Origin of the sequence: Streptomyces sp. LaBMicrA B280 (assembly GCF_049222185.1) — a bacterium.
GTDB lineage: Bacteria > Actinomycetota > Actinomycetes > Streptomycetales > Streptomycetaceae > Streptomyces > Streptomyces murinus.
In genome coordinates, this window is the sequence record NZ_JBMJCT010000013.1 from 56,902 (window position 1) to 162,349 (window position 105,448).

At 72.9% G+C, this 105,448-nt stretch carries 91 protein-coding genes, 2 rRNA genes and 8 pseudogenes; 37 read left to right on the forward strand and 64 right to left on the reverse strand.

What is annotated here, in order from left to right; genetic code table 11:
- The first annotated feature begins 4 nt into the window (after positions 1 to 4).
- The gene (locus ACLF5H_RS13910) at positions 5 to 1,069 is read left to right on the forward strand and encodes an RNA ligase (ATP) (protein ID WP_421676381.1); all 1,065 of its coding nucleotides are present in this window, start codon (positions 5 to 7) and stop codon (positions 1,067 to 1,069) included.
- A gap of 39 nt (positions 1,070 to 1,108) precedes the next feature.
- Here the strand turns inward: ACLF5H_RS13910 and soxR are convergent, their stop codons facing one another.
- Positions 1,109 to 1,567: a redox-sensitive transcriptional activator SoxR gene (soxR, locus tag ACLF5H_RS13915; protein ID WP_421676382.1), complete on the reverse strand. Its 459-nt coding sequence runs from the start codon at positions 1,565 to 1,567 to the stop codon at positions 1,109 to 1,111.
- A 91-nt stretch (positions 1,568 to 1,658) separates the two neighbouring features.
- On the opposite strand from soxR, the gene ACLF5H_RS13920 reads away from it, so the two are divergent.
- On the forward strand, positions 1,659 to 2,120 hold the full coding sequence (locus ACLF5H_RS13920; protein WP_421676383.1) for a MaoC family dehydratase: 462 nt from the start codon (positions 1,659 to 1,661) through the stop codon (positions 2,118 to 2,120).
- Between the two features lie 10 nt (positions 2,121 to 2,130).
- On the opposite strand, the gene ACLF5H_RS13925 is transcribed toward ACLF5H_RS13920, so the two are convergent.
- The 3 genes from ACLF5H_RS13925 to ACLF5H_RS13935 all read right to left on the reverse strand — a co-directional run bounded on the left by ACLF5H_RS13925 (position 2,131) and on the right by ACLF5H_RS13935 (position 4,384).
- A complete protein-coding gene (locus ACLF5H_RS13925; RefSeq protein ID WP_421676384.1) occupies positions 2,131 to 2,790 on the reverse strand; it encodes a TetR/AcrR family transcriptional regulator in 660 nt (219 codons plus the stop codon).
- 92 nt (positions 2,791 to 2,882) lie between these two features.
- Positions 2,883 to 3,173 carry a YiaA/YiaB family inner membrane protein gene (locus ACLF5H_RS13930; protein ID WP_421676385.1) on the reverse strand — a complete coding sequence of 97 codons (291 nt, stop codon included), beginning with the start codon at positions 3,171 to 3,173 and terminating at the stop codon, positions 2,883 to 2,885.
- 59 nt (positions 3,174 to 3,232) lie between these two features.
- Positions 3,233 to 4,384, reverse strand: a complete 1,152-nt coding sequence (locus tag ACLF5H_RS13935; RefSeq protein ID WP_421676463.1) for an acyl-CoA dehydrogenase family protein — start codon at positions 4,382 to 4,384, stop codon at positions 3,233 to 3,235.
- A 67-nt stretch (positions 4,385 to 4,451) separates the two neighbouring features.
- On the opposite strand from ACLF5H_RS13935, the pseudogene ACLF5H_RS13940 reads away from it, so the two are divergent.
- Together ACLF5H_RS13940 and ACLF5H_RS13945 are read left to right on the forward strand one after the other, a co-directional pair.
- Positions 4,452 to 5,134 (forward strand): annotated as a pseudogene (locus ACLF5H_RS13940) (TetR/AcrR family transcriptional regulator).
- Between the two features lie 47 nt (positions 5,135 to 5,181).
- Complete coding sequence (locus ACLF5H_RS13945; protein ID WP_421676386.1) at positions 5,182 to 5,904, forward strand: ArsR/SmtB family transcription factor; 723 nt, start codon at positions 5,182 to 5,184, stop codon at positions 5,902 to 5,904.
- 22 nt (positions 5,905 to 5,926) lie between these two features.
- Here ACLF5H_RS13945 and ACLF5H_RS13950 read toward each other — a convergent pair whose 3' ends face one another.
- The 7 genes and pseudogenes from ACLF5H_RS13950 to ACLF5H_RS13980 all read right to left on the reverse strand — a co-directional run bounded on the left by ACLF5H_RS13950 (position 5,927) and on the right by ACLF5H_RS13980 (position 13,563).
- Positions 5,927 to 7,009 (reverse strand): Zn-dependent alcohol dehydrogenase, encoded by a 1,083-nt coding sequence (locus ACLF5H_RS13950; protein WP_421676387.1) that lies wholly within the window; start codon positions 7,007 to 7,009, stop codon positions 5,927 to 5,929.
- A gap of 16 nt (positions 7,010 to 7,025) precedes the next feature.
- Positions 7,026 to 8,454, reverse strand: a pseudogene (locus tag ACLF5H_RS13955) (aldehyde dehydrogenase family protein).
- A gap of 87 nt (positions 8,455 to 8,541) precedes the next feature.
- A complete protein-coding gene (locus tag ACLF5H_RS13960) occupies positions 8,542 to 9,177 on the reverse strand; it encodes a class F sortase (RefSeq protein WP_421676388.1) in 636 nt (211 codons plus the stop codon).
- On the reverse strand, positions 9,164 to 9,829 hold the full coding sequence (locus tag ACLF5H_RS13965) for a hypothetical protein (RefSeq protein WP_421676389.1): 666 nt from the start codon (positions 9,827 to 9,829) through the stop codon (positions 9,164 to 9,166). Before ACLF5H_RS13965 ends, ACLF5H_RS13960 begins: the two co-directional genes overlap by 14 nt.
- Positions 9,830 to 9,966: 137 nt before the next feature.
- Positions 9,967 to 12,213, reverse strand: a complete 2,247-nt coding sequence (locus ACLF5H_RS13970; RefSeq protein WP_421676390.1) for a molybdopterin oxidoreductase family protein — start codon at positions 12,211 to 12,213, stop codon at positions 9,967 to 9,969.
- An 85-nt stretch (positions 12,214 to 12,298) separates the two neighbouring features.
- The gene (locus tag ACLF5H_RS13975; RefSeq protein ID WP_421676391.1) at positions 12,299 to 12,916 is read right to left on the reverse strand and encodes a TetR family transcriptional regulator; all 618 of its coding nucleotides are present in this window, start codon (positions 12,914 to 12,916) and stop codon (positions 12,299 to 12,301) included.
- Positions 12,917 to 12,981: 65 nt separating this feature from the next.
- Complete coding sequence (locus tag ACLF5H_RS13980; RefSeq protein ID WP_421676392.1) at positions 12,982 to 13,563, reverse strand: hypothetical protein; 582 nt, start codon at positions 13,561 to 13,563, stop codon at positions 12,982 to 12,984.
- A gap of 181 nt (positions 13,564 to 13,744) precedes the next feature.
- Between ACLF5H_RS13980 and hmgA the strand changes: the two genes are divergently transcribed.
- Genes hmgA through ACLF5H_RS13995 form a run of 3 tightly spaced genes read left to right on the forward strand, consistent with a single transcriptional unit; the run spans position 13,745 to position 17,034 of the window.
- Positions 13,745 to 15,055: a homogentisate 1,2-dioxygenase gene (gene hmgA / locus ACLF5H_RS13985; RefSeq protein ID WP_421676393.1), complete on the forward strand. Its 1,311-nt coding sequence runs from the start codon at positions 13,745 to 13,747 to the stop codon at positions 15,053 to 15,055.
- A gap of 45 nt (positions 15,056 to 15,100) precedes the next feature.
- Positions 15,101 to 15,850: a GntR family transcriptional regulator gene (locus ACLF5H_RS13990; RefSeq protein ID WP_421676394.1), complete on the forward strand. Its 750-nt coding sequence runs from the start codon at positions 15,101 to 15,103 to the stop codon at positions 15,848 to 15,850.
- Between the two features lie 26 nt (positions 15,851 to 15,876).
- A complete protein-coding gene (locus tag ACLF5H_RS13995) occupies positions 15,877 to 17,034 on the forward strand; it encodes a type ISP restriction/modification enzyme (protein ID WP_421676395.1) in 1,158 nt (385 codons plus the stop codon).
- A 39-nt stretch (positions 17,035 to 17,073) separates the two neighbouring features.
- Here ACLF5H_RS13995 and ACLF5H_RS14000 read toward each other — a convergent pair whose 3' ends face one another.
- A complete protein-coding gene (locus ACLF5H_RS14000; RefSeq protein ID WP_421676396.1) occupies positions 17,074 to 17,766 on the reverse strand; it encodes a GntR family transcriptional regulator in 693 nt (230 codons plus the stop codon).
- Positions 17,767 to 17,877: 111 nt separating this feature from the next.
- On the opposite strand from ACLF5H_RS14000, the gene ACLF5H_RS14005 reads away from it, so the two are divergent.
- A complete protein-coding gene (locus ACLF5H_RS14005) occupies positions 17,878 to 18,411 on the forward strand; it encodes a YbhB/YbcL family Raf kinase inhibitor-like protein (RefSeq protein WP_421676397.1) in 534 nt (177 codons plus the stop codon).
- A 39-nt stretch (positions 18,412 to 18,450) separates the two neighbouring features.
- Positions 18,451 to 19,392, forward strand: a complete 942-nt coding sequence (locus ACLF5H_RS14010) for an SCO6745 family protein (RefSeq protein ID WP_421676398.1) — start codon at positions 18,451 to 18,453, stop codon at positions 19,390 to 19,392.
- Between the two features lie 106 nt (positions 19,393 to 19,498).
- On the opposite strand, the gene ACLF5H_RS14015 is transcribed toward ACLF5H_RS14010, so the two are convergent.
- Positions 19,499 to 20,209: a TetR/AcrR family transcriptional regulator gene (locus ACLF5H_RS14015; protein WP_421676399.1), complete on the reverse strand. Its 711-nt coding sequence runs from the start codon at positions 20,207 to 20,209 to the stop codon at positions 19,499 to 19,501.
- A gap of 61 nt (positions 20,210 to 20,270) precedes the next feature.
- Here ACLF5H_RS14015 and ACLF5H_RS14020 point away from each other — a divergent pair, with 61 nt between their 5' ends.
- The 3 genes from ACLF5H_RS14020 to ACLF5H_RS14030 are packed head-to-tail and all read left to right on the forward strand — an operon-like array spanning position 20,271 to position 23,316.
- On the forward strand, positions 20,271 to 21,260 hold the full coding sequence (locus tag ACLF5H_RS14020) for an ATP-binding cassette domain-containing protein (protein ID WP_421676400.1): 990 nt from the start codon (positions 20,271 to 20,273) through the stop codon (positions 21,258 to 21,260).
- Positions 21,257 to 22,036: an ABC transporter permease gene (locus ACLF5H_RS14025; protein WP_421676401.1), complete on the forward strand. Its 780-nt coding sequence runs from the start codon at positions 21,257 to 21,259 to the stop codon at positions 22,034 to 22,036. Before ACLF5H_RS14020 ends, ACLF5H_RS14025 begins: the two co-directional genes overlap by 4 nt.
- Before the next feature lie 47 nt (positions 22,037 to 22,083).
- Positions 22,084 to 23,316 (forward strand): CaiB/BaiF CoA transferase family protein, encoded by a 1,233-nt coding sequence (locus ACLF5H_RS14030; RefSeq protein ID WP_421676402.1) that lies wholly within the window; start codon positions 22,084 to 22,086, stop codon positions 23,314 to 23,316.
- 116 nt (positions 23,317 to 23,432) lie between these two features.
- Here the strand turns inward: ACLF5H_RS14030 and ACLF5H_RS14035 are convergent, their stop codons facing one another.
- A complete protein-coding gene (locus tag ACLF5H_RS14035; RefSeq protein WP_037658345.1) occupies positions 23,433 to 23,702 on the reverse strand; it encodes a hypothetical protein in 270 nt (89 codons plus the stop codon).
- Between the two features lie 705 nt (positions 23,703 to 24,407).
- The gene (locus ACLF5H_RS14040) at positions 24,408 to 25,211 is read right to left on the reverse strand and encodes an SGNH/GDSL hydrolase family protein (protein ID WP_421676403.1); all 804 of its coding nucleotides are present in this window, start codon (positions 25,209 to 25,211) and stop codon (positions 24,408 to 24,410) included.
- A 274-nt stretch (positions 25,212 to 25,485) separates the two neighbouring features.
- Here ACLF5H_RS14040 and ACLF5H_RS14045 point away from each other — a divergent pair, with 274 nt between their 5' ends.
- The 5 genes and pseudogenes from ACLF5H_RS14045 to ACLF5H_RS14065 all read left to right on the forward strand — a co-directional run bounded on the left by ACLF5H_RS14045 (position 25,486) and on the right by ACLF5H_RS14065 (position 32,401).
- Positions 25,486 to 25,860 (forward strand): hypothetical protein, encoded by a 375-nt coding sequence (locus tag ACLF5H_RS14045; RefSeq protein WP_421676404.1) that lies wholly within the window; start codon positions 25,486 to 25,488, stop codon positions 25,858 to 25,860.
- 391 nt (positions 25,861 to 26,251) lie between these two features.
- Positions 26,252 to 27,073 carry a glycosyltransferase family 2 protein gene (locus ACLF5H_RS14050; protein ID WP_421676405.1) on the forward strand — a complete coding sequence of 274 codons (822 nt, stop codon included), beginning with the start codon at positions 26,252 to 26,254 and terminating at the stop codon, positions 27,071 to 27,073.
- Positions 27,070 to 28,080, forward strand: coding sequence for a glycosyltransferase family 2 protein (locus tag ACLF5H_RS14055; RefSeq protein ID WP_421676406.1), 1,011 nt, complete (start codon positions 27,070 to 27,072; stop codon positions 28,078 to 28,080). Before ACLF5H_RS14050 ends, ACLF5H_RS14055 begins: the two co-directional genes overlap by 4 nt.
- Positions 28,073 to 28,882, forward strand: coding sequence for a polysaccharide deacetylase family protein (locus ACLF5H_RS14060; RefSeq protein WP_421676407.1), 810 nt, complete (start codon positions 28,073 to 28,075; stop codon positions 28,880 to 28,882). Before ACLF5H_RS14055 ends, ACLF5H_RS14060 begins: the two co-directional genes overlap by 8 nt.
- Positions 28,875 to 32,401, forward strand: a pseudogene (locus ACLF5H_RS14065) (lipopolysaccharide biosynthesis protein). Before ACLF5H_RS14060 ends, ACLF5H_RS14065 begins: the two are co-directional and overlap by 8 nt.
- A 3-nt stretch (positions 32,402 to 32,404) precedes the next feature.
- Here the strand turns inward: ACLF5H_RS14065 and ACLF5H_RS14070 are convergent.
- Positions 32,405 to 33,778: a xylan 1,4-beta-xylosidase gene (locus ACLF5H_RS14070; RefSeq protein ID WP_421676408.1), complete on the reverse strand. Its 1,374-nt coding sequence runs from the start codon at positions 33,776 to 33,778 to the stop codon at positions 32,405 to 32,407.
- A 119-nt stretch (positions 33,779 to 33,897) separates the two neighbouring features.
- Here ACLF5H_RS14070 and ACLF5H_RS14075 point away from each other — a divergent pair, with 119 nt between their 5' ends.
- Both ACLF5H_RS14075 and ACLF5H_RS14080 read left to right on the forward strand, forming a co-directional pair.
- A complete protein-coding gene (locus ACLF5H_RS14075) occupies positions 33,898 to 34,992 on the forward strand; it encodes a DUF5925 domain-containing protein (protein WP_421676409.1) in 1,095 nt (364 codons plus the stop codon).
- Between the two features lie 15 nt (positions 34,993 to 35,007).
- Positions 35,008 to 35,778: a DUF72 domain-containing protein gene (locus ACLF5H_RS14080; protein ID WP_421676410.1), complete on the forward strand. Its 771-nt coding sequence runs from the start codon at positions 35,008 to 35,010 to the stop codon at positions 35,776 to 35,778.
- A gap of 13 nt (positions 35,779 to 35,791) precedes the next feature.
- Here ACLF5H_RS14080 and ACLF5H_RS14085 read toward each other — a convergent pair whose 3' ends face one another.
- On the reverse strand, positions 35,792 to 36,160 hold the full coding sequence (locus ACLF5H_RS14085) for a GntR family transcriptional regulator (RefSeq protein ID WP_421676411.1): 369 nt from the start codon (positions 36,158 to 36,160) through the stop codon (positions 35,792 to 35,794).
- Positions 36,161 to 36,231: 71 nt separating this feature from the next.
- Here ACLF5H_RS14085 and ACLF5H_RS14090 point away from each other — a divergent pair, with 71 nt between their 5' ends.
- Both ACLF5H_RS14090 and ACLF5H_RS14095 read left to right on the forward strand, forming a co-directional pair.
- The gene (locus tag ACLF5H_RS14090) at positions 36,232 to 37,161 is read left to right on the forward strand and encodes a GNAT family N-acetyltransferase (RefSeq protein WP_421676412.1); all 930 of its coding nucleotides are present in this window, start codon (positions 36,232 to 36,234) and stop codon (positions 37,159 to 37,161) included.
- A complete protein-coding gene (locus tag ACLF5H_RS14095) occupies positions 37,142 to 37,642 on the forward strand; it encodes a DUF402 domain-containing protein (protein WP_421676413.1) in 501 nt (166 codons plus the stop codon). Before ACLF5H_RS14090 ends, ACLF5H_RS14095 begins: the two co-directional genes overlap by 20 nt.
- A gap of 20 nt (positions 37,643 to 37,662) precedes the next feature.
- On the opposite strand, the gene ACLF5H_RS14100 is transcribed toward ACLF5H_RS14095, so the two are convergent.
- From ACLF5H_RS14100 to ACLF5H_RS14110, 3 genes are all read right to left on the reverse strand, one after another.
- Positions 37,663 to 38,286, reverse strand: coding sequence for a class I SAM-dependent methyltransferase (locus ACLF5H_RS14100; RefSeq protein WP_421676414.1), 624 nt, complete (start codon positions 38,284 to 38,286; stop codon positions 37,663 to 37,665).
- Between the two features lie 61 nt (positions 38,287 to 38,347).
- The gene (locus ACLF5H_RS14105) at positions 38,348 to 39,208 is read right to left on the reverse strand and encodes an esterase/lipase family protein (RefSeq protein WP_421676415.1); all 861 of its coding nucleotides are present in this window, start codon (positions 39,206 to 39,208) and stop codon (positions 38,348 to 38,350) included.
- Positions 39,209 to 39,365: 157 nt separating this feature from the next.
- A complete protein-coding gene (locus ACLF5H_RS14110) occupies positions 39,366 to 39,812 on the reverse strand; it encodes a MarR family winged helix-turn-helix transcriptional regulator (RefSeq protein ID WP_421676416.1) in 447 nt (148 codons plus the stop codon).
- 98 nt (positions 39,813 to 39,910) lie between these two features.
- Here ACLF5H_RS14110 and ACLF5H_RS14115 point away from each other — a divergent pair, with 98 nt between their 5' ends.
- Positions 39,911 to 40,285: a cupin domain-containing protein gene (locus ACLF5H_RS14115; protein WP_421676417.1), complete on the forward strand. Its 375-nt coding sequence runs from the start codon at positions 39,911 to 39,913 to the stop codon at positions 40,283 to 40,285.
- Positions 40,286 to 40,486: 201 nt separating this feature from the next.
- Here ACLF5H_RS14115 and ACLF5H_RS14120 read toward each other — a convergent pair.
- The 8 genes and pseudogenes from ACLF5H_RS14120 to ACLF5H_RS14155 form a co-directional block, all read right to left on the reverse strand.
- Positions 40,487 to 41,305, reverse strand: a pseudogene (locus ACLF5H_RS14120) (DNA polymerase Y family protein); the annotation flags it as partial.
- Positions 41,302 to 44,798 (reverse strand): annotated as a pseudogene (locus ACLF5H_RS14125) (DNA polymerase III subunit alpha). The pseudogenes ACLF5H_RS14120 and ACLF5H_RS14125, both read right to left, overlap by 4 nt.
- Positions 44,799 to 45,020: 222 nt before the next feature.
- Positions 45,021 to 46,103, reverse strand: a complete 1,083-nt coding sequence (locus tag ACLF5H_RS14130; RefSeq protein ID WP_421676418.1) for a S1 family peptidase — start codon at positions 46,101 to 46,103, stop codon at positions 45,021 to 45,023.
- Positions 46,104 to 46,473: 370 nt separating this feature from the next.
- Positions 46,474 to 47,373: a S1 family peptidase gene (locus ACLF5H_RS14135; protein WP_421676419.1), complete on the reverse strand. Its 900-nt coding sequence runs from the start codon at positions 47,371 to 47,373 to the stop codon at positions 46,474 to 46,476.
- A 212-nt stretch (positions 47,374 to 47,585) separates the two neighbouring features.
- Entirely contained in the window at positions 47,586 to 48,368 is a 783-nt protein-coding gene (locus ACLF5H_RS14140; RefSeq protein WP_421676464.1) for a DUF1684 domain-containing protein, read from the reverse strand.
- Positions 48,369 to 49,429: 1,061 nt separating this feature from the next.
- Entirely contained in the window at positions 49,430 to 50,191 is a 762-nt protein-coding gene (locus ACLF5H_RS14145; protein ID WP_421676420.1) for an amino acid ABC transporter ATP-binding protein, read from the reverse strand.
- A 30-nt stretch (positions 50,192 to 50,221) separates the two neighbouring features.
- Entirely contained in the window at positions 50,222 to 51,979 is a 1,758-nt protein-coding gene (locus ACLF5H_RS14150) for an FAD/NAD(P)-binding protein (RefSeq protein WP_421676421.1), read from the reverse strand.
- The gene (locus ACLF5H_RS14155; RefSeq protein WP_421676422.1) at positions 51,976 to 52,833 is read right to left on the reverse strand and encodes an amino acid ABC transporter permease; all 858 of its coding nucleotides are present in this window, start codon (positions 52,831 to 52,833) and stop codon (positions 51,976 to 51,978) included. The genes ACLF5H_RS14150 and ACLF5H_RS14155 overlap by 4 nt, the downstream gene beginning before the upstream one ends.
- Before the next feature lie 490 nt (positions 52,834 to 53,323).
- On the opposite strand from ACLF5H_RS14155, the gene ACLF5H_RS14160 reads away from it, so the two are divergent.
- Entirely contained in the window at positions 53,324 to 54,241 is a 918-nt protein-coding gene (locus ACLF5H_RS14160; protein ID WP_421676423.1) for an ABC transporter substrate-binding protein, read from the forward strand.
- Positions 54,242 to 54,266: 25 nt separating this feature from the next.
- Here ACLF5H_RS14160 and ACLF5H_RS14165 read toward each other — a convergent pair whose 3' ends face one another.
- The 3 genes and pseudogenes from ACLF5H_RS14165 to ACLF5H_RS14175 all read right to left on the reverse strand — a co-directional run.
- Positions 54,267 to 54,863 carry a proline-rich domain-containing protein gene (locus ACLF5H_RS14165; RefSeq protein WP_421676424.1) on the reverse strand — a complete coding sequence of 199 codons (597 nt, stop codon included), beginning with the start codon at positions 54,861 to 54,863 and terminating at the stop codon, positions 54,267 to 54,269.
- An 87-nt stretch (positions 54,864 to 54,950) separates the two neighbouring features.
- A pseudogene (locus tag ACLF5H_RS14170) lies at positions 54,951 to 55,019 on the reverse strand (acyl carrier protein); the annotation flags it as partial.
- A gap of 161 nt (positions 55,020 to 55,180) precedes the next feature.
- Positions 55,181 to 55,231: pseudogene (locus ACLF5H_RS14175) on the reverse strand (regulator); the annotation flags it as partial.
- 331 nt (positions 55,232 to 55,562) lie between these two features.
- Here ACLF5H_RS14175 and ACLF5H_RS14180 point away from each other — a divergent pair.
- Positions 55,563 to 56,000, forward strand: a complete 438-nt coding sequence (locus ACLF5H_RS14180; protein WP_361681394.1) for a cell division protein SepF — start codon at positions 55,563 to 55,565, stop codon at positions 55,998 to 56,000.
- A 37-nt stretch (positions 56,001 to 56,037) separates the two neighbouring features.
- Here ACLF5H_RS14180 and ACLF5H_RS14185 read toward each other — a convergent pair whose 3' ends face one another.
- Entirely contained in the window at positions 56,038 to 57,225 is a 1,188-nt protein-coding gene (locus ACLF5H_RS14185; RefSeq protein WP_421676425.1) for an acyl-CoA dehydrogenase family protein, read from the reverse strand.
- A gap of 88 nt (positions 57,226 to 57,313) precedes the next feature.
- Entirely contained in the window at positions 57,314 to 59,020 is a 1,707-nt protein-coding gene (locus tag ACLF5H_RS14190) for an MFS transporter (protein WP_421676426.1), read from the reverse strand.
- A gap of 258 nt (positions 59,021 to 59,278) precedes the next feature.
- On the opposite strand from ACLF5H_RS14190, the gene ACLF5H_RS14195 reads away from it, so the two are divergent.
- Both ACLF5H_RS14195 and ACLF5H_RS14200 read left to right on the forward strand, forming a co-directional pair.
- Positions 59,279 to 60,493 (forward strand): glycosyltransferase family 39 protein, encoded by a 1,215-nt coding sequence (locus ACLF5H_RS14195; RefSeq protein WP_421676427.1) that lies wholly within the window; start codon positions 59,279 to 59,281, stop codon positions 60,491 to 60,493.
- Positions 60,494 to 60,731: 238 nt separating this feature from the next.
- A complete protein-coding gene (locus ACLF5H_RS14200) occupies positions 60,732 to 61,757 on the forward strand; it encodes a phosphatase PAP2 family protein (RefSeq protein WP_421676428.1) in 1,026 nt (341 codons plus the stop codon).
- Between the two features lie 106 nt (positions 61,758 to 61,863).
- Here the strand turns inward: ACLF5H_RS14200 and ACLF5H_RS14205 are convergent, their stop codons facing one another.
- On the reverse strand, positions 61,864 to 62,079 hold the full coding sequence (locus tag ACLF5H_RS14205) for an I78 family peptidase inhibitor (protein ID WP_361681406.1): 216 nt from the start codon (positions 62,077 to 62,079) through the stop codon (positions 61,864 to 61,866).
- A gap of 437 nt (positions 62,080 to 62,516) precedes the next feature.
- Between ACLF5H_RS14205 and ctaD the strand changes: the two genes are divergently transcribed.
- Positions 62,517 to 64,208: a cytochrome c oxidase subunit I gene (gene ctaD, locus ACLF5H_RS14210; RefSeq protein WP_421676429.1), complete on the forward strand. Its 1,692-nt coding sequence runs from the start codon at positions 62,517 to 62,519 to the stop codon at positions 64,206 to 64,208.
- A gap of 7 nt (positions 64,209 to 64,215) precedes the next feature.
- Here the strand turns inward: ctaD and ACLF5H_RS14215 are convergent, their stop codons facing one another.
- Positions 64,216 to 64,890 carry a transglycosylase family protein gene (locus ACLF5H_RS14215; protein ID WP_421676430.1) on the reverse strand — a complete coding sequence of 225 codons (675 nt, stop codon included), beginning with the start codon at positions 64,888 to 64,890 and terminating at the stop codon, positions 64,216 to 64,218.
- 539 nt (positions 64,891 to 65,429) lie between these two features.
- On the opposite strand from ACLF5H_RS14215, the gene ACLF5H_RS14220 reads away from it, so the two are divergent.
- Both ACLF5H_RS14220 and ACLF5H_RS14225 read left to right on the forward strand, forming a co-directional pair.
- Positions 65,430 to 66,212, forward strand: coding sequence for a hypothetical protein (locus tag ACLF5H_RS14220; protein ID WP_421676431.1), 783 nt, complete (start codon positions 65,430 to 65,432; stop codon positions 66,210 to 66,212).
- Positions 66,213 to 66,291: 79 nt separating this feature from the next.
- A complete protein-coding gene (locus ACLF5H_RS14225) occupies positions 66,292 to 66,693 on the forward strand; it encodes a hypothetical protein (RefSeq protein WP_421676432.1) in 402 nt (133 codons plus the stop codon).
- A 62-nt stretch (positions 66,694 to 66,755) separates the two neighbouring features.
- Here the strand turns inward: ACLF5H_RS14225 and der are convergent, their stop codons facing one another.
- From der to aroH, 5 genes are all read right to left on the reverse strand, one after another.
- A complete protein-coding gene (gene der / locus ACLF5H_RS14230; RefSeq protein WP_421676433.1) occupies positions 66,756 to 68,237 on the reverse strand; it encodes a ribosome biogenesis GTPase Der in 1,482 nt (493 codons plus the stop codon).
- Between the two features lie 93 nt (positions 68,238 to 68,330).
- Positions 68,331 to 69,086 (reverse strand): lysophospholipid acyltransferase family protein, encoded by a 756-nt coding sequence (locus ACLF5H_RS14235; RefSeq protein WP_421676434.1) that lies wholly within the window; start codon positions 69,084 to 69,086, stop codon positions 68,331 to 68,333.
- Positions 69,044 to 69,739, reverse strand: a complete 696-nt coding sequence (cmk, locus tag ACLF5H_RS14240) for a (d)CMP kinase (protein ID WP_421676435.1) — start codon at positions 69,737 to 69,739, stop codon at positions 69,044 to 69,046. Before cmk ends, ACLF5H_RS14235 begins: the two co-directional genes overlap by 43 nt.
- A 141-nt stretch (positions 69,740 to 69,880) precedes the next feature.
- Positions 69,881 to 70,966 carry a prephenate dehydrogenase gene (locus tag ACLF5H_RS14245; RefSeq protein WP_421676436.1) on the reverse strand — a complete coding sequence of 362 codons (1,086 nt, stop codon included), beginning with the start codon at positions 70,964 to 70,966 and terminating at the stop codon, positions 69,881 to 69,883.
- The gene (gene aroH, locus ACLF5H_RS14250) at positions 70,963 to 71,325 is read right to left on the reverse strand and encodes a chorismate mutase (RefSeq protein WP_421676437.1); all 363 of its coding nucleotides are present in this window, start codon (positions 71,323 to 71,325) and stop codon (positions 70,963 to 70,965) included. Before aroH ends, ACLF5H_RS14245 begins: the two co-directional genes overlap by 4 nt.
- Before the next feature lie 206 nt (positions 71,326 to 71,531).
- Here aroH and ACLF5H_RS14255 point away from each other — a divergent pair, with 206 nt between their 5' ends.
- Both ACLF5H_RS14255 and ACLF5H_RS14260 read left to right on the forward strand, forming a co-directional pair.
- On the forward strand, positions 71,532 to 71,996 hold the full coding sequence (locus ACLF5H_RS14255) for a Rieske (2Fe-2S) protein (protein ID WP_421676438.1): 465 nt from the start codon (positions 71,532 to 71,534) through the stop codon (positions 71,994 to 71,996).
- A 21-nt stretch (positions 71,997 to 72,017) separates the two neighbouring features.
- Entirely contained in the window at positions 72,018 to 72,716 is a 699-nt protein-coding gene (locus ACLF5H_RS14260; RefSeq protein ID WP_421676439.1) for a DNA polymerase beta superfamily protein, read from the forward strand.
- Positions 72,717 to 72,848: 132 nt separating this feature from the next.
- Here ACLF5H_RS14260 and ACLF5H_RS14265 read toward each other — a convergent pair whose 3' ends face one another.
- From ACLF5H_RS14265 to ACLF5H_RS14315, 11 genes are all read right to left on the reverse strand, one after another.
- Positions 72,849 to 73,601: a DNA polymerase beta superfamily protein gene (locus tag ACLF5H_RS14265; protein WP_421676440.1), complete on the reverse strand. Its 753-nt coding sequence runs from the start codon at positions 73,599 to 73,601 to the stop codon at positions 72,849 to 72,851.
- A gap of 4 nt (positions 73,602 to 73,605) precedes the next feature.
- Positions 73,606 to 74,613: an ADP-ribosylglycohydrolase family protein gene (locus ACLF5H_RS14270; RefSeq protein WP_421676441.1), complete on the reverse strand. Its 1,008-nt coding sequence runs from the start codon at positions 74,611 to 74,613 to the stop codon at positions 73,606 to 73,608.
- 78 nt (positions 74,614 to 74,691) lie between these two features.
- Positions 74,692 to 75,816, reverse strand: a complete 1,125-nt coding sequence (locus ACLF5H_RS14275) for a pseudouridine synthase (protein ID WP_421676442.1) — start codon at positions 75,814 to 75,816, stop codon at positions 74,692 to 74,694.
- Between the two features lie 12 nt (positions 75,817 to 75,828).
- A complete protein-coding gene (gene scpB / locus ACLF5H_RS14280) occupies positions 75,829 to 76,476 on the reverse strand; it encodes an SMC-Scp complex subunit ScpB (protein ID WP_421676443.1) in 648 nt (215 codons plus the stop codon).
- Positions 76,473 to 77,456: a segregation and condensation protein A gene (locus ACLF5H_RS14285; protein ID WP_421676444.1), complete on the reverse strand. Its 984-nt coding sequence runs from the start codon at positions 77,454 to 77,456 to the stop codon at positions 76,473 to 76,475. Before ACLF5H_RS14285 ends, scpB begins: the two co-directional genes overlap by 4 nt.
- Positions 77,457 to 77,473: 17 nt before the next feature.
- Complete coding sequence (locus ACLF5H_RS14290) at positions 77,474 to 77,956, reverse strand: hypothetical protein (protein ID WP_421676445.1); 483 nt, start codon at positions 77,954 to 77,956, stop codon at positions 77,474 to 77,476.
- Positions 77,941 to 79,074 (reverse strand): ParA family protein, encoded by a 1,134-nt coding sequence (locus tag ACLF5H_RS14295; RefSeq protein WP_421676446.1) that lies wholly within the window; start codon positions 79,072 to 79,074, stop codon positions 77,941 to 77,943. The genes ACLF5H_RS14290 and ACLF5H_RS14295 overlap by 16 nt, the downstream gene beginning before the upstream one ends.
- 426 nt (positions 79,075 to 79,500) lie before the next feature.
- Positions 79,501 to 80,625: an alanine dehydrogenase gene (ald, locus tag ACLF5H_RS14300; RefSeq protein WP_421676447.1), complete on the reverse strand. Its 1,125-nt coding sequence runs from the start codon at positions 80,623 to 80,625 to the stop codon at positions 79,501 to 79,503.
- Positions 80,626 to 80,761: 136 nt separating this feature from the next.
- A complete protein-coding gene (locus ACLF5H_RS14305) occupies positions 80,762 to 82,849 on the reverse strand; it encodes a tetratricopeptide repeat protein (protein WP_421676448.1) in 2,088 nt (695 codons plus the stop codon).
- Between the two features lie 283 nt (positions 82,850 to 83,132).
- A complete protein-coding gene (locus ACLF5H_RS14310) occupies positions 83,133 to 83,762 on the reverse strand; it encodes an NUDIX domain-containing protein (protein WP_421676449.1) in 630 nt (209 codons plus the stop codon).
- An 82-nt stretch (positions 83,763 to 83,844) separates the two neighbouring features.
- Positions 83,845 to 85,494: a CTP synthase gene (locus ACLF5H_RS14315; protein ID WP_421676450.1), complete on the reverse strand. Its 1,650-nt coding sequence runs from the start codon at positions 85,492 to 85,494 to the stop codon at positions 83,845 to 83,847.
- A gap of 614 nt (positions 85,495 to 86,108) precedes the next feature.
- Here ACLF5H_RS14315 and ACLF5H_RS14320 point away from each other — a divergent pair.
- From ACLF5H_RS14320 to ACLF5H_RS14330, 3 genes and pseudogenes are all read left to right on the forward strand, one after another.
- Positions 86,109 to 87,911 carry a glycoside hydrolase family 15 protein gene (locus ACLF5H_RS14320; protein WP_421676465.1) on the forward strand — a complete coding sequence of 601 codons (1,803 nt, stop codon included), beginning with the start codon at positions 86,109 to 86,111 and terminating at the stop codon, positions 87,909 to 87,911.
- Between the two features lie 51 nt (positions 87,912 to 87,962).
- Positions 87,963 to 89,345 carry an FAD-binding oxidoreductase gene (locus tag ACLF5H_RS14325; RefSeq protein WP_421676451.1) on the forward strand — a complete coding sequence of 461 codons (1,383 nt, stop codon included), beginning with the start codon at positions 87,963 to 87,965 and terminating at the stop codon, positions 89,343 to 89,345.
- A 56-nt stretch (positions 89,346 to 89,401) separates the two neighbouring features.
- Positions 89,402 to 90,929, forward strand: a pseudogene (locus tag ACLF5H_RS14330) (PucR family transcriptional regulator).
- 3 nt (positions 90,930 to 90,932) lie between these two features.
- Here the strand turns inward: ACLF5H_RS14330 and ACLF5H_RS14335 are convergent.
- The 6 genes from ACLF5H_RS14335 to ACLF5H_RS14360 form a co-directional block, all read right to left on the reverse strand.
- The gene (locus tag ACLF5H_RS14335) at positions 90,933 to 92,069 is read right to left on the reverse strand and encodes a glycosyltransferase family 4 protein (protein ID WP_421676452.1); all 1,137 of its coding nucleotides are present in this window, start codon (positions 92,067 to 92,069) and stop codon (positions 90,933 to 90,935) included.
- Positions 92,070 to 92,339: 270 nt separating this feature from the next.
- Positions 92,340 to 93,104: a hypothetical protein gene (locus ACLF5H_RS14340; RefSeq protein ID WP_421676453.1), complete on the reverse strand. Its 765-nt coding sequence runs from the start codon at positions 93,102 to 93,104 to the stop codon at positions 92,340 to 92,342.
- A gap of 19 nt (positions 93,105 to 93,123) precedes the next feature.
- Positions 93,124 to 94,866: a DNA repair protein RecN gene (gene recN / locus ACLF5H_RS14345; protein ID WP_421676454.1), complete on the reverse strand. Its 1,743-nt coding sequence runs from the start codon at positions 94,864 to 94,866 to the stop codon at positions 93,124 to 93,126.
- Between the two features lie 55 nt (positions 94,867 to 94,921).
- A complete protein-coding gene (locus tag ACLF5H_RS14350) occupies positions 94,922 to 95,824 on the reverse strand; it encodes an NAD kinase (RefSeq protein ID WP_421676455.1) in 903 nt (300 codons plus the stop codon).
- Complete coding sequence (locus tag ACLF5H_RS14355; RefSeq protein WP_421676456.1) at positions 95,821 to 96,636, reverse strand: TlyA family RNA methyltransferase; 816 nt, start codon at positions 96,634 to 96,636, stop codon at positions 95,821 to 95,823. The genes ACLF5H_RS14350 and ACLF5H_RS14355 overlap by 4 nt, the downstream gene beginning before the upstream one ends.
- A 7-nt stretch (positions 96,637 to 96,643) precedes the next feature.
- Positions 96,644 to 96,973 (reverse strand): hypothetical protein, encoded by a 330-nt coding sequence (locus ACLF5H_RS14360; RefSeq protein ID WP_421676457.1) that lies wholly within the window; start codon positions 96,971 to 96,973, stop codon positions 96,644 to 96,646.
- A gap of 42 nt (positions 96,974 to 97,015) precedes the next feature.
- Here ACLF5H_RS14360 and ACLF5H_RS14365 point away from each other — a divergent pair, with 42 nt between their 5' ends.
- Positions 97,016 to 97,363 (forward strand): sterol-binding protein, encoded by a 348-nt coding sequence (locus tag ACLF5H_RS14365; RefSeq protein ID WP_361681481.1) that lies wholly within the window; start codon positions 97,016 to 97,018, stop codon positions 97,361 to 97,363.
- On the opposite strand, the gene ACLF5H_RS14370 is transcribed toward ACLF5H_RS14365, so the two are convergent.
- From ACLF5H_RS14370 to ACLF5H_RS14385, 4 genes are all read right to left on the reverse strand, one after another.
- Positions 97,347 to 98,189 (reverse strand): ABC transporter ATP-binding protein, encoded by an 843-nt coding sequence (locus ACLF5H_RS14370; RefSeq protein WP_421676458.1) that lies wholly within the window; start codon positions 98,187 to 98,189, stop codon positions 97,347 to 97,349. The genes ACLF5H_RS14365 and ACLF5H_RS14370 overlap by 17 nt on opposite strands.
- A complete protein-coding gene (locus tag ACLF5H_RS14375; RefSeq protein ID WP_421676459.1) occupies positions 98,186 to 99,232 on the reverse strand; it encodes a FecCD family ABC transporter permease in 1,047 nt (348 codons plus the stop codon). Before ACLF5H_RS14375 ends, ACLF5H_RS14370 begins: the two co-directional genes overlap by 4 nt.
- Positions 99,229 to 100,272: a FecCD family ABC transporter permease gene (locus ACLF5H_RS14380; protein WP_421676460.1), complete on the reverse strand. Its 1,044-nt coding sequence runs from the start codon at positions 100,270 to 100,272 to the stop codon at positions 99,229 to 99,231. Before ACLF5H_RS14380 ends, ACLF5H_RS14375 begins: the two co-directional genes overlap by 4 nt.
- Before the next feature lie 123 nt (positions 100,273 to 100,395).
- On the reverse strand, positions 100,396 to 101,424 hold the full coding sequence (locus ACLF5H_RS14385) for an HAD-IIA family hydrolase (protein WP_421676461.1): 1,029 nt from the start codon (positions 101,422 to 101,424) through the stop codon (positions 100,396 to 100,398).
- Between the two features lie 69 nt (positions 101,425 to 101,493).
- Between ACLF5H_RS14385 and ACLF5H_RS14390 the strand changes: the two genes are divergently transcribed.
- The gene (locus ACLF5H_RS14390) at positions 101,494 to 102,777 is read left to right on the forward strand and encodes a DUF1015 domain-containing protein (RefSeq protein WP_421676462.1); all 1,284 of its coding nucleotides are present in this window, start codon (positions 101,494 to 101,496) and stop codon (positions 102,775 to 102,777) included.
- A 118-nt stretch (positions 102,778 to 102,895) separates the two neighbouring features.
- Here the strand turns inward: ACLF5H_RS14390 and ACLF5H_RS14395 are convergent, their stop codons facing one another.
- Positions 102,896 to 103,744 (reverse strand): hypothetical protein, encoded by an 849-nt coding sequence (locus ACLF5H_RS14395; RefSeq protein ID WP_421676466.1) that lies wholly within the window; start codon positions 103,742 to 103,744, stop codon positions 102,896 to 102,898.
- Between the two features lie 21 nt (positions 103,745 to 103,765).
- Here ACLF5H_RS14395 and ACLF5H_RS14400 point away from each other — a divergent pair, with 21 nt between their 5' ends.
- A complete protein-coding gene (locus ACLF5H_RS14400) occupies positions 103,766 to 105,097 on the forward strand; it encodes a hypothetical protein (protein ID WP_421676467.1) in 1,332 nt (443 codons plus the stop codon).
- Between the two features lie 29 nt (positions 105,098 to 105,126).
- Here the strand turns inward: ACLF5H_RS14400 and rrf are convergent.
- Together rrf and ACLF5H_RS14410 are read right to left on the reverse strand one after the other, a co-directional pair.
- Positions 105,127 to 105,243: ribosomal RNA gene (gene rrf, locus ACLF5H_RS14405) — 5S ribosomal RNA — on the reverse strand.
- 104 nt (positions 105,244 to 105,347) lie between these two features.
- Positions 105,348 to 105,448 (reverse strand): 23S ribosomal RNA (locus tag ACLF5H_RS14410); the annotation flags it as partial.

Here is a 105,448-nt window from a genome sequence, read left to right on the forward strand (position 1 = left end):
CTTCATGTCCACGCTGCGGGTGACCGCCGAGGTGCTGACCGTCCATGAGCACCCGAACGCCGACGCGCTGGAGCTGGCGCAGGTGGGGCTGTACCGGGCCGTGGTGGCCAAGGGGGCGTTCCGCAGCGGGGAGGTGGCGCTGTACATCCCCGAACAGGCCGTGCTGCCGGACGAGTTGATCGAGGAGCTGGGGCTGACCGGGCGGCTCGCGGGGGCGGCGGCGAACCGGGTCAGGGCGGTACGGCTGCGGGGCGAGCTGTCCCAGGGCATCGTGTGCCGGCCGAAGGCGCTCGACGGCGTCGATCTCGCCGCCGCGGCCGCCCGGGGCACGGACTTCGCGGAGCGGCTCGGCATCACCAAATGGGTGCCGCCGGTCCCGCCCACCATGAACGGTGAGGTGGAGCGGGCGCCCGAGCTGCTGCCCTGGGTCGACATCGAGAACATCCAGCGCTACCCGGGCATCTTCACGCCCGGCGAGCCGGTGGTGCTCACCGAGAAGCTGCACGGCTCGGCCTGCCTGCTGACGTACGTCGCCGACGAGGGGCGGGTGTACGTCTCCTCCAAGGGTTTCGGCGCCAGGTCGCTCGCGCTCAAGGAGGACCCCCGCAACCTGTACTGGCGCGCCGTGCACGCCCATGGCGTCCCCGAGGCCGCCGCCCGCCTCGCCGAGCGGCTCGGGGCCCGGCGGATCGGCGTCTTCGGCGAGGTGTACGGCGCGGGCGTGCAGGACCTGACGTACGGCGCGGACGGCCGCCGCGCGACCCTCGGGTACGCGGTGTTCGACGTCTCGGCGGAGATCGAGGGCACCGTGCGCTGGCTGGACACCGCCGTACTGGACGGCGAACTGCCGGTGGTGCCCCGGCTGTACGAGGGGCCGTACGACATCGACCGGGTGCTCTCGGTCGCGAGCGGCCGGGAGACGGTCTCCGGACGTGAGCTGCATCTGCGCGAGGGCGTGGTGATCCGGGCGGCCGGCGAGCGGTACAGCGCGGTGACCGGTGGCCGCGCGATCGCGAAGGCGGTGAGTCCGGCGTATCTGACGCGGAAGGGCGGCACGGAGTACGAGTGACCGGGGCCGGGGCTGGGGCCGGGTCGCCGGGTCCCGGGCTCAGCGGCCCTCCGCCATCAGCCGCGACCCCGCCCGCCGCTCCCCGAACTTGTCGTCCGGGTTGGACAGCACACAGGTGTCCAGCGAGAGGCAGCCGCAGCCGATGCAGTCGGTCAGGTGGTCCCGCAGCCGGTTGAGCTGGGTGATCCGCTCGTCCAGCTCCGAGCGCCACGCCTCCGAGAGCCGCGCCCAGTCCTCCCGGGTCGGGGTGCGCTCCTCCGGCAGCTCGGCCAGCGCGGAGCGGATCGTGGCGAGGGGGATGCCGACCCGCTGCGCCGCACGGATGAACGCCACCCGGCGCAGCGTGTCCCGGCTGAACCGGCGCTGGTTGCCGCCGGTGCGGCGGCTGGTGATCAGGCCCTTGGCCTCGTAGAAGTGCAGCGCGGACACGGCGGCACCGCTGCGCGCGGCCAGCTGGCCGACGGACAGCTCATGGATCTTCTCGGGAATCTGCGGCACCCCTCAGAGCCTAGGGCCTGTCCGTTGACATCGACCCGGCACCCGACCATGCTAAGCAGTTGCTTAGGCATACGATCGAGAGGCCGGGAACATGGCAGAACCGAGGATCTTCACCTCCCCCGCCGAGCTGAAGGCGGCCGTGGGCGAGCAGCTGGGCCACACCGACTGGCTGGAGGTCGACCAGAAGCGGATCGATCTCTTCGCCGAGGCCACCGGGGACCACCAGTGGATCCATGTGGACCCGGAGAAGGCCGCCGCGGGACCGTTCGGGACGACCATCGCGCACGGCTATCTCACCCTGTCCCTGCTGCCGCTCTTCGGCCCCCAGCTGATGCGGGTCGACGGCGTGAAGATGGGCGTCAACTACGGCACCAACAAGGTCCGCTTCCCCGCCCCCGTCCCCGTCGGCTCCCGGCTGCGCGCCACCGCGACGATCACCGGCGTCGAGGACGTCACGGGCGGCGTCCAGGTCGCCGTCGCCTTCACCGTGGAGCGCGCGGGCGGCGACAAGCCGGTGTGCGTCGCGGAGTCGGTCTCCCGCTACTACCTGTAGGCACCTGAAACTACGGGCAGGCACCCGAAGTCGCCGTCGGCCGGGGCTGCTTCGCCCCGACCATCCGCAGCACCAGCTCGGCGTACAGCTCGCCGACCGCCTCCGGCGTACGTGGCCCGTCGATGTTGAACCAGCGGGCCACGTCGATGCACAGCGACAGCACGGCGAGCGTGGTGCCCTGGACGTCCAGCACCTCGAACTCGCCCGCGGCGACGCCGTCCTCGACGATCCCGCGCACCTCGGCGTCGACCTGCCGGCGCAGCCCCAGGATCTCGGCGCGGGCCTCGGGGCCGAGGGCGTCGAGCTCGTACTGCACGACCCGCGCGGTGGTGCGCCGCCCGGCGTGCCAGCGGACGAAGGAGCTGACCGCGTCGGCGAGCCGGTCCTTCGCGGAGCCCTCGCGGCGGGCCGCCGTCCGCAGGATGTCCAGGGCCTTGTCGTGACCGATGCGGCTGATCCGGTGGAGCAGCTCTTCCTTGGTCTTGTAGTGGATGTAGAGCGCGGCCGGGCTCATCCCGGCGCGGCCCGCGATGTCCCGGGTGGTCGTCGCGTGGTAGCCGCGCTCGGCGAAGGCCTCCACGGCGGCCACCAGCAGCCGCCGGGCCGCGTCGGGGGTGACCTCTTCCCACGGCTCCGCCTCGCCGCCGGTCGTCTGCGCCGCCGTACTCATCGCTCTTACGCCCCTCTCGGTGACAGGAGCACCACCATACCGCCGACGGTGAGCGAGCGCTTAGCGCAGCAGCCCACGGGCCGTGCGGAAGGTCAGGGCTTCTCGGCGAAGGGGTCGCGCTCGGCGAGGAACTTCTCCAGCCGGGCCTGGTCGACCCGGCTGACGATCTGTCCGGCCTCCTGGCGGTCCCGGATCACCTTGGCGAGGGTGAAGGCGGAGGTGACGAGGTAGAGGACGGCGATCGCGAGGAACGCGCGCACCCACGCGTCGGTGTCCAGCCGGAAGATGCCGATGGACGTGGCCGCCATGGCGATGGCGAAGGACGCGACGGCCTGGCCGTAGAAGGCGGCCGTGCTCTGCTGCTTGACCGATGTGTCACTCATGAGGGAGAGCATCGGCGCACGCGGCCCGCGCCACATCCGCTTTGCTACTCAGCCGGTACTCAGAACGCCGAGACCCCCGTCAGGGAGCGGCCGATGAGCAGCTTCTGGATCTGGCTGGTGCCCTCGTAGAGGGTCATCACCCGGGCGTCGCGCAGGAGTTTGCCGACCGGGTACTCGTCGATGTAGCCGTAGCCGCCGAAGACCTGGAGGGCGTTGTTGGCGGCGCGCACGGCGGCCTCGGAGGCGAACAGCTTGGCCTTGGAGGACTCGACGGCGAACGGCTCGCCCCGGTCGATCAGATCGGCGACCCGCCAGGTCAGCAGCCGGGCCGCGTCCACGTCGACCGCGATGTCGCTGATCAGCTCCTGCACCAGCTGATGGCGGGCGATCGGCTTGCCGAACTGCTCGCGCTCCCCCGCGTAGCCGACGGCCGCGTCCAGAGCGGCCTGGGCTATCCCGACGCAGCCCGCCGCCACCGACATCCGGCCCTTGGCGAGCGCGGACATGGCGACCGAGAAGCCCTTGCCCTCCTCGCCCAGCAGCGCGGCGGCGGGCACCCGCACGTCCTGAAGGACGAGTTCGGCGGTGGCCTGGCCGCGCAGACCGAGCTTGCCGTGGATCGAGCGGCGGCTCAGACCGGGCGTGTCGGTGGGCACCAGGAAGGCGCTCACGCCCTTGTGGCCGGGGGCGTCGGTGGAGCGGGCGAAGAGCAGGACGACATCCGCCCAGGTGCCGTTGGTGATGAACATCTTGGTGCCGTTGACGACGTACTCGTCGCCGTCGCGCACCGCGCGGGTGGTGAGGTTGCCCGCGTCGGAGCCGGTGCCCGGCTCGGTGAGGCCGAAGCAGCCGACGTACTCGCCCGCGGTCAGCCCCGGCAGCCAGCGCCGCTTCTGCTCCTCGCTCCCCCGGGCGGCGATCGTCTTGGCGACGAGGCCGAGGGAGACGGACACGATGCCGCGCACCGAGGAGTCCCCGCGCCCCAGTTCCTCGGTGACCAGGCAGTACGACAGATGGTCGCCGCCCGAGCCGCCGTACTCCTCCGGGATCGTCAGCCCGAGGAAGCCGATCTCGCCGAGCTTCTTGACGATGCCCCGGTCGACCTCCTCGGCCCGGTCCCAGGTGATCACGTGCGGGGCGATCTCACGGGACACGAAGTCCCGCGCGAGCCGCCGTACGGCCGCCTGCTCCTCGCTCAGCCCCAGGTTCACCACGAGATCACCTCTCCCCTTTAAATTAGCACTGCTAGTTTACGGGCGCAGCCCTACTATGTGCGCCATGGCCCGACCGCGCAAGCCCCTGCTCAGCACCGACCGGATCGTCCGGGCGGCCCGCGAACTCGTGGACCGGGAGGGTCTGGCGGCCGTCTCCACCCGCCGGCTCGCCGCGGAGCTGGGGGTGAGCGGGCCCTCGCTGTACAACCACTTCCGCACCAAGGACGAGATCCTGGAGGCGGTCGCGGACTCGGTGAGCGCGCTGGTCGATCTGTCGATGTTCGAGGACGGCCGGGCGTGGCGGACCGCGCTGCGCGACTGGGCCGTCTCCTACCGGGCCGCGCTGCGCGCCCACCCCAACATCGTCCCCGTGCTCGCGCGCGGCCCCGGGCGCCGGCCGGCCGCGCTGCGGGTGGCGGACGCGGCCCCGGGCGCCGGCCGGCCGCGCTGCGGGTGGCGGACGCGGCGTACGGCGCGATGGTCGACGCGGGCTGGCCGCCCGCGCAGGCCACGTCCATCGGGGCGCTGATGCGGTACTTCATCATGGGCTCCGCGCTCGGCTCCTTCGCGGGCGGCTTCGTGGACGACGCGAGCGCGTACGACCCGGCCGACTACCCCCACCTCCAGCAGGCCCATCTGCTCGCGGAGCAGCAGGAGAAGATCGACGAGCGGGCGTTCGAGACCGGGCTGAGCGCGCTGCTGGACGGGCTGGCGCAGCAGTACGAGCGGGTACGGCAGGAGGTCTAGGCGGCCCTGCGACGACACTTCGGTACCCGCCGAAGTGTCCCGGGCGCATGCTGGAAGGCATGACCAGGATCAAGGACCCTCAGGCCGCGGGGCTCGCCGCGCTGGCCGGGCTGCTCGCGGACGAGACCCGGGCCACCTGTCTGCTGGCGCTGCTGGACGGGCGGGCCTGGACGGCGGGCGAACTGGCGCGGCACGCCGGGGTGGCCGCGTCCACGGTGAGCGAGCATCTGGGCAAGCTCGTGGCGGGCGGGCTGCTCGCCCGGGAACACCAGGGGCGGCACCGGTATGTACGGCTGGCCGACGCGCGGGTGGCGACGCTGGTGGAGGATCTCGCGGCGCGGGTGCCTCCGGCGGCGGGGCGGGTGCGTACCCTGCGCGCGTCGAGCGCGGGGGCGGCGATGGCGCGGGGGCGTACGTGTTACGACCATCTCGCGGGGCGGCTCGGGATCGCGCTCACGGACGCGCTCACCGCGCGGGGGCTGCTGCGTCAGGACACGGGGTTCTCGCTGACCGACGCGGGGGTGGAGTGGTTCGCGGCGGCCGGGATCCCTTTGACGCCGACCGGCCGTCGGCCGCTGGCCCGCGGGTGCCTGGACTGGACCGAGCGCCGCCCGCACCTGGCCGGTGTGGCGGGGGCGGCGCTCTGCCGGCACGCCTTGGCCGCGGGGTGGTGCGAGCGGATCGGGACCGGGCGGGCGGTGCGGGTGACGCGGGAGGGGGAGCGGGTGCTGTGCTCGCTGCTCGGCATCGCTCCGGGTGCCCTCGGTTGATCAGGGGCGAGGTGAGCCGCCCTCAGAACACCACCAGCGCCCGTCCCCCCTTTCCCGCCTTCATGTTCTCGAAGGCGCCGGGGATGTCCGCCAGGCCGATCCGCTCCGTCACCAGGGCGGACAGGTCCAGGCGGCCCGCGCGGACGTGTTCGGCCAGCACCGGCAGGTCGTCCGAGGGGTCGCTGTTGCCGTAGACGCAGCCGGAGAGGGTGCGGCCCCAGTGGAAGAGTTCGAGGGCGTTGAAGGTGACCTGCTGGTCCTTGCCGCCGATGCCGACGACCGTCGTACGGCCGCCCCGCCGCGTGGACTCCCAGGCCGCGCGGATGCTGACCGCGCGGCCCGCGCACTCGACGGCGACGTCCACGCCCTGTCTGCCGGTGAGGGCGCGGATCTCGCGGGGCGTGGTCGCGGAGGCCAGGAGGAAGTCCGTGGCACCGGCGCCGCGCGCGAGGTCCTCCTTCGCGGGCGAGACGTCGACGGCGACGATCCGGGACGCGCCCGCGATCCGGGCCGACTGGAGCGCGGCGAGCCCGACCCCGCCCGCGCCGAACACCGCGACGCTCTCCCCGGGCCGCACCCGCGCGCTGTGGTGGATCGCGCCGTACCCGGTGAGCACGGCGCAGCCGAGGAGCGCGGCGTCCGCGAGCGGCACCCCCGGCGGCAGCGGCAGCGCGCAGGACGCGGCGACGACGGTCTCCTCGGCGAACGCGGCGACGTTCAGACCGGGGTGCAGCGGGGTGCCGTCGGTGGTGCGGGCGTGGACGGCGGCCGCGCCCTTGAGGGCGTTGGCGCACAGCCAGACCTCGCCGAGCGAACAGGCGTGGCACGTCCCGCACGCGGGCGCCCAGTTGAGGACGACGGGGGACCCGGGCGAGACATGGGTGACGCCTCGGCCGACGGCGACGACCGTGCCCGCGCCCTCGTGGCCGAGCACCGCGGGCACCGGCACGCTCATCGTGCCGTCGGACAGGGAGAGATCGGAGTGGCACACCCCGGCCGCCGCGAGCCGGACCCGGACCTGTCCGGGGCCCGGGTCGGGCAGCTCGATGCCGGTTATCTCCAGGGGTGCGCCGACGGCGGGAAGGACAGCGGCTCGTACGGCCATGGCGGGCGGACTCCCTCTAGAACTGGAAGGACTTGGTCTGGAGGTACTCGTCGAGGCCGTGGCCGCCGAGTTCCCGGCCGACCCCGGACTGCTTGTAGCCGCCGAACGGCGCACGCGGGTTGAAGCGGCCGCCGTTGATGTCGACCTGCCCGGTGTCCATGCGCCGGGCGAAGGCCACCGCCTCCTCCTCGTCACCGGCCCAGACCGCGCCGGCCAGGCCGTACACCGTGCCGTTGGCGATGCGCAGGGCGTCGTCCTCGTCGTCGTAGGCGAGGATCGACAGGACCGGCCCGAAGATCTCCTCCTGGGCGATGGTCATCCCCGGCGTGACGTCGGCGAAGACGGTCGGGCTGACGAAGTAGCCCTGCTCGCGCGGCGCTTCGGGGCCGCCCGCGACGAGGCGGGCGCCCTCCGCGACGCCCTTCTCGATGTAACCGCGCACCCGTGCCCGCTGCTTGGCGTTGACCAGCGGCCCGATGCGGTCGCCGTACTTGGCGGCGGCGGCCGCGGCCAGTTCGACGGCCTCCTCGTACCGGTCGCGGTGGACCAGCATCCGGGTCCAGGCGCTGCATGTCTGGCCGGAGTTGGACATCACGTTGGCGACGCCGACGTGGACCGCCTTGGCGAGGTCGGCGCTCGGCAGGATGACGTTGGCGGACTTGCCGCCGAGTTCCAGGGCGACCCGCTTCACGGCCCCGCCGGCCAGCGCGCCGATGCGGCGGCCGACGGCGGTGGAGCCGGTGAAGGAGACCAGGTCCACGTCCGGGTGCTCGGCCAGCGCCTGCCCGGCGACCGGTCCGAGCCCGGTGACGAGGTTGAACACGCCCGCGGGGACGCCCGCCTCGTGCACCGCCTCGGCGAACAGCTGGGCGGTGAGCGGGGTGTCCTCGGCGGGCTTGAGGACGACCGTGCAGCCGGCGGCGAGCGCGGGGGCGGCCTTGGCGACGATCTGGTGCAGCGGGTAGTTCCAGGGGGTGATCGCGCCGACCACGCCGACCGGCTCGTGCAGGACGGTGGAGTTGCCGACCTTCTCCTCGAAGGGGCGGCTCGCGGCGAGTTCGGCGTAGCTGCCGGCGACCGCGATGGGCAGGCCCGCGTGCACGGCCTCCGAGAAGGCGGGCGGGGAGCCGAGTTCGGCGGTGACCGTCTCGGCGATCTCGTCCTTGCGGGCCGCCAGCGCGTCCCGCAGCGCGGTGAGGCGGGCCGCGCGCTCGGCGGGCGGGGTGGCGGCCCAGCCGGGCAGGGCGCTCGGCGGGCGGGGTGGCGGCCCAGCCGGGCAGGGCGGCGCGGGCCGCGCGCACGGCGGCGTCCACGTCGTCCGGACCGGCGGCCGGAACCCGGGCGATGACCTGCTCGTCGGCCGGGTTCACGACCTCGATCACCTCGTCCGGACGCACGGCGGGGCGCCAGCCGCCGTCGATGTACAGACCGTCGTGTGCCTTCATGCTGCTTCCTCCCGGCGGATGCGCGTCGTCCGCCCCACAAACTAGCGGCGATAGTTTTCCGGCGCCAGAGACGCTCGCCGAGCGGACTCACCTGGTCGCGGTGAGATGGGCGAAGACCACCACATTGCTGCTGTACCCGGTGCGCCTGCTGTACAGGCCCCCGCAGGTGAGCAGGCGCAGCTCCGGGCGGCGGGCGCGGCCGTACACCTCCTTGTCGGGGAAGCCGGACTTGTCGAAGACCCGCACCCGGTCCACGGTGTAGACGGCGGTACGGCCGTCCGCGCGCCGCGCCTCGATCGCCTTGCCGGGCTTGACCATCGGGAGCGCGGCGAACACCGCGGGCCCGGAGGGGGTGTCGCGGTGGCCGACGGCGATCGCGGTGCCCGCCTCGCCGGGGGTGGCGCCGCCCTCGTACCAGCCGGCCGCCTTGGGCCGGTCGAACGGCGGGGTCTCCAACTGCCGGTCCCCGCCCAGCCGTACGCCGACGATCTGGGCGTCGATGCCGAGGGAGGGGATGCGCAGGGAGGTGGGCCGGGACCGGGGCAGCGGGCGGGCCGAGCCCGGGTCCGCCCCGGCGGCGACGGTCTCCGTGTGGTCCGGCGAGCCGTCGTCCCCGCACCGGTTGACGAGCGTCACCAGGACGGCCGTGAGGGCGGCCGTCCTGGCGAGGCGAAAGGCGCGGGTCCGGTACCAGGGCCTGCGTCTGCGCCTACGCGGCGCCATGGGGGTGACGGCGGCTGCGCCGGACGTACACGGCCCCGCCGACCGCGATCAGGCCCACCGCCGCGGCGGCACCCACCGGGGAGTACGCGGCCGCGGTGTCGACGAGACCGCCGCCACCGGCGTGCACCCCGCCCTGCGGGCCGCCGTGGTCGCCGCCCTGGCCCCAGCTGGCGTCGTTGTGCTCCTGCTGCTGCTGGTGGTCGTCGATCTGGCCGGGCGCGCCCTGGTTGCCGTTCTCCCGGCAGTTGACCCGGAAGACCTTCTCCTTGAGGGCCCCGGCCACGGTCCAGGTGACCCGGTACTGGCCGTCCGCGAGCCCGAGCGGGTCGGTGTGCCCGGCGCCCCCGGCGAGCTGGATGGTGCCGGTGACGGTGGCGGAGGTGGGCAGCGGGGGCTGCGGCGTGATGGTGTAGGCGATGACCGGCAGGATGTCGAAGTTGACGGCGTCCAGGTAGAACCGGCAGACCGTGGGGTCGTCCTTCGAGACGCCGAAGGGCGTGCCGACCCGGTGGACTCTGATGTCGCCGTTCTCCCCCTGGGCCATGGCGGTCGGTGCCGCCACCCACGACGCACCCGCCGCGGCGAGAGCGGTCAGGACGACGGTCGCGCCGGCGCGGGTACCGGCGGTGCGTGGGAATGTCCGGGTTGGCATGCGCATTTCCTCCGAGTCAGACGATTTTCATACAAATCGATCTCGTCTGGACTCTGCCCAATGCGCGCGACACCCGACGGCATCGCGGCCCGGCGCGCCGTCAGATGTCCCCCTGGCGGAGCAATATGACGATATGACTAACTCGACTCGCCGGGGAGGAGCGCGGTCAGTTCCACGGGAATGCCGTTGAGGACCGCGTTGCCCGACAGCGGGTCGAGCAGGCTCCCGTCGAGGAGTTGGTTGACGTTGACGCCGGGCGTGGTGACCGCGTGGCCGAGCCGGGTGCCGGGGCGGCCGTGGCCCCAGCCGTGCGGCAGGCTGACCACGCCGGGGCGCACCGCGTCGGTGACCTCGGCCGGTGCCGTCACCTCTCCCCCGGCGCCCTTGACCCGCACCTCCGCACCGTCCAGGACACCGAGCCGGTCCGCGTCCGCGGGGTGCAGTTGCAGGGTGCAGCGGTTGGAGCCACCGGTGAGGGCGGGCACGTTGTGCAGCCAGCTGTTGTTGGAGCGCAGATGGCGGCGGCCGACGAGGACGAGCCCGGCGGGGCGTTCGGCGCGGGCGGCGCGCAGCCGGGGCAGGTCGGCGGCGAGCGGTGCGGGCAGCAACTCCACCTTGCCGCTGCGGGTCTTGAGGGGGCCGGGCAGGCGCGGGCGCAGCGGGCCGAGGTCGATGCCGTGCGGGTGGGCGAGCAGCGCGGCCAGGGTCAGGCCGTCCGGGCGGGCGCCGAAGCCGTCGCCGTAGGGGCCGAGGCGCAGCATCAGGTCGAGCCGGCGCTCGGGGCCCGGCTCGCCGGTGAGCAGCGCGGCCAGTTCACCCGGATCGCGGCCGTGCACCGCCGAGTCGGGGTCCCGTACGGCCCTGGCCAGGGTCTGCTCGACGGCCAGGGCGTCCACGGTGCCGGGGTCGGCGCCGTGCCTGCCGGTGGCCGCGAGGGTGAGCCGGGCGAGGATCTCGCTCTCGGCCATCCGGCCGGGCTCCAGCGGGAGCGCGGGACGGTTGTAGCGGACCTGGTTGCGCACGGCGAAGGCGTTGAACACGAAGTCGTGGTGCGGGCTCTGGGAGGGCGGCGGCGGGGGCAGCACGACCCGCGCGTGGCGCGAGGTCTCGTTGAGGTACGGGTCGACGCTCACCATGAAGTCGAGGGAGCCGAGGGCCTTGTCCAGTCGGTCGCCGTCGGGCGCGGAGAGCACCGGGTTGGCGGCCACGACGATCAGTGCCCGGATCGGCTCGCCCTCCTCGGTGGCGGTGTCGATCTCCTCGGCGAGCGCGGCCAGCGGCAACTCGCCCTTGGCCTCGGGCAGTCGCCGTACCCGCGAGTACCAGCGGCCCAGCTGGAAGCCGTGCCCGGGGCCCGCCGGGCGGGGGGCCCTGGCGGTGGCGGCCAGCGGGAAGAGGGCGCCGCCGGGGCGGTCCAGATTGCCGGTGAGGATGTTCAGGACGTCGACCAGCCAGCTGGCGAGGGTGCCGTGCGGGACGGTGCAGCTGCCGATGCGGGCGTAGACGGCGGCGGTCGGGGCGGCGGCGAGTTCCCGGGCGAGGGCGCGGATGACGTCCGGCTCGACGTCGCAGGCGGGGGCGACGGACTCGGGGGTGAAGTCGGCGAGCGCCGCCCGGAGTTCGGCGAGGCCCTCGACGTGCGGGGCGAGGGCGGCGAGATCGACCAGGTCCTCCGCGAACAGGGTGCGGGCCGTCGCGGCGAGCAGCAGGGCGTCGGCGCCGGGCCGTATCGCCACATGCCGGTCGGCGAGCCGGGCGGTGCGGGTGCGGCGCGGGTCGACCACGGTCAGCCGTCCGCCGCGCGCCCTGAGCGCCTTGAGGCGGCCGGGGAAGTCGGGGGCGGTGCACAGACTGCCGTTGGACTCCAGGGGGTTGGCGCCGATGAGCAGCAGATGTCCGGTGCGGTCCAGGTCGGGTACGGCGATGGCGTGGGCGTCGCCGAACAGCAGCCCGCTGGCGACGTGCTTGGGCATCTGGTCGACCGTGGACGCGGTGAACAGGCTCCGGGTGCGCAGGGCGCCGAGCAGCAGCGGCGGATAGAGGGACCCGGCCATGGTGTGCGCGTTGGGGTTGCCGAGGACCACCCCGACGGCGTCGGGGCCGTACCGCTCCGCCACGGGGCGCAGCCCGGCGGCGACCGCGTCGAACGCCTCCTCCCAACTCGCCTCGCGCAGCCGCCCGTTCGCCCGCAGCAGCGGGGTGCGCAGCCGGTCGGGGTCGGCGTCGAGGGCGCCGAGGGCGGTGCCCTTGGGGCAGAGGAAGCCCTTGCTGAAGACGTCCTCGGTGTCGCCGCGGGCGCCGGTGACCCGGGTGCCCTCGATGGTGAGGGTCAGTCCGCAGGTGGCCTCGCACAGCGGGCAGACACGCAGGGCGGTGCGGGACACGGGTCCTCCCGGAGGGTCGGCGGCGCGGGCACACCGGGAGCCTACCGACCGGTTGGCATGTCGGGGAGCCCTTGCGGCCGGCCGGTCAGTCCAGCAGCCGTCCCAGGTAGGCGCGCAGCAGTTCCCGGGTCTCGTGGATGATCGCCTCGTCGCCCTCCGGGTCGAGCCGGAAGGCCAGTTGGACCAGGGTGTCGGCGCTCTCCACGGCGACCAGGAAGGCCCGCCGCAGCTCCTCGTCGGGGGTGCGGCCGATATAGGCGGCGAGCAGTTCGGAAAGCCGGTCGGCGACCCGGCTGTTGGGCTCCGCCTGGCGGGCGCCGACCGGGATCTGATTGCCGAAGTCGACCAGGGAGAAGCCGGGCGCGGTGCGCTTCATCGCCAGGTACTCGTCCAGGACGGCGTCCATCGCGGCCCGCCAGTCCCCCGCCGCCGCCCGCTCCAGGCGCCCGGTGACATGCGCGGTGTACAGCTCCAGATTGCGCTGCGCGAGGGCGTCGGCCATCTGCCGTTTGTTGCCGAAGAAGCGGTAGACCGAGCCGATGGGCACTCCGGCGCGCACCGCGACGGCCCGGGTGCTCAGACCGTCGTAGCCCACCTCGTCGAGGAGTTCGGCGCAGGCGTCGAGGATCCTGGTCAGCCGTTCGGCGCTGCGCCGCTGGACGGGGGCGCGGCGGAGCGAGGTCGCGTGGGGCACGGGCTTCATGATGCCTTTCCGCCGGGGTCCGGGGAACCTGGTCCCAGGGTACGGAAGACGCGTGCGCGAACCCCTCAGTCGTCCGGCGGACGCTCGGCGCCCGCGGGCGCGGGCCCCGGCGGCCGGGGGTCCGACACCGTTATGTCGGCGGTGCTCTGGACCGGCTTGCCGTGTACGGCCCACACCGTGCCGTCGTCGGCGTACAGGCGGGCGGTGACATGGTGGGTGCCGTGCGGGACGAGGCGGGCGGGCAGCCGGTACCGGGGCGTGTACAGCCGGGCGACCCGGCGGCCGTCCACGAAGAGGCAGGCGGGCCCGCGCCCGGTGACCGCGGTGGGGCGAGCGCCGGGCGCGGAGACCCGGAAGTGGCGGAAGGTCAGCCGCACGTCCCAGCCGTCGGCGGAGTCGGGGGTGATCTCGACGCCGACCTCGGGGGCGTTCCTGCCGCCGATCTCGCGCAGTCGGCGACCGCTGTCGTCGGTGTCGTCCAGGACCTTGCCGACGGGCGAGGGCGAGTCCGCGCCGGCGCTCGCGCCCCCGCTCGGGCGAGGGCCCGTGTTGCCGTGCGCGGGGCCGCAGCCGGCCGCGCCGAGGGGCAGCAGAAGGCAGACCGCGAGCGCGGCCAGGCGTCCTCGGGTCTCCTTCGTCCACGACATGCCCGGAGCGTAGAACACGGGGGCGGGCGCGGGAATCCGCCTGAAGTCGGGTTCCTGGCCTACCCCGGAGGGAGGAGACGCGGAGGCGCCGCCCTCTTGCGCCCGGCCCCACTGATTCCTACGGTGTCCCATAGGAATGAACGGATGCAGCCGACAAGCGCGAAGGAGCGTGGGGGCGACCATGAGCGGGGACGCACGCAAGAGGGCCGAGGGGCTGTCGTATCTGACCGGGTTCGGCAATGAGCACGCCTCGCAGGCGGTGCCGGGCGCGCTGCCCGAGGGCCGCAACGCGCCGCAGCGCGCACCGCTCGGCCTTTACGCGGAGCAGCTCAGCGGCGCCGCCTTCACCGAGCCGCGGACGCACAACCGCCGCTCGTGGCTGTACCGGATCCGTCCGTCGGCCGCGCACCCGCGGTTCACCCGGACGGCCAACGGCTCGCTCCGTACGGCGCCCTTCACCGAGGCCGTGCCCGACCCCAACCGGCTGCGCTGGAACCCGCTGCCCGAGCCGGCCGCGGGCACCGACTTCCTCGCGGGCCTGTGGACCCTCGGCGGCAACGGCGACGCGACCCAGCGGGCGGGCATGGCCGTGCACCTGTACCACGCCAACTCCTCGATGGAGCGCGTCTTCTCGGACGCGGACGGCGAGCTCCTGATCGTCCCGGAGCGCGGCGGGCTGCTGCTGCACACCGAGTTCGGGCGGCTGCGTGTGGAGCCCTCGGAGGTGGCGCTTATCCCGCGCGGGGTGCGGTTCCGGGTGGAGCTGCTCGACGAGTCGGCCCGCGGCTATGTGTGCGAGAACTACGGGGCGCCGTTCCGGCTGCCCGACCTCGGCCCGATCGGCGCCAACGGGCTCGCGAACGCACGGGACTTCCGCGCGCCGGTCGCCGCGTACGAGGAGACCGAGGGCCCGGTGGAGGTGGTCAACAAGTTCTGCGGCAACCTCTGGACCGCCACCTACGACCACTCGCCGCTCGACGTGGTCGCCTGGCACGGCAACCATGTGCCGTACGTCTACGACCTGCGCCGCTTCAATGTGATCGGCTCGATCTCCTACGACCACCCCGACCCCTCCATCTTCACCGTCCTGACCTCGCCCTCGGACACCCCGGGCCTGGCCGGCGTCGACTTCGTGGTCTTCGCGCCGCGCTGGCTGGTGGGTGAGGACACCTTCCGGCCGCCGTACTTCCACCGGAACGTGATGAGCGAGTACATGGGCCTGATCGAGGGCGCCTACGACGCGAAGGCGGAGGGCTTCGTGCCGGGCGGCGGCTCGCTGCACAACATGATGTCGGCGCACGGCCCGGACCGGGAGACGTTCGACCGGGCGAGCGCGGCCGAGCTGAGGCCGCAGAAGATCGACGACGGCCTCGCCTTCATGTTCGAGACCCGCTGGCCGCTGACGCTCACCCCGGACGCGGCCCGCGCCGACCACCTCCAGCGGGCCTACGACGACGTGTGGCAGGGCCTGACGCGCAACTTCCGTATCTGACACCTCTGTTGCGTCCCCTGTTCCCGACCCGGTACGGATATCAGCGTGACCTCATTCGCCCCTGACTCGATCGTCCTGAACCGCAAGCTGCCGCTCTGGTACCAGGTGTCGCAGTCGCTGCGCGCCTCGATACTGGGCCGCTCGCCCGCGGACCCGCTGCGCCTGCCCACCGAGGAGCGGCTGGCGGAGCACTACGGGGTGAGCGTGCTGACCATGCGGCAGGCGCTGAAGGAGCTGGAGGACGAGGGGCTGATCAGCCGGCACCGGCGGCGCGGCACGTTCATCGAGCCCGACGCGCGGCGCGGCGCCCCGGTGCGGCTGCTGGGCTCGGTGGACGCGATCGTGGCCCAGCAGTCCGGGATGCGCACGGAGTTGCTGGCGCACGGGCCCGCGCCGGTGCCGGGCGGGCTCACGGACTGCTTCCCCGGGCTCGGGGAGGTGGCGACGTACCACCGGCTGCGCTTCGACGAGCAGACCGACGAGCCGACCAATCACGCCGTCAACCACGTACGCCCCGAACTGGCCGAGCGGATCGACCTGGACGATCTGGTCCGCTGGCCGATGACGAAGGTGCTGCGGGACGTCGTCAGGGCGGACATCAGCCGGATCACGGACACGGTGGAGGCCCGGCTCGCCGACCCGGAGACCGCCCGCCTCCTCCAGGTCCCGCTGCTCAGCCCGATCCTGCACTACACCGGCATCACCTACGACACCGCGGGCCGGGTGCTGGACGTGGCAGTGATCCACTACCGGGGCGACCGCTTCTCCTTCACGGTGACCTTGGACGCGACCTGACCCGCCGCGCGCCCTCGGCCCGTACGATGCCCAGCGTGCCGTACGACGACGACGCTCCGCTGCTGGCGGACCTCATGCCGTGGTCCGTCGCACCGCCGCGGCCGGGCCGCGCCTGGCCGACGGCCCCCGATCCGGCCTGTCTGCGGGCCCGCTGGGACGCGCTGCTGAAGGCGGAACTCCCGGACCGCGAGACCCTGTTCGAGCCGAGCAGGGCCCGCACCCTGCACTCGGCCGTGGGCCAGCTGCCGGGCCGCACCGGCGGCACCGAGCGGCTGGCGCGCGCCGAGGGGCCGTGCGCGGAGCCGGTACGGGTGCTGGCGGCGCCCTTCGACGAGCAGTGGCTGATCCCGGACCACCGGCTGCTCGACGCGGCCCGCCCGGAGCTGTGGCGGGTGGCGGACGAGCGGCAGGTCTTCCTGGTGGAGACCCCCGACGAGCACCACCCGTTGCTGGCCACCGGCCTGCTGCCGATCCTGCGCACCGGGCGGATCCGGCCCCTGCACCGCCGCCCGGCCGCCGCCGACCCCAACCTCGCGCCCGGCCTCCTGGACCATCTCTCGGCCCGCCTGGGCATCCGGGTCACCCCCGCCGACCTGGCGGCCTGGTTCCTGGCCACGGCCCGCCCCGACCACAGGGTCCCCCTGACGGACGACCCCGGACTCTGGTCGGCGGGCGTGGAGTCGGGCCGACGCACGCTCTGGCTGCTGCGCCGCGACGGCGACCGCCCCAAACTCCCCGGCGGCCGCCGCCCCTACGTCCGCGCCCCGCTGCCGCCCCGCCCCGCCACCCTCCGTTACGACCCCGAGGAGGAGACCCTCCACCTGGACGAGGGCCGGGTCTCCCCCGTCCCCGCCGGGGCCTGGGAGTACGAGCTGAACGGGGTCCGGGTCCTGGAGTCCTGGTTCACCTCGCGCACGGCACCCGGCACCCCCGGCACACTGGAGGCGATCCGGCCCGCCGCCTGGCTCCAGTCCTGGACCTCGGAGCTGCTGGAGCTGATCACGGTGCTGGCGCTGCTGGCCGAAGTACGTGCGGAGAAGGCCGGGTTGCAGGCCCGCAGCACGATCACGGCAACGGACCTGCGCCACCGCGCGATCCTCCCTCCCCCGCGCTCCGCCCACCTGCCCGCCTCCGTCCTGGACCAGCCCGAAGAGGGCCCGGAAGGCCAGTTCGCGCTGCTGTAGGAGCCCCGGGGTTCCGCCTCGCCGCCGACGGCGCCCCGGCTAGACGGCCTGACCTGAATCGTCGGTCAGAGCGGCCGCGGTCAAGGTGAGGTGCCGGACCAGGACGTCGGCCGCGGTGTCGGCGTCGCGGGCCAGCGCCGCCTCCTCCAGCCTGCGGTGCTCCTCGGCGCCGTCCCGGCCCGGGTCGCGGTGCGCCGACCAGCGGCGGGCCAGCTCACTCGCGGTCCACAAGCGGTCGAACACCTCCAGCAGCGCGCGATTGCCGCACGCCTCCAGCAACGTGCGATGGAAGGCTCGGTGCGCCTCGGCCCAGGCGCCGGTGTAATGCTCGCCCTCCTGCGGCGCGTACGCCGGAGTACGCGCCAGACGGTGGTGGGCGGCCCGCACCCGGGCCTCCCAGTCGACGTCGCCGCGCTCGATCGACATGCGCAGGACGACCGGTTCGACGGTTCGGCGGGCCTCCGCGATCTCCTGCCAGCGGCGGTCGGAGAAGGACGGGACCGCGAAGCCGCGGTTGGGCAACCGATCGGCGAGCCCCTCGCCGACCACCCGCACGAGCGCCTCGCGCACCACGGCCAGGCTCACGCCCTGCTCCTTGGCGAGGTCCTGCGGCTTGAGGGGGGCGCCGGGGGCGTGGTCGCCGCGCATGATCGCGTCCCGCAGGTGCGTATAGACCTGCTCGGAGAGCATCTGCTTCCCCTGCGGGGCCGGGGAGTGCGCCGTCTGAGTCATGCGCCCATCCTAGACGACCGGATAGACGATTCCTTGGATAATCGATTATTGCTGTTACAGTCGATTCACCAGCCGCCGAAGGACGTCATCGTCCGGACAGGAACGACCGCCATGCCCATGAACGACCCCTTCGCCCGCCTCCCCGAGGCGGCCTCCTTCACCGTCACCAGCACCACCGTCGACGACGGCGCCGCCTGGCCGCCCGCGCAGCACGCCTCCGGCCTGCCCGGCGGCAGGGACATCTCCCCGCAGCTGTCCTGGAGCGGCGCCCCGGCGGGCACCAAGAGCTATGCCGTCACCGTCTACGACCCCGACGCCCCCACCGGGTCCGGGTTCTGGCACTGGGCGGTCACCGACATCCCCGCCACCGTCACCGGGCTCCCCGAGGGCGCCGGGGACGACACCGGCTCACAACTGCCCGAGGGCGCCTATCAGTTGCCCAACGACGCCCGCGCGGCCCGCTATCTCGGCGCCGCCCCGCCGGCCGGGCACGGCCCGCACCGGTACTTCGTCGTGGTCCACGCCCTCGACGTCCCCTCGACAGGCGTCCCCGCCGACGCCACACCGGCCGTCCTCGGCTTCACCATGGCCGGTCACACCCTCGGCCGCGCGGTACTGACCGCCACCGCCGAGACGCCCGCCTGACGACACCGCGCCACCCGACTCCCCGGAGACCCCACCGCCATGCACCTTCAGAGCCTTCCCGACCCCACCCTTCCCGACTCGGCCCTTCCCGACTCGGCCCTTCCCGACTCGGCCCTTCCTGGTGCCGGCCGGACGGACCTGGACACCGTCCGCGCCGTCAGCCAGGCCGTCACCGCCGCCCACCTGTTCATCTACCTCGTCCCCGAGACCGCCGAGGAGGCGGCCGGGCTCGGCGTGACCGACCCAGGCCCGGCGTATCTGGCCTTCCGGTCGGCCGCGATGGGCGCGGTTCCGTGGCAGGTCACGCTCGCGGCCTTCTACAACTTCAGCCCCCGGGCGGTGCGGGCCATGGCGGGCGCGTGGGACGCCGCGCCGCCCGAGCGATGGCGGGCCGCCCGTTTCCTGGCCGCCGGACGGGCGATGCGGCGCGTCGGCGTGCAACTCACCGGCGACCACATAGCCGAGGCGCGCTCGCTGATCGACCCGGTCGTCGCGGGTGCCGACTACGCCGGCAAGGTGCTGGCCGCCGCGAACGCCTCGGTCGCGCTTCCCCCCGACCCGCTCGTCGCACTCTGGCAGCAGATCACGGTGGTGCGGGAGTGGCGCGGTGACGCACACCTCGTGGTGCTCGCCGACAACGGTCTCGGGCCGTGCGACTGCCTCGTCCTGCACACCGCGACCGGCCGCCTTCCGGCCGCCCTCGCGCGAGCGACCCGGCAGTGGGACGACGAGGAGTGGAGCGCGGCGACGGCACGCCTCGCCGCCCGCGGCTGGCTCGACTCCGACTCCGCGCTCACCGACGCCGGCAGCGCGGCACGCGAGCGCATGGAAGCGGAGACGGACGAGCACTGCGCCGCGCTGTGGGCGCCGATCGGCGCCGCGGGTGCCCGCCGCTTCGCCTCGCTCATCGCGCCGATCACCGACGCGTTCACCGCGGCGGGCACGTTCCGGGCCGTCGCCGAACAGGCCGATCCCGCCTAGGGCCGCCCGCCGCCCGCGTTCTCCGCCCCGCCGCCGACGACCGAGCGGGTGCGGGGAACCACGCGATCGACCCCGCCGGAACCCGTACCCGCCGAACCAGCGCGGCTCACCGCGGCACGTACGCGTCCAGGACCCGCCCCAACGCCCGCTCGAAAACGGCCTCCAGATCGATCGGCCCCGGATCCTCCGCGAACGCCTCGGCCATCCTCGGATACGCCCCGGACGCCACCTGCCGTGCCAGATACGCGCCCCGCACCGCGTTCTCCTCGTCCTCCGACCAGGGCAGCGCCCGCACCCGCTCGGCGGTGTCCAGCTCGTTGCGCACATACGTCGTCACCACGCCGTTGAGCATGGCGATGAGTTCGAGCTTCTCGCCGTAGCGGACCTCCAGCGGGTCCAGGCAGGCCAGGCAGTGCTCCAGATAGCGCAGGGTGTGCGGGCTGAACCCGTAGACCGGTGACATCAGGCGCGGCATCCACGGATGCCGGTGCATCAGCGCGCGCGCCTCGTGCGCCACCCGCGTCAGATCCGCCCGCCAGTCCCCGCTCGGCGGCCACAGCGCGTGCTCCGCGCCGACCGCGTCCATCATCAGCTCGTACAGGTCCTCTTTGCGCGGCACGTAGTTGTACAGCGACATCGTCCCGCACCCCAGCTCCGCCGCGACCTGCCGCATCGACACCGCGTCGAGCCCGCGCGCGTCGGCGATCCGCACGGCGGCGGCCGCGATGTCGTCGCGGGTGTAGGCCGGTCTCGGCCCGCGTCCGGTGCGCTCGGGGCGCGCCCAGATCACCTCGGGGACGGCCCCTCTGGCTGCCATGTCATCACCTCGCCCACCATCCTAGTTACGTACACCGTACGTAGTGCGCTATGGTCGACGCATGTCAACTACGTACGCTGTACTTAGTGAAGGTCTGGAGAAGCGCTTCGGTGCCGTCCCCGCCCTGCGCGGACTCGATCTGGCGGTCGCCCGGGGCACGGTCTGCGGGCTGCTGGGGCCCAACGGCGCCGGGAAGACCACCGCGGTCCGCCTGTTGACCACGCTGCTGCGGCCGGACGCCGGCTCCGCGCGGATCGCCGGGCACGATCTGGTCCGGGAGGCCGCCGCCGTACGGAGACTGATCTCCGTCACCGGTCAGTACGCCTCGGTGGACGGCGATCTGACCGGCCGGGAGAACCTGCGGCTGTTCGCCCGGCTGCACCGGGTCAGGAAACCGGCCGCGCGCGCCGACGAACTGCTGGAGCGCTTCGGCCTCACGGCGGCCGCCGGTCGCAGGGCCGCCACCTACTCGGGCGGTATGCGGCGCCGCCTCGACCTCGCCGCGAGCCTCGTGCGCCGCCCGGAGGTGCTGTTCCTGGACGAGCCGACCACCGGCCTCGACCCGGCGGGCCGTGGCCATGTCTGGCAGGCGGTACGGGATCTCACCGCGGACGGTACGACCGTACTGCTGACCACGCAGTACCTGGAGGAGGCCGATCAACTCGCCGACGACATCGCCCTGCTGGACCGGGGCCGGATCGCGCACACCGGCTCGCCCGCCGAACTCAAGGCGCTCATCGGGTCGTACGCCGAGGCCGTGGTCGCCCATCCGGACGCGCTCGGCGCGGCGGCCACCGTGCTCGACCGGCTCACCGGCCGTGAACCGGTGTTCGACCGCGAGCGCGCCGCCGTCGGCGTCCTCACCACCGACCCGACGCTGACCCTGCCCCGCCTGGTGCGCGAACTCGACGCGGCGGGCGTCCCGTTGCTGGACGCGAGCCTGCGCCCGCCCACCCTGGACGATGTCTTCCTGCGGCTCACCGGAACCGCGGTCACGTCCCGGACCGAGGCCGACCCCGGCACCGACCGCATCGAGGAGCAGGCCGCATGAGCGCACTGGCGTACGACGGACTGGCCATGACGGGGCGGCAGTTGCGCCGGGTGCGCAACAGTCCGGGCCTGGCCGTCCTGACCCAGCTGATGCCGGTCAACATGCTCCTGTTCTTCGGCTATGTCTTCGGCAGCGCGCTGGCGATGCCCGGCCGGGAGTACCGCGCCTTCCTGGTGCCGGGGCTGCTGGCCGCGACCGCGGCGGGCGGGCTGATGACCGGGATGTTCCAGGCCGCCGCGGACACCCACCGGGGCGTCATGGACCGGTTCCGGGCGCTGCCGATGAGCCGGGCCGCCGTGCCGCTGGGGCAGGCCGTCGCGGACCTCGTGGTCACCGCCGTCGGCACGGTGCCGCTGCTGCTGGTGGGGCTCGCGGTGGGCTGGCGGGTCGAGGGGTCGGTGTCCGAAGCCGTGGGCGCGGTGGGGCTGTTGCTGCTCTTCCGGTTCGCCTGTACCTGCGTCGGCATCCATGTGGGCCTGCTCACCCGCAGCGAGGAAGCGGCCGGGCAGCTCGGCGCCGCCTCCTTCGTGCTGCCGCTGCTGTCCGGCGCGTACATCCCGACCGGCCGTCTGCCCGGATGGCTGCGGACACTCGCCGAGTGGAACCCGATCAGCGCGGTGACCACCGCCCTGCGGGACCTGTTCGGCAACGCGCCCGTGCCGCGCGGCGCCGCCTGGCCGGTGGCCCATCCGGTCGCCGGGTCGCTCGCCTGGAGCCTCGCCCTGATCGCGGTGTTCCTGCCGCTCGCGGTGCGCCGCCACCGACGCGGCGAGTGACGTACGCGGTACTGACAGACCCGCCCGAGGGGGAGATCATCCACCCCATGGAGCACCTCGCGGATCTTCCCCCGGCACACCCCTCGGCACCCCAGCCACTGCCTCTGGAGGGCGTCACCGTCGTCGCCGTCGAACAGGCCGTGGCCGCGCCCTTCGCGACCCGGCAGCTCGCCGATCTGGGGGCCCGGGTCATCAAGGTGGAGCGGGTGGACGGGGGCGACTTCGCGCGGGGCTACGACACCGCGGCGGGCGGGCTCGCCTCGCACTTCGTGTGGTGCAACCGCGGCAAGGAGTCCCTCGCCCTGGACCTGAAGGACCCGCGCGGCCGGGAGGTCGTACGGCGGCTGGTCGCGGACGCGGACGTGTTCGTGCAGAACCTGGCGCACGGGGCCGCGGCCCGGCTCGGTCTGGACGCGGCCACCCTGTGCGCGGCCCATCCGCGGCTGATCGCCGTGGACATCTCGGGCTACGGCCCCCGCGGCCCGTACGCGGACAAGCGGGCCTACGACATGCTGGTGCAGTGCGAGACGGGTCTGGTGTCGGTCACCGGGACACCGGAGCGGCCGGTGAAGGCGGGGATCCCGGCGGCGGACATCGCGGCGGCCATGTACGCCTTCTCGGGGGTGCTGGCGGCGCTGGTGCGCCGGGGCGTCACCGGGCGCGGTGGTGCGGTGGAGGTGTCCCTGCTGGACTCGCTCGCGGAGTGGATGGGCCATCCGCTGCACCACACGATGCACGGCGGCGAGCCCCCGGCGCGCACCGGTCTCGCGCATCCCGTCATCGCGCCCTACGACGCCTACCCGACGGCGGACGGCGGCCAGGTGCTCCTGTCGGTGCAGAACGACCGGGAGTGGCGGCGGCTCGCCGAACAGGTCCTTGAGCGGCCGGAGTTGGGGACGGACCCGGGGTTCGCGACGAACGCGGCGCGGGTCGCGCACCGGGCGGAGACGGACGCGGCGGTGGCGCGGGCACTCGGCGCGCTGGACACCGACGAGGCGCTGGCGCGGCTGGAGCGGGCGGGGCTCGCCTGCGCCCGGCTGCGGGATCCGCGTGAGCTGGCGGAGCATCCGCAGCTGGCGGCCCGGGACCGGTGGCGTCAGGTGGGTTCGCCGGTGGGGCCGTTGCGGGCGCTGCTGCCGCCGCTCACGCTGCCGGGCGGGGGCGAGGCGCGGATGGGCGACGTGCCCGCGCTCGGACAGCACACCGGGGCGCTGCTGCGTGCCGTGGGAATGACGGACGACGAGATCGCAGCGCTGTGCCGGGACGGTGTGGCGGCCTGAGCGCGGACCCTGGACGGGGTCCAGGACCGTCGGTTCGCCCAGTGAGCGCCGGGCGGGCGCTCAAGGGGGATCAGTGGCCGGATCGGGGCCGGATCAGTGGCCGGTCGAGGACCGGACTAGTGGCCGCCGAACAGCGAACGACGCAGTCTGCGCAGGGGCGCGAAGAGGGAGACCCGGCGGACCCGCGCGCCCCGGTCGCTGTGCGTGCGCCGGGTGTCCCGCGCCGTCAGCTCCCGCATCAGCGAGGTCGCCTCGACGGTCTTCTGCTGGGGTATGGCGGGCCCGCCCAGCACCGCCAGATGCCGGTCGAGGCGCGAGCTGGTCGCGCTGCTCCCGCAGGTGATCGCAGGGACCCTGGCCCTGCTGCGCACTGTTATCTGTTCCATGTCACTCCCCACCCGTACGAGTCCGCCCGGCCCCGGGCAGAGTAACCCTATCTCCCCACCGGGGCACTCGTGTATCGCGCCTTCAGGATTCACCTTCCCCGTAAGGGGGTTGACCATCCCAAGCCGACTACTCTCCGAATCCGACCGGTTTCAGGGCGAGTTGGACAATGGGCTGGCCGACGGCCCGGGTCGGTCCGCCGCTCCGGGGCGGCCGTCACCGCGCGTGACGCCCGCCGGGCGCCGACCCCTTCGCGATCAAGGGCGGGTCGCCCCCGAGGAGCCCCAGGGTGACGACGGGGTCCGGTGGCGGCCCGGCGGCGGCCGGTCCGTCGCCGCGACCGCGACCGCCCGCACCGGTCGGCGGCGGCCGGTCCGTCGCCGCGACCGCGACCGCCCGCACCGGTCGCGGCGCGGGCGGGGGAAGTGGTGCGGAGGCGGCCGGGAACGTGGTCCATCTCACGCGCCCGGCCGTCCGGTCGGCGGAGGCCCCATCGGCCAGAGTCCCCGCCGCCGCGCCGGGCGACCCCGCCGGGTGCACACGGCGGGCTCACCCGGGAGTACCAGGTGTTACGTCTATTACGTCTATTACGTCTGTGCCGCCTGTGACGCCTGTGACGCCTGTCGCGCCGACGCCGCGGGCCGCTCGGTCCGTTCACCCTGACGGGCGGGCCCGGTGGTGCGCCGTCACATGCTCACCCGTTCGGGTCAGCCGGCCGCGTTGGTGAGGGCCGGCAGGTAGCCGCCGGACTGGCCGTCGGCGGTGGGGTGGTACGACTCGGTGAGGTCCAGCACATTGAGGCTGTGGAGCCAGGAGCTGCTGGAGCAGATCTCGTGGCTGGAGAAGGCGCTGCGGACGTCACCGAAGGCGAAGCCGTGGGCGGAGACACGGGACTGGATGGTGCTGTCCAGGGTGTCGGCGGCACCGTTTATGGCCGACCGCTTCGTGTCGGACAGGCCGAGGCAGACCTGGCCGAGCAGATAGAAGCGCGGGTAACCGACCACGACCACACGGGCGTTGGGCGCCTTGGAGTGGATCGCGTTGTAGACGGTGTCGAGCTTCCCCGGCAGCGTGTTGGTGATGTAGGTCTTCGCGCTGGCGATGGCGGACAGACAGGTGCTGTCGGAGTTCAGCACGCACGTCTGCATGACGCTCGCGAACCCGGCGTCGTTGCCGCCGATGCTGATGGACACCAGCGAGGTGGAGGAGTTGAGCGAGCCGAGCTGGCCGGCCATCACATCGTCCGTCGTGGCGCCCGAGCAGGCGTTGAAGGCGAAGGAGGCCGGCTTGTGGGCGGCGTTCCACAGGTAGGCCGCGGAGTTGGTGCTGCGGTCGCAGTCGCCACTGGAGCTGATGTAGCTGCCGGCGCCGACGCCGGAGGCGTAGGAGTCGCCCAGCGCCACATAGCCACCGCTGTTGGACGCCGCCTGCGCCGACGCCGCCTGCGTGAAGCCGAGGCCGAGCGCGAGGAGGAGTGGAGCAACGAATCCGACAAGCCGGGAACGTCTCATGGTGTTTCTCCCAGGTGAGCAGGAAGTCTGCGGCAACTTAAGTAGCAACTACGCGCGTTGAGCGGAAGTGTTCATGTCAAGAATTTTTGACTCTCAATAAGACCGTCTTCAAAGATTTACTGCTTATGTATTGCGCGTACATGTCAACTGTGTTGACCACGCCTCAGACACCTGCTCCCGTGGGTTTTCCGGGGGACGGCCACCCTTGACGCCCCCCTCGGGCCTGCGCGACATTAAAGCCCGGCATCCGGCGCTCCGGGGGGCAAAGTCGTCAATGCGCACCTTACGGATCAACAGGGAACTGTCGCCGTTGTTCGCGGGCGCCGCCGCGGCCGTCTCGACGGCCGGCGCGCTGCTCGCCCTCACCGGTTCGAACTCCGCGCTGCGCGGCCCGTGCGCGCTGCTCCTTTTGTTGCTCGCGCCGGCCACCGCGCTCGCCGCGGCCCTGCGCGGCCTCGACCCGTTCGGCCGGGCCCTGTGCGCACTCGCGGGCGCGGTGGTCGTCGACATGCTGGTGGCCCAGGTGATGCTCGCGGTGCACCAGTGGTCCGTCCGGGGCGGGGTGGCCGCCGTCGCCGTACTGAGTCCGGCCCTGCTGCTCCTCACGCTTCTCCGGGATCGAATTGCCGGTAAAAGCACACAAGACTGAGCAAGGTGAGCCACCGTTACGCAACGGGCCAATCATGGGAAAGGTGAGGCACCTTCCAGGTCTTGCCTTTCGGGCTCAACCGTCAATACCGTCATACAGCTCAACCGCGGCGGTTCGCCGGTGCGCGGTCCCTGGGGAGGGCCGGGCGCCCTGGTGGGTCCGCCGTGCAGCGCGGTAGGGGGGTGCCGTGCCCGGTGACCGCGAGCGGTGACCGGGCCGGGCCGCGCGACCGGCCGCCATACCCGTCCGGCGGCCCGGACAGCTTCGCCAAGCTCGTCCACGGGCACGGAGTTCCGCTCGCCGTGCCCCGGAGGAGAACCCCCCTTTCGAACCGGACCCTGAGCCGGGCCGCCCGGGGGTGGGCGGCCCACCGGACGAGAGGGAACCAACCATGAGTTCAGCGCTGCGCCCGCCGAGTCCGGGCCGCGAACCGCTGCTCGTCACGCACTACCGGCCCATCTCCTCGCACCTGGCGATCACTCCACCGGTGAGCGTCGTGATCCCCGCCATGAACGAGGCGAGGAACCTGCCCTACGTCTTCAAGAGCCTTCCCGGCTGGATCCACGAGGTCGTCCTCGTGGACGGCAACTCCACCGATGACACCGTCGAGGTGGCACGGTCCCTGTGGCCGCGCCTGAAGGTCGTCCCACAGCGCGGCCGGGGCAAGGGGGACGCCCTGATCACCGGGTTCGAGGCGTGCACCGGCGACATCATCGTGATGGTCGACGCGGACGGCTCGGCGGACGGCGGCGAGATCGTCAGCTATGTCTCCGCGCTGGTCTCCGGCGCCGACTTCGCCAAGGGCTCCCGCTTCGCCAACGGCGGCGGCACCGACGACATGACCTTCGTCCGCAAGCTCGGCAACTGGGCGCTGTGCACCGTCGTCAACCGCAAGTTCGGCGCCCGCTACACCGATCTGTGCTACGGCTACAACGCGTTCTGGCGGCACTGCCTCGACAAGATCGACCTCGACTGCACCGGCTTCGAGGTCGAGACGCTGATGAACATCAGAGTGGTCAAGGCGGGCCTGAGAGTGCAGGAGATCCCGAGCCACGAGTATCTGCGCATCCACGGCACCAGCAATCTGCGGGCGGTGCGCGACGGGCTGCGGGTGCTGCGGGTGATCCTGCGCGAGCGCTCCAACCGGCGGGCCCTGCGCCGCCGGGTGCGGCACTCCCCGCTGCTCAAGGCCCGGCGGGGAGAGGCGTCTTGAGCGATCCCGGCATCTCCGTCGTGATCTGCGCCTACACCGAGGACCGCTGGGAGGACGTCCTCGCGGCGGTCTCCTCGGTGCGGGCGCAGTCGTACCCGGCCCTGGAGACCCTCCTGGTCGTGGACCACAACCCGGCCCTCGGCGCACGGCTGGAGCACGCGTACCGGACGGCCGAGGGCGTCCGGGTGCTGCCCAACTCCGGCCCGCGCGGCCTGTCCTCGGGCCGCAACACCGGCATCGCCGCCTCCCGCGGCGAGGTGATCGCCTTCCTGGACGACGACGCCGTGGCCGAACGGGACTGGCTGCGCCGCTTCGCCGAGGCGTACGCCGATCCCCGGGTGCTGGCGGTCGGCGGGCGCACCGAGCCGGTGTGGGCGTCAGGGCGGCGGCCCCGCTGGTTCCCGGAGGAGTTCGACTGGGTGGTGGGCTGCACCTACCGGGGCCTGCCGCCGGGCCGGGTGCGGGTGCGCAATGTCCTGGGCGGCAACGCCTCGTTCCGGCGTACGGCCTTCGAGGCGGCGGGCGGCTTCGCCACCGGCATCGGACGCGACGGCGGCCGGCGCCCGCTCGGCTGCGAGGAGACGGAGCTGTGCATCCGCCTCACCCGCGCCCGCCCCGACGGTGTGCTGCTCATCGACGACCGCGCGGTGATCCACCACCGGGTACCGCGGATCCGGGAGAACTTCGCCTACTTCCGCACCCGCGCCTACGCCGAGGGCCTGTCCAAGGCCCTGGTGGCCCGCAGCGTCGGCGCGGACAAGGGGCTGGAGTCCGAACGCCGTTACACCACCCGGGTGTTGCCCGCCGGAGTCGCCCGGGGACTGCGCGACGCCCTGCTCGGCCGACCGGGCGGGGCGGGCCGCGCGGGCGCCATCGTCGCCGGGGTGCTCACGGCCGCGGGAGGGTTCGCGGTGGGGAGCCTGCGGGCGCGCCGGGGGTCGTACGCCTTCGCGGGGACCGGCGACCGGACCGGGGACCGGCGAGCCGACAGGGGCCCGCATGAGTGACCGCCCCGTGCCCGTCCTCATGTACCACTCCGTCGCCACCGCGCCCAGCGCCGCCACCCGGACCCTGTCCGTCGCACCGGACGCGTTCGCCGAACAGATGTCCCTCATCGCGGAGTTCGGCAGCACACCCGTCACCACCGCCGAGCTGGCGGCGCACTGGCGCGACGGCCGGGCGCTGCCCGCGCGCCCGGTGCTGATCACCTTCGACGACGGCTACGAGGGCGTGCACCGGCACGCCCTGCCGCTGCTCGCCCGGCACGGCTTCCCGGCCACCCTGTTCGTCTCCACCGGCTGGCTGCGGGGCGCGTACGACACCGGGGGCGGCCTCGACACCATGCTCGACTGGCACCAGGTACGGCGGCTCGCCGCCTGCGGCGTGGAGATCGGCGGGCACAGCCACACCCATCCGCAGCTGGACCAGCTGGACGAGGCGGCGCTGGCCGGGGAGCTGGGCCGGTGCACGGAGATCCTCGCCGCTGAACTCGGGGCGCGGCCGCGGTCGTTCGCGTATCCGTACGGCTACTCCAGCCGCCGGGTGCGCCGGGCGGTGCGCGCGGCCGGGTACGCGCAGGCGCTCGCCGTCGGCAACGGGCTCGCCCGCCGCGCCCAGGGGCCGTACGCGCTGCGCCGGGTCACGGTGCGCCGCGGTACGGACGCCGAGGAGTTCACGCGGCTGCTGCGGGGCCAGGGCATCGGCCGTACGTTCGCCGGGGACCGGGCCCTCACCCGGGGGTACGCGCTCGTGCGCGGGGCGCGGCGGATCGGCCCGGCGCTCCGGAAGGCCGGTCGGGCCCGTGACTGACACGACCACCGCGCCCGGGCCGGAGGCGGCGCGGGCGCCCGGCGCGGGCCGGAGGCGGCGCGGGCGCCCGGCGCCGCCCGCGCCCCGGGCGGGGGTCCGCTGCTGCGCAACGCGTACGCGCTGATGCTCAACACCGGGATCTCCGCCGTCCTCGGCCTCGGTTTCTGGCTGGCCGCGGCGCACTACTACTCCGATGCCGCGGTCGGCCGGGGCTCGGCCGCCATCGCCGCGATGAAGCTGCTCGCCGGGCTCACCGCGGTGACCCTGACCGGCGCGCTGGCCCGGTTCATCCCGGTGTCCGGGAAGCGCACCGGCCGCTTCATCTTCCGTACGTACGCGGGCAGTTCACTGGTCGTGGCGCTGGCCGCCGGGGTCTTCCTGGGCACGCTGGACGCCTGGGGCCCGTCGTACCGCTTACTGCACGGCCCGCTCCCCGGCCTCGGCTTCGTGGCGGCCGTGGTCGCCTGGAACCTGCTCACCCTCCAGGACGGGGTGCTGACCGGGCTGCGCAGCGCGCCCTGGGTGCCGGTGGGCAACACGGTGTTCTCGGCGGTGAAGCTGGTGCTGCTCGCCGCGTTCGCCGTCGCCGTACCGGCCACCGGTGTCTTCGTGTCCTGGGTGGCCGCGATCGCCACCTCCGTGGTGCCGCTGGGCTGGCTGGTGTTCCGGCGCCTGGTGCCCCGGCATGTCGCGGCGACCGCCGGGCGGGCCGGGCCCCCGGCCGCGCGGGAGGTCGGGCGGTTCCTGGCCGGGGACTACACCGGCTCCCTGTTCTCGCTCGCCGTGGTCTACCTGGTGCCGGTGATCATCGCCGCGCAGGTCAGCTCCGCGGAGAACGCGTACTTCTACATCACCACCACCATCGGCGGCACCTGCAATCTGCTCGCCGTCAACATGGGCGCCTCCCTCACCGTGGAGGGCTCGCACGACCCGGAGCGGCTGGCCGCCAACGCCCGCGCGGCGCTGTGGCGGATGGCCCGGATCATGCTGCCGATCAGCGCCGCGCTGTTCCTCGGCGCGCCCTGGATCCTCGGTGTCTTCGGCGCGGGCTACGCGGACGCGGCGACCGGGCTGCTGCGCCTGTTCGCCGTCGGCACCCTGCTCCGGGTCGTCATGGAGACCCACTTCGCCGTCCTGCGCGCCCAGAGCCGCACCGCCGGACTCGCCTGGCTCCAGGGTTTGTTGTGCGTCCTGGTGCTCGGGCTCACCCTGCTGCTCCTGCCCCGGATGGGGCTCACCGGCGCGGGGGTCGCCGAGATCTCCAGCCTGGCCGTGATCGTCTCGATCGCCGCGCCGCGACTGTGGCGGACGGTGCGGGCGGGGGCGCCGGTACCCGGGTCCGCGCGGGGGGCGGGGGGCGTGCCGGACGCGGTGGCGCCGGACGGGGATCTGGCGGATCTGGGGCTGCGGGAGGAGGAGCCGGTACGACGGCGCCGGGTGCCGGCGTGGGCACGGCAACGGGCCGCCGAGGAGGCCGTACCCCCCACGGAGCCGGAGCCCACGCCGGACCCCGCTCCCCCCGCCCGCCATCCGCGCTCCACGCTCCCGATCTGCGCGCTCCTGGTCACCGCCCTCCTCCTCTACTGGCTCCCCGCCCTGCGGCTCGGGGAGGGTGATCTGGACCGGATGGGCGGCCTGGGTCTGGTCTCGGTGCTGCCGTGGCCCACGCTTCTCGGCGCGGCGCTGCTGGTCGTGGTGTTCGCCGGGCTGCTGTGGCAACGCCGGGAGCACCGGGCCCTGTTGCTGGTGACGCTCGTCGTCACGGTCGTGTCGCTGCACGCGCTGCCGGCCGTGATCGAGACCGAGCCGCGGTTCGCGACGGCCTGGCAGCACCTGGGCTTCCTCGACTACATCGACCGCACCGGGTCGGCCGTCCCGGACCTGGACGCCCGCTGGAGCTGGCCCGGTTTCTTCGCGGTGGCCGCGTTCGCCGGCCGGGCCTGCGGGGTCACCGACTTCACGGAGGTCATCCGCTGGTGGCCGACGGCGATCCAACTCGCCTATCTGGCACCGATGCTGCTGCTGGTCCGGTCGGTGCGCGCGGACTGGCGGGCGAAGTGGACGGGCGTCTGGCTGTTCGTGCTGTGCGGCTGGGTCGGCCAGGACTACTTCTCCCCGCAGGGCTTCACCTTCCTGCTGTATCTGCTCTTCACGGCGGTCCTGCTGGTCTGGTTCCGCCCGCCCCGGGCCCTGACGGCACGGCTGCGCCCGGGCGAGGCGGAACCCCCGCCGCTCGACCGGCGCGGGCGGACCGTTCTCCTGCTGCTGTTGCTGGGCCTGTACGCCGCGACCGTGCCCGCGCACCAGCTGACCCCGTTCGTGATGCTGGGCGTCCTCGCGGCCCTCGTCCTGCTGCGCCGCTGCGAGCTGCGCGGACTGCCCCTGCTGTGCGCGGTGCTCGTCGCCGTCTGGCTCGGCTTCATGGCGGAGCCGTACTGGTCCGGGCACTTCGACGACCTCTTCGGCGGGATCGGCGGGATCGGCGGCAATGTCTCCACCTCCGTCTCCGGCCGTATCCAGGGCGGCGATCCGACCCACAAGCTGGTCCTGTACACCCGGGTGCTGCTGGCCGCCGCCGTACTGGCCCTGGCCTGCGGGGGCTGGTGGCGCCGGCGCCTGCACCGGTACCGCGAACGGTCCCTGCCGGTCCTCACCCTCGTGCCGTTCCTGGGCTTCGGCATGCAGTCGTACGGCGGTGAGATGGCGCTGCGGGTCTTCATGTTCGCGGTGCCGGGCGCGGCCCTGCTCGGTGCTCTCGCCCTGTTCCCCCGTCCCACGGGATCGCGGCGGCCGGTCCTCGCCCTCGGTGCCGCGCTGCTCGCCGGGCTGCTGCTGATGGGCGGCTTCCTGGTGGCCCGGTGGGGCAACGAGCCCTTCGAGCGCACCCGGCCCGGCGAGGTCGCGGCGATGAACTGGGTGTACGCCCACGACCGGCCGACCGTACGGCTGTTGTGGCTGAGCGATGACACGGTGAACGATGTGACGCCGTCGCTGCCGTGGGGCGCGAAGGACATGGAGCGGGTCGACTACGTCCCGACGCTCGCGCCGACCGATCCGGCCCGGGTGTCCGGGCTGGTCGAGGCGCTCAAGGACGCGGGGCCGCAGTCGTATCTCCTGGTGAACGAGAGCCAGGTGACGTATCTGCGGCTGGACTCGGGCTATCCGGCGGCCTGGGGGCCCCGGCTCACCCGGAGCCTGGACACCCGGCCGGAGCTGACGAAGGTCCTGGTCAACGACGATGTCACGGTGTACGCCCTGCGCGCGCGGCCCCCGGGCGCCGTCCCCGAGCCGCGCCCCGGTCCGGTCGGGCCCCGGGTGACCTGGACGCCCTGGTCGGTGGTCGGGGCACTGGCCGCCGTCGTCCTGACGCTGCTGCTGGCGGCGCGTGAGGTGGTGCGGGTGGCGGTGCGGCCGGGGGCGCGCCACGTGCGGTTGCTCCAGGGGGGTTTCTGGTTCTCCCTGCCGCTGCTGGCGGTGGTGCTCGCGGTGCTGGTGCAGCGGTTCCTGACCCTGAAGTGAGGGTCAGCGGTCGAGCCACTTCACCTCGTACGGCCGCAGGGTGAGCCGGTCGCCGTCCACCCGCGCGCCGATCGCGCGGTCGCGGGTGTTGACGACGAGGACGGTGCGGTCGCTCGCGAGGACGCGCAGGTCGGGCGCGGCGGCCGTCTCGACGGGGACCGTGCGGAGGCGGGTGCCCGGCGGGAAGGCGGCGGCGAACCGGGACAGCAGGCCGTACATGGGCAGCGGCCGCCCGCCGTCGGCGCGGTCGGTCGGGGTCCACAGGCAGCCGGGGCAGCCGGGGCCGGTGCGCTTCTCGGGATTCCAGTAGAAGGCCGCGTCGGTGCCGCCCCTGGCCAGGGCGATCATGCCGGTGGCCTGGACGGCGCCCCGGTGCGGCTCGGACCAGCCGGCGTCGCCGTCGCCGGGCTCCACGTAGTACTCGGCCCACCACAGGGGAAGGTCATGGGTCTGCCGCCGTACCCAGGCGCTGACGGCGGTCAGTTTCTCCGTGGCGGTGAACTCGTCGGGCCGCGGGCTGCCGCCGTTGGGATAGCTGGCGCCGTCGACGACGGTGAAGTCGGCGCCCGTCTTGTGCGCGTTCCAGTAGGAGAAGGCGTCGAGCACCCGCTGGTCCATCGCGCCCCACGCGCCCCGCACCTGACGGGAGGCGTGGGAGTCGGTCGGGGCGACGCTGTCCATCGGCAGGTAGGGTCCGCCGACCATGATGTCCGCGCCGGTCCTCTTCAGCGCGCGGTACACGCGGTTGTACAGGTCGGTGTACCCCTCGTAGTCCCAGCGGCCCGCGGCCTCGTCCCAGAAGCCCTTGAACTCGTTCCAGACGACGAAGTGCGTCACGTCCGGATAGCGCCGGGCCACGGTCGCGGCGAGGTCGGCGAAGTCCTGGTAGTGGGCGGGGGCGGGCGCGGTCTCCAGGGCCGACCGGCTCCAATCGGTTTTGCCTGCCCCGGACTTGCCGCCCTTCATCCAGTCGGGGGCGCAGCACAGGGTGATCACCGGGGTGCCGCCGGAGGCGCGGACGAAGGCGATCCGGTGGTCCAGGGCGGCGAAGTCGTAGTGCCCCGGGGACGGTTCGGGGTTGTCCGCGCCCCAGCCCATGATCGCCTGGTCCTGCGCCACCCCGCCGCTCGCCCTGAGGAGCGCCCGCACCCGGGCGGTGGCGGCGGGCGCGCCCTCGTCGGCGCTGAACTGGGTGTGGGTGAAACCCCAGCCGACGTACGGCTTCGCGGTGCCGCGCGGCGCGGCCGGGGTGCCGGGCGGCCCGCCGGGCAGTCCGCCGAGCAGGCCAACCAGCAGGGCGAGCGCCGCCGCGATCCCCCCGAGCAGGGCGCCGAGCCGCCATCGCCGGCCAACCGGTACCCACCCATGACGTGCCATCAGGGGCAACAGTATCGGCGCGGTCCGGGGCTTGGGCAGACCTGGAACAACCCCGGGACACCCGGGACAAGCGGTGGAAATGTCGTGCACGGAGGGCATCGGTGGCGGATCATGGCGGCATGCCTGCGAACCCGCACGACGCTCTGCCGATCCGGCTCCACGTCGACGATTCCGACTCGCCGTCCGACGTCGTCGACGCGCTGTTCCTCGGCCGTTTCGCGACGGGCGAGCAGCCGTACTCGCACGCGGTGAACATCGACCGCGTGCGCTCCGGCGCGACCCTGCTGCCCGAGGGCGCCCGGGTGCTCCGGGTCGCCCGGGACGACGATCGCAGCGCCACCCTCGCCGAGGGCGACGGCTGGACCCTGCTGGTCTCCCGCTGGAGCCGGGGCGCGGATGTCACCGTGACCGCGACCAGCGCCGAACTGGCCCAGGAGATCCTCGACCGGGCGACGGACGGCGCGGCCGACGAGCCCGAACCCCAGCCGGAGAACGTGACGATGGGGTTCTGGTACGTGTCCCCGCGCCGCGGCCCGCACCGCACCACCCGGCAGATCTCGGCCGGCACCTGGTCGGAGGTGCGCGCCAACTACACCGCGCCGGTCGCCGAGGCGATGGACCGGCTGATGAAGACCACACCGGAGGACATCGCGGGCCGCCTTCTGCTGCTGCACGGCCCGCCGGGCACCGGCAAGACCTCGGCGCTGCGCACCCTGGCCCGTTCCTGGCGGGACTGGTGCCAGGTGGACTGCGTCCTCGATCCCGAGCGGCTCTTCTCCGACGTCGGCTATCTGATGGACATCGCGATCGGCGAGGAGGACGGCGCGGGCAAGGGCCGCTGGCGGCTGCTGCTCCTGGAGGACTGCGACGAGCTGATCCGCGGCGAGGCCCGGCACACCGCGGGCCAGGCGCTGTCCCGGCTGCTGAACCTCACCGACGGGCTGCTCGGCCAGGGCCGCAATGTCCTGGTGGGCGTCACCACGAACGAGGACCTGGAGCGCCTGCACCCCGCCGTGGTCCGCCCCGGCCGCTGCCTGGCCCGCATCGAGGTGGGCCCGCTCACCCACGAGGAGTCGGTGCACTGGCTCGGCACCCAGGAGGGCGTCGGCCGCGAGGGCGCCACCCTGGCCGAGCTGTACGCGCTGCGCCGGGGCACCACACCGACCTCGGTACCGGGGGCGCGCAACGGCGCGGACGCGGGGCTGTACCTGTAGTGCTTTCATGAAGACGTGACCTTGTCGGTCGGCACCTCCGGGTGGCAGTACAAGGACTGGCGGGACCGCGTCTATCCGGCCGGGGTCCCGGCACGGCTGTGGCTGGAGGAGTACACCCGGCTGTTCGCCACGGTGGAGATCAACAACGCGTTCTACCGGCTGCCGTCGTACGAGAATTTCGCCGCCTGGCGCTCCCGGGTGCCACCGGATTTCGTGGTCGCGGTCAAGGCCAGCCGCTATCTGACCCATATCAAGCGGCTGAGGGACCCCGCCGAACCGGTGCACCGGCTGATGGCCCACGCGGCGGGCCTGCGCGACCGGCTCGGACCGGTGCTGCTCCAGCTCCCGCCCACGCTGCGCGCCGACCCGGCCCTGCTGGACGCCTGTCTGGCCTGCTTCCCGGCCGGTACGCGGGTCGCGGTGGAGCCCCGGCACGACTCCTGGTGGACGCCCGAGGTGCGCGAGGTCCTCGTCTCCCGCGGCGCGGCCCTGTGCTGGGCCGACGTCCTGTCCCGCCCGGTCACCCCGCTGTGGCGCACCACCGACTGGGGCTATGCCCGCTTCCACCAGGGCCGCGCCCACCCCTGGCCGCACTACGGCCGGCGCGCCCTGGAGACCTGGGTGGACCGCATCGCCACGGCCTTCCCCGACGACGAGAGCGTCCACGCCTACTTCAACAACGACCCGGGCGGCGCGGCGGTGGCGGACGCGGTGGCCTTCGGGAGGACGGCGAGGAGGGCGGGCCTGACGGTGACCAGGTTCCCGGAACCGGCGGAACGGCGCTGACGCGCCCCCGCGCCTACCCCCCGTAAGCCGCCCGCAGGGCGTCCCGCACTGCGGACAGCGCCTCCGCCTCCCCCAGTCCCAGCCGCCGGGCCCGGTCGGCGTACGCCTGCGCGGCCATGGACGCCTCGCGCTCCGCGGCCGATCCGGCGGCGGCCACATACGTGCCGAGGCGCCCCCGGGTCTCGATCACCCCGTCGCCCTCCAGCGCCCGGTACGCCTTGGCCACCGTGTTCACCGCGAGCCCCAGGGACTCGGCCAGCCCCCGCACGGTCGGCAGCCGGTACCCCACGGGCAGCACCCCGGACCGCGCCTGCTCGGAAATCTGCGCCCGCACCTGCTCGTAGGGGGGCGCGCTGTCATCGATGCGGATCTTCAGGCTCACAGCCCGATTCTGACGCACGCGCGCGAAAATGAGAGGCACCCCCCGGACAACTCCCCGTACGGTCCCTCCCCATGACATTGATCGTCCGCGATGTGCGCCCCGGCGTACCGGCCGACACCGAGGGCTTCGCCCGGGTGCGCCGACTCGCCCTGCCGTACATCCTGTTCACCTCGGAATCGGTCCGGCACAACACGCTGCACACGCACCCCGACGCCCGCTACCGCCCGCTCGTCGCGGAGGAGGACGGCGAGATCGTCGGCACCGCCCAGGTCCTGCTGGCGTACGACAGCACCGAGCCGGGCCAGGGCCTGCTGAACATCTACGTCCGGCCGGACCGGGCGGGCCGGGGCGCGGGCACGCTGCTGCTGCGCACGGCCGAGGAGTACCTCGCCTCGCTGGACGCGACCAAGGTGTTCAGCTGGATCCTGGACGAACCGGCCAACCGCGCCTTCGCCGAGCGGCACGGCTATCGGTCCGGCCGGTCCGCCCACTTCCTCCGGCTGGACCTGGCCGGCGGCTCACTGCCGCCGCTCCCGGCCACCCCGCCGGGCGTCGAGCTGCGCGCGGCCACCGAGTTCGCCGACGACCCGCGCCCGCTGTTCGAGCTGGACGCGGAGACCCTCCAGGACGAGCCGGGCGACCTCGACCTGGAGTCCCGGGGCTACGACGACTGGCTGACCAGCACCTGGAACCACCCGCTGCTGAACCGCGAGCTGACCATGGCCGCGTGTGTAGACGGCCGCCCGGTCGCCTTCACCGTCGCCTGCACCGACGCCGACGGCCGGTACTCCAGCGCGATGACCGGCACCGCCCGCGCCCACCGCGGCCGCGGTCTGGCCAAGCTCGCCAAGCTGCACTCCCTGCACCGGGCCCGCGCCGCCGGTGTCACCGACGCGTTCACGGGCAATGACGCGGGCAATGATCCGATGATCGCGATCAACAAGTGGCTCGGTTACGAGATCTGTGCGACGGAGGTCCGCCATGTCCGCGAACTCGGCTGAGCCGACGGCCGATCTGACCGTCAGCCTGGTCAAGGGCGGCCGTACGAAGATCCGTTACCCGGCCGGACTGCTCGGGGACGACGGCACCCGGGTCGTGGTCCGGGCGCCCTGGGCGGGCGACGGCACCCGTGACTTCGGGTTCGTGCGCTTCGAGCCGGGCGATGTGTTCACCGAGTACTACTGGCGCGACCGGTGGTACGCGGTGAAGGAGGTGCGCGCCGCGGACGGCCGGGTCAAGGGCTGGTACTGCGACATCACCCGGCCCGCGGTCCGCACCGGCGCGGAACTGGTGGTGGAGGATCTCGACCTGGACCTGTGGTGCTCGGCCGACGGCGGGGACGTACGACGGCTGGACGAGGACGAGTTCGCCGCGAGCGGGCTGGCCGAGCGGGATCCGGGGGCGGCCGCGGCCGCCGTGGCCGCCCTCGACGAGCTGGAGCGGCTCGCCCGCGCGGACGGTTTGGGCGCGCTGCTGGTCTGAGCCGCCCGGCCGGGCCGCGCTCAGACGCCCGCCACCACCGCGTACCGCTCGTCCGTCACCTCCTTCCCCCACAGCACGGCGTCACCGGACAGCCGCTCCACGCGCACTTCCGCCGTCAGCGGCGCCAGCAGCGCGGTGAGCCGGTCTGCGGGTATGCCGACCGGGTGCGACTCGCCCCAGACGCCCTCGACCAGCACGAACCGGCCGCCGGGGCGCAGCAGGCCCCGCCAGTGCCGCAGCACCCGGGCCTGATCGGGCAGCATCCACAGCACATGGCGTACGAGGACCACGTCGAAGCGGCGCTCCCCCACCGGCGGGGTCTCGGCCGGTCCGCACAGCACCTCGGCCGGGTGCCCGGCGAGCTTGGCGCGGGCCCGCTCGGTCATGGCCGGGGACAGATCGACGGCCGTCACCCGGTGCCCCTGCTCGACGGCGAGCAACGACAGGCTGCCGGTGCCGCAGCCGAGGTCGAGCACATCGGCGGGGTGCGCGGGCAGCCAGGAACGGAGTCCGGCCGCCCAGGCGGCCCGCACGGCGGGATCGCGCAGGCCGTGGTCCGGCTCCTCGTCGAAGCCGGCGGCCCGCGCGTCCCAGTCCGGCGGCCCGGCGGTGGTCGTATCGCTGTGCTCACGCTCATCGGTCATGACCGCAGAGTGGCACGCGCCACTGACAGCGTGGCCCGACGGACGGCCCCGCGCCCGGCCGTCAGCTGAGGGCGGAGGCGCAGGTGGTGGTACTGGCGTGCGCCGGGTCGAGGGAGTTGGCGACCTCGTGGAAGACGATGCGGTCGCTCAGACCGGCCAGCACATGCTCGGAGAGGTCCAGCGGGCACAGGTCCTGGAGCAGGACATTGTGCACGTCGGAGCCGCTGAGGTACTGGCTGCGCCAGGGGGTGGCCACCTCGTCGTACCGGGTCGCGATGACCGTGTAGCGCACCCCGGGCACGGTGTCGCCGCCCGCGTTGAGCTTGGTGAGGAAGGCGGAGCCGGGTATCTGGTCGGCGAGGCCGGGGGTGGTGGCCTTGATCAGGCCGGTGGCGCCGGGGAAGTACGGCAGCAGATTGGTCAGGCCGCTGATGGTGGCGCCGTGGTTGTCGGGGGCGATGCCGACGAGCGCGTTGACCTTGGCGGCGCCGCCGAGGAACTTCAGGTAGTAGCGGGGCATCATGCCGCCCTGGGAGTGCCCGACCAGGTCGACCTTGGCGGCGCCGGTGGCCGAGCGCACCTGGTCCACGAAGGAGGCGAGCTGCGCGGCCGACTGGTCGATGGGTCCGAGCCCGAAGAAGACGGGGACGCCGGGGAGTTGGCCGTAGTCCAGGGAGAAGACGCAGTATCCGCGGGCCTCCAGATAGGGGGCGAGGCCGAGCCAGTTGTCGACCGAGTTGCCGAGGGTGCCGTGGACCAGGACGACGGGGCGGGGGTGCGCGGCGGACGGTTTGCAGGAGTAGTCGTTCCAGCCGCTGTGGGTGGCGGTGTCGGCGTGCGCGGCCGTGGCGGGCAGGGCGATCGCGGCGGCGGACAGCAGCAGCGCGGTGAGGGGTCTGAGCACTCGCTTCCAGGGCAGCATCGGGTGATCTCCTTGCGGCTCAAGGGGGAACGGCGGACTGGCCCTGTGATCCGGATCACGAGGATGCTGTTCATTCGTCAAGTTACGGGCGGGTAGCCTCCGGGGGAAGTTACGCGCAAGTAAAACTTCCCGCCTCAACCATCCGCCTGACGTACCGTCACCACACGGGCCGCACCGGGCCATAGGGCGCGATCGTCGCCAGACTCCCGCACAGCGCCCGCACTTCCGCCTCGCCCAGCAGTTCGCACCAGCCGCCGACCACCTCGGCCGCCGCCGCCTCCGCGGCCCGGGTGCAGGCCCGTCCGCGCTCGGTCAGCACGATCAGCCGCGCCCGCGCGTCCCCGGGGTGCGACCGGCGCTCGGCGTACCCCCTGCGCACCACCTCGTCCACCAGTTGGCTCGCCGCCTGCTTGGTCACCCCGAGGTGCGCGGCCAGTTCGGTGACGGTGGCGCCGTCCGGCGCGAGCCGCGCGAAGGCGAATCCGTGCGCGGGCCGCAGATCGGCGAAGCCGCGCGCCACGACCCCCTCATGGATGCGCTGGGTGAGATCGCCCGCCGCGGCGAGCAGGGCGGCGGACAGGGCCATGGCTTCGGAGTTCTGCACGGGGGCATTGAAACACCCTTGACGCATCGGTCAAGCAGCCTGACCATATAGTCAAGCTGCTTGACCACTTGTTCTTGTTCCGAACGGAGAGCCCAGCCATGCCCGTCGTCCGCTCGTCCGACGCCGTGACCCACGAGATCCACGGCGCCCGCTTCATCTCGTACGCCGCCCCGCTCACCGGCAGCGCGGAACTGTGCGCCTGGCGCGGGGAGATCCCGGCCGGCACCCGGGCCCCGGCGCACACCGTCAGCCGCGAGGAGATCTTCCATCTGCTCGTCGGCGAACTGCTGATCACCCTCGACGGCCGCACCGAGCGGGTGCGCGCGGGCGACACGGTGATCGTCAACGCCGGGTCCACCCTGGGCCTGGAGAACCCGACCGAGCACACGGCGATCTCCTGGGTCACCACCTCCGTCGGGCTCACGGCCGAGCTGGCGGACGGCAGCCTGCTCACCCCGCCATGGGCCAACTGACCCCGCCGCCCCGGGAGTCACGGCCCGGACGCGCCGTCGCCGCGGGCCGCACCGCGTCCGGTCCGAAGCGCCTGCGGGCGCGGTCGGCGGCGGCCTCGCGGCGGCGGCCTCGGCGGCGCGGGCGCGGGTGTCGGCGGGGTCCAGGGAGAGCTGGTGGAAGGCGTCGGCGGCCGGGCGGAGCCGGTCGGCGCGGAGCGTGAAGGCGCGCACCCGGGCCCGTTGCAGACCGAGGGCGGACAGCAGGCCGAGGGCCGCCGCGGCGAGGGCGGGCGAGTGGTCGGTGGCCTCCGGCAGGGTGCGCGCCCGGGTGCTGGAGCTGCGGTCGGCGTAGCGCACGGTGAGGGTGACCCGGCCCGCCACCCGCCGCTCTCCGCGCAGGAGTTGGCCGACCCGGTCGGCGAGCCCGAGGACGGACCGGTGCCGCTCCGCCGGGTCGAGGCAGTCCCGGTCCAGCACGAGGTCGGCGGTCAGCCGGTCCGCCGCCTCCCGGGGCAGGACCGGGCGGGGGTCGTGGCCGCGGGCGCGTTCGGCCAGCAGCCGGGCGGCGCCCGCGCCGAGCAGGCGTTGCAGGGTGGCCGGGGAGAGGTCGGCGAGCTGGCCGATGTGGTGCAGTCCGTACCGGCCGAGCGTCGCCGCCGTACCGCGGCCGATCCCCGGCAGCGCGGTGACCGGCCGGGGGCGCAGCCACTCGGCGGCCCGCTCGGCGGGCACCCAGGTGGTCTCCCCCGGCGCGGACACCTCGGCCGCCATCGCCGCGAGCATCCGGTTGCCCGCGAGCCCCGCGCTGCCGTCGATGCCGTAGAGGGCCTTCAGCCGCATCATCGTCATCTGGACCATGTCATAGGGGGACAGGCCGAAGTACCGGAGCGCCGAGGTCAGATCCAGCTGCACGGCGTCGGGGGGCATCTCCTGCACATGGGGCGTGATACCAGACACCAGTTCGATTACATGACCGTACTGCTCCTCGGTCAGCGAGCCATGCAGATACAGCTGGGCGATGTGCCGCTGACGGATGCTCATCCCGCGCTCCCCGGACTGGTGTAGCCGAACTTCTTCAGGTCGGCCGATCTGCTGCCCGCGGGCAGCAGATCGGCGTACGGGTGCAGCCGGGCGCCGGTGGTGCCATTGGCCAGGGTGCGCCGCGGCTGGGCGGGCGTCGGATGCGGGCGGCTCCGGCCGAGCAGGGCGAGCGCGGCCTCGGGACCGTTGTCCCGGCGGGCCGCGGCGATCTCGTCCAGGTCCCAGGCCATCGAGCCGACGACGGTACGCCGGGTGCCGCGCACCTGCACCGTGCCGCGCACCAGCAGCAGCCCGCTGTGGAAGACGGTGTAGGCGCAGGCCGGGTGGGAGTCCTCGAAGAAGGCCAGGTCGACCAGGCCGGAGCCGTCCTCCAGGGTGACGAAGATGATCCGCTTGCCGCTGGCGATCGGCGGGGTCTGGGTGGAGGCTCGTACACCCGCGACGAGGACCTGTCGCCCGGCGCGCAGCCCGGCCAGATGGGTCGCGTCGGTCGCGCCGATCTCCCGCAGCAGCCGGTGGTGGTGCTCCATCAGGTGCTTGGAGACGTCGATGCCGAGGGTGTTCAACTCGGCGCCGAGCGCCTCGCGTCCGGTCATCTCCGGCAGCCCGCTCGGCTCGGACCCGTCGACGGCCCCCGCGATCAGGGGCAGTTGGCCGGTGCCCGCGGACCGGTTGCGGGCGGCCCGGTGCAGTTCGGCGAGCTGGAGCAGCAGATCGCGCCGGGTGAGCCGGCCGTCGTGCAGGGCGCCCAACGCGCCGATCTCCGCGAGGCGTTCGGCGACCGGGCGGCTGGGCCGGGCCCGCTGCCAGAAGTCGGACAGCGATCCGTAGGGCTGCCCCGCCTCGATCCGCGCGCACTCCTGCTCGCCGATGCCGTGCACGGCGGACAGCGCGAGGCGCACCCCCCACCGGTCCCCGTCGGTCTTCTCCACGGTGTGCCGGGTCGCGGACCGGTTGACGTCGACGGGCAGCACCGGCACCCCGCGCCGGCGCGCGTCGGCGACCAGTACCCGCTTGGGCCACATCCCGGGGTCGTGTTCGAGCAGTCCGGCCAGCAGGAAGGCCGGATGGTGCGCCTTGAGCCAGGCGCTCTGCAGGGCCGGTACGGCGAAGGCGACCGCGTGCGCCCGGCAGAAGCCGTACGCCCCGAAGGCCTCGATCGTCCGCCAGACCTCCTCCCGTACCGCCGTGCCGTAGCCGCGCGCACGGGCCCGCCCCTGGAACCAGTCCCTGATCTCGGGCAGCCGCTCCTTGTCGCCGAGCGCCCGCCGGGTGATCTCCGCGAAGGCCCGGTCGCAGCCGGTCAGCACCACCAGCGTCTCGATGACCTGCTCGTGCCAGATGGTCACGCCGTAGGTGTCGGCGAGCACCGGCTCCAGGTCGGGGTGGGCGTAGCGCGGTGTGCCGCCGTGGCGGGCGGCGATGTACCGCTCGGGCATGCCGCCCGCGACCGGCCCCGGGCGGAAGAGGCTGATGTCGGCGATGACGTCCTGCTGGTTGCGCGGCTGGAGCCGGGACAGCAGGTCCTGCTGGCCGGGCGACTCCAGCTGGAACAGGCCGAGGGTCTGGCTCTCCTGGAGGAGCTTGAACGCGAACACGTCGTCCAGCGGCACCTGTTCGGGGTCGTCCAGGTCGACACGGTCGCCGGTGGTCCGTTCGAGCTCCGCGACGGCGTGGGCCATCGCGGACTGCATCCGCACGCCCAGGACGTCGAGTTTGATGTTGCCGAGCGCCTCGATCTCCTCCTTCGCGGCCATGGCCATCGGGTAGTCGCCCTGCGGGGTGGGCTGCACCGGCAGCCGGTCCAGCAGGGTCGCGTCGCTGATGACCACGCCGCAGGGGTGCATGGCCATGCCGTGGACCAGCGAGTCGAGCCCCTCGGCCAGCTCCCACAGGGGCCCGAACCGGCCTGCCTCGGCCGCCAGTTGACGCAGCTCGGGCAGTTCCGCGAGGGCGCCGGTGATGTCCGAGGCGCGCAGATGCGGGAAGCTCTTGGCGATCCGGTCGACCTCCGCGGGCGCGATGCCGAGGGCGAGGCCGGTGTCACGCAGCGCCCGGCGCGCCCGGTAGGTCTCGGGCATCGCGGTGACCGCGACCCGCTCCTTGCCGAACCGCTCGAAGATCGTGTCGTAGCACTCCAGGCGCCGCGCGGACTCCACATCGATGTCGATGTCGGGCAGCGAGACCCGGCGGGCACTGAGGAACCGTTCGAACAGCAGCCGGTGTTCGAGCGGGTTGGCGGTGGCGATGCCCAACGCGTGGCAGACCAGCGAACCGGCGCCCGAGCCGCGGGCCGCGACCCGGATGCCCTTGGCCCGGATGTCGGCGACGACCTGGCCGACGGCGAGGAAGTACGAGTCGTAGCCCAGCCGGGAGATCACGGCGAGTTCCTCGTCGAGGCGGGCGAGCGCCACCGGGTCGCGGTCGAGGCCCCGGCGGGCCAGGCCCTCCGCGCAGCGCCGGCGCAGCAGCCGGGCGGCGCCGTCCGCCCCGGGGTCGGCGCCGAAGAGCGCGGGCTCGGGGAAGTGTGGGGTGCCCAGGCCCAGGTCGGCGCGGGGGTCGAGGGCGCACTCGGCGGCCGTGGCGGCGGTGTCCGCGAGCAGCCGGCGGGCCCGGCGCTCATCGGCTCCGGCGCACTCGGCGATCATGCGTGCGAGGACCGTCATCGCCCGCTCGTCCTTGAGCCAGCGCTGCCCGCTGTCCAGGCGGCGCCGGTCGATCGGCCGCAGCAGCCGGGCGGCGTCCAGGACATCGGCGAGGCGGTGCTGGGCGGGGTCGGCGTAGCGGACGGCGTTGGTGAGGACGGCGGTCGTACCGGTGCGGTCGGCCAGCGCCAGGGTGCGGGCGGCGAGGCGAAGGGAGCCCGGACCTGTGCCGGAACGTTTCTGCGCGACGGCTTCCAGCCGGACCTCCCGCCCGAAGACCTCCTGCCAGGGCGCCAGCAGCCGTACCGCGACATCCTCCCGGCCCACCGACAGCGCCCGCGCCGGCTCCGAGAGGGGGCCGAGCAGGGCCAGCAGCCCGGGGCCGCCGTGCTCCCGCAGCGCCGACCACGGCACCACGGGCGCCCGGCCGCCGAGCGCGTCCGCGTGGGCGGCCAAGGTGATACGGCACAGCCGCGCCCAGCCCTCCCGGTTCCGGGCGAGCAGGACGACCCGCAGCGGCGGCAGCCCTCCCGGTTCCGGGCGAGCAGGACGACCCGCAGCGGCGGCTCGACCACATGGGCGCCGCCGCGCGCCGGGGTGCGGCGGCGCAAGGCGGGCGGCGGCGGGGCGAGGGCCTGCACCGCGAGGTCGACGCCGAAGAGCGGCCGTATCCCCTCCTTCGCACACGCCTGTGCGAATCGAACAGCGCCGGTGACGGTGTCCCGGTCGGTCAGCGCGAGCGCCGTCATGCCCCGCTCGGCCGCGCGGCGCACCAGCTGTTCCGGGTGCGCGGCGCCGTAGCGGGCGGAGTAGCCGGACGCGACATGCAGATGGGCGAAGCCCGCCATGCCGCACCTCCCTCACTCCACCCCTTTTCAGCCATACGCCCGATACATTCATCGTACGCTCGTTCGAATACTTCACATACTCTAGCCTCGTCGACGCTGGTCGGCGAGCCTGTTCGAACAGATGAGTGATTCTTCACCCGGGGGCGAGAGAGAGCGAGCGGTGGCCAAAAAAACGAGGTCCCGCCCCGAGGATCCGGGACGGGACGTCGTGCGGCGCTCCGGTCAGCCGATGGTGGTGCCCGTGGCGGAGAGGGCGGCGGTGACCGGCTGGAAGAAGGTCTCCCCGCCGGAGGTGCAGTCGCCGCTGCCGCCGGAGGTCAGGCCGATCGCCTTGTCACCGGAGAACAGCGAGCCACCGCTGTCGCCGGGCTCGGCGCAGACGTCGGTCTGGATCAGCCCGCTGACCGAGCCCTCCTGATAGTTCACGGTGGCGTTCAGACCGGTGACCGTGCCGTCGTGCACATGGGTGGTGGACCCGCTGCGCGTGACCTTCATGCCGACCGTGGCCTCGGCGGCGCCGGTGATCTTCTGGGTCGAGCCGTCGTAGAGGTCGACCTCGCTCGGGTGGGCGACCTCCGAGGTGTACTTGACCAGGCCGAAGTCGGTGCCCGGGAAGTGGGACTCCGCGTTCTGCCCGATCTCCTGGCCGTCGGCGTCCGACCAGCTGGAGATGTCCGCGGTGCAGTGCCCGGCGGTCAGGAAGTACGGCTGTCCGTCCTTGACCACGTTGAAGCCGAGCGAGCAGCGGCCGCCGGAGCCGTTGATGGCGTCGCCACCGGCGATGAAGGGCTTGTACTCGCCCTGGAACCGCTTGAGTTCGGCCGTGCCGCCGAGCCCGTCGACCACCTTGCTCAGCTTGTCCCACCGGGCGCCGGTGACGGACTTGTCGGCCGTGACGACGACCTTGTTCGACACCGGGTCGATGGACCAGGACGTGCCCGGGATGGTCGCGTCCTTCTTCAGCGTCGTACGGGCGCCGTCGAGTTGGGCGAGGGTGCGGGTGACGATTCTGGCCTTGGCGCCCTTGGCCTCGACCGCCTTCGCGGCGGTCTTGTCGAGCACGTTCACGACAAGGCTCCTGGCCTTGGCGTCGTAGTAGCTGCCCGCCGCGTCCGAACCGAGGTGCGCGGTCAGGTCGGAGGCCAGTGTCGCGGCCGCCGGAGCGGACAGCGGCCGGGCCTGGACAGCGGACTTCGCGGGCTCACTGGCGTTCGCATTCTGCAAGGTGACACCCGCGGCGGCCAGCGCGGCGACACCCGCGCCGGCCATCACGAGCCGGCGCCTGGGTATGCGTCGGTGCTTCAACTCATGTCCTCCTGTGGGGGGACGACCGCCGGATTGTGGGGATCCGACGACCGGAAGGCGGGTTGACGGGCGCCCACTCTTCCGAAACCCACAGGGAACCCACAAGGCCGAGTTCCGGACGCACCGAGGATCGGCCCTCGCACTCCCGTTCACAGTTGACCCACCGTCACCACCGAGGAAATTTCGGGGCGCAAACACGACGGGCGAGTGGCCCTCATCGGAACGTGACGGCGACGCATGGCTTGTTTCCTTCGCCGCCGTCGCCCTTCCTTCACAAGCCGGACATGAAGAAGCCCCCGCACAGGCGCATATGTGCGGGGGCTCACATCGGCCGGGCCGAAGCCGGGGCCGGGACCGAAGGCAGGTTCGGTCAGGGGAGCGTGACGCCGTAGTAGCTCAGCGCCTCGGTGACCGGCTGGAAGAAGGTCGTACCGCCGGAGGTGCAGTCGCCGCTGCCGCCGGAGGTCAGCCCGTAGGCGACGGACCCGTTGTACAGCGGGCCGCCGCTGTCGCCGCCCTCGGCGCAGACCGTGGTCTGGATCAGGCCGGAGACGATGCCGTCGCTGCCGTAGTTGACGGTGGCGTTGAGCGCGGTGACCTTGCCGCTGTGCGTACCGGTGGTGGAGCCGCGCCGGTAGACGGTCGCGCCCACGCTCGGGGTGGCCGCGCTGGAGATGGTCTGGCTGCCGACCGCGCTCGGGTGCGCGATCGAGGAGTTGGTGTACTTGACCAGAGCGAAGTCATTGCCCGGGAAGCTGTAGCCCACGTTGGTGCCCAGCGTGGTGGTGTGCCCGGAGTTGCTGTACCAGGTGGAGGCGACCTGGCCGCAGTGCCCGGCGGTCAGGAAGTAGTACGTGCTGCCGCTGTGCACGTTGAAGCCGAGCGAACACCGGTACTGGCCGCCGTAGATGGCGTCGCCGCCGCTGATCAGCTTGCTGAACGTGCCGGCCGTGTGCTTGATGGTGAGCGCGCCCGCGTCGGCGCCGGCCTGCTTCCTGATCTTGGCGATCTCGGCCTGCGAGACCGTGTCGTCGACGGTGACGACGACATGGTTGTTCTTGGCGTCGACGGCCCAGGCGGTGCCGGGGATGTCCGCCTTCATCACCGAGTCGCTCGCCTGGGTGAGCTGTGCGGCGCTGAAGGTGTGGGCGTCGCTGGCGTTCGCCGTGGGGGCGGCGAACGCCGCTGCGGCCAGGAAACCCGCGGCCACGGCGATCAGCCGGGTCCGTCTCGCCGAGCCGCTCGGGGCAGTGGTGCGCTTGATCCTCACTTTTCGTTCCCTCCAAGGGGAGTCGGGGGCCCGCGTGGGGTCGGGGCCCGGTGAGGCGCAGTCAGGGTCAGGACCGGGTTCGGTTATGCATGTCCCTGACAAGCGCTGAGGGGAGTATTCGGCCGACCGCCCGGTACACACAAGGGTGCCTTTCGGCCGTCGGACTTTAGCCCTCCTTTGCCCAACGGCCGTCGCTTTAACTCCCGTTGGCGTCAGCTCAGCGCCCGCTCCCCCGCCTCCACCGCCGTGTCCAGCGTGTTCCCGGGCGGCGGGAAGGGGCAGAGGAAGTGGTCGGCGAAGGCGCAGGGCGGCAGCTGGGCGCGGTTGAAGTCGACGGTCGTACGGCCCTGCGCGTCCGGCGCCCCCGGGTAGAGGAAGCGGAACCGGAAGCTGGTGTCGCCGCTGGTGGCATCGGCGAACACCGCCCACAGCGGGCCCTCGCCCTGCCGCGCCACGGCCAGCGTCCGCTCCCGCCCCGCCAGGGTGAAGGCGAGTTCACCGGCAAGGGCGAACCCGCGGGCCCTGCCGTCCGCGTTGCCGAGCCGCAGCACGCGCCGCGCGTCGTACGGCGTGAAGCGGCCCGGCACCGACCAGCCGGGGTCGTACTCGGTGGCCACGATGCCCCGGAAGGCCCGGCGGGCCTCGGCGCCGGGGTCGTAGACCCGCACCCCCCAGCTGCCCTCACGCACCAGGACGACCAGCCGTTTCTCGCCGAGCGAGACACGGGCGGCGGCCTCCGGGCCGGTGTCGGCGGTCAGCCGGACCGCTCCGGCGAAGGGGCGGCGGTCCACCTGGAGTCCGTCGCCCTCGGCGGCCGTCAGCACAATGCCTTCACCATCCGCCAGCCAAATCCCTGGAATGTCCGGAAGTCGCCCCTCCGGCCGGTCCTCGATCCAGTGGGTGCCGGTCAGCGCGAGCGGTCCGTAGGGCGCGGTGACCGACTCCTCCCGCTTCTCCCGCCACTGCTTCCATGCGTCGAACGCGTCGATTGCCATGCCGTTCCATCTCTTTGTCTGCGGTGTCTTCTTCTGCGGCGGTGCGTGCGGGGCGGGGCGGGCCAGGCCCAGGTGTTCGCGCAGGGTGCCGCCCGGATAGAAGGTGCGGAACAGGCCGCGGTGCTGGAGTAAGGCCACCGTGCCGTTGACCAGCCGTTCCAGGTCGCGGCGGGGTTCGACGGGGACCAGGTGGAAGCCGTCGGCGGCGCCCTCGGTGTGCCAGGCGGCGAGCAGATCCGCGAGATCGACCGGGCCGCCCCGGTACAGCGGGCCCTGCGCGGTGGGCCGGGGGCCGCCCCCGCCATGGCCGGGCTCGGCCGCGCACTCCCCGCCGCCGAGGTCGATCCGCAGGCTCACCAGGACCCGCGGCGCACCGGGCTCCCGCCCCGACCTCGCCGCCCGGCCCCGCAGCTCCTCGCGCACGGCGGCGGCCTGGGCCGGGGTCACGGCGCGGACCAGGGCCACATCGGCGTACCGGGCGGCGAGGGTCCGGGCGTCCCGGGTGCTCGCGTCGACGAGGTGGAGGGGGGCGAGGCGGTACGACGGGCCTGGACCCCGCTCCTCACCCCGGGCACCGGTGGCATCCGCCGGGTGGCCCTCCAACGCACTGGTGAGGAAGGGGACTTCACCCGCCTCCGGGCCCCCGGCCGCACGGCCTGGTTCTCCCTCCCCCGCCTCCGACATCTTGGCCGCACGGCCTGTCTCCCCCTCCCCCGTCCCCGACACCCCGGCCGCACGGTCTGACTCCCCCGCGTCGACCCCGGACTCGGGCGCCTCGATCCATCGGCCCGCCCGCCCCCGGGCGACCCGGTCCAGGAGGGCGAACGTTTCCGTCCCTCTCGGCACCAGCCCGATCCGCCGGGTCGCCGCCGCCATCGCCGACACCAGGTCCAGCGCCTCGGGCCCCGGCCGCCCCTCGGGATGGTCCAGGGTCACGAAGTCCAGCCGGCCCTGCTCGGCGAGCCGTACCAGTTCGGTGCGGGGGCCGGTGCCGGGGTGGTCCGCGAGATCGAGGGCGGCGGCGAGATGCAGCATCCCCCGGCGGTACCGCCCGCCCGTCCTCACAGCACCTTCGCCAGGAACGCCCGGGTCCGCTCCTCGCGCGGCGCGTCCAGCACCTCGGCGGGCGGCCCCTGTTCGACGATCCGGCCGTCGGCCATGAAGACCACCGTGTCGGCGACCTCCCGCGCGAAGGCGATCTCATGGGTGACGACGATCATCGTGGTGCCCCGGGCCGCGAGATCGCGGATGACGTCGAGGACCTCGCCGACCAGTTCGGGGTCGAGCGCCGAGGTCGGCTCGTCGAAGAGCAGCAGCCGGGGCCTCAGCGCCAGCGCCCGCGCGATGGCGACGCGTTGCTGCTGCCCGCCGGACAACTGCCGTGGATACGCGGCGGACTTGTCGGCGAGCCCCACCCGTGCGAGCAGGCGGTGCGCGTCCTCCTCCGCCTCCTTGCGGGGCCGCTTCAGCGCGAACACCGGCGCCTCGACCACATTGTCCAGGACGGTGAGGTGCGGGAAGAGGTTGAAGTTCTGGAAGACGAAGCCGATCTTGGTTCGGCGGCGCAGGACCTCGCGTTCGGGCAGCTCGTGCAGCCGGTCACCGGCGCGCCGGTAGCCGATCGGCGCGCCGTCCACCGTGATCTCGCCCCGGTCCGCCTTCTCCAGGTGGTTGATGGTGCGCAGCAGCGTGGACTTGCCGGAGCCGGAGGGGCCGAGCACGACGGTGACCTCGCCGGTGCGGACCTGGAGGTCGATGCCCTTGAGGACGTCGAGCGGGCCGAAGCTCTTGTGCACCGACCGGATGTCGACCATGACGGTCATGGGGTCAATTCCTTTGCGTAGAGGGGTAGTTCAGGCAGCTGCGTGACCGGCCGCGGCCCGCAGGAAGGCCAGTACGGCCCGCGCGGTGGCGTCGTTCTGCCGGAAGGCGGGTCCGCCGGTGCGCGGCCGGGTGAAGGCGCCGGGGGTGCGGGCGTCGGTGTAGGGGCCGAGCGCGAAGCGGCGGGGGTGCGGGCGCCCGGCGCCGTCGAGGAGGCGGCCGTCGCGGGGGTCGACCCGCAGCAGCCCCTCCGGGGTCTCGGCGGCGCCGTCGGCGTGCAGTTCGCGCAGCAGGGGGTCCCGGGCGCGGGCGACGGTGGGCTCCGGCAGCCGGGCCTCGACCAGTGCCCGGGCCGTGACCGAGTACCCGGGCACGGTGGCTCCGGCCGCCCGGAACACCCCGTCCTCGGCGGTGACGGCCATGTCGGCGCCGAGGAACTTGAGCAGCCCCGCCCGGGACAGCGCGAGCATCTGCCGCAGCCGGGGGCCGGGCGGCCCGGACGCCAGACAGCTGAAGAACCCGTGCCACCAGGGCCCGATGTCCCCGAGCCGCACCAGTTGCCCGTAGACGGAGAGCAGTCCGAGGAAGACGCCCAGGTCGGCGCTGTGGGAGGGGTCGTGGCGTCTGGACAGGTCGGCCTCGATATAGGCGCGCAGCCCGTCCTGGAGGTCCTCGTGCGAGGCGTGCCGCACCCCGGCCAGCGGATGGTCGAGCGCGCCGAGGTCGAGCCGGTCGGCGGGGTCCGGTACGGAGGCGGCGGCGAGCGCGTCCCGTTCGGCGGGGCCGTCGGCGGCCGCGTACTTCTCCTCGAAGTCGGCCCAGGCGCTCGTGGTGCGTTCCGGGTGGGCGGTGAACAGCCGGTGGTAGTGGGCGAAGCCCAGCTCCTTCTCGACCAGCGGCCACACATCGCGCCGGAAGTCGAACCCGCCCGGCCGGGACCGCAGTTCCGCGATCTCGGCGGGGCCGAGGAAGCGCGGCAGCGGGGGCCGGTCGCCGCTCCAGTCGTAACCGATCTTCGAGTGGTACGGCACCCCGCGCCGGGAGCCGACGTACAGCACCGGCTCCCGCCCCGAGGGCAGGTAGGTGTCGCCCTCGTACCGGCCGCCGCGGCCCTCGGTGAGCAGCACCATCAGGTCGACGAAGGCCAGTCCGAAGCCCCGCACGAGCACCGCCTCGCCGGGCTCCAGCGCGGACAGATCGCTGTCGGCGGTGAAGTCGGGCGGCAGGTGCACCAGGTCGTGCGTTCGGGCGTACGCGGCCAACTCGGCTTGCTGTGCGTCGGGTTCGGCGTCCAGGTGGCCGATGGCGAGGATCACCAGGTCGGCGAGGAGCGGACGCGCCCTGCCCTCCAGCCAGACCTGCTGGCGTCCCTCGCGGGGGCCGCCGAGGCGCAGGGCGCGGGTGGGGTGGTGGTGCACGGTGATGCCCAAGGGCAGCTCGGCCAGGGCCCGTTCGTACACGAAGCGCAGGTATCCGCCCTGGAGCCGGCGGTCGGCGAAGGTACGGCCGTCAAGCGCGGCCCACTCGTGCAGCGTGGGGCCCTCGCGCACCGGTCCGTCCATGCGCACCGTGTCGTCGGTGAACATGGTGACGTCCTCGGCGTGCGAGTTCATCCACAGCAGCGGCGACTGCTCCTGGCGCCAGATGCGTCCGCCGCCCGGTGGATGCGGGTCCACGAGATGGATGTCGAGGCCCGAGGTGGCGTACAGCTCGGGGGCGTTGGCGGCGATGCGTTCGAGGAGGCCGGTCCCCCGCGGCCCGGCGCCCACGATCACCAGCTGGGGCCTCATCGGGTCCCGCCCGTGCCGCGGGCGTAGTACTTCTCGACGTACACCTGACCGATGCCGAGCACGGTGGTGACGACCGCGTACCAGAGGGTGGCGACCATCAGCAGCGGGATGACCTGGTAGGTGCGGTGATAGATCAACTGGGCCGAGAACAGGAGGTCGTTGACGGCGATGACGCTGACGATGGAGGTGCCCTTGAGGGTGCCGATCAGCATGTTGCCGGCGGGCGGCACGATGGAGCGCATCGCCTGCGGCAGCACGATCCGCCACCAGCGGCGCCACCGGCTCAGGCCGAGCGCCTGGGCGGCCTCGATCTGGCCGCGGTCCACGGAGAGGATGCCGCCGCGCACGACCTCGGCGGCATAGGCGGCCTCGTGCAGGGTGAGCCCGACGACGGCGACGGCGACCGGGCTGAGCAGGTCGACCGTCCGCACCCCGAGCAGGGTCGGGTACAGCGCCCCGATGTTGAACCACAGCAGCAGCTGCACCAGGATCGGGATGGACCGGAACAGCCACACATAGCCCCAGCCGACCGCGCGCAGCACGGGGTTGGCGGACAGCCGGAACGCGGCGAGCAGGGTGCCGAGGGCGAAGCCGAGGACCATCACCACGGCGGTCAGCCAGAGCGTGAGCCACAGTCCGCGCAGCACCGAGCCGGTGGTGAAGTACTCGGCGACGACGTCCCAGCGGAACGCCCGGTTGCGGACGACGGAGGTGGCCGCGAGGCCGAGCAGGGCGAGGACGACGACGACGGCGGTCCACTGTCCGTAGCGGCGCTGGGGCACGATCCGGGGGACGGCCGGGGGCCCGGGTATCTCCGGGGCGGTGGGTGCTTGGGCGAGGGTGTCGGATGACATGCGAAGGCTCCGTGACGCGATCGGTCGAACGTCGGAACGGGTGATGCCTTCACACGGCCGCGCCGGACGGGCGGCGCGGTCACGGCCGAGCCCCTCAGCAGGGCCGTGCACCGAGAGTACGCAAGCGATCGCCCGCGCTGTCAAGGGTGTCCATAGTGTGAGCGGTACGTCTCAAGTCAGTTGACGCGGAACCGGATGCCTGTTCCACTTGCCCCATGCATCCACAGCAGTGGCTGGTCACCCGCTCCCACATCGACTTCGGTCGCGTGTGGTCCTCCTCCTGTTGAGCTGACCCCCTGCGCACCCCTGCCTCCGGCGGGCCCGCTTCGCGCTCTCCGCGTTCTTGATCCCACGCGTCTTTGATCTTCCGCGTCTTCGCGCCTCCCCCGCTCCACCGCGCCTTCACACGCGCCCCTCCCCTCGCGCTTCCGCACACCTTTTCCCGTTCAGGAGAACGCCGTCGATGCGTACGCCGATTTATCGATTTGTCATGCCCTTTGCCGCCTTGACCTCGGCCGCCCTGCTCCTCACCGCGTGCGGCTCCGGCTCGGGCGCGAGCGGTACGGACGCCTCCGGGGTGGCGGCCAGGTCCGACGCGGTGCCGACCACGGACGTGGTGTCGGGCGAGAAGAAGGACCCGGCGGCGGCGAGGCTGCTGCCGCCCGGCACCCGGCACCTCACCGCCGCGATCAGCGTCGGCGGCACCCCGCCCGGCACCACCTACCTCGCCGACGGCAGAACGCTGACCGGCCAGGACGTCGACTTCACCAAGGCGGTCGCCAAGGTGCTGGGGCTCGAACTGACCGTGGACCAGGCGAGCTTCGAGGCGATCCTGCCCGCCCTGGACAGCGGCAAGTACGACTTCGGCGCGAGCAACTTCGGGGTCACCGACGAGCGGCGCAGGACCATCGACTTCGTCACCTACATCAACGACGGCCAGGGCTTCGCCACCCGCAAGGACAGCGGGCTCGGCCGGATCACCGATCTGAAGCAGCTGTGCGGGCTGAACGTGGCGACCGGCGCCGGCACCACGTTCGAGGCCACGCTGGAGGAGAGCAAGCACCTGTGCACCGACGCGGGCAAGAAGCCGTACCAGGTGCAGACGTACGCCGAGCCGAGCGCGATCTGGTCCTCGGTGCAGCAGGGCCGCAGCGATGTCGTGATGTCCACGATCAACGGGCTGCGCTACGCCGTCGCGCGGCAGCCGGGCCTGAAGTTCCTCAATGAGTTCCACCGCCTGGACGTCGGCTTCGCCTTCAAGAAGGGCACGAGGCTCGCGCCCGCGTTCCAGGCGGCGGTGGACCGGCTGATCGCCGACGGCACCTACGACAGGATCCTGAAGAAGTGGGGCACGACGGGCTCGGCGATCACGACGTCACAGATCTCCCCGCCGGAGATCAAGGGCTGAGCGAGGGTCGGCGATCCGAGCGGGGTCAGCAGCCGCAGTCGCAGGCACAGCACTCGCAGCACTCGCAGCACTCCAGGGCCTCACAGCACGACCAGTCGCAGTTGCAGTCGCAGGAGGCGCAGCAGCCGTCGCGCCGCTTGCGCGACCACGGCCCCTCGAACTCGTCGGCGCAGCACACCTTGCAGGTGCAGCACACGGCCAGCGCGGCGGCGCAGCCCGCCCAGAAGCCCCGCTTGTCCGGGCCCCGCGGCGGACCGCCGTGGGGGGTGCCGTAGGGGTTGCCGTGCGGGTTGCCGTAGGGGCCTCCCGGCGCATACGGCCCCTGCGGGCCCGGGTTGCCCGGGTTCCCCGGCGCGTACGGCCCGGTCGGCGGCCCGAACGCGCCCTGTGCGCCGGTGTGTCCACAGCTCGTGGTGCCGAACGCCCGGTCCACCGAGCGCCGCAGCTCGTGCACGAGCAGCAGATGGATCAGCGCGCCGTCGCTGAACTCGGCGTCCTTCAGGGCGAGTCGGATGCCGTGCACCGCGTCGTCGGCGAGCCGGCGCGCCTCGGCGCGGGAGGTGCCGGTCGCGGTGAGCGGGTTCCAGGCGCCGCCCGCCGCGTCGGCCTGCTGGTCCTCCACCGCGTCCAGCAGATGCGCGAGCCGCCCGAAGAGCCGCCCGCCCGACGGCCTCGCGGCCTGACGGGCCGTGGGGCCTCAACGAGTGGCTCAGGCCTGGTGCTTGAGGATGTAGTCGGTCGCGTCGCCGACGGTCTTGAGGTTCTTGACGTCCTCGTCCGCGCGAGCCGCGCGCCCTCGCCCTGCGCGACGGACGCCGGCCGCATCCCGCGCAGCGCGCACGGCCCCGCCGTGCGCCGTCCGCCCTCGCTCCGGCCCAGCTGAGCCTCCGTCAACACGGAGATCAACAAACCGTCATAGTTGGTGACGACACGTGCGAACTGACCATGGTCGCGGCGCAACGCGAGGCAGAGCCCGCACAGATGGGCCATCCACTCCGACTTGAAGCGGTCACCGAGCCGATGCGAGCAGGGCCTGACTATTCCGAACACAGCGTTTCCCCCGTGTGTTGAGGTGGCAATGGCTTCACCCGGACGCACCGGGCGTCACCCATCCGCCGCCGACCATCATATTTCACTCACAGTCAGCAGCCGTACGTGTCACAACCCTTGGGGGACAAGGAGTCTCGACGGATCGGCTGTGCACCAGTACCGTCACAAACCCCCCGTGCGGCGACTATCCACTTGGCGCGTTGTCAGCATCATGGATGACCATAGGGGAAGGTGCGGAAAGCACGAGAGACCGCTGTGAGAGGAGGCGTCCATGGGATCGGTACGCAAGGCGAGTGCGTGGCTCGGCCTCGTCGACGACAACGATGACGAGCGCTACTACGACGACGACTACTCCGAGGGCACCACGTCCGGGGACGCCTGGGTGACCGACCCGCGGGTCCAGGTGGCCGCGGACAAGGCCGAGGAGAAGAGCCGGCGGATCGCCACGGTCACCCCGGACAGCTTCCGGGACGCCCGTGCCATCGGCGAGCTGTTCCGGGACGGGGTCCCGGTCATCGTGAACCTCACCGGCATGGAGCCCGGCGACGCCAAGCGGGTCGTGGACTTCGCGGCGGGGCTGATCTTCGGTCTGCGCGGTTCCATCGACCGGGTCTCCACCCGGGTGTTCCTGCTGACCCCGGCCGACACGGAGATCATCAGCGGTGACGCGTCCGCGCACCGCACGGACGGCTTCTTCAACCAGAGCTGAGGCGGGGCCGCTCACCGGCCCCGCCCCATCCGGTGGCTCACCGGAACGCGTCGAGCCCGGTGAGCGCCTTGCCCAGCACCAGCTGGTGCATCTCGACGGTGCCCTCGTAGGTGAGCACCGATTCAAGGTTGGTCGCGTGCCGCATGACGGGGTATTCGAGGGAGATCCCGTTGGCACCGAGGATCGTCCGCGCCGTACGGCAGATCTCGATGGCCTCGCGGACATTGTTCAACTTGCCGAAGCTGACCTGCTCGGGACGCAGGCGGCCGGCGTCCATCCGCCGCCCCAGATGGTGGGCGAGCAGGATCCCCTTGTGCAGTTCGACCGCCATGTCGGCGAGCTTGGCCTGGGTGAGCTGGAAGCCGCCGATGGGCCGCCCGAACTGCTCGCGGGTCTTCGCGTACTCCACGGCCGACTCGAAGCTGCTGCGCGCCGCGCCCATCGCGCCCCACACGATGCCGTAGCGGGCGTGCGAGAGACAGCCGAGCGGACCGCGCAGCCCGATGACCTCCGGCAGCACCGCGCTCGCGGGCAACCGCACGTCGTCCAGGACGAGTTCGCTGGTGACGGAGGCGCGCAGGGACCACTTGTGCTTGATCTCGGGCGCCGAGAACCCGGGTGTGCCGGTCGGTACGACGAAGCCGCGGATGCCCTCCTCCGTCTGTGCCCAGACGACGGCGACCCCGGCGACCGACCCATTGGTGATCCACATCTTGCGCCCGTTGAGCACCCAGTCCCCCCCGCCCTCGCGCTTGGCGTGCGTGCGCATGGAGGCGGGGTCGGAGCCGTGGTCCGGCTCGGTCAGGCCGAAGCAGCCGATCACCTCGCCCGCGGCCATCCGCGGCAGCCACTCCCGCTTCTGCTCCTCGCTGCCGAAGCGGTGGATGGCGTACATGGCGAGGGAGCCCTGCACGGAGACCAGCGAGCGGATGCCGGAGTCGGCCGCCTCCAGCTCCAGGCAGGCCAGCCCGTACTGCACCGCCGACGCGCCCGCGCAGCCGTACCCGGTGAGGGACATCCCGAGGGCGCCGATCCCGCCCAGCTCCCGGGCGAGCTCCCGGATCCCGGGCAGCTCGCCCTTCTCGTACCAGTCGGCGACGTACGGCAGCACTCGGTCGGCCGCCCAGCCGCGCACGGTGTCCCGGATCGCCAGGTCCTCCGGGTCCAGCAGATCGTCGATCCCGAGCGGGTCGGCGGCGTCGAACGGGGGCAGCTTCGCGGACATGGGACACCCTCCGGTACTGAAAACTAGCAGCGCTAGTTACGGCTGTGCGGCCGACGTTACGGCGCAGTGTCCCGCACGTCCAGAGGGGTCAGGCGGAGACCCGCGGCGTCCCGGAGACACGCGGGGAGGGCACCCCGGCGACACCCGGCTCGGGGGCGGTCGGCTCGGCGTCCGCTTCCCCCGTGATCCCGGCCGCCGCATCGATCCCGGCCGCCGCACCGGTCTCCGTCTCCGCGCCGGTCTCCGTCTCCGCGCCGCACTGCATGATCCGCGGCAGCCGCAGCGCCATCACCGCGCCCAGCAGCAACAGGCCCGCGCTCACCAGCAGGGTCAGATGCAGCCCGTGCACGAAGGAGTCCCGCGCCACCCGGCGCAGCACCGCCCCGGTGGGGCCGCCGAGCCGGTCGGCGACGTCGTACGCCTCGCCCAGCGAGTGCCCGGCGGCGGTCGCGTCCGGGGCGGAGACCCCGGGGACCGCGTGCAGCCGGGGCGTATAGGCGGCGTTCATCACACTGCCGAGCAGCGCGATACCGATGCCGGCGCCCAGCTGGTACGACGTCTCGCCGATCGCCGCCGCCCCGCCCGCCCGGTCCGCGGGGGCCTCGCTGAGCATCGACTCGTAGGCGCCGAACAGCGTGGTCTCCAGGCCGAAGCCGAGCAGCACGAAGCCGGACAACAGCAGCGGGGAGTTGTCGGTGGCACCCATCGCGGTCAGGGTCAGCACCGCGGCCGCCGTCAGGCAGAAGCCGGTGCACACCATCCGGCGCGGCCCGAACCGGCGCAGCACGCGCGCGCCCAGCAGACCGGCCGCCATCGCCGCCACGGTCAGCGGCAGCAGCCGCAGCCCGGTGGCGAGCGGGGACAGGCCGAGCACCAGTTGCAGATACTGCGCGGCGATCAGCTCCAGGCCGACCAGCGCCAGCATGGCCAGCACGATGCAGCCCACCGAGGTGCTGAAGGCGGGCCTGCGGAACATGCACAGGTCCACCAGCGGATGCGGCAGCCGCCGCTGGCGTCGTACGAAGAGGATCAGGAGGGCCGCGCCGACCAGCAGCGGCAGCAGGGTGAGCGGGCTCGTGGGGTCCTCGCCGCCGCCGAGCCGCTTCACGCCGAGGACGACGCCGAACAGGCCCCCGGCCGCCATCAGCGCGCCGGACACGTCCCAGGGGCCGTCGCTCTCGCCCCGGGACTCGGGCAGCAGGAGCCGTCCGACGGGGAGGCTGATCAGCATCAGCGGGATGTTGATCAGGAAGACCGAGCCCCACCAGAAGTGCTCCAGCAGGAAGCCGCCGAGCAGCGGTCCGACGGCCGCGCCGACCGCGGCGACCGCGCTCCACACGCCGATGGCGAGGGCGCGCTCGCGCCGGTCGGGGAAGACCTGGCGCAGGATCGACAGGGTCGCGGGCATGATCATGGCGCCGCCGACGCCGAGCAGGGCGCGGGCGAGGATCAGCACCTCGGCGGTGTGCGCGCAGGCGGCAACCGCCGAGGCCACGCCGAACAGCCCGTAGCCGAGCAGGAGCACGCGGCGGCGTCCGACGCGGTCGCCGAGGGTGCCGAAGAGGATCAGCAGCGCGGCGCAGACCAGCGGGTAGACGTCGACGATCCAGAGCAGCTGGATGGCGCTGGGCCGCAGGTCCTCGCTGACCGCGGGGACGGCCACGTGCAGCACGGTCGCGTCGAGGGCGACGAGCAGCAGGCTGACGCAGAGGACGACGAGGACGACCCAGCGGTTGGCACCGGGCCCGGTCGTCCGACGGCGCGGCCGGAGCGCGGCCGTGGTCGTCCCGGACATGTACGTACCTCCCAGATGTTCCCTCGTGCGGGGCGGAGCGACAGGCTCTCCCTTTGTCGTACGGCCGGGAAGAAGCGGTGTTCCCGGACCCCGCTGAACCCACGGGAATGGCTCGTCAGCCTACGCGAGTCCGCCCTGCCCCCGCGTGGCGGACCTCTCACCCCGGGCGGCGGCCCCTGTGGGGTGCGCCACGTCGCGGCGGCCCGGCCGCTCCCCCGGCGGCCTGCGCGTTCCCCCGTCCGGTCGATAATCGAGCCCGTGACCGATCTCAGGACCGGCGTGGCCCCGGCCCACGCCCCGCCCACCGCTCCCGCCGTCCCGCTGCTCCGCCGGGCGGTGCCGGCCGTGCTGGCGTACGCGGCGGTCCGCGCCCTGGGTCTGGTGGTGCTGGCGGTGTGGAGCGCCGCGCGCGGCACGAGCGCGCTGACGCTGCTGACGGCGCGCTGGGACTCCCTCTGGTACACGCGGGTCGCCGAACTGGGCTACGGCTACCAGGTGCGGCTGCCGAACGGCGACGTCCACTCGAATCTGGCGTTCTTCCCGCTGCTGCCCTGGCTGGAGCGGCTGCTGCACGCGCTGACCCCGCTGTCGTACGCGTACGCGGGGCTGGTGGTGAGCCTGGTGGCCTCGCTGGCCGCGGCGGCGGGGATCTTCGCGGTGGCCGAGCGGGTGTACGGAGCCCGGGCCGGGGTCTGCGCGGTGCTGCTGTGGGCGGTGCTGCCGGTCGCGGCCGTGCAGTCGATGGCGTACAGCGAGTCGCTGTTCACGGCGCTGGCGGCCTGGGCGCTGTACGCGCTGCTGACCGGGCGGTGGGTGGGCGCGGGGCTGCTCGCGGCGCTCGCGGGGCTGACCCGGCCGGTGGGCGGCGCGGTGGTGGCGGCGGTGTGGGTCGCGGCCGCGGTCTCGTTCGTGTGGGACCGAAGCGCGGCGCGTTCGGACGGCGCATGGTCGTCGACGCACGCCCCCGCGCATTCCACCGCCCGTCGTCTCCTCGGCGTGTCGCTCGCCCCGCTCGGCGCGGCCGGTTACGTCCTGTGGGTGGGCCACCGCACCGGCAAGGGCCCGCTCGGTTATCTGGACGTCCAGGCCGGATGGCGCAACGGCTTCGACGGCGGGTACGCCTTCGCGCGCTTCGTGGCCGAGAAGTTCACCTCGTTCCCCGCCGCGCTCGCGGGCGTCGGCCTGATCGCGGGCGTCGCGCTGCTGCTCTGGCTGTACGTCACCGGCGTCCGCCGGGGCCAGCCGCTCGAACTGCTCGTGTACACCGGCGTCGTGCTCGCGCTCGCGCTGTGCGCGTCGAGCTACTTCGGCTCCAAGCCCCGGCTGCTGCTGCCCGCCTTCCCGGTGCTCCTCCCGCTCGCCGTGGCGCTCGCCCGGCTGCGGACCTCCCGATCCGCCCTGGTCACGGTGGGGTTGGCGATCGTCTCCGCGGTGTACGGGGCGTTCTGGCTGAACGGCTCGGGGCCCCCATGATCCGCTCCGGCGGCCCGATGACGCCCCGGGGAATTGCGACCCAGGACCGGGTTAACGCATTTATAAGTGCCATATAAACAACACCCGGCATGATCAAAGGAATTACAGAGGACGGCCTCACCGGATTGCGGAATCCTGTGAAATTCGGCCGCCCTTGAGAGGTTTCCCACATCACATCGTCATCACAAAGACGCTGTTTCGACCGGGACCACAGCTCACTCGCTGTAACGTCGATTGGGTGCGTACCGAACGGAACCTCACCCGGCGTCTGGACCGGGTGTTCGCCAGGCTGGACCGCGAGCCGGAACGGCCGGCCCATATCGATGTGCCGGTGATGAGCCGGCACCGGGTCGTGCTGTTCTCCGCGACCCTCGCCTTCTACCTGGCGATCGTGTGGGCCGTGGTGACCACCTCCTGGCTCGTCCGGCTCGACTGGCAGGTCATGTTCTTCCGGCCGTACCAGCAGTGGCCGCAGATCCACGCCTTCCTCGACTACTACGTGGTGCTCGGCCAGCGCGGCCCCACCGCGGTGATGGTCGCGGCCTGGCTGGGCTGGCGCTCCTGGCGGCAGCACACGCTCCGCCCGCTGCTCACCCTCGCCACCTCGCTGCTGCTGCTGAACATCACGGTCGGCGCCGCCAAGTACGGCATGGGGCGGCTCGGTCCGCACTACGCGACCGTGATCGGCTCGAACGAGATGGTCAGGGGCGGCGATATATTTCCCAGCGGCCACACCGCCAACGCGGTGGTCACCTGGGGCATCCTGGCCTACCTGGCCTCCACCCCCCGCGCCCGCCGCTGGCTCTCGGCCGTCTCCGCGATCACCTCGCTCGGCGTCGGTCTCACCACCGTCTACCTCGGTACGCACTGGCTCAGCGACGTGCTCCTCGGCTGGGCCGCCGGACTGCTGATCCTGCTCGCCCTGCCCTGGTTCGAGTCGCTGATCGCACGCACCGAGACCTGGCTGTTCGACCTGCGCGACCGCTGGCGCGCCCGGCGCACCCGGCCGGTGTCCGAACCGGTCGTGCCCGTCGCCCCGGTGGTGCTCACCGGGCCGCGCGGCACCTCGGCCGAGCAGTCCGCACCGGCCCGCGAGCCGGTCTCCTCGACCCGCGCCTCCCGGGGCCTGGCACATCTCGCGCCCACCCCGCACACGGCCCGTTCGGAACGCAGCCCGGTCACCCCGGCGGGCCCCCGCCGCCCGCCCGGCGCCGACCGGGCACCGCGCGGCACCTCTCCGGCCCGCCCCCTGACGGGCGGCTGAGGACCCGGGCGGGCGGTACGCACGACCGGCCCCACGCCACGACGAAGGCTCCGCTCCCTTCCCGGGAGCGGAGCCTTCGTGCCGTCCGCGGTCTCGGCGGGGCCGGTCAGCCCTTCCAGGCGCGGGCCACCCGGCCCTCGCGCACCTCGAAGTTGAGCCGCCCCACCCGGTACTCCATGGTGATGATCGCGCCCGGCGGCAGCGCGCGCACGGTCGACCAGCCGCGCTCCCGGGCGCGCCGCTCGGCCTGCTCGGCGTCGAGGCCGACGTACCCGTCCGGGCTGTCCTGGGGCTCCGCCGGCGGAGTGGGAATCGGTGCCATACGACCACGCTAGGGCGACATCCGCGGTGACGGAAGCCGGGCGCGGCAGGGTAAGAGCAGGACCAGACTCCCGTCACACTTCTGTCACAGCTTCCGGGTCTCGTTTCGGTCGAACTTCCTCACACGATCGGGGGTTTCCGTACCGCCCAACGGGGGATTCGAACTGAATTCACGCGTGTCGTGCCGCCCCCCTCTAATTACCCGGCGGAAAGTGCCGTGGTGAGGATCGGGACGGGCCCCGGGGCATGATTCCCCGGCGGAATCCCGTGCGGTGCCACCGGAGCTGACACCGCATAGGAAATTTCACGGATTCCGCACATGCCGGTGCGTGGTACGCGTACCGCGGGCGCTCGTGGGTACCCGGCCCGCCGACCGCGGCGGGCCGCCGGTGCGGGCCCAGGGCGGGCCCGGGGCGTGACGACGCGAAGGGGCGAGCGATGGGGACCGAGACCGCGCACGCGACGCCGGGACCGGTGCGCGGCCGACCGTCGGCGGGCCGGGTGGTGGTGGACTGGCTCACCACCACGGACCACAAGAAGATCGGCCATCTGTATCTGATCACCGGCTTCGGCTTCTTCCTGGCCGCCGGGGTGATGGCGCTGCTGATGCGCGCCGAACTCGCCCGGCCGGGGCTCCAGCTGATGAGCGCGGAGCGGTACGACCAACTGTTCACCCTGCACGGCACGATCATGCTGCTGCTGTTCGCGACGCCGAGCTTCGCGGGGTTCGCCAATGAGCTGATGCCGCTCCAGATCGGCGCCCCGGACGTGGCCTTCCCCCGGCTGAACATGCTGTCGTACTGGTTCTTCCTGTTCGGCGGGCTGATCGTGCTGGGATCCCTGCTCTCGCCGGACGGCCCCGCCGACTACGGCTGGTTCGCCTACGCGCCGCTCAACGACGCGACGCACTCCCCCGGGGTCGGCCCCGACCTGTGGATCATGGGGCTCGCGCTGTCCGGGTTCGGGACCATCCTCGGCGCGGTCAACTTCATCACCACGATCATCGCGATGCGGGCACCGGGCATGACGATGTTCCGGATGCCGGTCTTCACCTGGAACACCCTGTTCACCTCGATCCTGATCCTGCTGGCCTTCCCGGTGCTGGCGGCGGCGCTGCTGGCGCTGGAGGCGGACCGGCGGTTCGGGGCGCAGGTGTTCGAGGCGGCGGACGGCGGGGCGCTGCTGTGGCAGCACCTGTTCTGGTTCTTCGGGCATCCCGAGGTCTACATCATCGCGCTGCCGTTCTTCGGGATCGTCACGGAGATCATCCCGGTCTTCAGCCGCAAGCCGATCTTCGGGTATCTGACGCTGGTCGGCGCGACGATGGCGATCACCGGCCTGTCGATCGTGGTGTGGGCGCACCACATGTTCGCGACGGGCGCGGTGCTGCTGCCGTTCTTCTCCTTCATGTCGTTCCTGATCGCGGTGCCGACCGGGGTGAAGTTCTTCAACTGGACCGGCACGATGATCCACGGCTCGCTGTCCTTCGAGACGCCGATGCTGTGGGCGCTGGGCTTCCTCGTGACGTTCCTGTTCGGCGGGCTGACCGGGGTGATCCTCGCGTCGCCGCCGATGGACTTCCATGTCACGGACTCGTACTTCGTGGTCGCGCACTTCCACTACGTCGTCTTCGGCACGGTCGTCTTCGCGGTGTTCGGCGGGTTCGCCTTCTGGTGGCCGAAGTTCACCGGGAAGATGCTGGACGAGCGGCTGGGGAAGATCCAGTTCTGGACGCTGTTCGTCGGCTTCCACACGACGTTCCTGGTGCAGCACTGGCTGGGGGCGGAGGGGATGCCGCGCCGGTACGCCGACTATCTCGCGGCGGACGGCTTCACGGCGCTCAACACCGTGTCCTCCATCGGCGCGTTCCTCCTCGGTCTGTCGACGCTCCCCTTCCTCTACAACGTCTGGAAGACGGCCCGTTACGGCGAGAAGGTCGACACCGACGACCCCTGGGGCTACGGCCGTTCCCTGGAGTGGGCGACGTCCTGTCCCCCGCCGCGGCACAACTTCGTGACGCTGCCGAGGATCCGCTCGGAGTCCCCGGCGTTCGACCTGCATCACCCGGCGTACGCGGCCGAGGCCGAGGCCCCCCGGCCGGAGCCGAGGGGCCGTCGGGCACGGAAGTGACCGCGGCTCAGAGGGACAGGTGGGTTCCGGGCACGATGAGGTCGGGGTCGTCGCCGATGACGGACCTGTTCGCCGCGTACAGGTGGCGCCAGCCGACACCGTGCCGCGCGGCGATCCCGGACAGGGTGTCGCCCCGGCGCACGGTGTAGCCGCCGGTGCCCCGGGAGGGGTGGCTCGGTGCCGTGGAGGTCTTCGGGGTGTTCGAGGTGGTGTTCGAGTTCCTCGGTGTCCTGGACGGCGCCGGCTTCTTCGCCGGGCCGCCCTTGTCGAGGCTCACCTGTGAGGGGGCGGAGCCCATCGCTCCCGCGCGGCCGGAGCAGACCGGCCAGGCGCCCCAGCCCTGGGCCCGCTGGACCCGTGCCGCGACGGCGATCTGCGCGCTCCTGGAGGCCCGGTCGGCGGTCGAGGCGTAGGTGCCACCGCCGTACGCGCTCCAGGTGTGGGCGGAGAACTGGAGTCCTCCGTAGTAGCCGTTGCCGGTGTTGATGTGCCAGTTGCCGCCGCTCTCGCACTGGGCGATGCGGTCCCACACCCCGTTGTCCGCGGCGGCGGCGTCGCCGGTCGCGGCCAGCAGCCCCAGCGGGGCCAGCAGCGCGGCACCGGCGAGTACGGCCGTCGTACGGCCCCTGCGGGCGCTGTCGTCACGGGTGGTGGTACGGCCGGTATCGGCACACTCGGACATGTAACTCCCTCTCCAAGAACCCGGGTTCCCCCGGGCGGAGCGCGTCTCGCCGCGCAGGACCGCGGTTCCTCGCGCCCGCCCCGTCCGTGCCCCCGGTGCCGGCGATGACGCGTTGCCGGTGCCGGGTGACGGACGAACCCGAGCGGTGCTCGTTGCACACGGCGGAGGAATGTAGGGAAAGCGGGTGCCGGACATCAACCACCCGACCGTTGTGCCAGGCCAGTTGGCGGTTACCGCAGGTATCAGCGATTTCCGGCCACCCACTACATGCGCCGATTTACTGATTTTTCGCCCCTGCCCGACGTCTCCCTGTGACCCACTTCACTCTTTCAAGTAGCTTGACCCGACAACGAGTTGACGATGAGTGTCCGGTTCCGCACTCAGGGTGATCGGCTGTGACGGTTGATTCGAACCGATGCTCCGCCATGCGTGACCCCCACCACAGGACGCCCGTTGTCTTCTTCATGAGCCCGGAACCCTGGGGCTCATCGGCCGGGAGCCACCCGACCGGTCCCGCACGCATCCCAAGGGAGCCACCCGTGCCGCGCATGCTCGACGTCAGTGACGCCGTACGCGCCGAGATCGGCGACGAAGAAGCCGACCGGCTGCTCGCCGGAGAGAACGCCCCGGGCAGTTACGACTGCACGTCCTGCCGCACCCCGGGCGACTCCGAGCAGGAGCGCACCAGCACCGTTCTCTTCGTCGGCGAGGAGACCGCGGTCCTCGCCTTCGCCCACGCCAGCTGCCTGCCCTCGCAGGTCGTCCAGGTCACCGAGGAGCAGTTGCAGGGAGCCGTACGCTCCATCGGCGCACAGGCCGGGGGCGGCGAGCCGCAGCGGCCCGCGCCCGAGCAGGCGGTGCTCGGTGTGACCAGCGGACTCGTCCTGATCGAGGGCGAGTTGCACCCCGCCCTGGTGGTCGAGCCCACCTCGCCCATCGTGCGCCCCGGCACCCTCGGCCCCGGGGACGACTTCCTGGCGCTCCTCATCGAGCAGGGCTTCATGCCGGTGGCCGAGCTGTCCGCCGTACCGCCGGTGCTGCACGGCTGGTCGGTGCTGCTGGCGGTGGGCCAGCTGCACGCGGTCCTCCAGCCGGGCCCGCCCGGCGGCCACCCGGTCGCCTGGTGGCAGGCCCATCAGCCGCTCCAGGTCACCGACGGCTGGCGGGCCGCGGCCAACAAGCACCAGCAGGTGCTGATGTTCGCCGCGCCGGTGGGCTCCATCGGCCGCCAGCCGCGCGAGGACCTGCTGCGCGACTCGCTCGACAAGGCGGCGGCCTACGGCAGGCTGGTCGCGGCGGCGCTCCCCCTCGCGGGGACCTGAGCCCGCGCGTTCAAGGGGCCGCGGCCAACGGAAGGTTGCGAAACCGCATCTCTTCTCGCGCGCTGTCGTTTGGACATACGTGCACGCATACGACACTTCGCCCCGACGGTCCTCGTTCTCCTCCGTTCCGTCCGCCCGGACGGGGCACGAAGGGGCGGGTGGTGCCTCGGCCACGCCGATCTTCGACATGCTCGCCTCGGAGTGGGTCAAGGCGTTCCGCACGCTGCCGGGCGACCGCAGCGGCGAGGAGGGGATGAGGTTCGTCCCCTTCGGCCTGCCGGACCGGACCGGGTGGTCGTACGGCGGCCATCGGGCCGGTTCGTTCAGCAGCTCGTACAGCGCCTACAGCGCGGGTGCCTACAGCGCCCGCCAGCAGGCGTCGCAGTGGCAGCGCGTCGGCACCCTCGGGCGGCCGCAGCAGGACACCGGGATGCACCATGTGCCCGCCGCACTGCCTCCAGGACCGCGCCGCGGCGCGTGACACCGGCACAGGTGAAGGGCGGCCCCTGTCGGACAGGGGCCGCCCTTCACGTCGTACCGCGGTTACTTCTTCTTCGTGCCGCGCTTCTCGCGCACCCGCACCGAGATGTGGATCGGGGTGCCCTCGAAGCCGAACTCCTCGCGCAGTCGGCGCTCGATGAAGCGCCGGTAGCCCGCCTCGATGAAGCCGGAGGCGAAGAGCACGAAGCGCGGGGGCTTGGTGCCGGCCTGGGTGCCGAAGAGGATGCGCGGCTGCTTGCCGCCCCGGACCGGGTGCGGGTGAGCCGCGACCAGCTCGCCCAGGAAGGCGTTGAGCCGGCCGGTGGGGACGCGGGTCTCCCAGCCGGCGAGGGCGGTCTCGATGGCCGGGACCAGCTTCTCCATGTGGCGGCCGGTGCGCGCCGACACATTCACCCGGGGCGCCCAGGCGACCTGGGCCAGCTCGGTCTCGATCTCCCGCTCCAGGTAGTAGCGGCGCTCCTCGTCCAGCGTGTCCCACTTGTTGAAGGCGACGACCATCGCACGGCCCGCCTCCACGGCCATGGTGACGATCCGCTGGTCCTGCACGGAGATGTTCTCCGAGGCGTCGATCAGGACGACCGCGACCTCGGCCTTCTCCACCGCGGCGGCGGTGCGCAGCGAGGCGTAGTAGTCGGCGCCCTGCTGGAGGTGGACACGCTTGCGGATGCCCGCGGTGTCCACGAACTTCCAGGTGACACCGCCCAGTTCGATCATCTCGTCGACCGGGTCGCGGGTGGTGCCCGCCATCTCGTTGACGACGACGCGCTCCTCGCCCGCGACCTTGTTCAGCAGGGAGGACTTGCCGACGTTCGGGCGGCCGATGAGCGCGATACGGCGGGGGCCGCCGATGGCGGTGCCGAAGGACTGCGCGGGCGCCTCGGGCAGCGCCTCCAGGACGGCGTCCAGCATGTCGCCGGTGCCGCGGCCGTGCAGCGCGGAGACGGGGTGGGGCTCGCCGAGGCCCAGGCTCCACAGGTACGAGGCGTCGGCCTCGCCGCTCGGGCCGTCGACCTTGTTGGCGCACAGCACCACCGGCTTGCCGGCCTTGCGCAGCAGTCGTACGACCGCCTCGTCGGTGTCGGTGGCGCCGACCTTGGCGTCGACCACGAAGACCACCGCGTCGGCGGCCTCGATCGCGTACTCGGCCTGGGCGGCCACGGAGGCGTCGATGCCGAGGACGTCCTGCTCCCAGCCGCCGGTGTCGACCACCTTGAAGCGGCGGCCCGCCCACTCGGCCTCGTAGGTGACGCGGTCGCGGGTGACGCCGGGCTTGTCCTCGACGACCGCCTCGCGGCGGCCGATGATCCGGTTGACCAGGGTCGACTTGCCGACATTCGGGCGGCCGACGACGGCGAGCACGGGCAGCGGGCCGTGGCCCGCCGCCTCGATGGCGCCCTCGACGTCCTCGATGTCGAAGCCCTCGACCGCGGCGAGCTCCATGAACTGCGCGTACTCGGCGTCGCCGAGAGCCCCGTGCTCGTACTCGTGCTCGGCCGAGCCGTCGGGCTGGATGTCGTCGTTCATGAAGTCCGTACCTCGTTGTTCATCGTGGTGATCGGTGGAACAGGCCCTGGTGGGCTTATCCCTCAGTGGGCTGATCCACTACTCAAGTGTCGCCTAGCGCCCGGTGAGGCGCCTGGCGTTTTCCAGGTGGGCGGTGAGCTGCTTCTGGATGCGCTCGGTCGCCTCGTCCAGCGCCCGGCGCGTGCGCCGCCCCGAGCCGCCCGCCCGTCGCCCGCCGCCACCCTCATCGGAGCTTCGCACCCCTTCGATGGCATCAAACGGGTCTCCGAAGACGACGTCCACGCGCGAGCGCACCGGGGGCAGCGCCTTTATCAACCGTCCCGGCCGGTCCGAGCTTCCCATGACGGCCACCGGCACGATCGGCGCCCCGCTGCGGACCGCGAAGTAGGCGAGGCCCGCGCGCAGCGAGGCGAAGTCGCCCTCGCCCCGGGTGCCCTCCGGGAAGATGCCCAGCACTCCCCCGGCCGCCAGCAGGTCGAGGGTCTGGATGATGGCGGCGCGGTCGACGGCGGTGCGGTCCACCTTCAGCTGGCCGATGCCGGTCAGGAAGGCGCCCAGCGGGCCGATGAACGCCTCCTTCTTGATCAGGAAGTGCGTCGGCCGGGGCGCCACCCCCATGACCATGGGCCCGTCGATGTTGTGGGAGTGGTTGACGGCGAGGATCACCGGGCCGCTCGCGGGCACCTTCCAGGCACCCAGCACGCGCGGCCGCCACAGCCCGTACATCAGGCCGACGCCGATGCGCCGGCCGACCTCGGCGCCCTTCTCGGAGGGCGCGCCCGCGTCCCGTCTCTCGGAGGGCAGGCTCACTTCGCCGCCCGCTTCTCCTCGACCAGGGTGACGACGCACTCGATGACCTGGGCGAGGGTGAGTTCGGTGGTGTCCACCTCGACCGCGTCGTCGGCCTTGGCGAGCGGGGAGGTCTTGCGGCTGGAATCGGCGGCGTCGCGCTTGATCAGCGCCTCGCGGGTGGCGTGCAGGTCGGCGCCCTTCAGCTCACCGCTGCGGCGGGCGGCGCGGGCCTCCGGGGAGGCGGTGAGGAAGACCTTGAGGTCGGCGTCCGGCAGCACCGTCGTACCGATGTCCCGGCCCTCGACCACGATGCCCCGCTCGGCGCCGATGGCCAGCGAACGCTGGAGCTCGGTGATCCGGGTGCGCACCTCGGGCACCGCGCTGACCGCGCTGACCTTGGAGGTGACCTCCTGGGTGCGGATCGGGGCGGCCACGTCCACGCCGTCGACCGTGATGGTCGGGGCGGCCGGGTCGGTGCCGGAGACGATCTCCGGCTTGCCCGCCACGTCGGCGACGGCGGCCGGGTCCGCCAGGTCGATGCCGTTGTGCACCATCCACCAGGTGATCGCCCGGTACTGGGCGCCGGTGTCCAGGTAGCTCAGGCCGAGCTGGGCGGCCACGGCCTTCGACGTGCTCGACTTGCCCGTGCCGGAGGGACCGTCGATCGCGACGATCACGGGCTTGGCGGTCGGGGCGGCGCCGTTTTCCACGAGGGGACACCTTCCTGGTGCGGTGTGCGGGCGGGGTCGGGGAGCGAGAGCGCCCCGCACAAGGTTACTGGGTGTGGGTCACTCGTCCGGACGCACAGCATCACCGGGCCCCGCCCGGCCCCCCGCCCCGCCCTCGCCCGCCTACTGCCGCAGCGCCCAGCCGCGCTCGCGCAGCGCGTCGGCGAGCACCGGCACGGCCCCCGGTTCGACCGAGAGCTGCACCAGGCCGGCCTGCTGTCCGGTGGCGTGCTCGATGCGCACGTCCTCGATGTTGACCCCGGCGCGGCCCGCGTCGGCGAAGATGCGCGCCAGCTGGCCGGGCTGGTCGTCGATGAGCACGACGACGGTCTCGTAGGCCCGCGGCGCGCTGCCGTGCTTGCCGGGCACCCGTACCTGGCCCGCGTTGCCGCGGCGCAGCACGGCCTCGATGCCGGTGCTGCCGGTGCGCCGCTTGTCCTCGTCCGAGGACTGGAGGGCGCGCAGCGCGCCCACGGTCTCGTCCAGGTCGGCGGCGACGTCGGCGAGCAGGTCGGCGACCGGGCCCGGGTTGGCGGAGAGGATGTCGATCCACATGCGCGGGTCGGAGGCGGCGATCCGGGTCACGTCCCGGATGCCCTGTCCGCACAGGCGTACGGCGGCCTCGTCGGCGTGTTCCAGGCGGGCGGCGACCATGCTGGAGACCAGGTGGGGCATGTGGGAGACGAGGGCGACGGCCCGGTCGTGGGCGTCGGCGTCCATGACGACGGGGACGGCACGGCAGTGCGAGACCAGTTCCAGGGCGAGGTTGAGCACCTCGGTGTCGGTGTCCCGGGTGGGGGTGAGCACCCAGGGCCGGCCCTCGAAGAGATCGCCGGTCGCGGCCAGTGGGCCCGACTTCTCCCGGCCGGACATCGGATGGGTGCCGAGGTAGGCGCCGAGGTCCAGGCCGAGCGCCTCCAGCTCCCGGCGCGGGCCGCCCTTGACGCTGGCCACGTCGAGGTAGCCGCGGGCCAGTCCCCGGCGCATGGCGTCGGCGAGGAGCCCGGCCACATGGGCGGGCGGGGCGGCGACGATCACCAGGTCGACGGGGCCCTCGGGGGCCGCGTCGGTGCCGGCACCGAGCGCGGCGGCGGTGCGGGCCTGCTCCGGGTCGTGGTCGGCGAGGTGCACGGTGACGCCGCGCTGTGTCAGGGCCAGGGCGGCGGAGGTGCCGATCAGGCCGGTGCCGATGACGAGTGCGGTTCTCACTGGGCGATGTCCTTGCGCAGGGCGGCCGCGGCGCCGAGGTAGACGTGGGCGATGTCGGCGCGCGGACGGTCCGACTCGACATGGGCGAGGATCCGGACGATCCGGGGCATGGCGCCGGTGATGTCCAGTTCCTGGGCGCAGATCAGGGGCACGTCGGCGATGCCGAGCCCCCGGGCGGCGGCCGCCGGGAAGGCGCTGTGCAGATCGGGGGTGGCGGTGAACCAGATGCTGATCAGGTCGTCCGCGGTCAGTCCGTTCCGCTCCAGGACGGCGGTGAGCAGGGCTCCGACCTGCTCGTCCATGTGTCCGGCCTCGTCCCGCTCCAGTTGGACGGCCCCCCGGACCGCTCGTACCGCCACGGTGCTGCTCCTAGCTGACAGATGCCGACAAGTGCTGACAGGTGTTGTCGTGCTCGCCCGTCCAGCCTAGTCAGCCCGCGTGGGCACGGCGCGCGGCGCCCGATCACTGAGACGATATGGGCGGTCCGGTTTCTTCCGGTTTCCAGGCTTTCTTCCAGGCATCGGCATCGGTATCCGCATCCCCGACATGTGTACGGAGTGGTGACATGACCCAGGGCGCGACGCGGCGCATGGTGATCGCGACGGGCGCGGCGGCGCTCGCGACCGGCTGTGGCGGCAACGACGGCGACACGAGCGCGGCCGCCGACAGCACGGAGAGCCCCTCCCCGGCGAGTCCCACGGCGGCGTCCCCGACCGGCGCGGGCACGTCCGCGGCGGCGGACGCGAAGAAGCTCGCGAGCACCGGCGACATCCCCGAGGGCGGGGGCAAGGTCTTCGACGCGCAGAAGATCGTGGTGACGCAGCCGTCGAAGGGCCAGTACAAGGCGTTCTCGGCGGTCTGTACGCACATGGGCTGCACGGTGAGCCGGGTGCAGAACGGCACCATCGACTGCCCGTGCCACGGCAGCCGGTTCAAGATCGAGGACGGTTCGGTGGCCGACGGTCCCGCGACGAAGCCGCTGGCCGAGCGCCCGATCAAGGTCGAAGGAAACTCCATCCAGCTGAGCTGAGGTGCCGCGTAGGCTCCGGGCATGCAGCCCGAGGACCTGGTGCGCGACCACACGATCTACGCCTGCGTCATGGGGTCCCGGGCCTTCGGCCTGGCCACGGACGCGAGCGACACCGACCGGCGGGGCGTGTATCTCGCGCCCACCGCCCTGTTCTGGCGGTTCGAGAAGCCGCCGGCGCATGTGGAGGGGCCGGGCGAGGAGCAGTTCTCCTGGGAGCTGGAGCGGTTCTGCGAGCTGGCGCTGCGCGGCAATCCGAACATCCTGGAGTGTCTGCACTCCCCGCTGGTGGACCACCTGGACGACACCGGCCGCGAACTGCTGTCCCTGCGCGGGGCGTTCCTCTCCGCGAAGGTGTACGACACCTTCACCCGCTACGCCCTCGGCCAGCGCAGGAAGCTGGACGCCGACGTCCGTACGACGGGCGCCCCGCGCTGGAAGCACGCCATGCATCTGCTGCGCCTGCTGACCTCCTGCCGCGACCTGCTGCGCACCGGCGAGCTGCGCCTCGACGTGGGCGACCGACGCGAGCCCCTGCTGGCGGTGAAACGGGGCGAGGTCCCCTGGACGGCCGTCGAATCCTGGATGACCCGGCTGGCCGCGGAGACGGAAGCCGCCCTGCGCCACACTTCATTGCCCCCGGAACCGGACCATGCCCGGGTGGCGGACTTCCTGTTCCGCGCGCGCAGGGACTCGGCGGTGGAGTCGGTACGGCTGGGGTGAGGCGGACGGATGACGTCGGCTTCGGGGGCGGCGCGGGCCGGTGGCCGCGGGCGGGTTCGCCCGCGCGGGAGAGCGGGCGCGGAAAGGACTCCGCCCAACGGCCACGCGGGAGCCGGCCCGCCCTGCCCCCCCTCAGCCGCCCAGCCTCGCCCGCACCACGAAGTCGTGCAGCGCCTCATGACCGGTCGCCGCGTCCGGCAGGGACGACGCGGCCTGGGCCTCGTCGAGGGCGGTGTGCAGGCGTTCCACGTCGTCGGCGATGCGCGGCCGGTCGAGGCCGGGGTATGTGCCGTGTTCCTGGGCGGCCTTGGCGGCGATCAGTTCGGGGATGTACGCAGGCGCGTCCAACTCCCTCACCAGCGTGGGCAGATGGGGCTGGACCTCGCCGGTGCGCATGAGGTGGATGCCGGTGAGCAGGACACGGAACGTGTAGAGCAGCGGCTTGAGTTCGGCGGTCTTCTCGAACAGCCGCCACTGGGTGACCGCGAACCCCCGGTAGTGGTGGGCGTGATGGCTGGTGATCACGTCCGGGGCGAGCGCGGACAGCTCGCGGTGCGCGTCGCCGGTGTGCACGACCAGCGGGGACAGCAGCTGCTCCAGCACATAGCCGTTGCGGCGCAGCATCAGCCGTACGAACTTGCGCAGGTCGTGCGTCACGAGGTCCAGCTCGGCGCCGTACCGCACCCATGTCTTCGACCGGGTCTCCTCCGGCTCGCGCAGGCCCAGGAGATCCGCGGCGGGCAGCAGATGGACGCCTCGGAGGTCCACGTCCGAGTCCTCCGAGGGGAAGCCGTACAGATGGGCCCCGGAGACGGTGGCGAACAGCAGCGGGTCGGGCTGTTCGGCGACCACGGGCGCGAGGTCTATGTCGAGGTTGTCGATCATGGGCCTAAGCGTCCCAGAGTGTGCCGAGCGCCAACAGGTCCTCCCGGTACTCGATCCGCTCGACCCAGTCCGCGGGCCAGGCGTCCACACCGAGCCGCGCGCCCGCGAAGGCGCCGGTGAGACAGGCGATGGAGTCGGAGTCACCGGCGGTGCAGGCGGCCCGGCGCAGGGCGGTCAGCGGCTCGTCGGGGAAGAGCAGGAAGCACAGCAGCCCGGTCGCGAACGCCTCCTCGGCGATCCAGCCCTCCCCGGTGGCCAGGCACGGATCGTCCTCGGCGGCGTGGGTGCGCACGGCCTCCCGGAGCCGGTCCAGGATCGCCAGGCACTCGTCCCAGCCGCGCGCGGCGAAGTGCTCGGGCGTCGGGTCCTGGGAGCGGGTCCACAGATCGCCGAGCCACGTCTCGTCGTAGCGGGTCCGGTTCGCGAGGGCGTACTCCCGCAACTCCCCGAGGAGTACCGACGGTTCGGTGCCCCGCGCGAGCAGGTGGACCGCGCGGGCGGTGAGGTCGGACGCGGCCAGCGCGGTGGGGTGGCCGTGCGTGAGCCCGGACTGCAACTGGGCGGCTCCGGCGCGCTGTTCGTCGCTCAGGCCGGGCGCGAGCCCGATCGGCGCGACGCGCATATTGGCGCCGCAGCCCTTGGAGCCGAGCTGACTGGCGTCCTGCCAGGCGCGGTCCTCCGCCTCCAGCAGTCGGCAGGCGGTCAGGCAGGTGTTGCCGGGCGCCCGGTTGTTGTCCGGCGAGTGGTACCAGTCCACGAACTCCTCGCGCACCGGCCGCTCCAGCCGCTTCGGCGCGAGATGGCCGCGCTCCATGGCGGTGCGCAGGCCCCGGCCGAGGGCGAGGGTCATCTGGGTGTCGTCGGAGACGAAGGCGCGCCGCGCGAGCGGCATCTCGCGCCAGGGCCCGAACTTGGCCAGGATCTCGGGCACCTTGTTGAACTCGGTCGGGAAGCCGAGCGCGTCCCCGAGCGCGAGGCCGAGGAGCGAACCGGTCGCGGGCCGCTTGGACATGTACATCATCCCCCTTTATCGTCACTGTGACAATAAAGGGGGATGATGATCGGCGCAAGGCGCTTCGAGGAGCCCGGCCTACAGTTCGACTTCCTTCATCAGCATGCCGACCTCGGTGTTCGACAGCCGCCGCAGCCAGCCGGACTTCTGGTCGCCCAGGGTGATCGGGCCGAACGAGGTGCGCACCAGCTTGTCGACCGGGAACCCGGCCTCCGCGAGCATGCGCCGCACGATGTGCTTGCGGCCCTCGTGCAGGGTCACCTCGACCAGGTAGTTCTTGCCGGTCTGCTCCACCACCCGGAAGTGGTCCGCGCGCGCGTAGCCGTCCTCCAGCTGGATGCCGTCCTTCAGGCGCTTGCCGAGGTCGCGCGGGATCGGGCCGACGATGTGTGCGAGGTACGTCTTCTGCACGCCGTACTTGGGGTGGGTCAGGCGGTGCGCCAGCTCACCGTGGTTGGTGAGCAGGATGACGCCCTCGGTCTCGGTGTCCAGCCGGCCGACGTGGAAGAGCCGCGTCTCCCGGTTGGTGACGTAGTCGCCGAGGCACTGGCGCCCCTCCGGGTCCTCCATGGTGGAGACGACACCGGCGGGCTTGTTCAGCGAGAAGAACTGGTACGACTGGGTCGCCACCGTCAGGCCGTCGACCTTGACCTCGTCCTTCTCCGGGTCGACCCGCTTGCCCTGCTCGGTGACGATCTCGCCGTTGACCTCGACACGGCACTGCTCGATCAGCTCCTCGCAGGAGCGCCGGGAGCCGTAGCCCGCGCGCGCGAGCACCTTCTGGAGCCGCTCGCCCTCCTGCTCGGCGCCCGGGAAGGTCTTGGGCAGCTTGATGTCCTTCTTGCCCGCGTACCGGTCCCGGTTGCGCTCCTCGGCCCGCGTCTCGTACTCACGCGAGCGCGAGGGCTCCGTACGGCCGCCCTGCTGGGGCCGCCGCGGGCCGCCCTTGGCGCCGCCGCGGGCCGCGCCACCGCCCCCTACACGACGCTCTTCCGATCTCGGGCCGCCCTTGGCGCCGCCGCGGGCCGCGCCACCGCGCCCGGACTTGGGGCCGTCCTGGGTCGCGCCGGGGCCCACGTCGTAGCGGCGCTCCTCGGGGCGGGGCTTGCTGGGCCGGCCCTGCCCCTGCCGCTCGTCCCGGTTGTTGCCGGCGCCGCGGTGGTTACCGCGCCCGCCACTCTTGCCGCTGCCGCTGCTTCGCATCAAAGTTCCGTCTTAGTCGTCTGCGTCCTCTGCACCCGGCGCGTCGGGCGCGTCCGGGTCGAACGACGGGACTCCCTCCTGGGTCTCGGCCTCGATCGCCTCCGCCTCCGGGAGGAAGGGCGCGAGTTCCGGGAGCTCGTCCAGGCCGCGCAGGCCCATCCGCTCCAGGAAGTAGTTCGTCGTCCTGTACAGGATCGCACCTGTTTCGGGTTCCGCGCCCGCCTCCTCGACCAGACCGCGCTGGAGCAGGGTGCGCATCACACCGTCGCAGTTCACTCCGCGCACCGCGGAGACCCGGCTGCGGCTGACCGGCTGGCGGTAGGCGACGACCGCGAGGGTCTCCAGCGCGGCCTGGGTGAGCCGGGCGGTCTGGCCGTCCAGGACGAGGCGCTCCACGGCGGGCGCGTAGGCGGCGCGGGTGTAGAAGCGCCAGCCGCCCGCGACCTGCCGCAGCTCGAAACCGCGGCCCTGCACGGTGTACTCGTCGGCCAGCGCCCGCAGCGCGTCCGCGATCTGCCGCCGGGGCCGCTCCAGGATCCTGGCGAGGTGCTCCTCGGTCGCGGGCTCGTCCACGACCATCAGGACGGCCTCCAGGGCGGGCCGCAGCTCCAGCCCCGCGACGTCGCCCGGATACGCCGGGGCCTCGGTGGTCTCGCTCACGGCTTGCTCTCCTCCTCGGGCCCCGGCCGCTCGGGCGGCCGGTCGAACTCGTCGGTGACCATCGGCACCGCCGTCCCGTCCCCGCCCGTCCAGCGCACCAGCAGCTCCCCGAGGGCGGCCTCCTGCTCCAGGGCGACGGCCTTCTCCCGGTACAGCTCCAGGAGCGCCAGGAAGCGGGCCACCACGGTGAGCGTGTCGTCGGTGTCCGCCACCAGCGCCCGGAAGCTGGCCTCACCCAGCTCGCGCAGCCGGGTGACCACGACGGCGGCCTGTTCCTGCACGCTGACCAGCGGGGCGTGGATGTGGTCGACGTACACCCGCGGCTCGGGCCTGGGCTGCATCGCCTTGACCGCGAGCTTCGCGAAGCCCTCGGGTCCGATGCTGATCACGACCTCGGGCAGCAGCTCGGCGTGCTCGGGTTCGAGGCCGACGGTACGGGGGTAGCGGCGGGCCTCCTCGTCGACGCGGGCGTTGAAGATGTCGGCGATCTGCTTGTACGCCCGGTACTGGAGCAGCCGCGCGAACAGCAGGTCGCGCGCTTCGAGCAGCGCCAGGTCGCCCTCGTCCTCCACCTCGGCGGCGGGCAGCAGCCGGGCCGCCTTCAGATCGAGCAGCGTGGCCGCCACGACGAGGAACTCGGTCGTCTGGTCCAGGTCCCAGTCCGGTCCCATCGCGCGGATGTGCGCCATGAACTCGTCGGTGACCTTGGACAGCGCGACCTCGGTCACGTCCAGCTTGTGCCTGGAGATCAGCTGGAGCAGCAGATCGAAGGGCCCCTCGAAGTTGGCGAGGCGGACCTTGAAGACGCCGTCGGGCGCCTCTTCGGGCCCGGCGGCGGACTCTTCGGGCCCGGCGGGGGGAGCCTCTTCCGGTACGACGGCCTCGGGCACCTCTTCGAGGACCGGTGCCCCCGGCCCCCGCCCCAGCGCGCGCCGACGGCCGGCACCGGGGCCGGGGCGGGGAGCGTCGTTCGAGGTCATCGCCCCGCAGGCTACCGCTAACGGCCCCGCAGCCGCCGTACGAGGATGCTCGCGTCCCCGCGGGACTCCAGGTCGGCCAGCACCACGGCCACCGCCTCGCGCACGATGCGCCCGCGGTCCACCGCGAGCCCGTGCTCGCCCCGGAGCACCAGCCGGGCGTGCTCCAGGTCCATCAGTTCCTCGGCGGAGACGTACACCGTGATCTTCTCGTCGTGCCGCTCGCGCCCGCTGGGCCGCCGGTTCGCCGCCCGGCCCCGCTTGCGCGGCTCGGCGGCGGAACCGTCCGGCGCGGGGCCCCGGCGCCGCTCGCCGTCGCCGCTCCGCACGGGCACGGCCTGCGGCGCGTCCTCGGCTGCGGCCACGTCGTCGCTGTCCTGCGCGGGTGCCGGCACCCGGGCGTCACCGCCCGCGGCGCGCCGGGGTGTCGACGGCTGGAGCGCCGTCCCCCCTGTCGTACGGAAGAGTTCGTCGGCCCCCGGCAGACTCACTCGGCGTGACACCGGGCGAGCACCTCCCTGGCGAGCTGGCGATAGGCGGCGGCCCCGACGGAGTTGGAGGCGTACGTGGTGATCGGCTCACCGGCGACCGTGGTCTCCGGGAAGCGGACCGTACGCCCGATGACCGTGTGGTAGACGTGGTCGTCGAACGCCTCGACCACCCGGGCCAGGACCTCGCGGCTGTGGACCGTGCGCGAGTCGTACATGGTGGCGAGGATGCCGTCCAGCTCCAGGTCGGGGTTGAGCCGTTCCTGGACCTTCTCGATGGTCTCGGTCAGCAGGGCCACACCGCGCAGCGCGAAGAACTCGCACTCCAGCGGCACGATCACCTTGTGCGCGGCGGTCAGCGCGTTCACCGTGAGCAGGCCCAGCGAGGGCTGGCAGTCGATCACGATGTAGTCGTAGTCGGGCAGCAGCGGCTTGAGCGCCCGCTGGAGCGTGGACTCGCGCGCGACCTCGGAGACCAGCTGGACCTCGGCGGCCGACAGGTCGATGTTGGAGGGCAGCAGGTCCATGTTGGGGACCGCGGTCTTCAGCAGGACCTCGTCCGCGGACATGCCCCGCTCCATGAGCAGGTTGTAGACCGTGAGGTCGAGTTCCATGGGGTTGACGCCGAGACCCACCGACAGCGCGCCCTGCGGGTCGAAGTCCACGAGCAGTACCCGCCGGCCGTACTCCGCGAGCGCGGCACCCAGGTTGATGGTCGACGTCGTCTTGCCGACGCCGCCCTTCTGGTTGCACATCGCGATGATCTTCGCGGGGCCGTGGTCGGTCAGCGGGCCCGGGATCGGGAAGTACGGCAGCGGGCGACCGGTGGGACCGACGCGCTCACGGCGCTGGCGGGCCGCGTCGGGCGCGAGCGTGGCCGCGTACTCCGGATCGGGCTCGTACTCGGCGTCGGGGTCGTAGAAGTGCCCCTCGGGCAGTTCGTCGTAGTCGGCGAGTTGGTTGTGGGGCGCGCCACTTCCGTCGCCGGCCATGGCGTTCACGTGATGGCCATCCATGCTCTGGTGTGCTGTCCGGGGCATCTGAGTTCCCGGACTCTGATGGGCTGCGAAGGTGCGCACAGCTACGGAGCCGACAGCCTCGAATCCCGCGGGCCCCTGGCCCCCTGCGGGCATTCCTGGTTGACCACCCCCGGGAGAAAATGTCGACTCATTCACAAGTCGTCTTACCTCCTTGGTGACCAGGAAACTTCTAGACAAGGTCAGCGTGGCACCATGCCGACGGTTGGCGACTCTATGGCGTGTCGGCGGTCCGCAGCAACACAATCCGCCGGACCCGGCAGGATGTGTCGGCAATGAAACATGTCGCTGTCAAGGGCGTACGGCCGTCGCACAGCAGGTTTCACCGGGGTGCGAATCGGTTGAACGGTTACGTTCGAGGCGAGTTGACCGAGCGTCGCAAAGTGACCATACACACATCCGGCCGGACCTTGTCGGGCAAGGTCCGGCCGGGCGTGGGCGGTTGACGAGACGTGTTGACGAATCGCCTTTTACCGGTGGGCGGCTGAGCGGCTCACCAGGTCGTGCGCCGGGTCGCGAGGATCAGCCGAGCAGCGAGGCCAGCTCGATGTGCTCCAGGCCGTGGGCCTCGGCGACCTCCTTGTAAACGACCTTGCCGTCATGGGTGTTGAGACCCCGGGCGAGCGCGGCGTCGCGGCGCAGCGCCTCGACCCAGCCATTGTTCGCGAGGGAGACGATGTACGGCAGCGTCGCGTTGGTGAGCGCGTTGGTGGAGGTGTTCGGCACACCGCCCGGCATGTTGGCGACGCAGTAGAAGACCGAGTTGTGGACCTGGAAGGTCGGCTCGGCGTGCGTGGTGGGACGGGAGTCCTCGAAGCAGCCGCCCTGGTCGATCGCGATGTCGACAAGGACACTTCCGGGCTTCATGCGGGCGACCAGCTCGTTGGTGACGAGCTTCGGGGCCTTGGCGCCCGGGATCAGCACCGCGCCGATGACCAGGTCGGCCTCCAGCACGGCCTTCTCCAGCTCGAAGGCGTTGGACATGATCGCCTTGACCTTCGTACCGAAGATCTTGTCGGCCTCGCGCAGCTTGTTGATGTCGCGGTCGAGCAGGGTCACGTCGAAGCCCATGCCGACGGCGACCTGGGTGGCGTTCCAGCCGGAGACACCGCCGCCGATGACCACGGCCTTGGCCGGGGTCACACCCGGGACACCGCCGGGCAGCACACCGCGGCCGCCGTTGGCGCGCATCAGCTGGTAGGCGCCGACCTGCGGGGCCAGCCGGCCCGCGACCTCGGACATCGGGGCGAGCAGCGGGAGCGCGCGGTTCGGCAGCTCGACCGTCTCGTAGGCGATGGCGGTGGTGCCGGACTCGATCAGCGCGTCCGTGCACTCCTTGGAGGCGGCCAGGTGCAGGTACGTGAAGAGGATCTGGTCCTTGCGAAGGCGGTGGTACTCCTCCGCGATCGGCTCCTTGACCTTGAGCAGCAGGTCGGCGGCGGCCCAGACCTCGTCGGCGGTGTCCAGGATCTGGCCACCGGCGGCCACGTACTCGGCGTCCGTGATCGAGGAGCCGAGGCCGGCGCCCCGCTCGATGACGACCTGGTGGCCGTGGCGCGCCAGCTCGTGCACGCCGGCGGGGGTGATGGCCACCCGGAACTCGTTGTTCTTGACCTCGCGGGGGATGCCGACCTTCACGTCGATCACGGTCCTTGGCTCAGAGGGTTTGGGGGGTGCATTACGGATGTACCCAGACATGCCTAGGCATACCGGGAGACACCGCAGGGACATGCGGCAGAGCCAGTTTAATGAAGGTGTTCCGCCTGTCTAGCCTTTCATTGCATCAATCTTCATTGGATGCACTGCGGATTTCGCAGGTGTTCGGGTCCTGTTCCGGGCCCCTGGCCTGCTGTGACGGCTGCTCCGGTGCCTCCTCGCCCAGGAGACGCCCGGCCGTGGCCCGGTGCAACCGGGCCGCCGTCGGGTCGCCGAGGCGCTCCAGGGTGTCCGCGAGACGCAGCTGCAGCGCGGCCTGGAGCCGGACGTCGTCCGCCCGCCGCGCCCACTCCACCGCCTCCTGGCAGGTGCGCAGCGATTCCTCGGGGCGCCCCGCGTACTCCTGGACCCGGGCGGTCTCGCTCAACGCCCGTGCCAGAGCGGCCACATCGCCGCCCTTGCGGTAGGCCGCGCAGGCCGCCCGCCAGTTGCGCAGCCCCTCGCCGTAGCGGCCCGCGTAGGTGTGGGCGGTGGCGATCCGGCCGTAGAGCCGCGCGGCCTCGGCGCGCTCGCCGCGGGCCAGCCGGTCGGCCAGCGCGCGCCCGAACCAGTCGGCGGCCCGGTCGTAGTCCCCCAGCTCCAGATGGGCGCCGCCTACGGATTCCATCGCGCGGCCGGTCGCGTACGGGTCGTTCGCCTCGCGTCCGGCGTCCAGCGCGGCCCGGTAGCGGGCCAGCGCGTCCTGGGTGCGGCCGGTCTGGGCGTCCAGATCGCCCAGGTTCAGCAGGGCCGCGGCCCGCTCCCGGGGCAGTCCGCGGCGCTCGGCGACGTCGAGGACGAGACCGTGCACGCCGTACAGATCGACGGCGGCCGCCTGGGTGCCGACATGCGCGGCCAGCGCCCTGACCAGCTGCGACAGCAGCCTCCTGGCCAGGGTGTCCAGCTCTCCGTCGGCCACCGCGAGCCGGGCGGAGGCCAGCAGCGCGGGCTTGCGCAGGCGCAGCCAGTCGGCGGCCGCGCGGGGGTCGGCGAAGCGCAGCGGCCGGGGCAGGCCCTGGATCTTCTCCCGGGACCGGTCGCTGTCCGTCTCGGTGATGGCCCGGCACGAGTGCAGCAGCCGTACGGTCCGCTCCAGCATCCGCGCCCGGGCCAGCTGGAGCTCCCCCGGCCGCTCCTGGGCCCCGGCGAGAGAGCGCAGCAGCGGATGCAGCCAGCCGGGGATGTCGTACTCGGCGAGCGGCGAGTCGACCCGGCGCAGCAGGCCGAGGGCCACGAAGTCGTCCAGGGTGGCGCGGGCGGCCTCGACGGAGCAGCCGGCCAGCGCGGAGGCGGTCTGGTCGTCGACCGGGCCGGCCGGGGCGAGGCTGAGCAGCCGCAGGGTACGGGCGGCGGGGCCGGGCAGTTCCTCGTGGACCAGCCGGAAGATCCGGGCCAGCGGGCTCGCGTCCGCCTCCTCCGCGCCGTCCTGCGAGGGGGTGTGCATCCGCTTGGCGAGGTCGGCGACGGACGCCTTCGGGCGGGCGGCGAGCCAGCCGCCGGCCAATACCAGCGTGGCCGGGTGAGCCTGGCACGCCTCCACCAGGCTCTCGGCGGAGCGCGGGTCCACGGTGACGCGGACCGAGCCGGTGTAGCGGGTGAGCAGTTCGAGGGCGGACTTGGTGTCCAGGCCGCCCAGGGTGCAGGGGCGGACGTCCGAGATGCCGGTGAGCGGGCCCTTGGAGACGGCCACCACCAGGCAGTCCGGGGCGTCCGGGAGCAGGGCGTCGACCTGTTCGGCACCGGCCGCGTCGTCCAGGAGGAGGAGCTTCCTGCGGTCGGCGAGGGCGGTGCGCAGGGCCTCGGCGAGGTCGTCCTCGGCGGCGCCGGCCGGGGCGGGCACGCCCAGCGCGCCGAGCAGTTCGCGGGCGGCCCGCTCGATCGTCACGGGGGTGCCGTCGGGCTCGGCGAGCCGGGCGCGCAGCACCCCGTCGGGGTAACGGTGGGCGACCTGGCGGACGAGTTCCTCAGCGAGGGCGGTGCGTCCGGATCCGGGGCGTCCCGCGATCAGCAGCACCCGTGCGCGGGGGGCCTTGCGGCCGGCGAGGGTGTCCAGGCCCGCGCGCTCGATGTCCGCGCGCAACTCCTTCAACTCCCGCGCCCGGCCCAGGAATTGGTCCCCGTCGGCCGAGGGCGCGGACAGCCGCGCATCGCCTGTGTCCACCGCCTGATCCGTCACGGGCCACACTCCCGTCCCACACCGCACGCGCAAGCCCGCCGGATCTTCCGGTACGGGCGTTCAAGAGCCTAGTTCACTCTCTGCGACGTTCCGCTCGGAGCACGGCGGGGACGGCGGGGACATCGCCCGATCGGATCAGGCGATGGTCACACCAATGCGCGCGACGGTCTCGGGGACGGGGTCCGGGGCGACGGGGTCCGGGGCGACGAGGTCCAGGACGTGAGGGGCCGGGCGTTCAGGACGTGAGGGGCACCGGGACTTCGGAACGGGAGGGGCCGGACGCTCAGGACGTGAAGGGCCGGGCCGGCCACTCCGCGTCCGCCGGGCGCAGCGCGTCCAGGCCGTCCCCGCCGCGCGCGGCCACCAGCGAGAGGACCCCGACGACCAGGCAGTTGTTGTGCACGTCACCGGCGAGGATCCGGCGCACCAGCTCGTCGACCGGCACCCGGGCGTACGCCATGTCGGTCTCCTCGTGCTCCACCGCGAAGCGCTCGCCCTCGGCCTCGGACACCCCGCGGGCGAGGAAGATCCGTACGGCCTCGTCGCAGCCGCCGGGGGTGGTGTAGACGTCGGTCAGCACCCGCCAGTCCTCGGCCTTGACGTGCGCCTCCTCGTACAGCTCGCGCTGGGCCGCGCCCAGCGGGTTCTCGCCGGGCACGTCGAGCAGTCCGGCCGGGATCTCCCACAGCTTGTGCCGCACCGGGTGGCGGTACTGGTTGATCAGCAGCACCCGGTCCTGCTCGTCGAGGGCGAGGACGGCGACCGAACCCGGGTGGACCTGGTAGTCGCGGTGGACCACCGAGCCGTCGGGCATGACCACGTCGTCGGTGCGCACCGAGGTCTTGTTGCCGACGAAGGGGGTGTCCGTCGCCCGGATCTCCCACTCCTCGGGGGTGTCCTTGATCGTCGTCATGCCCTGTCCTTCCCCATGTGCGCGGTGGCCGGGGCGCGCTCCCGTGGGATGCGCGCGCCCCGGCCACCGTACAGCGCCTGGGTTACTGCGCGATCTTCCGCTCGACCGCCGCCTTCACCAGACCGGCGAAGAGCGGGTGCGGGCGGGTCGGACGGGAGCGCAGCTCCGGGTGCGCCTGGGTGGCGACCAGGTAGGGGTGCACATCACGCGGGTACTCGACGTACTCCACCAGCTTGCCGTCCGGGGAAGTGCCGGAGAACAGGATGCCCGCCTTCTTCTCCAGCTCCGCGCGGTAGGCGTTGTTCACCTCGTAGCGGTGGCGGTGGCGCTCCTCGACGTACTCCTTGCCCTCGTACACCTCGCGCACAATGGAGCCCTCGGCCAGCTTGGCCGGGTACATGCCCAGGCGCATGGTGCCGCCCATGTCGCCCTCGCCGGCCACGATGTCCAGCTGCTCGGCCATGGTGGAGATGACCGGGTGGGCGGTGGCCGGGTCGAACTCGGTGGAGTTGGCGTCGGCGATCTCGGCCAGGTCGCGCGCGGCCTCGATCACGATGCACTGCAGGCCCAGGCAGAGGCCGAGCAGCGGGATCTTGTTCTCGCGGGCGTAGCGGATGGCGCCGACCTTGCCGAGCACACCGCGGTCGCCGAAGCCGCCCGGGATGCAGATGCCGTCGACATCGGCGAGCTGCGCCTTGGCGCCGGCCGGGGTCTTGCAGTCGTCGGAGGTGACCCACTTGATCTTGACGCGGGCGCGGTTGGCGAAGCCGCCGGCGCGCAGCGCCTCGGTGACCGACAGATAGGCGTCGGGCAGGTCGATGTACTTGCCGACCAGGGCGAGGGTGACCTCGTGGTCGGGGTTGTGGACGCGGTCCAGCAGGTCGTCCCAGGTCGTCCAGTCCACGTCCCGGAAGGGCAGGTCCAGCTTGCGCACGACGTAGGCGTCCAGGCCCTCGGTGTGCACGACCTTCGGGATGTCGTAGATCGAACGGGCGTCCGGGCAGGCGACGACCGCGGCCTCGTCGACGTCGCACATCAGCGAGATCTTGCGCTTGATGGCGGTGGGGACCTCGCGGTCGCAGCGCAGCACGATGGCGTCCGGCTGGATACCGATGTTGCGCAGGGCGGCGACCGAGTGCTGGGTCGGCTTGGTCTTCAGCTCGCCGGAGGGGCCGATGTAGGGCAGCAGGGAGATGTGCACCACGAAGACGTTGTCCCGGCCCACCTCGTGGCGGACCTGGCGGACGGTCTCCAGGAACGGCAGCGACTCGATGTCGCCGACGGTGCCGCCGACCTCGGTGATGACGACGTCCACCGCGTCGGTGGCCATGCGCCGGATGCGGTGCTTGATCTCGTTGGTGATGTGCGGGATGACCTGCACGGTGTCGCCGAGGTACTCGCCGCGGCGCTCCTTGGCGATCACCGTCGAGTAGACCTGGCCGGTGGTGACGTTGGCCGAGCCGTCGAGGTCGCGGTCGAGGAAGCGCTCGTAGTGGCCGATGTCCAGGTCGGTCTCGGCGCCGTCGTTGGTGACGAACACCTCACCGTGCTGGAAGGGGTTCATCGTGCCCGGGTCGACGTTCAGGTACGGGTCGAGCTTCTGCATCACGACGCGCAGTCCCCGGGCCTTGAGCAGCATGCCCAGGCTGGAGGCGGTGAGGCCCTTGCCGAGCGAGGAGGCGACACCCCCGGTGACGAAGATGTGCTTGGTCGTCGTGGATTTGGGCGGCATGGCCAAGAGGGGGCTCCCGTGGTCGCTGGCTGTCGTGCGGTGCGGCTGTGCGTCTCGGATGACTCCGAGGGTGCCGTCGCTGCGGTTCGGGGGTTTTGGGCCCACCGGTCCACGGGCTACCAGGGTATCAGCGCCCGGAGGCGATGGCTTCCGGCCACGCTCCGTATACGGGCACGTCGACTTTCGGCCACCTTCCGCACGGGGGCGCGCACGGCGGGACCCGCACCGGCCCGTACCGGGGAGGTGCGACGCCACAGCTCCCCCAGGCGTCCCAGGCATAAGCACAGTCCCGGTGGGCACACACGATCATCACCGAGGGGTCACTCGTTCGGCTCACACGGGTTGCCCGGAGCGGCACGCGGATCCTGTGGGTGCGTCGTATCCTGCTCGGACATTCCCTGCCGGGCCCGGCCGGACGACGGCACACCCCCGCCTGGTTCCCCCGGAACAACGAGAGCGCGGCAGTTCGTTGAGCAAAGACTGTCGTTTTGCCTCAGGGCTCGGCGGGCTGCTTTGCTTCACCGCTCAACGACGCACAACAACGAACCCTTGACCGCACTAGCGACAGCCCCCTCGCGCGGGGGTGTGACGTGGCCGTTCGACTGGAGTTGCACGTGGCCGGGCGCATCGAAGACTACGCACTCATCGGAGACATGCAGACCGCCGCACTGGTCTGCCGGGACGGCACGGTGGACTGGCTGTGCCTGCCCCGCTTCGACTCGCATGCCATCTTCGCCGGCCTGCTGGGCACCGAGGAGCACGGCTTCTGGCGGCTCGGCCCGGCGCACGCCGCCGACGCCGCGCCGCCCACGGCAGCCCGCCGGAGCTACCGGGGCGACTCGCTGATCCTGGAATCGGAGTGGGACACCCCGCGCGGCACGGTCCGGGTGACCGATTTCATGCCCCCGCGGGACGGCGCGCCCCAGCTGATCCGGATCGTGGAGGGCGTCACCGGCCGGGTGCCGATGCGCTCGGCGCTGCGGATGCGTTTCTCCTACGGCCGGGTCGTGCCCTGGGTGCACAAGCACGAGGGCCGCACGGTCGCCGTCGCCGGTCCCGACTCGGTGTGGTTCGACACCGAGGTCGAGACCTACGGGAAGTCCCTGACGACCTACGCCGACTTCACGGTCGCCCCGGGTGACCGGATCGCGTTCACGATCTCCTGGGAGCCCTCGCACAAGCGGCCGCCCGCCCTGCCGGAGCCCGAGCAGTCGCTGGAGGCGACGGAGAGCTTCTGGCGCGAGTGGGTCGAGCAGTGCACGTACCACGGGCCGTACCGGGAGGCCGTGATCCGCTCGCTGATCACCCTGAAGGCGCTGACGTACGCGCCCACCGGCGGCATCGTCGCGGCCCCCACCACCTCGCTGCCCGAGGACATCGGGGGCGTGCGCAACTGGGACTACCGCTACACCTGGCTGCGCGACGCCGCGATCACCCTGTCCTCGCTGCTGCGCACCGGCTACCGCGAGGAGGCCCGCGCCTGGCGCGAGTGGCTGCTGCGCGCGGTCGCGGGCGACCCGGAGAACCTCCAGATCATGTACGGCATCGCGGGCGAGCGCGAGCTGGGCGAGGCCGAGCTGGACTGGCTGCCCGGCTACGAGGACTCGGCCCCGGTCCGGGTCGGCAACGGCGCGGCCCACCAGCTCCAGCTGGACGTGTACGGCGAGGTCACCGAGGCCCTGCACCTGGCCCACATGACCGGCCTCGCCCGCAACGACTACGCGTCCCTGCTCCAGCTGAAGCTGATCCGCTACCTGGAGGACCACTGGCAGGAGCCGGACGAGGGCATCTGGGAGGTGCGCGGCCCGCGCCGGCACTTCGTGCACTCCAAGGTGATGGCCTGGGTCGCGGTGGACCGCACCATCAAGCTGATCGAGTCCGGTGACGCGGACGGCCCGCTGGAGCGCTGGCGCGAGCTGCGCGACGACATCCACCGGGACGTGTGCGAGAAGGGCTACGACAAGGAGCGCAACACCTTCACCCAGTCCTACGGCTCCCAGGAGCTGGACGCCTCCCTGCTGCTGATCCCGCAGATGGGCTTCCTGCCGCCGGACGACAAGCGGGTGATCGGCACCATCGAGGCGATCCAGCGCGAGCTGTCCACCTCCGACGGCTTCATCCTGCGCTACCCCACCGAGGGTCAGTCCGAGGGCGTGGACGGTCTGCCGGGCGACGAGGGCGCGTTCCTCGCGTGCTCGTTCTGGATGGCCGACGACCTCGCGATGATCGGCCGCGTCGACGAGGCCCGCAAGCTGTTCGAGAAGCTGCTCGCGCTGCGCAACGATCTCGGGCTGCTCGCGGAGGAATGGGACCCGCGTCTGCAGCGCCAGGTGGGCAACTTCCCGCAGGCGTTCAGCCATGTGCCGCTGATCGACACGGCACTGCGGCTGACGGCTTCGGGGGCGTACGGGGGATAGCCGCCCTAGGCTGGAAGCGCAGGAATCCCCCCTTTTCGGAAGGGGGCTGCCATGGCGTCCCGTGCCAAGGCCCGCGCCGCCCTGTCCGCCCTCCGCGAGGATCTCGCCGGTGACGTCCTCGCCCCCGAGGACCCCGGTTACGACGCCGCCCGCGCCGTCTTCAACGGGATGATCGACCGGCGCCCGGCCGTCATCGCGCGGTGCGCGGGCGCGGCCGACGTCGTCCGCGCGGTGCGCTTCGCACGGGAGCTGGATCTGCCGGTCGCGGTGCGCGGGGGCGGGCATGGCGTGGCGGGTTCCGCGCTCGGTGACGGCGCGCTCGTGGTGGATCTGCGCCGGATGCGCGGGGTCACGGTCGACCCGGTGGCGCAGGCGGTACGCGTCGAGGGCGGGGCCACGACGAGCGACCTGGACCGGGCGACCGAGCCGTACGCCCTGGCGACGACCGGGAGCCGGGCCTCCACCACGGGGGTCGGCGGGTTCGTCCTCGGCGGTGGCGCCGGCTGGCTGGACCGCGCGTTCGGGCCGGCCGTGGACGGCCTCCTCGGGGTGGAGCTGGTGACCGCGGACGTCGAGCGGACACCCGCGAGCGCCGATGAGAACCCGGAGCTGTTCCGGGCGCTGCACGGCGGCGGCGGCAACTTCGGCGTCGCCACCGCGCTCACCCTGGAACTGCACGAACTCCCGCTGTTCTGCGTGGCGTTGCTGCTCTTTCTGCCGCGGTACGGCCCACCGGTGGTGCGCGCCTTCCGGGAGATCCTGCGCACCGGACCGGACGCGCTCGGCGGGGCGGTGCTGTATCTCACCGGCCCTCCCGCGGATTTCGTACCGCCGCAGCTGGTGGGCCGACGGCTGTGCCTGGCGCTGCTGACCTACGCGGGCGGCGAGGAGGAGCTGCGCGGGCTCGCCGCCCCGCTGCTGGCGCCGCCGCACGAGGCCCGGTTCCTGGGCCCGCTGCCGTACGCCGAGGCGCAGTGCCTGCTCGACGTCCCGGCCGGGCTGCGGAATCACTCGTCGGCGGAATGCCTCGGCGCGCTGCCGGACGACGCGGTGGACGCCTTCTGCGCCCTCGGCGACCGCGTGCCGTCCCCGACCCTCACCCGGCACGCGCTGCTCCCCCAGGGCGGGGCGGTCGCCTCCGGTCCGCGCACCTGCCCGGTGCCGTACCGGGACGCGCCCTGGGTCGTACACCCGTTCGCCGTCTGGGCGGACCCGGCGGACGACGAGCGGTGCGGCGGCTGGGTGCGCGAGGTACGGGCCGCCGTCCGGCCCTGGAGCACCGGGGACGTCTGTCTGAACTACATCGGCGACGAGGGCCCCGAGCGGGTGCGGGCGGGCCTGGGCGCGGGGAACACACTGCGCCTGGAGAAGGTGAAACGGCGCTGGGACCCCGACAACGTCTTCCGGTTCAACCACAACATCAGGCCGGTGTAGCACCCGGCCGCACCCGGAGATGTTCCTGAGGCGTTTTCGCAGGTAGCGTCCGCTTCATGGACAGCGGTACGGACAGCAGACCAGAAAGCCACGGCGCGGGCATCACCGTTCAGCGGGCCCTGGAGCTGCCCGGACTGCGCAGCGGGCTGCCGGAGATCATCGCGGGCGCGGACCGGCTCAGCCGTACCGTGCGCTGGGTGCACGCGGGCGAGGTGCCGAACATCGCCTCGCTGCTCAAGGGCGGCGAGCTGCTGCTCACCACGGGCTACGGCCTGGGCACCCGGCCGGCCGAGCAGCGGGCGTTCGTGCGCACGCTGGCCGAGCGCGGGATCGCCGCGCTGGTGGTGGAGCTGGGCCCGCGCTTCGACCGGCTGCCGGCCGCGCTGGTGGACACCGCGCGCGCGGCCAATCTGCCGCTGGTGCAGCTGCATCGCGAGGTGCCGTTCGTGGCGGTCACCGAGGAGGTCCACACCGAGATCGTCAATGGCCACTACGCGCTGCTCCAGCGGGCCGAGGAGGTGCACCGGCGCTGCACCGAGGCGCTGCTGGGCGGGGGCGGGGTGCCGCAGGTGCTGGGCATCCTGGCCGGGTTCAGCGGCAACCCGGTGTTCCTGGAGACCGCCGACGGCCGGCTGCTGTACGCGGCCGGTGAGGGGCCCGAGGGCGCGGATCCGCTCCAGGTGTGGGAGGGGCTGCGCGGCCCGCAGAAGAACGCGCCGCCGCCCGCCGGTTCGGTGCTGGTGGACGTCCCCGGCGGCGGTCCCGGTACGGCGGGTGCGGTGCGCGCCCGTCTGGTGCTGCTGCCGGTGCGCTCGCCGCTGTCGCCGGTGCACCGGATCGCCGCGGAGCGGGCCGCGGGCATCCTGGCCGTGGTCCTGATGCAAGCCCGGCAGGAAGAGGAGCTGGCGGCGCGCGGGCGCGGCGACTTCCTCACCGATCTCGCCGAGGGCCGGATCTCCGCGCAGGACGCGCCCGCCCAGGCCCGGGTGCTGGGCTTCAAGCCCGGGACCGGCCCGCTGCTGCCGGTGGTGATGCGGGTCGGCGACCCCCTCTCCCCCGCCGGGGGCGGCTGGGCGGTGCTCGCCCGCGCGGTCTCCGAGGAGCTGGCCGCGCTGGGCGTGCCGGTGCTGCTGGGCGTACGGCCGGTGGAGGGCCGGGTGCCGGTGCTGCTGGCGGCGTGGAGTTCAGACGTGTGCTCTTCCGATCTGGGCGGCTGGGCGGCGGCCTCGGCGGGGCGCGCAGGGCCTGACCGACCGCCCGTGGTACGACGCCCGCCGCCTCGACATCGACCTGCTGCTGTGGCGGCTGCGCGACCATCCGGACCTCGCGGCCTTCGTGGACCGGGCGATCGGCCCGCTGCGCGACCACGACCGGCGTTCCAAGCCGCCGCTGCTGCCCACCCTGGAGACGTATCTCGCGCACGCGGGCCGCAAGGCGGAGACCGCCCGCGAACTCCATCTGAACCGGCAGACGCTGTACAACCGCCTCGCCCGCATCGGCGAGTTGCTGGGCACCGACCTCGACGACCCGCAGACCGTCCTGGCGTTGAGCCTCGCGCTGCGCGCCCGACGGCACGCGCCCTAGCGGTCAGAGAAGGAGCGGCCGGGTCAGCTCGTCGTAGACGCTGAGGACTTGGGCGAGCGTCTCGTCCTCGCTCGGCCACCCGGCGGCCTGGCGCGCGCCCCTGGCGCGCAGCTGCTCGCGCCGTGCCGGGTCGGCGAGCAGCCGTGTGACGGTGTCGGCGAGGGCCGACGGATCGCCGTACGGCACGAGTTCGGCGGCGTCGCCCACCAGGTCGGGGATGCCGCCGACCCGGGTGGCGACCAGCGGGACGCCCGTGTACAGGGCCTCCTGGGCGAGGGCGGAGCGGGACTCCCAGCGGCTGGTCAGCAGGGCCAGATCGGCGGCGCCGAGCAGTTCGGGCAGGTCCTCGCGCCGGCCGAGCAGCCGTACCGGGAGCCGCTCGGCCTCGATGCGCCGCTGGAGCAGGGGCCGCAACGGGCCCTCCCCCGCGATGACGACCAGCGGCGCGGGGTCCAGGTCCCGCCAGGCGCGGGCGGCGTCCAGCAGGGTCTCGTGGCCGCGATGCCTTTCGAGGGGTCCGGCGGCGAGGAGCAACGGGCGTCCGGTGGCGCCGAGTTCGGCACGGGCCTTGGGCCGCAGCCGGTCGGGGTCACCGGGCGCGGGGGCGGGGCGGGTGCGGCCGGGCAGGGTCACGGCGGCGAGCCGGGCGTCCCGGGCGCCGGTCCTGCGGGCGCGGTCGACCAGGTCCGGGCTGGTGCCGAGGACCACGGTCGCGGAGCGGGCCACGCGCCGCTCCAGCAGGCGCAGCAGATGGGCCCGGGCGCCCTCGGCGTACGTCCGGTTGTGCCAGGTGACGACCAGCGGGGTGGTGCGCCCGCCGAGCGCGAGCACGGCCCGGAAGGAGGCGTGCAGACCGTGCGCGTGCACCACATCGGCGTCCGCGCAGGCCGCCCGGAGCGCGGCCACCGAGGCGGGGTCGCTGCTGCGCGGCACATGGATGTGGCCGGCGCCGGTCCCGGCGAAGTCGTAGGTACGGTCGGCCTCGACGGGGGCGCACACCGTGACCCGCACGCCCCGGGCGACCAGGCCCGCGGTCAGGGAGCGCACATGCGCGCTCCCGCCGGCATCGCCCCCGCCCAGCACCTGCACGGTGCGCAGCGGCGGCCGGCCGTGCGGTGCGTTGCTGCTCAGGGGGCTCACGAGGCCGGGCTCCTGGTTCGGCGTGGGGCGGTCACGAGGCAACGTACAGAAAGTAGCGGGCGCACGGGGGCGGCGGAATGTGCCCCGCGCGCCTCCCGCGCGGTCGCTGTCCCCGCCCAGCATGCCAGCAGGCAGGGCCGTCGGGGCAATACCGGGCGGGCGCACGGGGCGGCGGGCCGGGGCAATGCGCCGGAGCACATCACCCACACGAGTGAGGGGGGCCGGTTCCGCGGTGACGGGACCCCCCTCGCGTCCCCCGAGGTCAGGCGGTCACAGCGCCCGCGCCCAGCCGGTGACCCGGTCCCCGTACCCGGCGGTGGCCACGACCGCGACGGCGCCCGCGAGCAGTCCCGCGCGCCCGCCGCCCGCCACCACGGCCGCCCCCGCTCTTCCGATCTCCCCCAGCGCGGCGCCGAGGGCGTGCGCCCCCGTGTCCCCGAGCATCGTGCGCTCGCCGACGTCCTCACGCAGCACCGCCGCCGCACCGCCCGCTGCGACGGCCGCCAGTTCCGCGCCGGGCCCCTCGCCCAGCAGCCCCGGCAGGCCGAGCGCGAGCACCGCGCCGAGCGCGCGTCCCGGTCGTACGTCGACCAGGTTCACGCCGTGCGCGGCGCCCGCGATGACGACTCCGGCGAGCAGCCTGTCCAGCGGCCGCTGCTTCAGCAGCGCGCCCGCGGCGAGAGCGGCGGCACAGATCCCGAACAACTTGACGGCGCCGCTGGTGACTTCGCCGTCGCGCAGGGCGCCGAGATGGGCCCGGAAGCCGCGGCGATGGTCGGCCGCCCTATCGTCGTACGCCCCGCAGACTCCGGCCGCCAGCACGGCGAGTCCGGCCGCGGGGCGCACCCGGGCGGCCGCGAGCGCCGTGCCGACCGCCACCGCGGGCCCGGCGTACAGCTCCACGGTCCGGCCCGCGTGGTTGGACCGCTCCCAACGCGCGGCCCCGCCGGGCGCCTTGGCCCGCAGCAGGACGAAGCCTGCCCGGGTGAGCGCGGCGGACAACAGGAAGGAGCGGGACTTTCGGGTGCCGGTCATCCCGACACCCTAGGTCCGGCTACTGATCCGCCCGTGCCGTCGCCAGCAGTTCCTCCGCGTGGGCGCGGGCCGCCTCCGAGTCCTCCTGGCCCGCCAGCATGCGGGAGAGTTCACGGATGCGGTCCTCACCCTCCAGGACCTTGACACCGGAGCGGGTCACCGAGCCGTCGTTGGTCTTCTCGACCAGCAGCTGCCGGTCGGCGAAGGCGGCGACCTGGGGCAGATGGGTGACGACGACGACCTGGGCGCTGCGGGCGAGCTTGGCCAGACGCCGGCCGATCTCGACCGCCGCCTTGCCGCCGACGCCCGCGTCGACCTCGTCGAACAGATACGTGGGGACCGGGTCCGTGCCCGCGAAGACGACCTCCACCGCGAGCATCACCCGGGACAGCTCACCGCCGGAAGCGCCCTTGGCGATGGGCCGCGGCGGGGCGCCCGGGTGCGGGGCGAGCAGCAGCTCGACCTCGTCCACACCGGAGGGGCCGTAGGCGACCGTACGGCCGCCGACCTCGACGCCCTCGGGGTCCTCGGTCTGCCGGATGTCGAAGGAGACCCGCGCGTGCGGCATGGCCAGCGAGGCGAGTTCGGCGGTCACCGCGGCGGCGAACCGCTCGGCGGCCTCGGCGCGGGCGTCGGTCAACGCCTGGGCCAGTCCGCCCAGTTCGGCGCCCAGCGCGTCCCGCTCGGCGGCCAGCTCGCCGATCCGCTCGTCGTCGCCGTCCAGCTCGGTCAGCCGCGCGGCGCTCTGCTCGGCCCACCCGAGCACGGCGTTCACATCGTCGCCGTACTTGCGGGTCAGGGCGGTCAGGGCGGCCCGGCGCTCCTCGACCGCGGCGAGCCGCAGCGGATCGGCGTCCAGGTCACCGGCGTACCCGGCCAGCTCACCGGCCACATCGCCGAGCAGGATCCCGACCTCGCCGATCCGCTCGGCGAGCGCGGCCAGCGCCGGGTCATGGGCGCGTACGGCCTCCAGGGCCCGGTGGGCGCCCGCGACGAGGGCCTGCGCGTCGATGCTCTCGGGATCCTCGGGGTTGCCCGCGAGGGCGGCGTGCGCGGCCGTCGCGGCGGACGACAGCGCCTCCGCGTGCCCGAGCCGCTCGGCCTCCTCGGCCAGCTCCGCGTCCTCCCCGGGCCGCGGCTCCACGGCGGCGATCTCGTCGAGGCCGTAGCGGAGCAGGTCGGCCTCCTGCGCCCGCTCCCGCGCCCGCGTGGTGATCTCGTCCAGCTCGACGGCGACGGCCCGCAGCCGGCGGTACGCCTCGCCGTACTTGGCGAGCGGCACGGCGACCGCGTCGCCCGCGTACCGGTCGAGGGCCCCGCGCTGCCGGGACAGCTTCAGGAGCCCCTGCTGATCGGTCTGCCCGTGCACGGCCACCAGGTCGTCGGCCAGCTCGGCGAGCAGCCCCACGGGCACGCTGCGCCCGCCCAGATGGGCCCGCGAGCGGCCTTCGGCGGAGACGGTACGGCTGATCAGCAGGTCGCCGTCGTCCAGCTCGGCCCCGGCCTCCTCGGCGCGTACGACGGCGGCGGCGCCCGCGGGCACGGAGATCCGCCCCTCCACGACCGCCTTCTGGGCCCCTATCCGCACGAGCGCCGGGTCGGCCCGCCCCCCGAGCAGCAGCCCCAGACTGGTGACCACCATGGTCTTGCCCGCACCCGTCTCACCGGTGACCGCGGTGAACCCCGGCGACAACTCGACGACGGCATCGTCGATGACCCCGAGCGACCGTATCCGCATCTCCTCCAACACGGAACAGACCATACGAGGTCTCGGGCGGCGAGCGCACATGCCCCACCTATGTCACCCCGCCGAGGAGCTAGTGCGCGCCCCGCCACCCCGTCGTCGGCAGGGCGAACTTCGCCACCAGCCTGTCGGTGAAGGAAGAGTGGTGCAGCCGGGCCAGCCGCACCGGCACCGCCCCCCGCCGCACCTCCACCCGCGCGCCCGGCGGCAGCTCGATCGTCCGCCGCCCGTCGCACCACAGCACCCCCGGCGGGACATGCGGCAGCACCTCCACCGCGAGCACCGAGTTCGGCGACGTGACCAGCGGCTTCGCGAACAGCGCGTGCGCGCTGATCGGCACCATCAGCAGCGCCTCCACCTCGGGCCACACCACCGGCCCCCCGGCCGAGAACGCGTACGCCGTCGACCCGGTCGGCGTGGACAGCACCACCCCGTCGCAGCCGAACCCCGTCACCGGCCGCCCGTCGATCTCCAGCACGACCTCCAGGAGCTTCTCCGCGCCGGCCTTCTGCACGGCCGCCTCGTTCAGCGCCCAGTCGGTGTGCACGATGTCCCCGTTGCGGTGCACCACCACATCGACGGTCATCCGCTCCTCGACCTCGTACGAGCGCGCCACCACCCGGTCGACCACCCGATCGAGGTCATCGCGTTCCGCCTCCGCGAGGAATCCCACGCGCCCCAGGTTGACGCCGAGCATCGGCACCCCGGAGGCGCGGGCGAACTCCGCGCCCCGCAGCAGCGTCCCGTCGCCGCCGAGCACGATCAGCAGCTCGCAGCCGTCGAGGCACGCCGGGGTCGCCTCCCGCTCCAGCTCCACCTCGGCGGGGAGCGGCAGGTCGCGCGCCTCCTCCTCCAGCACCCGCACACCGATGCCATGTCTGAGCAGGCCCTTGACGACGAGTTCCGCACTGCGGATCGCCGCCGGCCGCCCGGTGTGGGCCAGCAGGAAAACAGTACGCGCCAGATTCTGTGTCAACGCGGCCCCTCCGCCACTGCACGGTCGACATCGGCCGGGTCCAGGCGGGGGGCGCCGGACCGCAGCCACAGGAAGTACTCGACATTGCCCGAGGGACCCGGCAGCGGACTCGCGGTGACCCCCCGCACCCCGAGCCCCAGCTCCCAGGCCTTCTCGGCCACCCCTCGCACGGCCTCCGCCCGCAGCTGCGGATTCCGTACGACACCCCCGCTGCCGAGCCGTTCCTTACCCACCTCGAACTGCGGTTTGACCATCATCACGAGGTCGGCTTCCTCCTTCACGCACCGCTTCAGGGCGGGCAGCACCAGCCCGAGCGGGATGAAGGACAGATCGCCCACGACGAGATCAACAGGTTCCCCGTCGATCGCGTCGAGCGTCAACTCCCTTACGTTCGTGCGGTCCTTGACGGTGACCCGGGCGTCGCTCTGCAAGGACCAGGCGAGCTGCCCGTAGCCGACGTCCACGGCCACCACATGGGCGGCGCCCGCGCGCAGCAGGACATCGGTGAAGCCGCCGGTGGACGCGCCGGCGTCCAGCGCGCGCCGGCCCTCGACCACCAGGCCCAGCGGTCCGAAGGCCGCGAGCGCGCCGGCGAGCTTGTGGCCGCCCCGGGAGACGTAGTCGGGGTCGCTGTCGTCGGCCTGGACCACGATCGCGGCGGCGGTCTCCACCTGCGTGGCCGGTTTGGTCGCCACGGTCCTGCCGATGGTGACCCGCCCGGCGGCGATCAGCTGGCTGGCGTGCTCACGCGAGCGCGCGAGCTTCCGGCGGACCAGCTCCGCGTCCAGACGACGGCGTGCGACTCCTGCCACGTTCGGTTCAGCTCCTGCTTTGTTCGTACGACGGTGAGGGGACCGGAGGTCCCGGGCGGCCGTCGAGCGCGGTCAGCGCGTCGCGCAGCCCCCGGTGTACATCCTCGTACACCTCGACATGTCCGTCGGTGGCGAGGTGGTCGGCATCGGCCAGCCGCGCCAGCCGCGCGTCCACCCCGGCGTCGCCGGTGGGGGTGCGCGGGAGGTTCAGAGGGGCCGGGGCCGCGGGGTCGTACGCGGGTTCGGACGCGGGTTCGGACGGCGCGTGGGACTCGGCCGGGGGCTCAGGCCGCCCGGCGCTCCCGGCGATCTCGGCCTCGGACACGGACTCGCTCATGCCCAGACGCTACATCGAACCGCTGGGGTACCGTCGGTGGCGATGGCCACGATCGAAGAGTGCCGCACCGCACTGCGAAAGCTTTCGGACAACATGGGGGGCGCCGAGGGCGACGTGCGGGACGCCGCCGCGCTCGAACGCTCGGTGAGCTGCCACATCACCGACCTGGACGTCACCTTCGCGGGCCGGATGACCGGGGGCCGCCTGGAGGTGGCGGAGACCCTGCCCGGCCCGCCGCGCGAGCGGGCGCAGATCAGGCTGGCGATGGCCGGTGACGATCTGCTGGCCCTGGTGGGCGGCGGGCTGCACTTCGCGACCGCCTGGGGCAAGGGCCGGGTGCGGCTGGAGGCGAGCCTGCTGGATCTGTTCCGGCTCAGGAAGCTGCTGTGACCCGCTGAACCCGTGCCTTGCGCGCGGCCGGCACGACCAGCGGGGTCCCCGTCTCCGGGTCCTCGATGACCTGGCACTTCAGCCCGAACACCCGCTCCACCAGCTCGGCCGTGACGATGTCGTTCGGCGCGCCCTCGGCGATCACCTCACCGCCGCGCAGGGCGATCAGATGGGTGGCGTAGCGGGCCGCGTGGTTGAGGTCGTGCAGGACGGCGACCAGGGTGCGGCCCTGGGTCTCGTGCAGTTCGGCGCACAGGTCGAGGACGTCGATCTGGTGCTGGATGTCGAGGTAGGTGGTGGGCTCGTCCAGAAGCAGCAGCGGGGTCTGCTGGGCGAGCGCCATGGCGATCCACACCCGCTGCCGCTGCCCGCCGGAGAGCTCGTCCACATACCGCTCGGCCAGCTCCGCGACCCCGGTCTGCCGCATGGACTCCTGGACGACGCGCTCGTCCTCGGCGGACCACTGGCGCAGCAGGCCCTGGTGCGGATAGCGGCCCCGGCCGACCAGGTCGCCGACGGTGATGCCCTCGGGCGCGACGGCCGACTGCGGGAGCAGGCCGAGGGTGCGGGCGACCTGCTTGGCGGGCAGCGACCCGATGGCCTGTCCGTCGAGGAGGACCTGGCCCTGGCTGGGCTTCAGCATCCGGGACAGGGCCCGCAGCAGCGTCGACTTGCCGCACGCGTTCGGCCCGACGATCACCGTGAAGGAGTGGTCGGGTATCTCCACCGACAGCTGCTCGGCGATGACCCGCTGGTCGTAGGCGAGGGTGACGTGGTCGGCGGACAGGCGGTTCACAGTGCTCCTAGGGAAATGGGTGGCGCTCATATCCGGCCCGCCCGGCGTTCGGTGACCAGCAGCCACAGCAGATAGCCGCCGCCGAGGACGCCGGTGACCACGCCGACGGGCAGCCGCCCGGCGCCGAAGACGCGCTGCGAGGCCCAGTCGGCGGTGACGAGGAGGGCGGCGCCCATGCAGAGGGAGGCCACCAGGTTGGGGCCCGGCGAGCGGGTGAGTCGGCGGGCGAGCTGGGGGGCGGTGAGGGCGACGAAGCTGACCGGTCCGGCGGCGGCGGTGGCGGCCGCAGTCAGCAGCACGGCGCTGACCATCAGCACCAGCCGCACCCGCTGCACCGGCACCCCGAGGGCGCCCGCGGTGTCGTCGCCCATCTCCAGCATCCGCAGGCCCCGGCCGTGCGCGAGGACCAGCGGCAGCAGCACGGCGCACAGCCCGAGCAGCGGCCAGACCTGGTCCCAGTCGCGGCCGTCGAGCGAGCCGGTCATCCAGACGACCGCGCGGGCCGCGTCGACCAGGTCGGCCTTGGTGAGCAGATAGCCGTTGACGGCGGTGACGACCGCGCTGACGCCGATGCCGACCAGCACGAGCCGGTATCCGTGCACGCCCTGCTTCCAGGCCAGCAGATAGATGGCGAGCCCGGTGACCAGGCCGCCGATCAGCGCGCCGAGGGTGACCGCGGCGGCGCTGCCGGACATCAGCACGATCACCACCAGCGCGCCCGCCGTCGCCCCCTGGGACAGACCCAGCACGTCCGGGCTGCCCAGCGGATTGCGGGAGACGGCCTGGAACAGGGCGCCGCCGAGCCCGAGCGAGGCGCCGACCAGCAGCCCCACGAGGACCCGGGGCAGACGCAGTTCATGGACGATGAAGTCCTGGTAGGCGTTGCCGTTCCCGGCGAGCGTCTTGAGCACGTCGGCCACGGGGATCCGCGCGTCGCCGGTGCCGATCAGCGCGACACCGGCGGCGAGCGCGGCGAGCAGCAGCAGGACGACCACGGTCAGCGCACGCGGGTCCAGGCGCAGCGACAGCCCGCCGGGGACGCGTACGGCACGGCTCCTGGGGTGTGTCCTCACAGCTGGGCCGTCCTCCGTCGTCGTACCAGAAAGATGAAGACCGGGCCGCCGATGACCGCGGTGACGATGCCGACCTGGAGCTCCGCGGGGCGGGCCACGACGCGGCCGACGACATCGGCGCCGAGCAGCAGCACGGGCGACAGGACGGCGGCGTACGGCAGGATCCAGCGCAGGTCGGGGCCGGTGAAGGAGCGCACCGCGTGCGGGACCATCAGGCCGACGAAGACGATGGGGCCACAGGCGGCGGTCGCGGCGCCGCACAGCACGGTGGCGGCCAGCATGGCCAGGGCGCGGGTGCGGTTCAGATGGGCGCCGAGGGCGCGGGCGGTGTCGTCGCCCATGGTCACGGCGTTCAGCGGCCGGGCCAGCGCGAGGGCGAGCAGGCTGCCCGCCGCGAGGAACGGCAGCACCTGCGTGATGGTCGACTCGCTCGCGGAGGCGAGGGAGCCCACGGTCCAGAAGCGCATCCGGCCGAGCGCCGCGTCATCCATGATCATCACGGCCTGGAGATAGCCGTACAGGGCGGCGCTGATCGCCGTACCGGCGAGGGCGAGGCGGACCGGGGTGGCGCCCCGGCTGCCGCCCAGGAACCAGACCAGCGCCCCCACCGCCGCGGCGCCGAGGAAGGCGAACCACACATAGCCGCTCAGGCTGGTGACGCCGAAGAAGGAGATGGCGGTGACGACGGCCGCCGAGGCGCCGGCGTTGATGCCGAGCAGCCCGGGGTCGGCCAGCGGATTGCGGGTGAGCGCCTGGAGCACCGCGCCGGACAGGCCGAGCGCGGCACCGGCCAGCAGCCCGAGCACGGTGCGCGCGAGCCGTTCGTCCACGACCACGTCGCCGTATGTGCCCGAGTCGTGGAACAGGCCGTGCCAGACCTGTGCCAGAGTGAGCGCCTTCGCCCCGATCGCGATGCTCGCCACGGCGACGAGCACCAGGAGCGCGACGGAGAGCAGCAGCCCAAGGGGCCGCACCGCCCGGCGAGTTGGGGGCGCGGGGGCGGTCGCCGCGCGCGGTTCCGGAGGACTGTCGACCAACACGAGGTTAGGTTAGCCTATCCTCCCCATCGGTCGAGGTCCCCGGGTACCGAAAGCCGCGCGACGCCGTGACCGGCCCGCCCGCCGCCGACATGTGGGCGGCTCGGAAGCCGAGGTGAAAGCGGCTCAGAGTCCGAGCCGCGCCAGCGCCTTCCCTCCGTCCAGCTCGCACGAGCCCGCCCCGGCCGCCGTCCACGCCGCCGCGCACAGCGCCCGCAGTCCGTCGAGGGCCCCGCCCTCGCCGGCCAGCTCCAACCGGGTGTCCCCGGCCGTCGCCGTCCACCCGCCGCACCGGAAACCCTCACCCTCTCGGGTGATTTCCGGCTGGCCGGTGAGCAGCCCGCGCAGATCCGCGTCCACATACGTCGGCCGGTGCTCCGGCGTCGCGGCCAGCAGCCGGGCGCCGTCGGTGACCCCGGTCAGCACCAGGAGCGAGTCCACCCCTCCGTTGAACGCACCCTCGATGTCGGTGTCCAGCCGGTCCCCCACCACCAGCGGCCGCTTCGCGCCGGTCCGGATGACCGTCTCCCGGTGCATCGGCGGCAGCGGCTTGCCCGCCACCTGCGGCTCCTTGCCCGTCGCGATCCGTACGACCTCCACCGCCGCCCCGTTGCCCGGCGCGATCCCGCGCCCGCTCGGGATCGTCAGATCGGTGTTCGACGCGAACCACGGGACCCCGCGCGCCACCGCGTACGACGCCTCCGCGAACCGGCCCCAGGTCAGCTCCGGACCGCCGTACCCCTGCACCACCGCCGCCGGGTCGTCGTCCGCCGAATCCACCGGCTCGAGGCCCCGCTCGCGCAGCGCCACCCGCAGCCCCTCGCCACCGATCACCAGCACCCGCGCCCCGGCCGGCACCTGCTCCGCGATCAGCCGCGCCACCGCCTGCGCCGAGGTGATGACGTCCTCGGCCGCCGCCGGTATCCCCAGCTCGGTCAGATGCCCGGCGACCGCGCCCGGCGTCCGCAGCGCGTTGTTGGTGACGTACGCCAGGTGCATCCCGCCCGCGCGGGCCCGCTCCAGGGAGCCGACGGCGTGCGCGATCGCGTTGCCACCCGCGTACACCACCCCGTCGAGGTCGAGCAGCGCCGTGTCGTACGCCTCGCTCAGGGGCCGCTCGCTGCTCTCGGGCCCGGTCCTGACGCCGTCGCTCATATCCGCATCGCTCCTCGCTCGCTCGCTTACCCTCGATCATCCCGCATGCCACTGACATACGATGCCGGGATGGACATTGCAGGTCACTCGGAAGCAATGGCGCGCCGGGGCCTGGAACTCACCCCGTTCCGCGGCCTTCGATACGACCCCGACCGGGTCGGCAGCCTGGCCTCCGTCACCTCCCCGCCGTACGACGTCGTGGTACGGCCCGACGGGGTGCACCACCTCCAGTCGGCGGACCCCCACAACATCGTCCGGCTGATCCTCCCCGAGGCCCACACGCCCAGCGAACGCACCGAGCAGGCCGCGGACACGCTGCGCCGCTGGCTCGCCGAGGGCATCCTCGCCGCGGACCCCGAACCCGCCCTGTACGTGTACGAGCAGAGCGACGGCGAGGGCATGCTCCAGCGCGGTGTCATCGGGACGCTGCGGGTCTCCGAGCCGGCCGAGGGCGTGGTGCTGCCGCACGAGGGCGTCATGGCGCCGGTGGTCGCCGAGCGCGCCGCCCTGATGCGCGCCACCCGCGCCAACCTGGAACCGCTGCTGCTGACCTACCGCGGCGACGGCACGGCCGCCGAGGTCGTGGAGCGCACCGCGGAGAAGCCGCCGCTGCTGGCCACCACCACTGAGGACGGCTTCCGGCACCGCCTGTGGGCGATCACGGACGCCGCCGACGTGGCCCGCGTCCAGTCCGGCCTGGCCGGTCACCAGGCCCTGATCGCCGACGGCCACCACCGCTGGGCCACCTATCTGCGGCTGCGCGACGAGCAGTCCGGGCCCGGCCCCTGGGACTACGGCCTCGTCCTGCTGGTCGACACGGCCCGCTATCCGCTGCGCGTGCGCGCCATCCACCGGCTGCTGCACGGCCTGCCGGTGGCGGACGCGCTGGCCGCCGTGGAGGGCCTGTTCCAGGTACGGCACCTCCAGGTGCCGCTGGCCGAGGCCCTGGCGGCGCTGGCGGACGCGTCCTGCGCGGGCAACGCCTTCCTGCTGGCCGGTGACGGCGCCTTCCATCTGCTGGACCGCCCGGACCCGGCGCTGCTGGCCCGCGCCATCCCCGCGGACCGCCCGGCCGCCTGGCGCTCCCTGGACGCCACGGTCCTGCACGCGGCCCTGCTGGAACACGTCTGGCACATCCCCGAGGACTCCCCGGCGCACATCGCCTACATCCATGACACGGCCGCGACCGTGGCGAAGGCCGAACGCGACGGTGGTACGGCCGTGCTGATGCACCCGGTGCGCGAGGAGGTCGTACGCGATCTGGCCCGCCAGGGCGTGACCATGCCGCGCAAGTCGACGTCGTTCGGGCCGAAGCCGGCGTCGGGGCTGGTGCTGCGGGCGCTGGAGATCTGATCCCGGGCGGCTCGGGGCATGGCTCCGGGCACGGGCTCGGGGCATGGCTCCGGGCATGCGAAAGGGGGCGGGTTCCGTCGGGAACCCGCCCCCTTTGTCACTCACTCACTGACGGGCGTCAGTCCTTGTCGCGCTGTTCGTCGCGCTCTTCGTCGCCCTCGGTGTCGGCCTCGTCGTCGACCAGGTCGTCGTCGGCGCTGTCGTCGGCCTCGGCTTCAGGGGCCTTGGTCTCGGCGTCGGCGTCGACGTCGGCGGCCTTGGCGTCGGTGTCACCCTCGGCCTCGTGCTCGTCCAGGGCGTCCACGAACTCCACGCCGTCCATCTCGGCGAGCCGGTCGGAGGCGTCGGTGCTGCCGTCCCGGTCGGCCTCGACGGCCTTCGCGAACCACTCTCGCGCCTCGCCCTCACGGCCGGCCGCGAGCAGCGCGTCGGCGTAGGCGTAGCGCAGCCGGGCGGTCCACGGCTGGACGGAGTTGGAGGCCAGCTCGGAGCTCTGGAGGGTCACGATGGCCGCGTCCAGCTGGTCCATGTCACGCCGGGCACCGGCCGCGACGAGCCGCATCTCGACCTGACCGGCCTTGTCCAGCTTGTGCACCTCGGGGGCACCGGCCATGTCCAGCGCCTTCTCCGGCCGGCCGAGCCCGCGCTCGCAGTCGGCCATGACCGGCCACAGCTCCACGCTGCCGGTCATCCGGCGGGCGGCACGGAACTCCGCGAGGGCCTCGCTGTACTTGTGGTTCGCGTACGCCGCAAAACCGGCGGCCTCACGCACGGCGGCCACACGGGACGCCAGGCGCAGGGCCACCTTGGAGTAGCCGTAGGCACCCTCGGGGTCCTCGTCGATGAGCCGCGCGACCATCACCAGGTTGCGGGCGACATCCTCGGCGAGCGTCTTGGGCAGGCTCTGGAGCTCCTGCCGAACGTCCTTGTCGATCTCGTCGCCGGTGACGTCCTCCGGGATCGGCAGCCGCTTGATCGGCTCCCGGTCGTGGTGCCGGTCCCGGTCGTCACGGCGGCCGTAGCCACCGCCACGGCGGTCGTCGCCCCGGCTGTCCCGGCGGTCGTCACGGCGGTCGTCACGGCGGAAGCCACCGGGGCGCCCGCCACGGTCGTCACGACGGGGGCCACGGTCACCGCGGTCGTCACGCTGGAACCCGGGACGCGAGGAACGGTCGTCGTCACGGCGACCGTAGGAAGGACGGTCTTCGCGACGGCCGTAGCCGCCACCGCCACGGTTGTCATCACGACGGTCGTCACGACGGAAGCCGCCACGGTCGCCACCCCGGTCGTCGTCACGGCGACCGTACGAGGGACGGTCGTCACGACGGCCGTAGCCGCCACCGCCACGGTTGTCGTCACGACGGTCATCGCGACGGAAACCACCACGGTCCCCACCCCGGTCGTCGTCACGGCGACCGTACGAGGGGCGGTCGTCATCGCGGCGGAACGAGGGGCGGTCGTCACGGCGGTCGTCACGGCGGAAGCCACCGGGGCGCCCGCCACGGTCGTCACGACGGGGGCCACGGTCACCCCGGTCGTCACGCTGGAACCCGGGACGCGAGGAACGGTCGTCGTCACGGCGACCGTAGGAAGGACGGTCTTCGCGACGGCCGTAGCCGCCACCGCCACGGTTGTCATCACGACGGTCGTCACGACGGAAGCCGCCACGGTCGCCACCCCGGTCGTCGTCACGACGACCGTACGAGGGACGGTCGTCACGACGGCCGTAGCCGCCACCGCCACGGTTGTCGTCACGACGGTCATCGCGACGGAAACCACCACGCTCGCCACCCCGGTCGTCCTCACGACGGAACGAGGGGCGGTCGTCGCGACGGTCGTCACGGCGGTCGTCGCGGCGGAAGCCACCGGGGCGGCCACCACGGTCATCGCGACGGGGGCCACGATCACCGCGATCGTCACGCTGGAACCCGGGACGCGAGGAACGGTCGTCGTCACGGCGACCGTAGGAAGGACGGTCTTCGCGACGGCCGTAGCCGCCACCGCCACGGTTGTCATCACGACGGTCGTCACGACGGAAGCCACCACGGTCGTCGTCACGGCGACCGTAGGAGGGACGGTCGCCACCGCGGTCATCGCGACGGGGGCCACGGTCACCGCGGTTGTCGTCACGACGGAAACCGCCACGGTCGTTGCGGTCACCACGGTCGCCGCGGTAGCCGCCGCGGTCGCCCCGGTCACCACTGTCCCGTCGCCGCTGGTCGCGCTCCGGTCGGTCGTCGGGAGAGTTGGTGGACATGGTGACTCCTGTCTTCGGTACTGCAAGCATTGTAAAAACAAAAGGACCCCTGGTCCCAGCTGAACGCTGGGACCAGGGGTCCTCCAAAGATTGTTCGGCGGCGTCCTACTCTCCCACAGGGTCCCCCCTGCAGTACCATCGGCGCTGTAAGGCTTAGCTTCCGGGTTCGATATGTAACCGGGCGTTTCCCCTACGCTATGACCACCGAAACCCTAATGGTTTCGAGCGAACAAGCACACTTTGTAGTTATGCGTTCTGCTCTTACCGGCAACTGTTCGTTGCCTCAGAACTAACACAGTGGACGCGAGCAACTGAGGACAAGCCCTCGGCCTATTAGTACCGGTCACCTCCACCAGTTACCTGGCTTCCAGATCCGGCCTATCAACCCAGTCGTCTACTGGGAGCCTTACCCCA

Excerpts from the sequence above, each read along its gene's own strand:
- ACLF5H_RS14000 (WP_421676396.1), bottom strand. The coding sequence starts at position 17,766 with ATGACTCAGACGGCGCACTCCCCGGCCCCGCAGGGGAAGCAGATGCTC.
- ACLF5H_RS14360 (WP_421676457.1), bottom strand. The coding sequence starts at position 96,973 with ATGAGCGAGTCCGTGTCCGAGGCCGAGATCGCCGGGAGCGCCGGGCGG.
- ACLF5H_RS14075 (WP_421676409.1), top strand. The coding sequence starts at position 33,898 with ATGCCTGCGAACCCGCACGACGCTCTGCCGATCCGGCTCCACGTCGAC.
- ACLF5H_RS14315 (WP_421676450.1), bottom strand. The coding sequence starts at position 85,494 with ATGCCGCCCAAATCCACGACGACCAAGCACATCTTCGTCACCGGGGGT.
- ACLF5H_RS14005 (WP_421676397.1), top strand. The coding sequence starts at position 17,878 with ATGCCCATGAACGACCCCTTCGCCCGCCTCCCCGAGGCGGCCTCCTTC.
- ACLF5H_RS14160 (WP_421676423.1), top strand. The coding sequence starts at position 53,324 with ATGCCCTTTGCCGCCTTGACCTCGGCCGCCCTGCTCCTCACCGCGTGC.
- ACLF5H_RS14070 (WP_421676408.1), bottom strand. The coding sequence starts at position 33,778 with ATGGCACGTCATGGGTGGGTACCGGTTGGCCGGCGATGGCGGCTCGGC.
- ACLF5H_RS14150 (WP_421676421.1), bottom strand. The coding sequence starts at position 51,979 with ATGAGGCCCCAGCTGGTGATCGTGGGCGCCGGGCCGCGGGGGACCGGC.
- ACLF5H_RS13975 (WP_421676391.1), bottom strand. The coding sequence starts at position 12,916 with ATGAAGCCCGTGCCCCACGCGACCTCGCTCCGCCGCGCCCCCGTCCAG.
- ACLF5H_RS14205 (WP_361681406.1), bottom strand. The coding sequence starts at position 62,079 with ATGGCACCGATTCCCACTCCGCCGGCGGAGCCCCAGGACAGCCCGGAC.
- ACLF5H_RS14090 (WP_421676412.1), top strand. The coding sequence starts at position 36,232 with ATGACATTGATCGTCCGCGATGTGCGCCCCGGCGTACCGGCCGACACC.
- ACLF5H_RS13925 (WP_421676384.1), bottom strand. The coding sequence starts at position 2,790 with ATGAGTACGGCGGCGCAGACGACCGGCGGCGAGGCGGAGCCGTGGGAA.
- ACLF5H_RS14310 (WP_421676449.1), bottom strand. The coding sequence starts at position 83,762 with ATGACGACGATCAAGGACACCCCCGAGGAGTGGGAGATCCGGGCGACG.
- recN (WP_421676454.1), bottom strand. The coding sequence starts at position 94,866 with ATGGTCTGTTCCGTGTTGGAGGAGATGCGGATACGGTCGCTCGGGGTC.
- der (WP_421676433.1), bottom strand. The coding sequence starts at position 68,237 with ATGAACGACGACATCCAGCCCGACGGCTCGGCCGAGCACGAGTACGAG.
- ACLF5H_RS14060 (WP_421676407.1), top strand. The coding sequence starts at position 28,073 with ATGAGTGACCGCCCCGTGCCCGTCCTCATGTACCACTCCGTCGCCACC.
- ACLF5H_RS14265 (WP_421676440.1), bottom strand. The coding sequence starts at position 73,601 with ATGATCGACAACCTCGACATAGACCTCGCGCCCGTGGTCGCCGAACAG.
- ACLF5H_RS14275 (WP_421676442.1), bottom strand. The coding sequence starts at position 75,816 with ATGCGAAGCAGCGGCAGCGGCAAGAGTGGCGGGCGCGGTAACCACCGC.
- ACLF5H_RS14040 (WP_421676403.1), bottom strand. The coding sequence starts at position 25,211 with ATGAGACGTTCCCGGCTTGTCGGATTCGTTGCTCCACTCCTCCTCGCG.
- ACLF5H_RS14100 (WP_421676414.1), bottom strand. The coding sequence starts at position 38,286 with ATGACCGATGAGCGTGAGCACAGCGATACGACCACCGCCGGGCCGCCG.
- ACLF5H_RS14020 (WP_421676400.1), top strand. The coding sequence starts at position 20,271 with ATGTCAACTACGTACGCTGTACTTAGTGAAGGTCTGGAGAAGCGCTTC.
- ACLF5H_RS14295 (WP_421676446.1), bottom strand. The coding sequence starts at position 79,074 with ATGCCCGCAGGGGGCCAGGGGCCCGCGGGATTCGAGGCTGTCGGCTCC.
- ACLF5H_RS13980 (WP_421676392.1), bottom strand. The coding sequence starts at position 13,563 with ATGTCGTGGACGAAGGAGACCCGAGGACGCCTGGCCGCGCTCGCGGTC.
- ACLF5H_RS14095 (WP_421676413.1), top strand. The coding sequence starts at position 37,142 with ATGTCCGCGAACTCGGCTGAGCCGACGGCCGATCTGACCGTCAGCCTG.
- ACLF5H_RS14340 (WP_421676453.1), bottom strand. The coding sequence starts at position 93,104 with ATGACCGGCACCCGAAAGTCCCGCTCCTTCCTGTTGTCCGCCGCGCTC.
- ACLF5H_RS14105 (WP_421676415.1), bottom strand. The coding sequence starts at position 39,208 with ATGCTGCCCTGGAAGCGAGTGCTCAGACCCCTCACCGCGCTGCTGCTG.
- ACLF5H_RS13910 (WP_421676381.1), top strand. The coding sequence starts at position 5 with ATGTCCACGCTGCGGGTGACCGCCGAGGTGCTGACCGTCCATGAGCAC.
- ACLF5H_RS14370 (WP_421676458.1), bottom strand. The coding sequence starts at position 98,189 with ATGAGCGCCACCCATTTCCCTAGGAGCACTGTGAACCGCCTGTCCGCC.
- ACLF5H_RS13930 (WP_421676385.1), bottom strand. The coding sequence starts at position 3,173 with ATGAGTGACACATCGGTCAAGCAGCAGAGCACGGCCGCCTTCTACGGC.
- ACLF5H_RS14255 (WP_421676438.1), top strand. The coding sequence starts at position 71,532 with ATGACCCAGGGCGCGACGCGGCGCATGGTGATCGCGACGGGCGCGGCG.
- ACLF5H_RS14050 (WP_421676405.1), top strand. The coding sequence starts at position 26,252 with ATGAGTTCAGCGCTGCGCCCGCCGAGTCCGGGCCGCGAACCGCTGCTC.
- ACLF5H_RS14030 (WP_421676402.1), top strand. The coding sequence starts at position 22,084 with ATGGAGCACCTCGCGGATCTTCCCCCGGCACACCCCTCGGCACCCCAG.
- ACLF5H_RS14385 (WP_421676461.1), bottom strand. The coding sequence starts at position 101,424 with ATGAGCGACGGCGTCAGGACCGGGCCCGAGAGCAGCGAGCGGCCCCTG.
- ACLF5H_RS13960 (WP_421676388.1), bottom strand. The coding sequence starts at position 9,177 with ATGGCGCCGCGTAGGCGCAGACGCAGGCCCTGGTACCGGACCCGCGCC.
- ACLF5H_RS13965 (WP_421676389.1), bottom strand. The coding sequence starts at position 9,829 with ATGCCAACCCGGACATTCCCACGCACCGCCGGTACCCGCGCCGGCGCG.
- ACLF5H_RS14270 (WP_421676441.1), bottom strand. The coding sequence starts at position 74,613 with ATGTCCAAGCGGCCCGCGACCGGTTCGCTCCTCGGCCTCGCGCTCGGG.
- ACLF5H_RS14190 (WP_421676426.1), bottom strand. The coding sequence starts at position 59,020 with ATGTCCGGGACGACCACGGCCGCGCTCCGGCCGCGCCGTCGGACGACC.
- ACLF5H_RS14045 (WP_421676404.1), top strand. The coding sequence starts at position 25,486 with ATGCGCACCTTACGGATCAACAGGGAACTGTCGCCGTTGTTCGCGGGC.
- ACLF5H_RS14260 (WP_421676439.1), top strand. The coding sequence starts at position 72,018 with ATGCAGCCCGAGGACCTGGTGCGCGACCACACGATCTACGCCTGCGTC.
- ACLF5H_RS14185 (WP_421676425.1), bottom strand. The coding sequence starts at position 57,225 with ATGTCCGCGAAGCTGCCCCCGTTCGACGCCGCCGACCCGCTCGGGATC.
- ACLF5H_RS14215 (WP_421676430.1), bottom strand. The coding sequence starts at position 64,890 with ATGTCCGAGTGTGCCGATACCGGCCGTACCACCACCCGTGACGACAGC.
- ACLF5H_RS14145 (WP_421676420.1), bottom strand. The coding sequence starts at position 50,191 with ATGACCGTCATGGTCGACATCCGGTCGGTGCACAAGAGCTTCGGCCCG.
- ACLF5H_RS13950 (WP_421676387.1), bottom strand. The coding sequence starts at position 7,009 with ATGGCCGTACGAGCCGCTGTCCTTCCCGCCGTCGGCGCACCCCTGGAG.
- hmgA (WP_421676393.1), top strand. The coding sequence starts at position 13,745 with ATGAGCGGGGACGCACGCAAGAGGGCCGAGGGGCTGTCGTATCTGACC.
- ACLF5H_RS14365 (WP_361681481.1), top strand. The coding sequence starts at position 97,016 with ATGGCCACGATCGAAGAGTGCCGCACCGCACTGCGAAAGCTTTCGGAC.
- ACLF5H_RS14140 (WP_421676464.1), bottom strand. The coding sequence starts at position 48,368 with ATGGCAATCGACGCGTTCGACGCATGGAAGCAGTGGCGGGAGAAGCGG.
- ACLF5H_RS13945 (WP_421676386.1), top strand. The coding sequence starts at position 5,182 with ATGCTGGAAGGCATGACCAGGATCAAGGACCCTCAGGCCGCGGGGCTC.
- ACLF5H_RS14010 (WP_421676398.1), top strand. The coding sequence starts at position 18,451 with ATGCACCTTCAGAGCCTTCCCGACCCCACCCTTCCCGACTCGGCCCTT.
- ACLF5H_RS14015 (WP_421676399.1), bottom strand. The coding sequence starts at position 20,209 with ATGGCAGCCAGAGGGGCCGTCCCCGAGGTGATCTGGGCGCGCCCCGAG.
- ACLF5H_RS14115 (WP_421676417.1), top strand. The coding sequence starts at position 39,911 with ATGCCCGTCGTCCGCTCGTCCGACGCCGTGACCCACGAGATCCACGGC.
- ACLF5H_RS14180 (WP_361681394.1), top strand. The coding sequence starts at position 55,563 with ATGGGATCGGTACGCAAGGCGAGTGCGTGGCTCGGCCTCGTCGACGAC.
- ACLF5H_RS14025 (WP_421676401.1), top strand. The coding sequence starts at position 21,257 with ATGAGCGCACTGGCGTACGACGGACTGGCCATGACGGGGCGGCAGTTG.
- ACLF5H_RS13995 (WP_421676395.1), top strand. The coding sequence starts at position 15,877 with ATGCCCAGCGTGCCGTACGACGACGACGCTCCGCTGCTGGCGGACCTC.
- ACLF5H_RS13920 (WP_421676383.1), top strand. The coding sequence starts at position 1,659 with ATGGCAGAACCGAGGATCTTCACCTCCCCCGCCGAGCTGAAGGCGGCC.
- ACLF5H_RS14285 (WP_421676444.1), bottom strand. The coding sequence starts at position 77,456 with ATGACCTCGAACGACGCTCCCCGCCCCGGCCCCGGTGCCGGCCGTCGG.
- ACLF5H_RS14325 (WP_421676451.1), top strand. The coding sequence starts at position 87,963 with ATGGCGTCCCGTGCCAAGGCCCGCGCCGCCCTGTCCGCCCTCCGCGAG.
- ctaD (WP_421676429.1), top strand. The coding sequence starts at position 62,517 with ATGGGGACCGAGACCGCGCACGCGACGCCGGGACCGGTGCGCGGCCGA.
- ACLF5H_RS14155 (WP_421676422.1), bottom strand. The coding sequence starts at position 52,833 with ATGTCATCCGACACCCTCGCCCAAGCACCCACCGCCCCGGAGATACCC.
- ACLF5H_RS14390 (WP_421676462.1), top strand. The coding sequence starts at position 101,494 with ATGGACATTGCAGGTCACTCGGAAGCAATGGCGCGCCGGGGCCTGGAA.
- ACLF5H_RS14035 (WP_037658345.1), bottom strand. The coding sequence starts at position 23,702 with ATGGAACAGATAACAGTGCGCAGCAGGGCCAGGGTCCCTGCGATCACC.